Here is a 113,437-nt window from a genome sequence, read left to right as displayed (position 1 = left end):
GACCGTCTGCTACGCAATCTTGCAAAACGCGCGGAACAGTTGGGCATGACACTCACCCCGGCTGCGGCGTGAACCACACCGTGGCCGGGAGGCGTCGGCGGTGTTGTTTCTTAAGAGACCTGACACCAGCGGCGCAGACACCGGCGGCACCGGCGGCGCACCGGCGGACACCGGCGGCGGGGACAGCGGCGGGCGGGCAGCGGCGGGGGGACCCCGGCGGCCGGCCAGGCAGGCCGGTCGCGGGAAGGATGAACCGCTTAGTCGAGTTTCCAGGCGTAGTCGACCTTGGTCCAGGTCTGCGCCGGGGCGCCATCCTTGGTGCCGGGCTTGAACTTGCAGGCGCTGATCGATTTGATGGCGGCCTTGTCGAGATTCTTGAAGCCGCTGGTCTTTTCCAGCTTCGATTCGACCACCGAGCCGTCCGCATTGACCAGAAAGGACATCGATACCGTACCTTGCTCCTCGTTCATCAGCGACGCTTTGGGATACTCGGCCTTGCACTTGCCGGCATCGAAACTGGCCGGCACTTCGGCCGCCGCAGCGGCGCCACACACCAGCAAGCCGGCAAACACACTGCTAAAACGCGTAGAAGTCAACATACAATTTCCCTAATGTAACGTTCAATCGCGCGTCTGTGTTACGTCGACGCTAACGCTGCGGCTGGCAACCGCACTGCCCGCCCCGTCCTTACCGGCCCGGAGTGCGGATCAGAATTCTTCCCATTCGTCGCTGCTGGTGGTCGCGGCAGCCTTTTTCGGCTTGGCGGCGGCTGGCGCCGGACGCTTCAGGACCGGCTTGGCCACGCGCAGCGGCGCTGCCTTGGCCGGACGGGCCGGCGCTGCCACGACCATGGCCGGCGTGCTGACAACATGCGCTTCTTCCCCTTCGATCAACTTGAAGATGCTGACCACGTGCGCCAGTTCGCTGGCCTGGTCTTGCAGGCTCTGCGCGGCGGCGGCGGCCTGTTCGACCAGCGCGGCGTTCTGCTGGGTCATGCTGTCCATCTCGATGATCGACATGTTCACTTGCTCGATGCCGGCGCTCTGCTCCTGGCTGGCGTTGGCGATCTCGCCCATGATGTCGGTGACGCGTTTGACGCTGGCGACAACTTCATCCATCGTCACCCCGGCCTGGCCGACCAGCTTGCTGCCGCGTTCGACCTTCTCGACCGAGTCGCCGATCAGGGTCTTGATTTCTTTCGCCGCCGCCGCCGAACGCTGCGCCAGGTTGCGCACTTCGGAGGCCACGACCGCGAAACCGCGCCCCTGTTCACCGGCACGGGCCGCTTCGACCGCCGCGTTCAGCGCCAGGATGTTGGTCTGGAAGGCGATGCCATCGATCACGCCGATGATGTCGACAATCTTGTTGGCCGAGGCGTTGATCGAGCCCATCGTGTCGACCACTTGCGAGACCACTTCGCCACCCTTGCGCGCCACGTCGGAGGCGCTGGCCGCGAGCTGGTTGGCTTCACGGGCGTTGTCGGCGTTCTGTTTCACGGTCGAGGTCAGTTCTTCCATGGCCGAGGCGGTTTTTTCCAGGGCGCTCGCTTGCATCTCGGTACGCGAGGACAGGTCGATATTGCCGGCCGCGATTTCACGCGAGGCGGTGCCGATGGTTTCCGTGCCGCCGCGCACCTGGCCGACGATGTCTTTCAGGCTGTTGCGCATTTCGCGCACTTCCATCAGCAGGCTGCCCTTGTCGGCGTGGCTGGTGTCGATGTGCACCGACAGGTCGCCGTGGGCGATGCTGCTGGCGATCTTGGCGGTGTAGTCCGGTTCGCCGCCGAGCTGCTTGAGCAGGCCGCGGGTGATGAAAACGGCAGCGATGCCGCCCAGCAGGATCGCCACGCCGCCCAGGATCAGCATGGTCAGGCGGGCCGCTTCGAAGCCGCTTTCGGCGTCTTTCTGGGCTGCGCTATTGAGTTTGTCTTCGAGGGCTGCGAGTTGTTCCAGCGCATCCATCCATTTTTTCTGGACCGGGCGGATTTCCTTGATCATGACGCGGGTCGCGTCTTCGGCCTTGTCGGCCATCCACAGTTCGGACGCCTTGGCCACGGCCGGCATCGCCAGCGCTTCGTGTTCCTTGATCTGGGCCAGCAGGCTCTTTTCCTCGGGCGAGGCCGACTTGGCGAACTTGTCGCTCAGCTTCTTCTGGGCTTCGTCGTAGCGCGCGGTCTGTTCCTTGATGCGCTTCATTTCCGGTTCCATGTCGGCCGAATCGGTCATCAGGGTCAGGATGCGCAAGGACACGATACGCTCGCTGACATTGGTGCGCATATCGATCACGAGGCGGGTGACCACGTTGTTGACACCAACCACGTTGTCCAGGCGCGTCTGGATCTGGGCCATGCTGATGATGCCGACGATCGTGACCGCGACCAGAAAAGACAGGACCAGGACAAATCCGAGACCTAAACGGGTGCCGACCTTCATGTTGGATAAATTCATTTCGCGTCTTTTCTATGGAACTATTGATCGAATTTGCTCGGGTAACCGCGGCTACTCTGGGGGCTGTCTCTGAAGAAACGCGTGGCTATCTGCGTTCCATTTAGGATAAATCAAAACAGTGACTGCGCATGCAAAAAAGTTGATTCAAGAATGAATTGTTTCAACACAACAACAGTTTGAATGACGCTGGCGCTGATTGGAAAACGGGCAAGAGATGCACCGATTATAGAGGTATATTTTGCCCTAGAGCAAGCAAAAATACGTTTGCGCAATTGAAATATAGTTTCCTTGCTGGAACTATGCTGCACGGGGGAAGTGGGGAGCGCATGCCAAGTCAAGGCGGCTCATACGGGAAGGAAGAATTACGCAAACCGGGACGCGCGCACGGCACCGCCCGGATGGGCATCGTTCCGCGCGCGACGGAACGATGCGGAGCGGCTGCCAGGAGCCTAGCCCGGCCGACGCATGCCGGCCGCCGCTGCGAGCAGCAGGTGCGGATCGGCCGCCGCCAGCCGTTTCGGGTCGGACATCACCTGGCGGAAACTGCGCGCCCCGCCCAGCCCGGCCATCAGGCCCAGCATGTGGCGCGTGATGCTGTTCAGTTTCAAGCCGCGCGCCGCGTGCAGATCCAGCTGCGCCTGGATGTACGGAATCATTGCCGCCAGCACTTCCTCGCGCGTCTTGACCGCCGCATCGTCGCCGTAGAAGCGCGCGTCGTACTCGGCCATGACGTAGGGATTGTGATACGCCTCGCGCCCCAGCATCACGCCATCGACGTGTTCCAGGTGCAGCGCGATCTCGTCGGAGGTCTTGATGCCGCCGTTGATGATGATTTCCAGGTCCGGAAACTCGCGCTTGAGCTGGTATGCCACCTCGTACTTCAGCGGCGGAATCTCGCGGTTTTCCTTGGGCGACAAGCCTTTCAGGATCGCGTTGCGCGCATGCACGATGAAGGTCTTGCAGCCGGCATCGGCGATGGTGCCGACGAAATCGCGCACGAAGCCATATTCCTCGTTGCGGTCGATGCCGATGCGGTGCTTGACGGTGACGTCGATGCTGACGGCGTCGCGCATGGCTTTCACGCAATCGGCCACCAGTTGCGGCTCGGCCATCAGGCAGGCGCCGAACGCGCCCTTCTGCACCCGCTCCGACGGGCAGCCGCAGTTCAGGTTGATTTCGTCGTAGCCCCATTGCTGGCCCAGCCTGGCGCTGGTGGCCAGATCGGCCGGATCGCTGCCGCCCAGTTGCAGGGCCACCGGATGCTCTTCTTCATTGAAGCGCAGGTGGCGTTCGACGTCGCCGTACACCAGCGCGCCGGTGGTCACCATCTCGGTGTACAGCCAGGTATGGCGGGTGATTTCGCGATGGAACTTGCGGCAATGGCGGTCAGTCCAATCCATCATGGGGGCGACAGAGAGCGTCCTGCCCCGGTAATTCGTTGATTTCAAGTGGTTTTACCTGTGATGTCAGCCGTGCTGCGCAGCGGCTGCGGAAATGTCAATAGTGTCGGTCATGCCAGCGGGCGGCAGGGGCGCGCCCGCGCCGGGAATGCGGACGCGGAAAGTCCGCATGACCGCACCCGAAAGACGCATCATATCAAAGATGGCGCCGGGCGATCCTGCCGCCGCCGCTTTTGGCGCCGCCGTTACAACGCCGGCGCCAGCCCCGCCCCGCCCCGCTGCGCGGGATACCAGCGCGCGCGCAGCTGCATGAACGGTGTTTCGACCACGCGGAACAGCAGCCAGCCGGCGCCGATCCCGGCGGCGAACATCAGCAGCACGGTCAGCGGCGCGCCGGTGTCGATCTTCAGGCGGCGCAGATGCGGCGCGGCGACCATGAACAGCGGCTTGTGGACCAGGTAGATCGCGTACGACCACAGCGCCAGCGAGGTCGCGCCCGGTACCCGCATGCGGCCCAGCAGCGAATGCGGGCTGAGCGCCGCCAGCACCAGCATCGCATAGCTCATCGCGATCAGCGAAAAGCCGAGCGTGGTGCTCAGCATCGGATCGGGCAAGTCATGCTGTACCCCATACAGGGTGGCAGTGACCGCGGCCAGTCCCGCAGCCAGCAGCAGATTGCCGTGCCTGAGGATGCGCTGGTACAGCGCGCCATGAAAATTGCGCAGCAAGGCGATCGCCACTCCCGGCAGCAGCGCATCGAAACGGCACAGGGTCGCGTAATACAGTTGCTCGGAAAACGAATCGTACTCATGCAGCAGAAACCCGCTGGCACGCGCGGCCATGCCGGCGCCGATGCCCGCGCCGATGACGCACCAGGCGAGCGTCAGCGGGCGCGGCAAGCGCCGCAGCGCCAGCACCACCAGCGGCAGCGCCAGATAAAATTGTTCTTCAATACACAGCGACCACGAGTGCGTGAAGGTTTGGCCGTAGCCCAGTCCGATATTTTGCGTGAAAGTCAGGAAGCGCCAGAGTGGCGCGGTGCTGGAGCCGCCCAGTAAATCCGGCAACAGCAAATACACGGCTAGCACCACGTAATAGTTCGGCAAGGTGCGCAGCAGGCGCTTGGCAAAAAAAGTCTTCAGGGAAAACGCTTCCTTGCGCGCCAGCGCGGACAGGATCTGGTTCCCGATCAGATAGCCGCTGAGCACGAAAAACAGGTCCACGCCGGCCCAGCCGACCCGCCCCAGCTCGCCAAACGTCGCTGCCCCGCTGACAAAACCGCAATAATGCGACATCAAGACAAGGACGATGGCGACGGCGCGCAAGGTATCGAGGCCGCTGGCGCGGATCAGGTCATTTTTCTGGGTCATACGGTCCGGGATGGGTAGTGAAGTTGATCGGTCAAGGGGGCGGCGATTCGGCCGCCAGCGCGGCCATCAGCGCCGGCATATACGTACGGCTGGCGCGCAGCAGGCTGCCGTCGCGCAGGCGCAGCAGCGCATCGCGGTTGGTCAGGGCGCGCAGTTCGGCGATCATGTCGAGCCGCACGATGCAGGAACGGTGCACCCGCTGGAACTGGCGCGGGTCGAGGCGCCCGGCCAGCGTGGCGAGGCGCTCGCGCACCAGATACGTTTTGTCGCCCGCGTACAGGGTTGCATAGTCGCCATCGGCCTCGATGCGCTCGACATCGGCGGCGCCGACCAGCACCGTGCGTGTGCCGACCCGGACCGTAAAGGTGCGCAGCGCGAGCGGGGCAAGCGCCGGGGCCGCAGTGGCGTGCCCGCCCTGCGCGCGGCGATACGGAAAGGCGCGCCGCGCGCGTTCCAGCGCCTCGTCGAAGCGCTCCTCGTCGACCGGCTTGAGCAGATAGTCGAGCACATCGAGTCCGAAGGCCTGGATCGCAAAATTGTCGTAGGCGGTGAGCAGGACGGCCATCGGCCGGGTGGCCGGCGGCAACGCGGCCAGCAATTCGAGGCCGCTTTTGCCGGGCATGTCGACGTCCACGAACAGCAGGTCCGGCTGCAAGGCGGGCAAGGCGCTGGCGGCGCTGGCGCCGTCGCCGTATTCGGCCACCACGCAAAAGCCGGTGCGCCGCGCCAGGCGCGCCGTCACCGCCAGCCGGGCCAGCGGTTCGTCGTCGATCACGGCAACGCGCATCATGCCGCCAGGCCCGGCATGGACGGCATGGACGGCGCCAGCGGCAAGGCCAGGCGCACCTGGAAGCGTCCGTCCGCGCCCCAGCCGGCGTCGACGCTGTGGGTGTCGCCGTACAACTGGCGCAGGCGCGCGCCGACGTTGGCCAGGCCTATCCTGGCCGGGCCTATCCTGGCCGGGCCTATCCTGGCCGGGCCTATCCTGGCCGGGCCCATCCTGGCCGGACCTATCCCGGCCGGACCGATCCCGCCGCCGGACGATGCCGCCGCTGGCGCCACGCCGTCGTTGCGCACCGCGATCCGCAGCAGCGCGCCGTCGCGCTCGACGCTGATATCGAGCCGGCCTGCTCCGGTATTGGGGGCGATGCCATGGCGGATAGCGTTCTCCACCAGCGGTTGCAGCAGCAGATACGGCACCGGCGCGTCCAGCAGGCCGGGGCCGACCTTGATCGTCATCCGCAGGCGCTCGCCCAGCCGCACCTTTTCGATGTCGAGATAGGCTTCGGTCAGCGCCAGTTCGTCGGCCAGCGCGTGCTCATGCGCATCGCCGTGGGCCAGGGTGGCGCGCAAGAAGTCGGCCACGCGCGCCAGCATGCGGTTGGCGTCGTCATTGGCGCCGCTTGATACCAGGGCCGAAATGGCATTGAGGGTATTGAACAGAAAATGCGGATTGACCTGGTAGCGCAGGGCGCGCAGCTCGGCGTCGCGCGCCGCGGCCATGGCCTGGGCCAGGCGCAGTTCGCCGCGCTGGTACGCCAGATAATAGGCGGCGACGGCGTGGATGGCGCAAAAGGCAATCAGGGGCAGCCAGCAATTGTCCAGTCCGCGCAGCAGCTTGTCGAGGTGCATGCCGGTATCGACCCCGAGCCGCACCGCCAGCCACTGTCCCAGCAGCGCGTTCACCACCGACATCGGGTAGCTTGCCACCAGCAAGACCGGCAGCATGACCATCCAGGACGTGCCGCGGCGCCACAGGGCGCGTTGCAGCAAGGTCAGCGGAACCGTCCAGGCCAGGCAGGCGGCGAAATACAAGGCGCGGAACGCTGGCGCGTAGCCGTGGCCGATCGCCGGCATGCCCAGGATGATCATGCAGGCACACACGGGCAGCGCGGCGAGCACCGGCACCAGCAGCGGGGTTTCGTCTTTCATGTAGGAATCCACGGGCATCGCAAAACGTCATTGTAGGTTGTGCCCCGGCAGGCGTCGGCGGAATATGCGGGGCAAGCAGGAACGATAGGCGCGCGGGCGCCGGCGGTCCAGCACGCTGCGGCGAGCCGTGCAGCCGGTGCGGCAAGCCGGTCGCCGCGTCGGCCACCGTGTCGGCTACCGCGCCGGCTACCGCGCCGGCTTGCCACTTCGAGGCGTGCGTTCAGCGCGGCGGCAGCAGCGCCAGGCAACGCCCGGCTTCGCCTCTCAGGGCGGGCGCATCGTCTCCTGCGGCCGGGTAGCCCGGCAGCTGGTCGATGACGCCTGCGAATATCGTCAGTGCCGCGCCCGCCCGCTCGAGCAAGGCACCCAGGTCGCCCTGCGCCCCATGCGCCAGGAACTCGGCCATGGCGTGGTCGAGCTGACGCGCGGCCTGCAGCGCCGCGCAGTAGGCGGGCCGCAGCGCCGCCTGCGCCGGGCGCGCATCGAAATAGGCCAGCGCCACTATTTCGCAGTCCGGCAGGGAGACCGCCCCGCCCTCCCAGGCCGTCAGGGTCCCGTGCGCCATCCATACCGACAGGACGTGGGCCATGCCTTTCAGGCGCTGGACCGAAAAAATCACGCGATGCATGCGTTGAAGCTCATCCGAAGAAATCGACATCATGGTCTGTCCTCATCTGCTCGGGGTTAATGGGGAAACTGTGCCATGCACTCTTTCCAGAGTTCGTCGAAGAGCTTGTGATTCTGCGCGGTGCAGATGGCCTTGTCCTTGACCATCGAACACACCTGGTCGCGCATGATCTCGAAGGTCGAGGTCGCCGCCGCCAGGCAGCTCATGCGGGTCGGCAGATTGGTCGGGTAAGGAGCGAAGTCGGCACCATTCCAGCCGCCGCCGTGGAAGGGGCCGCTGTCGTCCGCAGTCCAGCCGCCGCCGTCGAACGGGCCGCGCCCGCCGCCGCCGCCACCGCACAGACTTTGCTCGTGGGGCGAGAAGCGGCAATCCCAGCTGTTCTTTTCCCAGCCGTCGATAGCGATCAGGGCGTTGTTGAGGGACTCGGCCGCCGCCTTGGCCGGGGCAGCGGCGCCGGCCAAGGCCTGCGGCCCCTGCCTGCCGGCCAGTGCCGACGCGCCAGCGTCCAGCGCGCGCGCCGGCGGCGCGAAATGCAGGCGCTGGCCAGCCTCGGTCCCGATCGACGCCAGCACCCCCGCTCGATAGTCCGCCCGCTGCACCTGGCCGTCGGATAACTCGATGCGCTCGAGCCGCCCGTCGTCGCCGTAATGATAGGTGGCGAAGCGGCCATCCGAATGGTGCAGGTTGTGCAGCCTGCCTTGTTTATAGAAGTAATGCGTGCTGGACCCGTCGCTCAGCCGCGCAAGCAGGCGCTGGCCGTCCAGCACCAGCGTTGTGCCGTCGACAACAACGCTGCGCAGGGCCTTGCCGGTCTTCGCCGTCGGCGGGAGCGGCTGGGCGATGGCGCACGCGATCACGCATAGCAGACTGGCAAGTAAAACGGATAATTTGGGTACGGTGCAATTCATGATGGGTCCCGGTTGATGACAAAAAAACCATCTTGCGCGTGCCAAGCAGCGCGGCCTTGTCGGTCCTCAAGCGTATCCCGCATTCGCTAAGTCATTAATTACAAAGGAAAATAACGTATTTTTGTGATTGTCTTTCCAGCCGGATAAAAATAATTCAAATTATTTCCGTACGGCACTTAATGACTTCGGCCAAACGGTCGTCTTGTACTTGGGAGAGCGCGAAGCAACGCGACTCCGAAGTCCCCACCCCCTACACTGGAGTTTGATCATGCTGAGCCTTCACACAAACAACGCTGCCCTGTCCGCACAAAATTCGATCAACCGCACCCAGGGTTCGCTGTCGACCTCGATGACTCGCCTGTCGACCGGCTACCGCATCAATTCGTCGATGGACGACGCCGCCGGCCTGCAGATCGCGACCCGCCTGAAAGCTCAAACCAGCGGCATGGCCGTTGCGATGCGCAACACCCAGAACTCGACCTCGATGCTGCAAACGGCTGAAGGCGCGCTCGACGAAGTGAGCAACATGCTGGTGCGCATGAAGGATCTGGCCACGCAAGCGGCCGATGCCTCCTCGACCGCCGCCGACAAGACCGCGATGCAGTCGGAATACGATGCCCTGGGTACCGAACTGAACAACGTTCTGACCAACACCTCCTTCGGCGGCGCCAAGCTGCTCGTCGGCGGCACCATCGCCTCGGCCATGACGTTCCAGATCGGTTCGAGCACCAGCGAAAAAATGACGGTCGATATGTCAACCAGCATGGGCACCCTGGTCACCGACGTGACCGCCACCACCGCCAACTACGCCGCCCCGAACACGGTCGGCACCGAACTGACCGGCGCCGGCACCGCCTCGACCACGATCGACAAGTTGTCGACCGCGATCGCCTCGATCGGCACCGTGCGCTCGTCGCTGGGCGCCTCGGCCAACCGCCTGGAACACGTCTACAACAACTTGTCGAACATCAGCACCAACAGCAAGGCCGCCACCGGCCGCATCATGGACGTCGACTTCGCCAGCGAAAGCTCGAAGATGACCACCAACCAGATGCTGCTGCAAGCCGGCACCGCCATGCTGAAACAGAGCAACAGCATGTCCTCGATGGTCATGTCGCTGCTGCAATAATCATCAGCAGCCCCGGCTGCAAGCCGGGTCCCCGAAGGCCAGCCGTCCACCCGGCTGGCTTTTTTTACGTCTGTCCGCGCCGTGCCGTGATTGGCTTGACAATTGTCAATAAAATTTCCGTGTGGAACTTAATGAGCCGGATGAAAGCGTCGCCTTGTCCTTGTAAGAGCGCGGCAACAGCGCGGCTCCGACAAATACCCACTACCACTACCGAGGAGTTTGACCATGCTGAGCCTTCACACCAACAACGCCGCCCTGTCCGCGCAAAATTCGATCAACCGCACCCAGGGTTCGCTGTCGACCTCGATGACCCGCCTGTCGACCGGCTACCGCATCAATTCGTCGATGGACGACGCCGCCGGCCTGCAAATCGCCACCCGCCTGAAAGCCCAGACCAGCGGCATGGCCGTTGCGATGCGCAACACCCAGAACTCGACCTCGATGCTGCAAACCGCCGAAGGCGCGCTCGACGAAGTGAGCAACATGCTGGTGCGCATGAAGGATCTGGCCACGCAAGCGGCCGATGCCTCCTCGACCGCCGCCGACAAGACCGCGATGCAGTCGGAATACGATGCCCTGGGTACCGAACTGAACAACGTTCTGACCAATACAACATTCGGCGGCGCCAAGCTGCTCGTCGGCGGCACCATCGCCTCGGCCATGACGTTCCAGATCGGTTCGAGCACCAGCGAAAAAATGACGGTCGATATGTCGGGCAGCATGACCACCCTGGTCGCCGACGTGACCGCCACCACCGCCAACTACGTCACCCCGAACTCGGTCGGCACCGAACTGACCGCCGCCGGCTCGGCCTCGACCTCGATCGACAAGCTCTCGACCGCGATCGCCTCGATCGGCACCGTGCGTTCCTCGCTGGGCGCCTCGGCCAACCGCCTGGAACACGTCTATAACAACTTGTCGAACATCAGCACCAACAGCAAGGCCGCCACCGGCCGCATCATGGACGTCGACTTCGCCAGCGAAAGCTCGAAGATGACCACCAACCAGATGCTGCTGCAAGCCGGCACCGCCATGCTCAAGCAGAGCAACAGCATGTCCTCGATGGTCATGTCGCTGTTGCAATAATCATCGGTATCCCGGCTGCCAGCCGGGTCCCCGAAGGCCAGCCCTCCACCCGGCTGGCTTTTTTTTCGCCCTAAGTAAACATATTTCCATGTGGCACTTAATGATCTGGATCAAAGTGTCGCCTTGTATTGATGAGAGCGCGGAACCAGCGCGGCTCCGAACAGTTTCCACATCCAACACCCAGGAGTTTGACCATGCTGAGCCTTCACACAAACAACGCTGCCCTGTCCGCACAAAATTCGATCAACCGCACCCAGGGTTCGCTGTCGACCTCGATGACCCGCCTGTCGACCGGCTACCGCATCAATTCGTCGATGGACGACGCCGCCGGCCTGCAGATCGCGACCCGCCTGAAAGCCCAGACCAGCGGCATGGCCGTTGCGATGCGCAACACCCAGAACTCGACCTCGATGCTGCAAACCGCCGAAGGCGCGCTCGACGAAGTGAGCAACATGGTGGTGCGCATGAAAGACCTGGCCACCCAGGCCGCCGATGCTTCCTCGACCGCGGCCGACAAGACCGCCATGCAGTCGGAATACGATGCACTCGGTAAAGAACTGAGCAACGTGATGACCAACACCACCTTCGGCGGCGCCAAGCTGCTGGTCGGCGGCACCATCGCCTCGGCCATGACGTTCCAGATCGGTTCGAGCACCAGCGAAAAAATGACGGTCAACATGTCGGCCGACATGACCGCCCTGAACACCGCCATCGGCGCCACCAGCGGCACCTACACCGTGCCGGGCACCCCGGGCACCGAACTGACCGCCACCGCCAACGCCAGCATCGACCTGCTCTCGACCGCGCTGGCCTCGATCGGTACCGTGCGCTCAGCCCTGGGCGCCTCGGCCAACCGCCTGGAACACGTCTACAACAACTTGTCGAACATCAGCACCAACAGCAAGGCCGCCACCGGCCGCATCATGGACGTCGACTTCGCCAGCGAAAGCTCGAAGATGACCACCAACCAGATGCTGCTGCAAGCCGGCACCGCCATGCTGAAACAGAGCAACAGCATGTCCTCGATGGTCATGTCACTGCTGCAATAATTCTGTCAGCAAGGATGCCCGGCCGCTTGCGCCGGGCGCCGTTCCAGCCAGCCCTCATCGGCTGGCTTTTTTATGCCCGAAAAATAGTTCGCATAATTTCCATGCGGCACTTAACGCGGCCGGCGAAACGGTCGTCTTGTTAAGGTAAGAGCGCGAGACACTGCGGCTCCAAAAGTCCCTCCCCCCTACACCAGGAGTTTTGACCATGTTGAGTTTGCACACTAACAACGCCGCACTGTCCGCACAGAATTCGATCAACCGCACCCAGGGTTCGCTGTCGACCTCGATGACCCGCCTGTCGACCGGCTACCGCATCAATTCCTCGATGGACGACGCCGCCGGCCTGCAAATCGCGACCCGCCTGAAAGCCCAGACCAGCGGCATGGCCGTTGCCATGCGCAACACCCAGAATTCCACCTCGATGCTGCAAACGGCTGAAGGCGCGCTCGACGAAGTGAGCAACATGCTGGTGCGCATGAAAGACCTGGCCACGCAAGCGGCCGATGCCTCCTCGACCGCCGCCGACAAGACCGCGATGCAGTCGGAATACGACGCCCTCGGCACCGAACTGTACAACGTGATGAACAACACCACCTTCGGCGGCGCCAAGCTGCTCGCCGGCGGCACCATCGCCTCGGCCATGACGTTCCAGATCGGTTCGAGCACCAGCGAAAAAATGGTGGTCGACATGTCGGGCGCCATGACCACCCTGGGCGTCGATGTTCTGGCCACCACCGCCAACTACGCCGCGGCGCCCGTGCTCGGCACCGAACTGACCGGCGCCGGCACCGCCTCGACCTCGATCGACAAGCTCTCGACCGCGATCGCCTCGATCGGCACCGTGCGTTCCTCGCTGGGCGCCTCGGCCAACCGCCTGGAACACGTCTACAACAACTTGTCGAACATCAGCACCAACAGCAAGGCTGCCACCGGCCGCATCATGGACGTCGACTTCGCCAGCGAAAGCTCGAAGATGACCACCAACCAGATGCTGCTGCAAGCCGGCACCGCCATGCTAAAACAGAGCAACAGCATGTCCTCGATGGTCATGTCGCTGCTGCAATAATCAAGGGCTGGGCCGCCGGCGCTTGCGCCGGGCACCGACCGAGCCAGCCGGCACACCGGCTGGCTCTTTTTTTATCCTGACCTTGCGTGAACGCCATGTCTACCATTCCTTCGCAGCCGCTCGGCGCCGTGCCGATTGCCCCGCTGGCGCCGGTGTCGCTGCTGCCGGCACCGGCATCGGCGGCGGCCATGGCCGTGCCGGCCGTGCCGCTGCCGGAGGCGCACAGCGTCACGGCGCCGCCGGCGTCAGGCGGCGGCCTGCCCCCCAACCTGAGCGAGAGCGCCTCGATGCGGGCCGACCAGGTGTTCATGGCGCGCCAGCTGGCCTGGCCGGTGCTCGACGGCGCGGCCCTGGCCAGCGCCTGGCGCGGCATGGTGCGCACCTACGCGGCCCAGCTGGCCACCTTGCAGGAGCAGGGACGCGCCCAGTTCATGCCGGGCAATCTGTTGATGTCGGGCGTGCAGCAAGCCATGCAGGCCAGCACCGTGCAGCAGCAGGCCACCTTGTTGTGGCATCCGGAAGCGTGGCGATTCGTGCTGCCGGGCGCGGGCGGCCAGCAGCTGGCGCTGCGCCTGCTGACCGGGCTGCCCGATCCGCCGCCCAGCCGGCGCCAGCGCGCCAAGGCGGCGCTGCGGCTGGACGTGGTGCTGTCCGACGGCAGCCATGCCACGGTGCAACTGGAACTGCTCGATGGGGTGATGATGGAACTGGCGGCCGAGCATCCGCGCGCGGTGGCGCTGTTGCGCCACTCCTTGCCGGCGCTCAAGCAGGCCATCGAAACGGCCGGTTTGCGCCTGGCGCGGACCAGCGTCAGGCACGGCATCTGGCCCGGCAAACCCTTGCAGCAGTATTCGTCCCAGGTCAGCGCCGCCCTGCCCCCATCCCTGTTCCGGGCCATGGCCGAAGTGGCGCTGCTGCTGGCGCGCACCACCAGGACCGAGGCGGCCACCACGGTGCGGTATACCGAAAGGCCCTTGCCGGGAATGATGCCGTACGGAGAGCCCTAGCGCGTCGTCCCCGCGCAGGCGGGGACGACGACTAGCGCAACTTAGCCGACGGTACCCACGATGCTGACGTCGCGATTCTCGGGAATCTCGTTGTACGACAGTACGTGCAGCCCCGGCGCAAACAGGCGCGCGTAGCGTGCCAGCAGCGGCCTGATCTGCGGCAGCACCAGCAGCAGCGGCGCACTTTGCTGCTGCTTCATCTGTTCGCGCGCCACCGGCATGTTCAACTGTAACTGCGAGAGCAACTGCGGATCGATCGGGAAATTGTCCAGCGCGACCTTGCCGCCCTGGCGCGCCTGGTTCAAGGACCCCAGCAGCATGTTTTCCAGCTCGGCCGACAAATTGAAAGCCGGCATTTCCTTCTTCTTGCCGAACAAGGCCGTCACGATCTGCCTGCGCAGCGCGCAGCGCACTTCGGCCGCCAGCAGGATCGGATCCTTGGTGGTTTCCGAACTGTCGAGCAAGGTGGTGCCGATCACCACGATATCCTTGAGCGAGACATTTTCGGCCAGCAGCACGCGGAACACGCGCAGCAGCTGGGTGTGGGTCATCGCCTTGTCCAGCGCCGAAGCCAGCTTGGGCGAAAGCGCCGTCATCCGTTCCAGGATGGCCGGCACGTCTTCATGGCGGAACAAGTCCGGCAGGTACTCGCGCACCACCTTGGAACAATGGGTGGCGATCGCGCTCGGCACCTCGACCACCTGGTAGCCCAGCCCCAGCGCATGCGCCTTGTCGGTCGGGGCGATCCAGGTAATGGCCATGCCGTAGGCCGGTTCGATCCCGGGAATGCCGTCCAGATGGCCGTACACCGAGGGCGAGGCAATCGCCATCAGGCATTCCGGCACCACTTCGGCCTCGGCCACCACGGTGCCGCTGAGCATGATCGAGTACTGGGTCGGGCGCAGCGACAAGTCGTCGCGCACGTTGATCGGCGGCAGCAGCAAACCCATCGCTTCCGACAGGCTCTGGCGCACGCCCTTGATGCGCTTGGTCAGCGGTTCGCCCTGGGCGGCGTCGACCAGGCCGACCAGTTTGTAGCCGACCGCCACCGTCAGGGCCTGCACCGCCGGCAGGTGCTGCCATTCGAGGTCGGGCGCGCGCTCGTCGCGCAGGGCCGCTTCGATCGCCGCCACCCCGGCCTGGTCGGGCGCCTTGACCATGCGCGCCAGGCGCCAGCCCACGTAGCCGAGCACCACCGCGAAGACGCCGAACATCAGCCATGGCATGCCCGGCACCATGGCCAGCACCAGCATCATGCCCGAGGCGCTGTAGAGCACCGCCGGCGAGGCCAGCAGCTGCCCGCCGACCTGCTGCTCGAAGTCGCCCGAATCGCTGATCCGGGTCACCAGGATCGCGGCCGCGGCCGACAGCAGCAGCGCCGGGATCTGCGCCACCAGGCCGTCACCGATGGTCAAGAGCGCGTACACGCGGAAGGCGTCGCCGAAGGACAGGTCGTGCATCAGCGCGCCAATGGCCACGCCGCCCACCATGTTGATGATCAGAATCAGAATACTGGCGACCGCGTCGCCGCGCACGAACTTCGAGGCGCCGTCCATGGCGCCGTAGAAGTCGGCTTCGGCGGCCACGTCGCGGCGCCGCACCTGGGCTTTTTCCTGGTTGATCAGGCCGGCATTGAGGTCGGCGTCGATGGCCATCTGCTTGCCCGGCAGGGCGTCCAGGGTAAACCGCGCCGAGACTTCGGAAATCCGTTCCGCGCCCTTGGTCACCACCGCGAAGTTAATGATCATCAAAATGATGAAGACCACGAAGCCGACCACGAAATTGCCGCCGATAACCACGTTGGCAAACGCTTCGATCACTTTACCTGCCGCGTCGCTGCCCTGGTGGCCGTGCAGCAGCACCACCCGGGTCGAGGCCACGTTCAGGGTCAGCCTGAGCATGGTGGTGCCGAGAATGACGCTCGGGAAGACCGAGAAGTCGAGCGGCCGCTTGGCCGAGACCGACACCAGGATGACGATCAGCGCCAGCACGATGTTGAAGGTAAACAGCACGTCGAGCAAGACCGGCGGCAGCGGCAGGATGATCATCGACAAGATGACCAGCAAGAACACCGGGGTGGCGAATTTATGCCGTTTCAACTCGGTCAGCAGGCTGTTCAAAAAACTCATGTGGCGGGAACCTCACTCAGATGAGATGGCACGGCCACCTCGTTGGGGAAACGTGGCGGCGCAGTGCGCCGGCCGGCACGAAAAGCGTTCAGTTGCAGCACATAGTTCAGCACCTGCGACACGGCCTGGTACAGCTGGGCCGGAATTTGCTGCTGGACCTGGCTGGTATTGTAGATCGCCCGCGCCAGCGGCGGCAGTTCGAGCGTCTCGATATTGTGCTGCTTCGCGATCTGGCGGATGAACAAGGCCATCTCGTCGACCCCCTTGGCCACCACGAAGGGCGCTTCGGCGCGGCTGGCCTCATACTTGAGCGCCACCGCGTAGTGTTCCGGGTTGACGATCACGACATCGGCCGTGGGCACGGTCTTGCTCACGCTGCGGCGCGCCATCTGCTGCTGCAACTGGCGGATGCGCTGGCGCACCTCGGGCTTGCCTTCGCTGCTCTTGTGTTCTTCTTTCTGGTCGTGCTTGCTCATGCGCTGGTTGCGCGCGAACAGGAAGGCCTGCACCGGCACGTCGAGCACGGCGAACATGACGAACACCATGCACATCGCCATCAGGGCGTCGAGCATCAGCCCGGCGCCGGCCGGCAGCGCCGCGCTGAGCGACATCTTTTGCAAGTCGACAAAGGCATTCATGCTTGATCGGCTCACGTGCACCAGCACCCAGCCGAGCACGACAGCCTTGCCGACCGAGGTGGCCACGCCGATGCCGTGCTTGGCGGTAAACAGGTTGCCGAGGTTTTTCATGGGCGACAGGCGGCTCATTTTCGGTTCCATGTTCTTGGTGCTGATCACCCAGCCGCCGGGAATCAGGGACGACAGCACCACCGCGAACGGCACGCCCAAGAGCGGCAACACCATCGTCATCAACAGCCACATCGAACTGGTGAACATGGTCGAACTCAGGTTTTCGATGGCGCCGTCCGCGCCCAGCGGAATGAAGACCAGGGCGAACAGATTGCGGAAGGACTCCAGGTAGCTCGGCAGCATCATGGAAAACACTTTCAGGCTGACCAGGATGCCGATCGCGGTGGCCAGGTCGCGCGAACGCACCACCTGCCCTTCCTCGCGCGCCTTGCGCAGCTTTTGCTGCGAGGCCTTTTCGGTCTTGTCGCCACCGCTCGCGTCGTCAGCCATGGGCCGCCTTCATCTGTTGGTCGATCAGTTCAAGTACTTGGTTGCTCATCGCAATGTAGTGTTCGGGAATGAAGCGCACGATCTGGATCAGCATCATCAGGCCGAACAGGGTGGTCAGCGAAAAACCCAGCGAAAACAAATTCAGCGACGGCGCCACCCGGTTCAACAGGCCGAAGCCGAGCTGCACCACCAGGGTCGAAAACACGATCGGCAGCGCCAGCAGCATGGCGGCGGCGAAAATCCAGGCCGCCTTGAGCGCCACCGTTCCCAGCAGCATCGGCGCGTAGCCGCCGCCCACCGGCCAGGCCTTGAAACTGGTGGCCAGCACCCCGGTCAGCACCAGGTGCCCGTCGATGGCGAAAAACACGATGATCGCCAGCAGCGACAGCATGCCCGAGACCACGTCCGAGGCGGTGCCGTTGACCGGGTCGTTCATCTGGGCCATCGAAAAGCCGATCTGGCTCGACACCAGGTAGCCCAGCACATTGATCACCGACATCGAAAAGTGCATGGCCAGCCCCAGCACGCCGCCGATCACGGCTTGCTCCAGGGTGGTGGCGATGCCCATCACCGAAAATGGATCGACCACGTTGGCGCCCGGGCTGAACGGCAGCATCAGGAAGGCCAGCACCAGCGCCAGCAGCACGCGCGCCGGCAGCGGCACCAGGATGTCGCCCACCACCGGCGCGGCGCTCAGCAATGCCAGGTTGCGCACGAACGGCCACCACAGGGCGTTCAGGAAGGGCAACAGGTAGCCGGCCAGCTCCATGCTTTGTTATCCGACCAGGGCGGCGGCGCGCTGGAACACGGAGACGCAGTAATCCATCAGGTAGGCCGTCATCCAGTGCCCGGCCATGATCACCGCCAGCAGGGTCACCAAGAGGCGCGGCAAGAAGCTCAGGGTCTGCTCGTTGATCTGGGTGGCGGCCTGCACCAGCGCCACCAGCAGGCCCATGATCAGGCCCGGCACCACCAGCACCAGCACCATCAGCATGACGATTTGCAAGGCGCCGACCATCAGGTCCACGGCCACGTCGGGGGTCATCGGGTTTCTCCCATACCTTCTCCCATGGTCAGAACGGTCGTATGCTGCCGACCAGGGTGTTGACGGTCAGGGTCCAGCCATCGACCAGTACGAACAGCAGCAGCTTGAAGGGCAAGGAAATGACCAGCGGCGAGAGCATCATCATGCCCATCGCCATCAGCACCGAGGAGACCACCAGGTCGATGATCAAAAACGGAATGAACAGCATGGCGCCGATCTGGAACGCGGTCTTCAGTTCGCTCAGCACGAAGGCGGCCAGCTTGACCGTAAACGCGCGTTTTTGCGGTTCCAGCTCGGCCGGTTCGCCCGCCAGGCGCGCCACCTGGGCCAGCGCCGCCTTGCTGGTCTGGGCCAGCATGAAGCGCGAGAGCGGCACTTCGGCCACCTTCAGCGCGTCCTGCATGCCGATCTTGTCCTGGTCGTAGGGCACGAAGGCCTCGCGCCAGATCTGGTCGCCGATCGGACGCATCACCAGCAGGGTCAGGATCAGGGCCACGCCGGTAATGATGCGATTCGGCAAACCCTGCTGCAGGCCGAGCGCCTGGCGCAGCAGCGAGAGCACGATCACGAAGCGGGTGAAGCAGGTCATCATCATGACCATGATGGGCAACAGCCCAAGCAGGGTCATCAGGACCAGCACCTGCGACTTGACCGTCAGGTCGGTCTTGGCGCCGGGAATCACCCCGGCCAGCAAGTCCTGGGCCTGCGCCGGCGCGGGCGCGGCGAGCAGCAGCAGCAGCAGGCCGCAAGCGAGCACAGCCAGCGTGCCGCCGCGCGCAGCGTTTCTCATGCGGTCAAGAGGTCGAGGTCGAGGCCATCGAGATCGATGACCTTCAGTCCGTACTGTTCGCCGGCCACCACCACTTCGGCGCGCCCGATCGGGGTGCCGTTGACCTTGATGACGAGCGGTTCGCCCGCCAGCACGTCGAGCGCGATCACGCTCGATGGCCCGATCGCCATCAGTTCCTGCAGCGAAATCCTGGCCGAGCCCACTTCCAGGGTCAGGGTCACGGGAATCTTGCGCATCATCTGCGGCAAGTCGCGCTGGGGACGCTTGTCGGGCGCGCGCGCGTTGTCGGCGCCCGCCGGGACGCCCGACGGGACGCCCATGACAGGTTGTTCATCGATGATCAATTCTTCGTCGATTCCGGCAGCCAGATCCGGAGCCTGGAGTTCGTTCTCGTTGATTTTCATTAGTCGCTATCTTCAAAAGAGGTTAAACAGAGCGTACCGTTGTGCTCGGTTACCGCGGCAGTAAACAAACGCGACTCGGCCAGCAAGACATCGGCCCGGCCCACCGTCACCGGGATGATGTCGCCCAGCTTCAGGGCGAACAGCGCTTCGAGCGTGATTTCCTTGCTCACCAGGCGCCCGTCCAGGGTCACTTGCAGCGCCGTGCCGAGCGCCACGCTGGCCTGCGGCGTGCGTTCGCGCGCGCGTTCGGGCATCAGCCCGAGCAGCACGCGCGCCACCATCTCCTGGTCCAGCGCCAGCCACAGCTGGCCGCATTCGCCGCTCTGGCCGCGCCGCACGGTAATCCCCAGGGTCCAGCCGCCGGGCGCGGGCGGCGGCGGCGGCACGCTGCCCGGCACCAGTTCGCCGGAGGGACTTCCGGCCTCATTATGCGCCCGCGCAAGGTTTGCATCCACCCGTCTTGCAAGCACCGAGGCTATTTGTTGACCTAGCACAACTGCGAGGCGTTCTTCGGTGGCCGTTACGCGTACCGTGGATGGATCGACGGCCGGTCCGGGCGCGGCGCCGCGGCGGCCGTAGCGCTGGTTCAGCACCGACAGCAGCAGCGAGCGTTCCAGCGCAAAGGCGACGCTGCCGGCGCTGCCTTCGAAGGCCAGCCAGCGCCCGCTCTGGCTGCTGTCGGGAGCGCCGACAAAGCCGGCCGCTTCGAGTTGAAAACCGTCCCAGTAGCGGCGCACCGCGGGCTGGCGCAAGGCGGCCGCCACATCTTCCGCAATCTGGGCGGCGAACTGGGGCAGCAGGTGCACCGGCCGGCCCAGCAGGCGGGGGTCGAGCACTTGCGGTGATGCCGGCAAGTTTGTCTTATTTATCATGGTCATAAGTAACTCGGCAAGTGCGTGGCAAAGAGGGCAACTCTTTGTTTTGTTTGAGGAAAACAGTATATCAGAGCACCTTTATTTGATGGATTTAATTTCCGAGTGGCACTATAATTGCCTTGCGGTAAGTGGCTATTTGGTTCTCCATGGCAATTATTTCAAGGAAATGGCTCAAGTTCCGACAGTCGCGCCCGTTACCAACAGTAAGCGATATCGTTAGGCATTTCGACACCTTTGCTTCTGCTCCAAGAGGTTTAGGGAAATTTGTTGGTTTTACCCGACTCAGCAATAAAATTTTTTGCCGTCGAGCATGTTTTCGTTTGGAATCGCGGCACGGAACGCGCACACTGGGCGCTTCACCGTTCAGGCCGGCTACGACAGAAAAATAGTCGTAACTGTTTGATTATGAACAAAAAATTATGCAGGGATGACAACATGGAAGTCGGAAATACAACAGGCAATACGCTCGCTACCCAGCTCCAGTCGGAGATGAAGGTACTCGCCAACGATGCCGGTCAACTGGCCGCGCACGCCAACATCGGCAACGCCGGCGGCCAGCAGCTGCCCGCCGGGTTTTCTTTCACGCAGAGCATGAAGGATGCGCTCGAGAGCGTGAACCAGCAAGACGCCGCGGCCGGCCAGAAAATGAACGATGTCGACAGCGGCAAGAGCGACGACCTGGTCGGCGCCATGCTGGCCAGCCAGGAAGCCAGCCTGTCCTTCTCCATGCTGATGCAAGTGCGTAACAAGGTCATGGGCGCGATGGACGAGCTGATCAAGCTCCCTGTCTAAGCAGCCGTTTGCGACTCCACCCTCACCACGGGAACACACCAGCGTGATTGCCTCTCTTAAATCCACCTTCGCCGGGCGCATGGGCGCCATGCCTTCGCTGCCGCCGGCGCTGCGCAACAACCTGACCCCGATGCTGGTGCTGGCGATCGCCATCACGGCAGCGGTGATGATGTACATGTGGAACGACCAGGCTGGTTACAAGCCGGTCTTCGGCGCCAACGAACGGGTGGCCTCGGGCGACATGATGGCCGTGCTCGACGCCGACAAGATTGCTTACCGCCTGCATCCGGACACCGGCCAGCTGCTGGTGCCGTCCTCGGAACTGGGCAAGGTGCGCATGCTGCTGGCCGCCAAGGGCGTCACCGCCCAGCTGCCGGCCGGCCTCGAACTGATGGACAAGAACGATCCGCTCGGCGTGTCCCAGTTCGTGCAGGACGTGCGCTTCCGGCGCGGCCTGGAAGGCGAACTGGCGCAAAGCATCCTCTCGATGGACGCCATCGCCTCGGCCCGGGTGCACCTGTCGATCGCCCGCTCGACCTCGTTCGTGGCCAGCGACGGCGAAAAATCGTCGGCCTCGGTGGTGGTGGCCGTGAAACCGGGCCGTACCCTGGCGCCGGAACAGATCGCCGCGATCATCAATATGGTCTCGGGCAGCGTCGCCAGCCTGTCCCCGGCGCGGGTCAGCCTGGTCGACCAGGCCGGCAATTACCTGTCCTCGCGCGTCGACCTGTCGGAAGGCTTCGACGGCGCGGCCCAGGGGCTTGACGGCAACGCCAAGAAATACCAGGACCAGGTGCGCGGCAATGTGAATGAACTGCTCGGTCCGGTGCTGGGCGCCGACAACTTCAAGCTCAGCGTCACCGCCGACATCGACAACGACAAGATCGAAGAAACCAGCGAGAAATACGGCGACGCCCCGAAAGTGACCAGCGAAGCGACCCGCGAAGAGCAGGAAAAGAACCGCATGGCCATGGGCGTGCCGGGCACCCTGTCGAACCGTCCGCCGGCCCTGCCCGATCCGCAGGCCGGCGCCGGCGCCGCTCCGGACGATGGCAGCGCGCGCAAGAACGCCAGCACGCGCCAGTTCGCCTACGACCGCAACATCACCCAGATCAAACGCAGCCGCGGCCGTTTGCGCAAGCTCAGCGTGGCGGTGGTGCTGAACAATAACGTGGCCGCCGCCAAGACCGGCTGGACCCCGGCCGAACTGGCGAATATCGAAAAAACCCTGCGCAGCGGCCTCGGCATCAACGCCGAACGCGGCGATGTGCTGGCGGTGTCCGCCATGACCTTCCCGGTCCAGCCGGCCGCCGCGCCATGGTGGCAGGAACGCGACAACGTGGTCGACATGAGCAGCTGGGCGGCGTGGGCGGTGGGCATCCTGCTCGGCTTCCTGCTGATCATCCGCCCTCTGCTGCGCCTGCTCACGGTGCGCCTGGCGCCGGCCGCCGCCGTGGCCGGCGACGCCCAGCTGCTGGGCGGCCCGGCCGGTTCGGCTGGTGCGGCCACCGCGGTCGCCGGACCGGCCATGCGCGTCGGCGACATGCGCGTAGGCGACGCCGCCGGCGCGGTCCCGGCCCTGGGCGCCCCGCTGCAAATGGTGCCTTTGCTGGAAAACTATGATCTTCCGCCTGCCGGCTCGGCAGTCGATGTGATGGTCGATCACCTCAAAGTCCTCGCTGCCAAGGAACCGGAGCGGGTCGCCGAAGTCGTCAAACAATGGATGCAGAAAAATGGCCGAACTGGACAATAACGTGGAAGCCGAAGAGGCGCCTGGACTGACCCCTGTCGAACAGGCCGCCATCGTCCTGCTCAGCATTGGCGAAGAGCCGGCCGCCGCCGTGCTGCGCTGCCTCGACCGCGAAGAACTGCTCGAAGTCACGCAAGTGATGTCGCGCATGAGCGGCATCAAGGTCGACTCGGTGCGCATCGCGATGCAAACCTTCTTCGACGATTACCGCCAGCAGTCGGGCGTGCACGGCGCCTCGCGCAGCTACCTCAAGCGCTCGCTCGACCTGGCGCTCGGCAGCGACATCGCCAACAGCGTCCTCAACAACATCTACGGCGACGCGATTCGCCCGATGATGGCGCGCCTGCAGTGGGCCTCGCCGAAATGGCTGGCCGACTACATCGCCAACGAGCACGTGCAGATGCAAGCCGTGTTCCTGGCCTTCGTGCCGCCCGCGCTGGCCGGCCAGATCCTCGACGCCCTGCCGCTCGAAGGGCGCGACCTGGTGCTGCTGAACCTGGCGCGCCTCGATGAAATCGACCGCGACCTCCTGACCGAACTGGAAGAGCTGGTGACCCGCTGCCTGGGCGCGCTCGACACCCAGAGCGCCAGCGTGGAAGGGATCCGCCAGGTGGCCGAGATCCTCAACCGGCTGCCGGGCAACCGCGCCGGCATGGTCGAACTGCTGCGCGCCCACGATCCGGACGTGGTGACCGAGATCGAAATGAGCATGTACGACTTCCTGATCCTGTCGCGCCAGACCGAGGCCACGATTACCCGCATCCTCGACGACGTGCCGCTGGAACAGTGGGCGATCGCGCTCAAGGGCGCCGAGCCGGCGATCCGCGATGCCATCCTGACCACCATGCCGCGCCGCCAGGCCCAGAACTTCGACGACCTGCTGCGCCGCGCCGGCCCGGTGCCGATGTCGCGCATCGAACAGACCCGCAAGGACATCATGGCAACCGTGAAACAACTGGCCGACAACGGCGAGATCGAAGTGCAACTGTTTGCTGAGGCTGTCGTAGAATGAAACAATTCCGCCCCTACCATTTCCCGCCACTGTCGCAGCTCGACGCGCTCGGCGCCGCTCATTCCGCCGAGGCCGCCGGCCAGTGGCAGAACGCGGTCGAAGAAGGCTACCAGCAGGGGCAGCGCGAAGGCTTCGAGAGCGGCCAGGCGCGCGGCAGCGCCGAAGGCTACGCGGCCGGCCTGGCCGAGGGCCTGGCGGCCGGGCGGGCGCAAGCCATGCACGAAGTCCAGCAGCGCTTCGAGCAGCTGGCCGGCCCGCTGGACGGCATGTTCGCCCAGCTCAATCAAATGGTGGAAGAATTCCGCTCGGCCCAGCGCAAGGAAGTCGTCGACCTGGTCGGCAAGGTGGCGCGCCAGGTGATCCGCGCCGAACTGGCCTTGCAGCCGGTCCAGTTGCTGGCCCTGGTGGACGAAGCGCTGGCCGCCATGCCGCCGACCCGCGACCGCATCGAAGTGTGCCTCAATCCGGAAGAACTCAAGCGCATCACCGAACTCGATCCGGTGCGCGCCGCCAAGTGGACCCTGCTGCCCGATCCCTCGCTGGAAGCGGGCGAATGCCGCGTGCGCGCCGGCGACAATGAAGTCGACGCCGGTTGCCAGGGCCGCCTGGCCAACTGCATGTCGCAGGTCAGCGCGCAACTGACCCCCGTTGCCGAACGCGTGCTCGACGAGGTCGACGCATGAGCAAGCTGGCCGATTCCCTGCGCACCGTCGAGCTCGAAGACGTCCCGGTCGCCATCCCGACCGGACGCCTGGTCGGCGCCTCGGGCTTGCTGCTGGAATCGGCCGGCTGCCGCCTGCACACGGGCCAGCGCTGCCGCATCGAAACGGTCGACGGCGAGTGGCTGGACGCGCAGGTGGTCGGTTTTCGCGAACGCCTGTCGTTCCTGATGCCGTTCAAGCAAGCCATCGGCCTGACCACCGGCGCCCGCGTGCTGCCCAGCCCGACCGCCGCGACCCTGCAGATCGGCCCCTCGTGGCTGGGGCGCATGGTCAACGGCCTGGGCGAGCCGATTGACGGCCTGGGCCGCCTGGGCGGCGAGCACCGCCTGGAAATGACCCCGCCCAAAATCAATCCGCTGAAAAAACAGCCGGTGGTCGAGCCGCTCGACGTCGGCGTGCGCGCCATCAATTCCATGCTGACCATCGGCAAGGGCCAGCGGGTCGGCCTGATGGCCGGCAGCGGGGTCGGCAAGTCCGTGCTGCTGGGCCTGATCACGCGCCAGACCGTGGCCGACGTGGTCGTGGTCGGCCTGATCGGCGAACGCTCGCGCGAGGTGCGCGAATTCGTCGACATGTCGCTCGGCCCCGAAGGCTTGAAAAAAGCCGTGCTGGTGATCGCCCCGGCCGACGAATCGCCGCTGATGCGCATCCGTGCGACCGAACTGTGCCACGCAATCGCCGCCCATTACCGCGACCAGGGCCTGAACGTGCTGCTGCTGGTCGACTCGCTCACCCGCTACGCCATGGCGCTGCGCGAAGTGGCGCTGGCGCTGGGCGAGCCGCCGGCCACCAAGGGCTATCCGCCGTCGGTCTTCTCGGCCCTGCCGCAACTGGTCGAAAGCGCCGGCAACGGCGAGCACGAACACGGCAGCATGAGCGCCATCTACACCGTGCTGGCCGAAGGCGACGACCAGCAGGACCCGGTGGTCGACACCGCCCGCGCGATTCTCGACGGCCACATCGTGCTGACCCGCGAACTGGCCGAACGCGGCCATTATCCGGCCATCGACGTGGCCGCCTCGATCAGCCGCTGCATGGCCCAGGTGGTGCCGACCGCGCACGCGCTGGCCGCGCGCAAGCTGAAAGCCGCGCTGGCCCGCCACGCCAGAGTGCGCGACCTGATTCCGCTGGGCGCCTACGTGCCGGGCGCCGATCCGGTCACCGACCACGCGGTGCGCCTCGAACCCCATATCGACGCCTACCTGTGCCAGGGTACGCGTGAAGCGGCGCCTTTGCCTGAATGCATTACCCAACTTGAAGCGATGATGTCATGACCATTCACAGCACGATCGACAGCCTCGATACCCTGGTCCGCCTGCGCAGCACCAAGGTGGAAAAGTTGCAGGCAGACATGGCCGCCCAGCAAGCCACCAAGGCGCGCTACCAGGCCAACCTGGCCCGCCTCGACAGCCTGGCCAGCGGCAGCGGCGCCAGCGGCGCGCTGCCGCTGGCGCTGGCCCTGAACTGCGGCCAGTACAAGCTGGCCGTGATCGCGCTGGCCGACAACCATCGCACCGACCTGTCCCTGCACGAAGCGACCATGGCCGTCTCGCAGCGCGCCCTGAGCGACGCCTGGAGCGAGCGCGAACTGCTGGGCCAGGTACTGGAACAGAAAAAGGGCGTGGCCGAGCTGGCCCGCAACCGCACCGAACGCAAGCGCGAAGACGACCTGGCCACGCAATCGTGGCTGGCCGGCCGCAAATAATCGCATTTAAGCAAACCCTTTCATACTCTGGAGAAGACGATGGCGACCATTGGCAACACCTACGATCCGGCCACCACCGCAGCGGGCCTGGCGACCAACTACACCTCGGCGCGCCAGAGCATCCTGACGGCCCAGACCAAGCAGGCCAGCAGCGCCGCCGCCGCCCTGACGTCGCTGCGCTCGGCGATTTCGGGCTACCAGAGTTCCCTGCTGTCCCTGACCTCCGGCAAGACCATGCTGACCCAGGCCGCGACCTTCAGCAACACCGCGATCGGCAGCGCCAGCGCCGGCGTGAACGCCACCGCCGGCAGCTACAGCTTTTTCGTCGAACGCCTCGCCACCGCCAACCAGGTCTCGTACAACGGCCTGGCCGACAGCGCGGCCGACGGCGGCAACCTGGGCATCGAGATCGGCGGCGCGCCCGGCTTTTCGATCAACCTGGCCAGTGCCAACAGCGACGGCAACGCCACCCTGACCCCGCGCGAAATCGCCGCCGCCATCAATGCCGAGCCGACCAACAACGGGCGCGTGTCGGCCTCGATCGTCACCGTCAACGGCGTCACCCAGCTGATGCTGACCTCGAAGACGACTGGCGCGGCCGGGAACATTTCGCTCGACACGGCGGCGGTCAACAATGCCGGCCTGCAAGCCGCGCTGTCGGCGCCGCCGACCCAGGTCGTGACCGGCCAGGACGCCCTGGTCTGGCTCGGCGCGCAAGGCACCGGCACCGCGATCAACCAGGCCTCGAACGTGTTTACCAACGTCGACGGCGTGACCATCACCTTTGCCAAGGCGCAGGCCCCGGGCGACGCGCCGGTGACCCTGACGGTGGCCAGCGACAACGCCGGCACCGTGGCCAAGGTGCAGAAATTCGTCGACGATTACAACAAGCTCAAGGCCGTGATCGACGCCATGGTGGCGCCGGGCGACCCGGCCAAGGGTTCCACCCCCGGCGTGTTCGCCAACGATGGCGGCGTGCGCGTGCTGCAGGGGCGCATGGTCAGCATGCTGCGCGGCGCGAACGGCGCCGACAGCCTGGCCGCGTACGGCATCGTGGCCACCCGCGAGGGCAGCCTGTCGCTCAACGCGACGCGCCTGACCAGCCAGCTGGCGGTCTCGCCGAAAGGGCTCGACACCCTGATCGGCAGCAGCGTCAACGGCGCCAGCAGCGGCATCGCCGGCAGCCTCGACGGCTACCTGAAAGAGTGGAGCAGCAGCACCGACGGCCAGCTCAAGCAGCGCCTGGAACAGAACACCAAATTGCAGACCAGCCTGGTGAAGCGCCAGGACCAGCTCGACAAGCAGTACGACAGCGCCTACAAGCGCTATCTGATGCAATTCACGCAATTGCAGACACTGCAAAGCCGGATGGCCTCGAACACCTCCATGTTCGACGCCCTGTTCGGCGATAAATCCAATTAAGAGAGGAAAAGATGTCCTATTCCGACGCTTACAGCGACTACCACTCGGTTAACCTTGATGCTCAGACGGCGCGCGCATCACCGGTCGAGCTGGTACTGCTGCTGACCGATGGCCTGCTCGACGAGCTGGCCCGCGCGCGCGGCCACATCGTCGGCAAGCGCTACGAGCAAAAGGCGATCAGCATCGACAAATGTGTCGAAATCATCAATGGACTGTCCAGCTCGCTGGACTTCGAGCAAGGTGGCGACGTGGTGGAAAACCTGGCACGGCTGTACGACTTTTGCGCCGCGCGCCTGCATGGCGCCGGCATCAAGATGGACCCGGCCATGCTGGACGAAGTGGTCGAGATCCTCGGCACGATTCGCCAGGGCTGGCTTGGCGTGCAGGCGCGCAATGCCTAGGCGGCCCGCCCTGAACGCGCTGACGGCCGCCCTGGCCGCCGCCGGCGACGCGCGCGACTGGGTCGCGCTGGACCGCGCCGTTGGCGCCCTCGGCACCGAGCTGCACGTGCTGGCGGCCAGCGGCCCGTGGAGCGCGCTTGAAATCCGCGCGCTGCAAGCGCTGCGCGCCCAGCACGACAAGGCGGCCGAGCTGTGCGCCGCCGAGCTGGACGTGCTGGAAGCGCAGATGAACCACATGCACACGAACAAAGCCGGGTTTATCGCCTACGCCCTCGACAATGAAACCGACACAGAACGTAACCAGGCATAACCATGATGCTCGCTAACCTGAACCCTTCCCCGGCCGCGCCAGCGGCCAGCGGCGCCGCCGCCCCGGCACCGGCCCCGGCGACGGCTGCCGCCGCGCCTGCCGTGCCGTCCGCGCCCGGCACCGCCGCCGCCACGCCCGTGCCTGCCGCGCCGGCCACCCCCTTTGCCAGCTGGCTGGTATTCGACGCCCCGGCCGGCCAGTTCAATGCCGACGGCGAAAGCGGCGCCGAGGAAGCGCCGCTCGACGGCCTGGCCGACCTGGCGGCGCTGGCCGACGCGCCCGCCCTGCCCGTGCTCGACCTCGATGCCGCCACCACCCCGGCCATGTCGCTGAGCTCCGCGTTCGGCATGAACCTGCCGCTCGGCATCGTGTTGCCGCAAGCTGTGCCCGGGCCGATGACGGCCGCCGTGCCGGTCGCGGCAGCGCCGCTGGACGCTGCCGCGCCGCTGGCCGCCGCCACTGCCGCCGCCGCCCCGCTCAGCTTCTCCGCCCCGGTCGCGGCTGCGGCTGCGGCTGCGGCTGTGGCTGCGCCAGCGCCGGCGCTGCCCGCCGCGCCGTTCGCACCTGTCCAGGCGGCGCTTCCCGCCAGCGCCGTCTCGTTCACCTTCAGCGCGCCAGCGCCGGCCGCCAGCGCCAGCGACACGGCCGTGCCTGCCGACGCCGGCACGGCCGACGTGCGCGCCCCTGTCACGGCGCCGGTGGCCGTACCCGCGCCCGCCGTGGCCGCCGCCGCCCCGGCGCCGCGCGCCCCGCTGCGCACTGGCGAGAGCGCCCCCGCCGGCCTGCCGGCAGCCCTGAAAACAACGGTGACCAGCGCCGCCCAGCCGTTCGCCGCCGCGCCCGACACGATGCTGCGCAGCGACGTGCCCGTGAGCGGCGCCGCCAACATCATGGCCGGCACCAATGCCCTGGCCGCCCAGAACGCCACGATGGCCGCGCCGGCGGACGTCAAACTGCCGGCCAACCCGGCCGACTGGCAGCAGCCCCTGCGCGAAGCGCTGGGCGACCGCCTGCAACTGCAACTGGGCCGCAATATCGACCAGGCCGTGATCCGCCTCGATCCGCCGCAGCTGGGCCGCATCGAGATCGCGATCCGCCACGCCGCCGGCGGCGCGCTGGAAGTGAACATCAGCGCCACCAACAGCGAAGTGCGGCGCCAGCTCAACAATGTAAGCGACGCCATGCGCTCCGACCTGGCAGCGCGCCAGTTCAGCGATGTCGCCGTGACCATTACGGCCACCCCGCGCAGCGGCGCCGCCTTCGGCGAACAGCAGGGCCGCGGCCGCCAGCCGGGGCAGGAAGCGCAGGACAACGATCCTGGCCGCGCGCTGTCCGAAGCGGGCCAGCCGTCCTCCACCTTCTCCCTGTCCGGCCGTGAGGTCGCAGCATGAAAAAATCGACCAAACTGATCATTGTGTTCGTGGTCCTCGGCGTGCTCGGCGCGGCCGGTGCCGGCGCCGCCCTGTATTTCAAGCAGCCGATCCCGACCAAGGATGGCAAGCCGGTGGCCGCCGAAGCGCCCAAGAAAAAACCGGCCAAGTATGTCTCGCTCGACAAGGTGATCGTCATGCTGCGCCGCAGCCCCGGCGAAAACCAGGCCCACTACATTTCGACCGACCTGGTGCTGTCGACCACGGCCGAGCAGGAAAAGAAGGTCAAGGACGACCTTCCGATGCTGCGCAGCGTGGCCGTGCGCGCCCTCTCGGCGCACACCATGGACGCGGCCCAGGCCCTGACGGTCGAGCAGTATGCCGAGCAGATCAACAACACGTTTGCCGCGATTTATGACAAGGACAAGCTCGAAAAGCCGTTCTCCGAAGTCATGATTGGCAAACTGATCATCGAATAAGCCGGGGACCTTCGTGGCCTATCACGCCGATTACAACGACAGCGGCAGCGCCGCCAGCTACACGGGCCGCAACGCCGGTGGGCATGGCGTGCCGGACATGCCCGTTCGGGACGTGCCCGTTCGGGACATGCCCGTTCGGGACGAGCACGCGAACGACTACGGCAGCGCTTACGGCGCCGCCCAGGTGGCCGACTACGCGCCCGTGCTCGACGCCCGCGAAGAGCAGCGCCAGCTGGTGGCCTACGCGCCGCTGGTCAAGCGCATCGTGCGCCAGCTGGGCGCCCAGGTATCGGGCGTGATGGGACGCGAGGACATGGAACAGATCGGTCTGATGGGCCTGCTCGAAGCGCTGCGCCGCTACGGCATGCCCGACGCCGGTTTCGGCAGTTTCGCTTCGCTGCGCATCCGCGGCGCCATCCTCGACGAATTGCGGCGCCAGGACTGGCGTCCGCGCGCGGTGCGCCAGGACAGCCACAAGATGCGCGACCAGGTGCGCGCCCTGACCCGTTCGCTGGGACGGGAGCCGAGCGACACCGAAGCGGCCGCTTCGCTGGGCCTGACGCCGGAAGCGTATGCCCAGTACCAGCTCGACGACGGCGCCGAACTGCTGCTGAGCTTTGACGAAGTGCTGCAGGAGGCCGCCGAACGGGCCCACAGCGCGCCCGGCCCGGAAGAGCAGTTCATGGTCAAGCGCAGCCTGGAACAGGCCCTGATGGCCCTGGACGAGCGCGAACAGCGGGTGATCCAGATGATTTACGAATTCGAACTGAGCTACAAGGAAGTGGCCGCCGTGCTCGATTTGTCGGACGCCCGCGTCTGCCAGCTCAACAAGGCGGCGCTGGCCAAAATGAAGGCAGCCCTCAAAGGCTGAACAGAGCATGTTTCTCCCACCACTTAAGCGTATCGCGACTCACCAAAGGAATTTACTATGCAGCCTCTAGTCGGCATTGCCATCGTTCTCGGCTGTATCTTCGGCGGCTTTGTGCTCATGGGCGGCACCTTCGATGCCATCTGGCACCCGGTCGAAATCTTGATCATTGCCGGCGGCGGCGCCGGGGCGCTGGTGTTGGGTAATCCCAACCACGTGCTCAAGGAACTGAGTACCCAGATGCGCAAAATCATCACGCGCAAGAAACAGGGTTCCGAGTTCCAGCGCCAGTTGTTGTTGTTGATGTATGAATTGCTGCAAACCGCCGCTGGCGGCCTGAAAGCACTCGATGCCCACGTGGAAGACCCGGCATCGAGCCCCCTGTTCCAGCGTTATCCGCTGGTGCTGGAAGAGCCTAAACTGTTGGCGTTTATTGTCGATAACTTCCGTTTGATGGCCATGGGCAAAATCAACGCCCACGAGCTTGAAGGCGTACTGGAGCAGGAACTGGAAGCCATTCACGAAGAGCTGGTGCAGCCGTCCAAGTCGCTGCACAAGATTGCCGAGGCGATGCCCGGGTTCGGCATCCTGGCGGCCGTGCTCGGGATCGTGCTGGCGATGAACTCGGTGGCCGAGGGCGCCGATGCCGGCGCGATCTCGGCCAAGGTGGGCGCCGCGATGGTCGGCACCTTCCTCGGTATTTTCTTCTGCTACGGCGTACTCGACCCGATCAGCAACATGATGAAGCAGCTGGTGAACCAGGAAGCGTCGAACATGGAATGCGTCAAAGTCGTCCTGGTCACCCACGTGGCCGGCAAACCGGCCCTGCTGGCGATCGATGCCGGCCGCCGCCTGGTTCAGCTGAACATCAAGCCGACCTTCGCGCAGCTGGAAAGCTGGATCAACGCCATGGGCGGCGAAGGCGAGGACGCCGGTTCGCCGAAACGCCGCGCCACCGACAAGGCAGGAGAGCAGCGTGCAAAAGCAGCATGATAAACACGACAAGCACGAAGCGGCGATCATCGTCCGCGGGCGTGGCAAGGCGCACGAGGACGACCACGGCGGCGCCTGGAAAGTCGCCTTCGCCGACTTTTGCCTGGCGCTGCTGGCCCTGTTCCTGGTGCTGTGGCTGATGGCGGCGCGCGACCAGCAAACCATGAAAGCCATGGTGCGCGAGCAGAACGGCAGCTACGCCGACGGCCAGGGCAACAAGCCGGAAATCGGCGGCGGCCCGCGCGGCAGCCTGATCGAGCGTTTCGCCATGCCGCACAGCGGTACCACCCCGCACAAGGAAAACGGCGGCGAAGGCCCGAAAGTGCGCTACAACTCGCCGGCCGAACTGGCGGTGCTGTCGCGCCAGCTGGGCACCATGAGCGTGGAAGCGGGCTTGTCGAACAACCTGGAAACCGTGATCACCCCGTACGGCCTGCGCGTCACCCTGCACGACACCGACCGCCAGGGCATGTTTCTGCTGGGCAGCGCGATGCCGACCGACCGCTTCGCGCGCCTGATGCGCCAGATGGGTCCGGTATTCGCAAAAATGGAAAACCAGATGCTGATCGTCGGCCACACCGATGCCCGCAAATATGCCGGCGACCAGGATGGCAATTCGAACTGGAGCCTGTCGAACGCGCGCGCCATGGCGGCCCGTTCCCAGCTGCTGCAAGGGTCGATGAATCCGGACAGCGTGCTGCAAGTGGTCGGGATGGCCGACCGCGCCCCGTTCGACCCTGAGAATACCGGCGCGGCCGTGAACCGCCGCATCGAAATGCTGATCCTGACCCGCACCCAGGCCGATACCGTGGCCGCCATGTTCGGCGTGCCGGGCAAGACCGAGGTCGGCGAGGAAGCGGCCGTCGGCGCCAAGGGCTCGGTCGAGGCGCTGCGAGACAAACTCAAGAACGTCAAGGGCGCCGACGCCCAGGCGAAATAATCATGACGATCCAATCCAAAAGCCGAGGTCCACGCATGAAAATTGCTTCTGGCGGTGCGTCCGCCGATGCGGCGGCGGTGCAGCGCAGCAGCGCCGCCGTCGTCTCCGAAGTCAAGAGCACCGCTGGCGGCGCCGGCGTGGCCGCCAGCGCGGCCCCGCTGCAATCGGACGTGCTGCAGCCGGCCATGGCCGCCCTGGCCGCCATGCCCGAGATCGACCACGAGCGCGTGGCGCAGTTGCGCGACGCGCTGGCCAAGGGCGAACTGCCGTTCGACCCGGCCCGCCTGGCCGGCCTGATTCAGCGCTTCCACGGAGGCCAGGGATGAGCCGCATGACGCGCGATCAAGCCGTCGGCAAGCTGAGCGCCGGCGTGACCGCCGACCTGGACGCCTGCCAGGCCATCCTCGCGCTGCTGGGACGCCAGTTCGACGCCGCCCTGCGCCACCGCAGCGCCGAACTGACCGAACTGGCCGCCGAACTGGCGCCGCTGCTCGACAGCATGGAACAGCGGCGCGTGCAGCGCGTCACCCTGGTGCGCGCCCTGTGCGGCGCCAAAGCCGGCATGGCGACCCTGATCGCCACCCTGGGCGCGCCGCGGCGCGATGCGCTCACCGCCGACTGGCAAGCGCTGGAGCAATTGGTACTTGAATGCAAACGTTTGAATGTTCGCAACAGCGCCTTGCTGACCGAACAATTTTCCATCATGCAGCGTGTGCTGCACGGCGAGGAGACCCTGTATGAAGCACGCTGAATTCCATACGGCCGCGATCAGCCCGACCGCGCCGACCCAGTCCGCCCGTCCGATGGCGGCCGTGGGCGGCGGCGCCGGTTTCGGCGGCGTCTACAAATCGATGCAAAACGAGATCGCCGATTTCATCAGCCAGGGCAGCGCCGAGAGCGGCATGTCCAGCCTCAGCCCGCAGGGCCGCATGCTGCAGGCGCGCCTGCAGGAAAATGAAGTCTCGCCAAGCGTCACGATCGGCGGCGCCTTTGCCGACGGTTCCGAGCAAAAAGCCTTCCTGGACCAGATCGCGCCGTGGGCGCGCGAAGCCGGCGAACGCCTCGGCGTGGCGCCGCAACTGGTGTCGGCCCACGCCGCGCTGGAATCGGGCTGGGGCCAGCGTCCGCTGCGCCAGGCCGAAGGCGCCAGCACCCACAACCTGTTCGGCATCAAGGCCGGGGCCAGCTGGCAGGGCGAGGTCTCGGACAACGCCACCACCGAATTCGAACACGGCATGGCGGTGAAGAAAACCGAGCGCTTCCGCGCCTATCCGGACCAGGCCGCCGCGTTCCGCGACTACGCCCAGATGTTGCTGGATAATCCACGCTACGCCGCCGCCATCGGCACCGGCAGCGATGCCGGCGCCTTCGCCCAGGGCCTGGCCAAGGGCGGCTACGCCACCGATCCGGCCTACGCCGCCAAACTCACCAAACTGGCCGCGCGCCTGCAGGGAGCATCGGAGTGATGTTGGTTTCGCATCAGGGCTGCGCCGAGCGCGGAATGTCCGCCGGCTCGACCGTGCCGGGCGCGATCACGCGCATGCGCACCACCCGTCCGTTGGCCAGGTTGCGTACCCGCACCAGCGCATTGATGGCGCCGGCGTCGAGCGCCTCGCCGGCGGTGCTGATTTCGAGCGCTTCGAAACGCGCCAGCATGATCACCGCTTCGCCGCGCTTGACCAATAACGGCGCGCTCAACTGCGCCTGGCGCAGCACTTCGCCGGCCCGCAGCGAACGGCGCGTGGCTTGCCCGGTGGCCGCTTCGGCCGAGCCGATGGCGTCGCCGATGGTGGTCACGTCGCGCCGCTCGAGCGTCACATCCTGCGCCGTGAGCGCCTGCCCGGCCGCAACCGGCACGGCGGTCACCGCCACCAGCGCGCTGACCGATCCGCGCAGCACATACTCGTATTTCCAGCCGCCGTTGTTCGATCCGACGTCCTGCGGGCACAGCACGGCAAAGCGCATGCGCGCCGGCGTGCGCGTGTCGACCGCTTCGATGTTGACCGGCCTGGCGCACGGCGGCGCGGCGCGCGGCGTTGCAACGTTGACAGTAAATTGTGGTTCCGCCAAACCGGCTGTGTCGGCCTGGCGCGCCAGCTGCTCGCGCGCGGCCTGCTCCAGCCTGGCCGTGATCGAACTTTCTGCCGCATTTGTGTTGCCCCCGGCTAATGAAATCAGTACAGCGGCCGTTAATGGCAGTAACAAAGCGCTGGTGGCGCGGCGGACATCGGACATAAATAGCACCTTGGCAATCGTTGCGCGCGACGCAAGGAACGCCGCACAGCGTCATTCTAACCAGATTCACACTGCAGTTCATTCACGGAGGAAGCTTCATGTCGATTGATTTCCAAAAGGCACTTGGCGTGCACGCCGATGCGCTCCATCTGCGCGCCGACCGCACGCGCGTACTGGCGGCCAATATCGCCAACGAAAACACGCCGGGATTCACGGCACGCGACGTCGACTTCGGCGCCATGCTGCAGCAGCGAATCGAGACCGACTCAAGCATGCCGGGTCTCGGCGATGACCAGGACGCGCTCTACCGCGTCCCGTACCACCCCAGCGCCGACGGCAATACCGTCGAAATCGGCGTCGAACAAGCCGCGTTTTCGCAAAACGCATCCGATTTCCAGACCAGCCTGACGTTCGTGAACATGCGGCTCAAGGGTTTGGCCAAAGCTATCGCAGGACAATAATCATGAGCTTTAAAGACATTTCCCAAATTGCAGGTTCGGCCATGGCGGCGCAGTCGGTGCGCCTCAATACCATCGCCAGCAACCTGGCCAACGCCGATTCGGTGTCCGGCTCGGAAGGCGAAACCTACCGTGCCCGCAAACCCGTGTTCGCCGCCATGCTCGACGGCGGCTCGGGCAAGCTCGGCGCCGGCAGCCGCGTGCAGGTGCTCGACGTGGTCCAATCGTCCGAACCGCTGCGCAAGGCCTACGAGCCGGGCAATCCGGTGGCCAACGCCGACGGCATGGTGTTCTATCCGAACGTCAACCAGGTGGCCGAGATGACCGACATGATGTCGGCCTCGCGTGCCTTTGAAACCAATGTGGAAGTCCTGGGACGCATCAAGTCGATGCAAGCGGGCCTGCTGCGACTCGGCGAAGGCTGATCCGATGCTTACCAATAACCTCAACGGCGCGACCAACCAGCCGGCCGGCAACGCCAACACCGTCATCGGCCAGGCCCCGGCCAGCGAAACGCAAGACATGTTCACCAAGCTCCTGGTGGCGCAGATCCGCAACCAGGATCCGCTCGAGCCGAGCGACCCGTCGCAATTCGTCAACCAGCTCTCGCAGCTGAGCCAGACCGAAGCGATGCAAAGCCTGGCCAAGCTCAACAGCGCCAGCGCCAGCGTGCTGGAAAGCATCCAGACCCTGGCCCTGGGCGCCCAGGTCGGCTCCGACATCACCGTCAAGACCAACAGCGTGCGCCTGGACGGCAGCCCGCTCAAGGCCAGCATCACCCTGCCGGGCGCCAGCGCCACCAACACGGTGACCCTGATCGGTTCCGACGGCGTCAAGCACGACCTGCAGCTCGGTTCGCGCGGTTCGGGTCCGCAAACGTTTTCCATCGATCCGGTCGCGCTTGGTCTGGCGCCCGGGAAATACGATATCAAAGTACAAACGAGCGCTGGTGCGCTCGACGCCATCGAAGTCATCGGCCGCCTGGACAGCGTGCGCATGTCGGCCGGTGGCGGTGTGGTCCTCAAGGTGGCAGGAATCGGCGATGTTGCGCCGTCGTCCGTCACTGGCTTCAACGGCAAGTCCGGCGCATCGCTGGCGGCCGCCAACTCCTCCACCGCAAATTAAAGGAATACCATCATGAGTTTCGAAATCGCATTGTCGGGCATCCAGTCGATCAACACCCAGCTCGAAGCAGTCAGTAACAACATCGCCAACGCCGGCACCTACGGCTTCAAGAGCAGCCGCGCCAACTTTTCGGCCATGTACGCCGGTTCCCAGGCCACCGGCGTGGAAGTCGGTTCGATGACCCAGAGCATCGGCCTGAACGGCGGCGTGACCACCACCGGGCGCGGCCTCGACGCCGCCATCGACGGCCGCGGCTTTTTTGTCAGCCGCGACAGCCAGGGCGTGATGAACTACAGCCGGGTCGGCATTTTCTCGGCCAACAAGGATGGCCTGCTGGTCGACAGCAACGGCCGCGCGGTGCAAGGCTACGCCGCCATCAAGGGCAGCACCGCGCTGGGCGTGATGGGCAATATCGAAGTGCCGACCGGCCAGATCCCGGCCGTCGCCAGCACCAAGGTCAACTACGTCGGCAACCTGTCCAACGACTGGGCCGTGCCGCCGGTCGCGACCTTCGACCCGGCCGTCGCCGGCAGCTACAACATGGCCAAGCAATCGGTGTTCTACGATTCGCTGGGCAGCCAGCACACCCTGTCGCAGTACTTCATCAAGGGCACCGGCACCAACGTGTCGGTGCGCTATGCGATCGACGGCGGCACCCCGCTGGCGACCACCACCAACCTGGCGTTCTCCAACATGGGCGCGCTGCCGCCGGTGCCGCCGGCCACCACCCTGAACATCACCACCACCAACGGCTCGGCGCCAGTGGTGCTGGACCTGAACTACGCCGGCACCACCCTCAACGCCGGTGAAGCCATCACCACCACCAACAGCGCCGACGGCTACACCTCGGGCACCTTCATCGGCGTCGAAATGGCGGCCGACGGCTCGGTCATGGCCAAGTACAGCAACGAACAGGCGCAGGTCGTCGCCACGGTGGCGCTGGCCACCTTCGCCGACGAAGGCTCCCTGACCGCGGTGAGCGACACCAGCTGGACCGCCAACGCCTCGTCCGGTTCGGCCCTGTACGGTCAGCCAGGCAGCGGCCTGGCCGGCAAGCTCAATACCGGCGCGCTGGAACGCTCGAATGTTGACATTACGTCAGAACTGGTGGGCCTGATGACGTCACAGCGCAACTATCAAGCAAATTCCAAGGTCATTTCAACAGAAAATCAGATGATTCAGTCCTTAATGCAGGCACTATAAGTATCTGCACGGAAATACTGAATTCATTGAGGGAGCAACATGGATAAATTGATCTTTACAGCACTGAGCGGCGCCGAACGCGCGCTGAAGGCCCAGCAAGTCCACGCCAACAATCTGGCGAACATGGAAACGACGGGCTTTCGCGCCAACCTCGAAATGTCGGCCACGCAAGCGCTGGGCGGCTCGGGCTTCGACGACCGCCACTATGTGCGGATGCAGTCCGATTCCGTATCGGCCCGCTCCGGTCCGGTCAAGGAAACCGGGCGCGACCTCGATGTGGCGATTACCGGCAACGGTTACCTGACGGTCCAGTGGCAGGGTGGCGAAGCCTACACCCGCGCCGGCGCCATCAACATCGACGCCGACGGCGCGCTGTCGGTCAACGGCCATCCGCTGATGGGCGAAGGCGGCCCGGTGGTGTTGCCGCCGCATAACGCGGTCACGATCGGCTCGGACGGCTCGATTTCGGTGCTCGCGCCGGGAACGGCCGAGATGCAGGTGATCGACAAGCTGCGCCTGGTCAACGCCGAAGCCGGCGAAGTGACCAAGAACGAAGGCGGCCTGATCGTCTCGCGCAGCGGCCAGCCGCTGGCGGCCGATGAAACCGTGGTCGTGCGCGGGCGCCACCTGGAAGGCAGCAATGTGTCGGCGGTCGAAGAAATGGTCGCCACCATGAGCCTGAACCGCAGCTTCGAGATGCAGATGAAGCTGCTCAAGGCCAGCGACAACATGAATGAAGTCGGCAACCGCCTGCTGGGCAGCTGAGCACCGGCGCGCCACCCAAGTCAAAGTTAAAGGAAACCATCATGAATCCAGCAATGTGGATCAGCAAAACCGGGGTGCAAGCCCAGGACGCCAAACTGCAGGCGATCGCCAACAACCTGGCCAACGTCAACACCGTCGGCTTCAAGCGCGACCGCGTCGTGTTCGAAGACCTGTTCTACCAGATCGACCAGCAGCCGGGCGCGCAGCGCGCCGACAACACCATGTCGCCATCGGGCGTGCAGCTCGGTAACGGCACCCACCTGCTGGGCACCCAGAAAGTGTTCACCAACGGCAGCCTGCAAACCACCAGCCAGCCGCTCGACGTGGCCATTTCCGGCAACGGCTTCCTGCAAGTGCGCCGTCCCAACGGCGACCCGGCCTACACCCGCGCCGGCCAGTTGCAGGTCGACGCCACCGGTACCCTGGTCAATGCCCAGGGCTTGCCGCTGGTGCCGCAGATTACCGTCCCGAACAACGCCACCGCCATCACCATCGGTGAAAACGGCATGGTCTCGGCCACCATCGCCGGCAGCACCACGCCGTCGGAACTCGGTCAATTGACCCTGTCGAACTTCGTCAACCCGACCGGCCTCCTGGCGCTCGGCGAAAACCTGTTCTCGGAAACCCCGGCCAGCGGCGCGGCCGCCGAAGGCCGTCCGGGCGACGGCGCGTTCGGCAAGCTCAAGCAGGGCGCGCTGGAAGGCTCGAACGTGCAGGTCGTCGAAGAAATGGTCGACATGATCGCCGCCCAGCGCACCTACGAGATGAACACCAAGGTGCTCTCGGCCGCCGACAACATGCTGCAGTACCTGGCCCAGGCGGCCCGTTGATGAAAGCCGTCGCCGCTTCGTTCGCGCCGCTGTTGCTGGCCCTGGTACTGGGCGGTTGCGCCGGCACCGTCCAGCCGCCGCCGCGCGCAATGGCCGACGAAACCGCCCCGCTGCCGCGTGCGGCGGTGCGCGGCGGCGTCTCGGGCGGGGTGTTCAATGCCGAGGCGGTGCCATTGACCTCCGACAGCCGGGCGTTTCGCACCGGCGACGTGGTCACCGTGATCCTGCAAGAGACCACCCAGGCCAGCAAGCGCGCCGGCACCAGCATCAGCAAGGAATCGAGCGTCGGCGTGACCGCGCCCGGCCTGCTCGGCAAGACGTTCCCGAAAGCGGCGATCGACCTCTCGGCCGAACGCGGTTTCGAGGGCGACGCCACCAGCACCCAGCAGAACGCCCTGTCGGGCGCGCTGACCGTGATCGTGCAGGAAGTGCTGCCCAACGGCCTGCTGCGCGTGGCCGGCGAAAAAAGCCTGACCCTGAACCAGGGCGAAGAATTCGTGCGCCTCAAAGGTTTCCTGCGCGCCGCCGACATCGACGCCGACAACCAGGTCTCGTCGCTGCGCGTGGCCAACGCGCAGATCAGCTACTCCGGCAAGGGCGCGCTCGCCAATGCCAATCAGCCAGGCTGGCTGACCCGCTTCTTCCTCGGCCCCTGGATGCCGTTCTAGACGCCGCCGCGCTGTTGGCCGCTTTTGCCGTTCGTGTCGTTCTAAGGAAACACCATGCAATCACGCTTGTTTACACTCCCCTTTTCCGTGCTGGCCCTGCTCTCCTGCCTGGCCCTGCCGGCGTCGGCTGCGCAAACCCTGCGCAACCTGGTCAGCGTGGAAGGCGTGCGCGAGAACCCGCTGGTCGGCTACGGCCTCGTGGTCGGCCTGAACGGCAGCGGCGACAGCACCCAGGTCAAGTTCGCCAGCCAGTCGGTGGTCAACATGCTCAAGCAGTTCGGCGTCAAGCTGCCGGACGGCGCCGAAGCGAAGAACAAGAACGTGGCCGCGGTCATGGTCAGCGCGGTATTCCCGCCCGGCTACCGGCGCGGCCAGCCGATCGACGTCACGGTCTCGTCGCTGGGCGACTCCAAGAGCCTGCGCGGCGGCGTGCTGCTGCTCACGCAACTGCGCGCGGCCGACAATGAAGTCTACGCACTGGCCCAGGGCAACGTGGTGGTCGGCGGCCTGAACGCGACCGGCGCCAGCGGATCGAGCGTCACCGTCAACACCCCGACCGGCGGACGGATTCCCAACGGCGCCAACATCGAACGCGAAATCGGCAGCGACTTTTCGACCCGCGCCGAAGTCATGCTGCGCCTGAAAAACCCGCACTTCCAGACCGCCACCAATGTCGTCGAAGCCATCAACCGCCGCTTCGGCCCCCTGGCCACCACCGCCGACGGCGCCAGCATCGAAGTCATCGCCCCGGCCAACCCGACCGAGCGCGTGGCCTTCATGGCCAAGCTGCAGGCGATCTCGGTCGATGTCGGCACCGACGTGCCGAAAGTGGTGTTCAATTCGCGCACCGGCACGGTCGTGATCGCCGAAGGCGTGCGCGTCAAGGCCGCCGCCGTCACCCACGGCTCGCTCAAGGTGGTGATCGCCGAAAGCTCGAACGTGAGCCAGCCCGGCCCGTTTTCGGGCGGGCGCACCGCCGTCACCCCGCAATCGAAGCTGTCGGTCGACCAGGGCTCGGGACGCATGTTCAAGTGGCCGGCCGGTGCCAAGCTGCAAACCATTGTCGACATCGTCAACAGCCTGGGCGCCTCGCCCGACGACATCATGGCGATCCTGCAAGCGCTCGACCAGGCCGGCGCCATCGAAGGCGAACTGGTCGTCATCTAAAGGAATCCGCGCCATGAACCCACTCGACCTGACCACCAAGCTCAACCGCGCCGGCATGGCGCCCGGCGCGGACAGCCCTGTCGCCCCGGCCGCCGACCCGGCCTTCGTGGCCAAGGCCACCAAGGCCGCCATCGAATTCGAAAGTTTCTTTATCGGCAATATGCTGCAGCAAATGCGCAGCGGCACCCGTGCCATGGCCGACGACGACAGCGTCTTCAAGGACCCGGTCAACCGCGACATGCAAGACATGGCCGACAACATGATGGCCGGACAAATGGCGCACCAGCGCGCCTTCGGCGTGGCCGACGCCATTTTGCGCCAGTTGCTGCCGGCCACGGTGGCGCACAACGCGGCGCCGGCCGCGGCGCCGGGCGCGCAGCCGGTTCCGCTCCAAACTCCGCAACAAAAAATTTAATGGCAGCAAGTTTTCGGTCGCCTTGTCAGTATGACGACCCAAGCTTTGCAGGGCTTTTAAAGAACGCATCGAGAAAGAACTGACCCATGAGCATCATGAACAACGCCCTGAGCGGCGCCCTTGCTTCCCAACTCGCTCTGCAAGCCACCAGCCAGAACATTGCTAACCTGCAAACGAAGGGTTACACGCGCCAGTCGGCCCTGCTGACCGCGGTGGGTCCCCAGTCCGGTCCGCGCTCGGCCGGCAACGGAGTGGCGGTCAATTCGCTGCTGCGGTTTTCCGATGGCTACAAGAACCAGCAACTGTGGCGCGCCGCTTCCGGCGTCGGCCAGTTTTCCCAGACCCAGCCCTACCTGACCCAGCTCGAACGCGTGATGGGCGACAACGACGCCAGCCTCTCCAACGGCGTCGACAAATTCTTCCAGGCCCTCAACGCGGTGGCCGGCGTCGATCCAACCTCGACCCCGCTGCGCCAGCAAGTGCTGACCGCCGCCGGCGCCATGGCGCAGCGTTTCAACAGCATGAACAACCTGTACAACGGCCAGCTGCAATCGCTGCGCGACCAGCGCGGCGCGATCGTGGCCTCGGCCAACGCCTCGATCCAGACCATCGCCGACCTGAACCGCCAGATCGGCCTGGCCAGCGCCTCCGGCAGCAGCACCTCGACCCTGGTCGACGCGCGCGACCTGGCCATCGACGCCCTCTCCACCCAGGTCGGCCTGGAAGTGACCGACCAGCCCGACGGCACCCGCAGCATCTCGCTGAAAACCGGGCAGGCGCTGGTGATCGGCGACATCGCCGCGACCCTGGTGGCCGAAGGCGGCGCCACGCAAAACCTGCGCGTCGATTTCGCCGGCTCCTCGTTCCAGCTCGACAAGGCCGGCGTGGGCGCCCAGCTCGGCGGCCTCGGCCTGTTCGAACGCGATATCCTGCTGCCGATGCAGCAAGCCGTTTCCGACCTGGCCCAGCAGCTGGCGCAAAAGGTCAACACCCAGCTGGCGGCCGGCTACACCATGAACGGCACCAATGGCGGCCCGCTGTTCGTGTTCACCCCGGGCAGCCCGTCGAACATGCTGCAGGTCACGGCCGGCTACCAGACCGCCGACCTCGCCTTTTCGGGCGATAATACCCCGGGCGACAGCGGCAACCTGCAACAGCTGATCAACATCAAGAAGCAGCCGGTCACCCTGGCCGGGATCGGCTCGGTCCTGATCAGCGACGCCGATTCCCAGCTGGTCGGCAAGCTGGCCGTCGACAGCCAGCAAAACCGGGTGGCGCTGGCCACCGCCGAGACCATGCGCAACCACGCGATGGACGACTGGACTTCGACCAGCGGCGTGAACAAGGATGAAGAAGCGGTCAATCTGGTCGAGTACCAGAATATGTACCAGGCGAATATGAAAGTAATGTCAGTTGCCAACTCGCTGTTCGATGCGACGCTGGCCATGATGGGTTAAGGAGAAACGTATGCGGATTGCCACCAGCCAGTACCAATCGACGATGAACATCTCGCTCCAGCTGAACCAGGAGCGCATCAGCTACGTCAACCAGCAGATGTCGAGCCGCACCCGCATCCTGCTGCCGTCGGACGACCCGGTCGACACGGTGCGCATGTCGCGCCTGCACCGCGAAGAATCCGACGTCACCCAGTACCGCGCCAACATCGGTGCGCTCAAGATCCGCCTGACCAAGAACGAATCCTACCTCGGCAGCATGGTCAACGACATGATGGCCGGCCGCGACCTGCTGGTCTGGTCGTCCGACGGCGGCAACGCCCCGGCCGACCTGGCCGCCATGGTCTCGCCCCTGACCGCCCTGCGCGAAAGCCTGCTCTACACCGCCAACTCGATCGACCAGGAAGGGCGCTACGTGTTTTCCGGCACCCAGACCGGCACCGCCCCGATTGCCTACAACGCGGCGGCCCCGGCCGGCTCGCGCTACAGCTACGCCGGCAACACCAACGACCAGACGGTGGTGGTCGGCAACGGCATCACCCAGGTCGCGAACGGCAACATGAAGGGCATCGAAACCATGCTCAACCAGCTGGACCAGACCATCGCCGCGCTCGGCGCGCCGGGCGTGTCGGCCAACGACCCGACCGTGCGCACGATCCTGGCCGCCAACCTGGACGGCTTCGACAGCGCGCTCGACCTCATCTCGGGCAAGATCGCGGTGCTGGGCGGCTCGCAGAACATCATCGGCACGCTCGACGAAAACCACAGCAATGTGAGCCTGTCGAACCAGATGGCGCTGACCGACATCGGCCAGCTCGACTACGGCCTCGCCGCGACCGAGCTGAACGGCTACACCGGCGCGCTGGAAGCGACTTACAAGGCCTACGCCAAGATCGGCAACCTGTCCCTGTTCGCGGCGCTATAACGCCATGGAAGCCATCCGCCCCACCAACGGCGCCAGCAGCGCCACCAGCGGCCCGGCCGGCGCCAACGCCACCAACGGCGCCGGCGTGCGCAGCGAGCCCGCTCCGGGCGCCGCCCAGGCGCGTCCTCCCCAGCTCGCCCCGGCCCAGCCGGTGCCGGTTGCGGCCCCGCCCTTGCGGCGCGGGCTGGCGCGGGTCGACCATCAATTGCAGGGCGATGTCGCCAGCGCCCAGCAAGCGCTCGACTTCCTCGAACAGGTGGCCGGCCAGCTGCAAGCGCTCAAGGGCGAAATCAGCGCCAAGCTCAGTTCGCGGCGCGGCGACAGCGGCGCCATCGAAGCCCATCTGCGCCAGCTCGGCGCCACCATGGACAAGCGGCGCCAGGCCAGCGGCGGCAGCGTCGACGCGCGCCTGAACTTTTCCAGCCCGGCCCCGGCCAGCCAGCGCTTCCGCATCAAGGGGCTGACGCTCGACATGCTCACCGCCGGGGCTGGCCAGACCCTCTCGTTCTCGGTGGGCGGCAACACCCAGCCGCTGACCGTGGCGGTCGACCCGACCCTCACGCGCGACGAAATCGTGGTGCGCTTCGACCGCGCGCTGGCGCCGGCCAACATGCGCGTCAGTGCCGACGGCAGCGGCGCGCTGGTGTTCAGCACGCCCGAAAACGCCTGGCCGATGGTACGCGACTCGCTCTCGATCCAGGGTGTGGGACGGGTCGCGGTGGAAGCCGACACCGACGTTGTCGTCCCGCAGCAATGGCGCGCCGACGACAGCGACGCCTTGCGCCAGAGTTTGCATGAAGTGGTACAGGCGCTCTCGCAAGTGCAGCGCTCGCAGGATGCGGCCAGCCAGGCGCTCAGTGCGGCGGCCAGCCGGGCCTCGGCCAACCAGCCGCCGGCGGCCGATATCGAAGTGATGGCGCAGGATTTCGCCGACACCGCCAGCACCCCGAACTACGAATCGCTGCTGGCGATCACCTCGGCGCTGGTCGGCATCAGCCGCGAGCGCGTCCTCGCCCTGCTCGGCCTGCACTAAGCCCGACACCGGGGTCAGAGCTCTAATTAGCAACAACGCTGATTACTCCGACCGCGGCGCGATTCTCCCTACCACCGGGGTCAGAGCTCTGATTCGAAACATTTCGAATCAGAGCTCTGACCCCGGTGCTTTCAGACGCGATGTGGCCGTAGAACCCTGCACCGGTGGCTCGGTTCTGCCTCGCAACAGGCTTGATTTGTCCGAGCCAGCCCCGATTGCACCTACAACCGGGGCCAGAGCTCTGACTCGAAACATTTCTGATTAGAGCTCTGACCCCGGTTTTACGCCCTGGCGGCCTGCCGCCGCACTTGCCACTTCCCTTCGTTTGTTGAGCATCGAATCAACAAAAGATAACTATCAGAAAAGATAGTGATTCGACTGTTAGCCTCCGAGTAATCTTGCCCGTAATGCAAATCAAAGTGTCGACCAGATTCGCAGAGCCGCCCATGTCCAATGAGGCTGGCCGCGTAGCTACGCGCGCATCCCGAAACGGACGGGCGCTATATCGACGAGAAGAAACCCGTGTAAGGAAAGCGTCTGCGCTTCGCTGCGCAGGAATATGCCCGGTACGTTAACCAACTGGAGAGCATGAACATGAGCACGGACAGCATTAAGCAGCAACTGCAAAACACCGCGATCGGCACTTACCTCATGGCCCACGGCCACTTTGGCGGATCCATCAATGCAACGATCGAGCAGGGTACGCTCAAAAGCATCGATTGGGCGAACGGCACCATGGTGCTTCACAGCACCACCTATGATCGCGACCATACGGTCGATATCAGCAAAGTGAGCTATATCGACGACAGCCGCAGCGGCTCGGGCGCCCTCGGCTCGGTGCAGGCACCGGATTTGAGGCAGGTAGGAAACGATTGGTACCGGGGCGATGTGAAAGTCGAATAGAATCCCGGATCGTATGCCACAACGCCACCGCAGCCCAGGCCCCGGTGGCGTTGTCTATGTTGCCGGCATCACATCGGGCTCCGACCTCTGATTCGAAACGTGTCGAATCAGAGGCCAGAGCCCGGTGTGGTTTTTGCGGGACGAGGCCGGCAAGGCCGGAGTCGGCTATGGTATCGGTAGCGCCTGCGTCGCGCCTGGCGCCGATACCGCGCGACGGCTCAGCACGGCCATGCCGATCAGTCCGGCCAGGGCAAGCGCCACGGCAATGATCTCCGCCTGGCTGGCATGCACGCCGCCAATATTCATCACGGGGTTGACCCGGATTTGTTCGATTGCAAAACGCTCGATACCGGCCAGCACCAGGTACACTGAGAACAGCCAGCCAGTCCGGAAGTGATGCTTGCGCAGCGCCCACAGCAGCGCGAAGCAGGCCAGCGCCATCACCGTCTCGTACACCGAGGTCGGATACACGCCCGGCGCCGCGATCACTTCGCCGAAGATATTGTTGTCGTAGGTTTGCGCCCAGAACCAGGTCGGCAGCCACGCGGGTTTCAAGGCCATGTTGGCGACCGTGCCCCAGTCGCCGTCGCCCGACACCTGGCAGCCGACGCGGCCGAGCGCGTAGCCGAGCATCATGGCTGGCGCGACCGCGTCGAGCAGCGGGCGGATCGGCAGCCTCCAGCGCCGCAGACACACCACCCCGGCCACCGTCCCGAGGATCAGCCCGCCGAACACGCTCAAGCCCGAGCGGCTGAAAATCATGCTCCACGGGTCAAGCAGAAACTGGTCGGTATGCTCCAGGATATGGAACAGGCGCGCGCCGACAATCCCGACCAGCACCACGATGAACGCCAGGTCGCTGACGATCTCCTGCGGCGGCACGGCCACCTCGGCCACGCTGCCATCGTCACCCTTGACGCGCTTGTACGCCGGCCCGACGCGCCCTTGCGCATGCAGGCGCGCCAGCTCGCGCTTGAGACAGGCGGCGCCAGCCAGGATGGCGAACGCGACCAGCAAACCGAAAGTGGCGATCGGCAGCGGCAGGTCGATGCCGGTCAGGTCCTTGATGACATCGCTGAGATACGGGTACGACATGAATTTTCCTTCGTCAGCAGAAAGTTGCGAGTCAGAGCTCTGACCCCGATTAGAAAGTGTCGAATCAGAGCGCTGACCCCAATCAAGAAACATTTCGTGGAATACAAAACGCCTTCCGCCGGACAAGTCCAGGGGAAGGCGTCGTCGCTACGGAATGCGAGGCACTCCGTTGGCGTCAGTCAATTACGCGGAATCGCGGCCAGCTTTTTTACGCTCGTGCTCTTTCAGGTAGCGCTTGCGCAGGCGGATCGATTTTGGCGTGATTTCGACCAGTTCGTCGTCGGCGATGAATTCGACCGCGTATTCGAGCGACATCTGGATCGGCGGTACCAGGCGCACCGCTTCGTCGGTACCCGACGAACGCACGTTGGTCAGCTGCTTGCCTTTGATCGGGTTGACGACCAGGTCGTTGTCACGCGAGTGAATACCGATGATCATGCCTTCGTACACTGGATCGTTGTGCACCACGAACATGCGGCCGCGGTCCTGCAGTTTCCAGATTGCGTAGGCAACAGCGGCGCCGTCGTCTTGCGAGATCAGCACGCCGTTGCGGCGGCCGGCCATTTCGCCTTTCGAGTTGTCGACCGGTGCGTACTCGTCGAACACGTGGCTCATCAAGCCGGTGCCGCGGGTCAGGGTCATGAATTCGCCCTGGAAGCCGATCAGGCCACGCGCAGGAATCTTGTACTCCAGACGAACACGGCCCTTGCCATCCGATTCCATGTTCTGCAGGTCGCCACGACGACGGCCCAGTTCTTCCATGACGCCGCCCTGGTTGACTTCTTCAACGTCGACCGACAGTTGCTCGAACGGCTCGTGGCGTACGCCGTCAACCATTTTGAACACCACGCGCGGACGCGATACGGCCAGCTCGAAGCCTTCGCGGCGCATGTTTTCGATCAGAATCGTCAGGTGCAATTCGCCACGGCCCGAGACTTCGAAAATCGTGTCGTCGTCGGTTGGCGCAACGCGCAGTGCCACGTTGGCTTTCAGTTCGCGGTCGAGACGGTCGCGCAGCTGGCGGCTGGTGACGAACTTGCCTTCGCGGCCGGCCAGTGGCGAGTTGTTGACCATGAAGTTCATGGTCAGGGTCGGCTCGTCGACGGTCAGCATTTCCAGCGCGTCAGGGGTGTCCGGCTGGCAGATGGTCGAACCGATGCCGATTTCGTCGATACCGTTGATCAGGACGATGTCGCCTGCAACCGCTTCGTCGACCAGCACGCGCTCGAGGCCCTTGAAGTTCAGGACCTGGTTGATGCGGCCCTTGATCGGGGTCGAATCAGGACCGTTCAGGACGATGACGTCCTGGCCCGACTTGATGCGGCCGCGCGAGATGCGGCCAATGCCGATCTTGCCGACGTACGACGAGTAATCGAGCGAGGTCACTTGCATCTGCAGCGGGCCGTCCGGATTGTCGTCACGCACAGGAACGTGCTTGAGGATGGCTTCGAACAGCGGGGTCATGTCGCCTTCGCGCACTTCCGAGTCGAGGCTGGCGTAGCCGTTCAGGGCCGATGCGAACACGACCGGGAAGTCGAGTTGTTCGTCGGTGGCGCCCAGTTTGTCGAACAGTTCGAAGGTCTGGTTGATCGCCCATTCGGCGCGTGCGCCCGGACGGTCGATCTTGTTGACGACGACGATAGGCTTGAGGCCCAGCGCCAGCGCTTTACGCGTCACGAAGCGGGTCTGCGGCATCGGGCCTTCTTGCGCATCGACCAGCAGCAGGACCGAGTCGACCATCGACAGCACGCGCTCGACTTCGCCGCCGAAGTCGGCGTGGCCCGGGGTGTCGACGATGTTGATGTGGGTGCCGTTGTACTCAACCGCGCAGTTCTTCGACAGAATCGTAATGCCACGTTCTTTTTCGAGGTCGTTCGAATCCATTACGCGGGTTTCGACTGCCTGGTTTTCACGGAAGGTACCGGATTGGCGCAGCAGCTTGTCCACGAGCGTGGTTTTGCCGTGGTCAACGTGGGCGATGATAGCGATGTTACGAATTGCGCGTTTTGAATTTGACATGGTCGTAAGGAACGGAAATGTACGTGGTGTACGAAGGTGTACGGTGCTGCTTAAATCAGGAACCGACTAGTATAGCACGCTAAAGTGGCGTATTGCGCACCACCAATTTGAAAAGCCCTGCAATTTCAATGGCTTGCTGCTTTTTTCACCACAGACATGCACCGGCCCGTTGCAATTGTGACGTCTTTGCGTGTCCGCGGCATGACAAGCGCCGCGATTGCCACACCCGCCCCGGCGCAGCATAATCGCCTACCTTTACAAAATGGAATCATGATGAGCGATCAAGCGGACAGCGATAGCGACACCGGCGGCTGGGATGCCATCAGCACCAGCCTGGCGCAGCTGTATCCCGGCCAGCAGCCGCGCCACGCGGCGCCGGTGCGGCCGGCGTTCCTGGGCGGCGGCGATCCGCTCGACGGCATCAGCGTCTACCACAGCACGCAGGGATGGCCGCACTGGCATTACGTCACCTACGGCCTGTCCGAACTGTACGGCAAACAGTCCGAGGACCCGGACCACAGCGGCTATGGCCTGGAACTGACGTTCCGCCTGCGCGCGCTGCCGGGCGAGACCGAAGCGCCGTCATGGGCTTTCGATTTCCTGCAAAACCTGGCACGCTACATTTTCCGCACTGGCAATGTATTCGAGGACGGTCACTGGATGACCGCCAACGGTCCGATCGCGCTCGATACGCCCACCAGCATCTGCTCGATGGCGTTTGCCGGCGACCCGCAACTGCCGGCCATCGAAACCGTCAACGGCCGCGTCGCATTCGTGCAGGTGGTCGGCCTGACGCTCGAGGAAGAGCGCGCGGCCACCCGCTGGGCGCCGAGGAAATTGCTCGACGCATTGCTGCCGCACATGCCGCTGTGGATCACCGACCTCGAGCGCGCCAGCCTTCTTGATCTGCCCGATGTCGGCGCGGCAGTGGCGGCCGGCATGGCGCGCGACGGTTCATCGACCGGCCACATCTTCACCGATGTGCTCCAGGTGGCCGAGCTGGCACGCGGCGGCGGCGGCGCATCGCTCCAGGTCACGCTGGGTGCGCGCCAGGTTGCCGATCTGCTGACCCTGCTCCCCCTGCGGCTGCCGTTCGGGGGCTCGCTGGCACTGGCCGGCAGCGACTGGCAACTGGTGTTCGAGCCTGCCGACATCGACGACGCGCTGCTGGAAGACCAGACGCTGACCGTGTTCATGCGCCCCGTCACGCTGGCCGCCTTCACCTCGACCCTGGCGCCGCGCGAAGGCAGTTACCAGGTGGCGGGCCTGGCGCAGCTCGCCTGGTCGGTCCGGAAGACCCTGATCAGGGATGCCAGCGGGGCCGTGGTGCAGACCATCGGCTGATGCCCTGCTGGCCGGCACGGCAGCAGCGCACCGGTCGGCCATCACTCGTACACCGTGCCAATCGCCAGCGGCCGCGTGACGGCGTTCACCCTGGCGCCGGCCGGCAGGTCGGCAAAGCGCACCGTGACCACCTGGTACATGCCCATCGAGCCATCCTCGAACGGGTGCGCGGCCTGCGCCGCGAGCGCGCGCGGCGCATCCGCGCCGGCTTCCAGCGCGACCTCGGGCGTTGACCCTGCCGGATACACGATCGTCACCCCGGCGCACTGCTTGCCCAGCAAGCGCATGCGGTAACCGGAGGCGCGCTGCGCCGCCAGCAATTGCTCGCAAGCCTCACGCAGCAGGCTGGCGTCGTCGAGGCCGTCATCGCGCTCGCGGATGCTGTAGCGCCCGCTAAAGTAGTAGCTCCCCTTTTGCCGGTTCAGGGTGATCACCGCGTCATCTTCGTAGGCCTGTTTTTCCATCGGCAGCACAGCCCGCCCCATGGCGTCGACCGCCACCTCGAAGCGGGTGCGCGCGCCGGCCACCGACAGGCGCAGGCCGTCGAGCGGCAAATCGGGGCGCAGCGGACGCACTTGCAGATGCGCTTGGATCAAGGGCCGGGTGCGCACGAAGGGGGCGAAGAAGGCAGCGGCCTTGTAGGCGCGCCGGTAGCCGATCCATTCCGGATCGCGCTGCGCGTTGATCTCCACCGTGGCAACGGGGTCGGTATCGGCGGCGCGCGCAAGGCGCGGCACGGCGCCAGGCAGGCAGGCGGCAAGCAAGAGCAATTTCGTCAGCGTTTTCATCGGCGGCAATACAGAGAGTGGGAGCGTCATTCTAGTGCAGGGCCGCGCTCGCGCCATGTGCCGGAAGGTAGAGACCGCGCATGACTTCCGGCACTGACCGGCGCCACCTGCCGTCACGTAAAATTGCAGGATTGACAGCAAGCGCTTCCGGCGCATACAGGCGCCATGATGACATACCGATTCGATCGACTTTTCCCGCGTGCCGTATGGCCGCTGGCCTGCCTGCTGGTGGCGGGACCGGGTTGCGCGCTGCTATGGATCTACACGCCCGATGCCGACAACTTCCGTAGCGTGGGCGGCTACCTGGCCCGCAGCGTGGCGGCCCGCTTCACCAGCGCGCCATCGGCCCTCGTGGCCGGCACCGACCGCATCGAACTGAGCGCCCTGCTGCTGCGCCTTCTGCAGACCGGCTGCGCCATCGGCTTTGCCGCGCTGGCCTGGCTGCGCGCCAGCGGACCGGCCTGGCCCGCCGTACTGCGCTCGCCGGCGGCGCCGGCGGCGCTGGCGCTGCAATTGTGCCTGGCCGTGATCGGCGACATGGGGCTGATTTATGTCTTCACCGCCCAGCTCGGCACACTCCCGCTACGCGAGGCCATGCGGTCGCTGGCGGCCGCGATCTTCCTGGCATCGGCCGTGGCCTTGCTGACGATTGTGGCGCAGCGCATGCCCGATGCACGTGTTGTCATGGCCTGCACGCTCGCGGCCGCCGAAGCGGTGATCATGTGCATCGTCACGGCGCTGGTGCTGGTGGCCCTGCGCGAACGGCGCGCGCGCGTGGCGCTGGCCGCGGCGCATGCCGAACTGCAGGCGACCCAGGCGCTGCTGGGCGAAGCGGTGCGCGCCAGCGAGCGCCTGCGCCTGGCGCGCGACCTGCACGACATGGCCGGCCACCACCTGACCGCGCTCAAGCTGCACCTGGACCTGGCCAAGCGCCAGGCGGGCGCGGCCGCCCCGCCCTCGCTGGCCACGGCCAGCAGCCTCGCCGCCACCCTGCTGGCCGACGTGCGCTTGCTGGTCAGCAGCGAACGCGGCGGATGCGATATCGACATGCGCCTGGCGCTGGAAACCCTGTGCGCCGGCATTCCGGCGCCGCACATCGCGCTCTGCATCGGCGAGCGGCTCGGCATCGATTCGGCGGCGCTCGCCCATGCGCTGTTCTGCGCGGTGCGGGAAGCGATCAGCAACGCCATTCGCCACGCGCACGCGGCCGGCATGACGGTCGCCTTGCGGCGCGACGCCAAGGGCGACCTGCTGCTCGACATTGCCGACGACGGCCGCGGCAGCGGCGGCGCGGCCGAAGGCAATGGCTTGCGCGGCATGCGCGAACGGCTGGCCCAGCTGGGCGGCAGCCTGCACGCCGCCAACGGTTCCCGGCACGGCTTCGCGCTCGCCATCCGCCTGCCCGCAGCGGGAGCGGCGCCATGAGTCCGATCCGGGTAGTGCTGGTGGACGACCAGATGCTGGTGCGCAGCGGGATTCGCGGCTTGCTCGACCTGACCGACGACATCCGGGTCGTGGCCGAAGCGGCCAATGGCGAGGAAGCCACGGGCGTGATCGCGCAGGCGCACGCGCATGTGCTGCTGCTGGACGTGCGCATGCCGCTGTGTTCGGGCATCGAGCTGCTGCGCCGCCAGCAGGGTTTACTGCCGCCGACCATCCTCCTGACCACCTTCGACGATGACGAGGCGCTGTTCGACGGCATGCGCGCCGGCGCGCGCGGCTTTCTGCTCAAGGATATTTCGCTGGAACGCCTGGCCGAGGGCATCCGCAAGGTCGCCGCCGGCGCCACCCTGTTCCGCCCGGGTCTGACCGAGCGCACCCGCGCCGCCTACGAACAGGCCGGCGGCGTGGCCACGCCAGCCGAAGGCGGTGCGCGCCTGACCGCGCGCGAAACCGAAATCCTGGCGCTGATGGCGGCCGGTTTGAACAACGCCGAAATCGGCACCGCGCTCGGGCCGAGCGAAGGCACCATCAAGAATCACGTCTCGAACATCCTCGCCAAGCTGGTGGTGCGCGACCGCGTACGGGCGGTGCTGCGCGGACTCGAACTTGGCTACATTTAACCACCCACTCCGACAGGAAACCATGACCATCCCAAGCCCGGCGCGCTACCGCGCCAGTGCCGCCGCCATTACCCTGCTGGCCGCCATCAGCGTGCCCGCGGCGGCGCAGTCGCCCACCACCCAGATGCCGGAAGGCACCACCGATATCGACTTGAGCCTGATTGCGGCGCTGGTGCCGGTCAGCGAGGGCCGCAGCGGGATGAAGGCCATCGTGCTGCCGAGCATATCGGCGCAGTGGAGCAACGGCGTCTTTGCCGCACCGGGCGAACTCGGCATGCAACTGTCGGAAGACCCGATGCTCAAGTTCGGCCCTCTGCTGACCTACGGCACGCGCTCGCGCCGCGCCGACGACCGCAACGACAAGCTGCGCTTCGGCATCGAGGCGGGGGCGTTCGCCGGTTACCAGCTGGCGCACAACATCGGCTTTCGCTCCAGCCTGCTGTACGGGGGCGGCGACGACCGCAAGGGCGTGCGCCTGAACCTGGGCGGCAACTACGGCTTGCGCCTGGGCACCCACCAGTCGCTTAACGCCGGTGTCGGCATGGACGTGGTCAACCACGCTTACATGCAATCGATTTTCGGGATTTCGCCGAAGCAGGCTGCGCGCGGCCGCAGGCAGGCGTACCAGGCCAGGGCCGGGATCAAGGATATCTATCTGTCGCTGCGCTGGAATGTGGAACTGAGCACAAAATACTCGCTGGGCAGCGGCGTGACGGTCTCGCGCCTGATGGGCAGCGCGGCCGACAGCCCGCTCACCGACAGCCCGCACAACGCCGCCGTGTTCACGGCGCTGACCTATCACTGGTGATCGTCGGCAGTGCCGTTGCGGCGCTTCCGGAACCCGCGCCAGGTGTCGACCACCAGCCAGAACGCCACGCCCGCCAGGCAAGCCAGGTGCAGCGTACGCAGCGACACCAGGCCCAGGAATGGATTGGCGCTCGACAAGGGCCACCATGGCTGCGTGTCGTCGTGCATGATGGCGTCCAGCACAACGTGGGAAAAGGTGCCGAGGAAGGCGCCCATGCACGAGGCGAGCCAGCTGATCGGTTGATGGCGGATGCCTGACCGCCGCAGCACGAATTCGCTGACCGGTTTGCCGGTGAGCGCGGCCACGGCCCCGACCAGCAGCGCGCCGGGCACGCTGTGGGTCGGGCCGTGCAGGATCGCCGTGCCCGCATAAATGCGCACCAGCGGTTCCAGGTCCATCAGCACTTGCGCGCCGCCGAACACCATGAAGCTGAAATGACGACCGCCGATGGCCTTCATGGCCGCACCGGGTCCCAAATGAAAAGGCGTGAACGGCATTCAGGCGTGCGCGGCGGCGATCAGGCGCTCGGGCGCCAGGATCGCGTATTCCTGCAAATTCGCCGTGCCCAGCAGGCGGGTCTCGTGATACACCCGTACCCTGCCAAGCGTTTCCGGCAAAGTCAGTCCTTCCTTACCGAGCGCCAGGCGCTGGCCCTGCAGGAAGCGTTTTGCCAGTTCCCCGGTCAATTGCACCGCCGGAAAACTCGACAGCAAGGCGTCGACCGGGGCCAGCAAGGTCAGCGGTGCCTCATGCGCCTGCAATGCCTCCAGCGTGACCATGCCGTCGACGGTCAGGGCGCCGACCTGGGTGCGGCGCAGCTCAATCAGGTGCGCGCCGCAACCGAGCGCGTGGCCGATGTCTTCGCCCAGCACGCGGATATACGTCCCCTTGCTGCAAGTAACCGCCAGCTTCAGCAGCGGCGTCTCGAAGGAAATCAGTTCCAGCTTGAGGATGGTGACCGGGCGCGCTTCGCGCTCCAGGGTGATGCCTTCGCGCGCGTACTCGTAGTAAGCCTTGCCGTCGCGCTTGAGCGCCGAATACATGGGCGGCACCTGCATGATCGGGCCGCGGAAGCGCGGCAGCACGGCTTCGATCTGGGCCAGGGTCACGTCGACATCGCGCATGTCGATCGCTTCGCCTTCGGTGTCGCCGGTGGTGGTGGTGATGCCAAGGTGAACCGTGGTCTCGTAGCTCTTGTCGGCTTCGAGCAAGTCTTGCGAGAATTTGGTGGCTTCACCGAAGCACAGCGGCAACAAGCCGGTGGCGAACGGGTCGAGCGTGCCGGTGTGGCCGGCTTTCTTGGCGTTGAGCACGCGCTTGGCCTTGATCAGCGCGTCGTTGGACGACAGGCCGACCGGTTTGTCGAGCAGCAGCACGCCGTCGACCAGGTCGCGGACGCGTTTGATGTGAGCTTGTTTCATGCCGCGTTATTCGGCGTCGGGCTTGGCTGCGGCGGACGACGGATCTTCCGGCAACGGGTCCGGCTCGGCATCGGCCGCGCGGGTGGCGTTGGCCTGGTCGATCAGGAGCGACATTTCCATGCCGCGCGAGGTCGAGGTGTCGTGCACGAAGTGCAGCATCGGCAAGGTGTGGATGTGCAGGCGCTTGCCCAGCTGGTTGCGGATGAAGCCGGCCGCGGCGCCGAGGCCGTCGACCGTATTCTTGATCGATTCCTTGTCGTCCTTGAACATGGTGAAGAACACCTTGGCGTGGGCGTAGTCGGGGGTGATCTGGACTTCGGTGATGGTGATCATGCCGATGCGCGGGTCTTTCAGACCGTACGCGACGATGTCGGCCAGGTCGCGCTGGATCTGGTCGGCCACGCGCAAGCCGCGGGCGGGAATGGTTTTGCTGTGTTTAGCCATGGTCGTATACTACTCTTTATGATTTTGTAGGGGGCAAAAGGTGGCGTGGCAAGTTTGAAACACGCTTTAGTACCTGCCCCGCAAAACCGTCGTTCCCGCGCAGGCGGGGACGACGGCTTTTCGGTTTGCGGTGTCGGACACCAGTCCGCATGCCGCCTGTAAAAATACGGCCTAAAAACATCAAAACCGTCACTCCGCCTGCGCGGGAATGACGGTTTTTACGTTTGAGGCCAGAATGACTTCAATATGCCGTGGCCAGCGCCGCGTCCCGCTTCCGGGACGCCTCGCCGTGCCACATCCAACGATTACAGGGTACGGGCGATCTCTTGAACTTCGAACACTTCGAGGACGTCGCCGACTTCGATATCGTTGTAGTTCTTGAGCGACAGGCCGCACTCCAGACCGGCGCGGACTTCTTTCGCGTCGTCCTTGAAGCGCTTGAGCGAGTCGATCTCGCCAGTCCACACAACAATATTGTTGCGCAGCAGGCGGACCGAGGACGAACGCTTGACCACGCCATCGGTGACCAGGCAACCGGCAATCGCGCCGACTTTCGAGACCAGGATAACCTGGCGGATCTCGACCTGGCCGGTGATGTGCTCGCGCTTCTCCGGTGCCAGCATGCCCGACAAGGCCGCTTTGATCTCGTCGATCGCATCGTAAATGATGTTGTAGTAGCGAATGTCCACGCCGTTCGACTCGGCCAGCTTGCGCGCCTGGGCGTCGGCACGGGTGTTGAACCCGATGATGACCGCTTTCGATGCGACTGCCAGATTGACATCGGACTCCGTGATACCACCCACCGCTGCGTGCACAACCTGTACCCGCACTTCGGAAGTCGACAGTTTTTGCAGCGAGCCAACCAGCGCTTCCTGCGAACCCTGCACGTCGGTCTTGACGATGACCGGCAGATTCTTGACTTCGCCTTCGCCCATGTTGTCGAACATGTTCTCGAGCTTGGCAGCTTGCTGCTTGGCCAGTTTGACGTCGCGGAACTTACCTTGACGGAACAGACCGATTTCACGCGCTTTACGCTCGTCGGCCATGACCATGACTTCTTCACCGGCAACCGGCACTTCGGTCAAGCCCTGGATTTCGACCGGGATCGACGGACCAGCTTCGCTGATCGCCTTGCCGTTCTCGTCGAGCATGGCGCGCACGCGGCCATACGAGGAGCCAGCCAGGATCACGTCGCCGCGGCGCAGGGTACCGGACTGCACCAGGATCGTCGCGACCGGGCCACGGCCCTTGTCCAGACGTCCCTCGACCACCAGACCACGCGCTGGCGCGTCGATCGGGGCTTTGAGTTCCAGTACTTCGGCTTGCAGCAGAACCTGTTCCAGCAAGGCATCAATGCCTTCGCCGGTCTTGGCCGACACCGGCACGAATGGCGATTCGCCACCGTATTCTTCCGGCACCACTTGTTCAGCAACCAGTTCCTGCTTGACCCGGTCCAGATTCGCACCCGGCTTGTCGATCTTGTTGATCGCCACCACCAGCGGTACGCCGGCAGCTTTTGCGTGAGCAATCGCTTCCTTCGTCTGCGGCATCACGCCATCGTCGGCGGCAACCACCAGAATGACGATGTCAGTCGCTTTCGCTCCCCTTGCACGCATCGCCGTAAACGCTTCGTGACCCGGGGTGTCGAGGAAGGTGATGATGCCGCGCGGCGTTTCGACGTGGTAAGCGCCGATGTGCTGCGTGATCCCGCCCGCTTCGCCCGACGCCACTTTGGCGCGGCGGATGTAATCGAGCAGCGAGGTCTTACCATGGTCGACGTGACCCATGACGGTGACCACCGGTGCGCGCGAGACGGACTCGAAGTGGGCGTGTTCGCCCTGGTCGGCCAGCAGTGCTTCCGGATCGTCGAGTTCAGCCGCAAATGCCTTGTGGCCCATCTCTTCGACCAGAATCATCGCCGTTTCCTGGTCCAGCACCTGGTTAATGGTGCACATCTGGCCCAGCTTCATCAGCTGCTTGATCACTTCGGATGCCTTGACGGACATCTTGTGCGCCAGTTCGGCGACCGTGATGGTCTCAGGAACGTGAACGTCCTTGATGACCGCTTCGGTCGGCGCCTGGAAATTGGTTTCGCGGTCATCGCTGTGCGATGGACGACGGCCCTTGGCGCCACCGCGCCAGCTGTCGCGGCCACCCGGCGAACCGGTGTTGCCACGTGGCTTGATCGAGCCCGACGCACCGCGTTTTTTCGCGTCGTCCGACCAGGTCGACGAGACATTGGCCGACTTGATCGACTTCTTGTCCGCCGTCACCGGCTTCTTGTCGCCCGGCTTGTCGCCCGGCTTCTTGTCGGCTGGCTTGTGCAGCGTGCCTTCCGGCGGCTTCGGCTTGATCGCGGCGACCGGCGGCGCAACAGGTTCCGGCGCCTTGATCGCGCGGCGCGGCGCATTCATCATGGCCTTGATCTGCGCGACTTCGTCGGCCACGGCCTTGCGGGCGCGGTCGTTCGCTTCGGCGCGGGCCGCAGCTTCTTGCGCAGCGACAGCAGCCTTTTTCTTGGCTTCGTCGGCGGCAGCCTTCTTGGCTTCGTCGGCGGCAGCCTGGTCGGCGCCGGCAGCGGCGGCCGCGGCGGCAGCGGCTACGCGCTTCGCTTCGGCATCGGCTTCTTTCTTGGCGTCGGTCTCGGCCTGCTTGGCCTGGGCTTCTTTTTCAGCGTCGAGCTTGGCGAGGCGCTCCTGCTTTTCACGCAGGTCGGCTTCCTGGCGCGCAATCAGCTCTTGCTGACGGCGTGCTTCTTCCTCGCGACGGGCCACTTCGGCCGCGTCGATCACTGGTGCGACAGGGGCTGCGACAACCGGCGCGGGCGCCGGTGCCGGATCGTCGCGCTGGACGAAGGTGCGCTTCTTGCGCACTTCCACCTGGATCGTGCGCGACTTGCCAGTGGCGTCAGCCTGCTTGATCTCGGTTGTTTCTTTGCGCGTCAGCGTGATTTTCTTCTTCTCGGTGTCGGTCGCTGTGCCGTGGGTACGGCGCAGGTGATCCAACAACTTATCCTTATCATCTTTCGACAATGGATCTGACGTCGAACTTTTATCGACGCCGGCAGAACGCAGCTGCGTCAGCAGCAAATCTGCAGGCATCTTCAGTTCGGTGGCAAATTGGGCTACGTTGTTACTCGCCATTCAGTCCTCTTTTCTTTGTGTCGAGACAGATGATAAGGTTACTCAAATTAAGCCTTGGCCACTTCTGCCAGGCTCCAGGCTTTCGCCTGCAGCGCCTTGGCGCGGTCGTCATACTTTGAGTCGACCAGCTTCATCTCGTCGTCGGTCACATCATTAAATTCATTCTTGATCAGATCACGTGCACGGTCCGACGCCAGCGCCAGAATGGCACCGAATTCGTCGTACGCGAGCGCCGCGAACGCCTCAACGTTCTTGATACCGGCCAGGCCCAGCTTGCCCGCAGTGTTGCGGTCCATGCCTTCCAGGTTAACCAGCTGCTCGTCCATCCCTTCCAGGCCTTCTTCCGAAGCGATTGCTTCAGTCACCAGCGCATCACGGGCACGGGTCCGCAGTTCGTTGACGGTATCTTCGTCGAAGGATTCGATATCGAGCATCTCGGAAATCGGCACATACGCGATTTCTTCGAGGCTAGCGAAGCCTTCTTCCACCAGGATGTCGGCCACTTCCTGGTCGACGTCGAGTTTTTCCATGAACAGTGCGCGCACTGCCGCGGTTTCCTGAGCCGATTTGTTCTCGGACTCTTCCGCTGTCATGATATTGATCTTCCAGCCGGTCAGCTCGGCAGCCAGGCGCACGTTCTGGCCGGAGCGGCCGATCGCGATGGCCAGGTTTTCCTCGTCGACCACGACGTCCATCGCATGCTTTTCTTCGTCGACCATGATCGACGAGACATTCGCCGGCGCCAGCGCGCCGATGACGAATTGGGCCGGATCTTCCGACCACAGCACGATGTCGACGCGCTCGCCGCCCAGTTCACCGGTCACGGCCTGCACGCGCGAACCGCGCATGCCGACGCAGGTACCGATCGGGTCGATGCGCTTGTCGGCTGTATACACAGCGATCTTGGCGCGGACGCCGGCGTCGCGCGCTGCCGATTTAATTTCGAGCAAGCCTTGTTCGATTTCCGGCACTTCCAGTTCGAACAGCTTCATGATGAATTCCGGCGCGGTGCGCGACAGGATCACCTGCGGGCCGCGCATATTGCGGTCGATGCGCAGGATGTAAGCGCGGACGCGGTCGCCGATGCGCAGATTTTCCTTGGGGATCATCTGGTCGCGTGGCAGGCGTGCTTCGATCTTGCCCGATTCGACGATCGCGTCGCCGCGTTCCATGCGCTTGATGGTGCCGGTCACGAGCGAGTCGCCGCGCTCCAAAAAGTCGACCAGGATCTGTTCGCGCTCGGCGTCGCGTACGCGCTGCAGGACCACCTGTTTGGTGTCTTGCGCGAAGCGGCGGCCGAATTCGACCGACTCGATCGGCTCTTCAATGTATTCGTCGACTTCGATGTCGGGGATGTTTTCCTTGGCTTCGAAGTGCAGGATTTCCTGGTCGGGCAGTTGCAGGCCGGCCTCGTCGGGCACCACGTGCCAGCGGCGGAAGGACTCGAACTCGCCCGAATCACGGTCGATGGACACGCGAATGTCGACTTCGCCCTCGTAACGCTTCTTCGTGGCTTGCGCCAATGCGAATTCGAGCGCCCCGAAGACCACATCTTTATCGACATTTTTTTCGCGCGCCAGCGCGTCAACCAATAACAAAACTTCGCGGCTCATGCTTTGCGTCCCTTAAAATCCACTTGCGGCACCAAACGGGCCTTATCCAAGTCGGCGAGCGTAAACTCCAACAGCGCCGGACCATCCTTGCTTTCAAATTCCAATGCGATATTCTCGCCTTCCGGGGCCTGCAAGATACCGGTGTAGGTCTTGCGGTCGGCCGTGCCGGGCAGGGCCACGCGCAGCTTCACGGTGCATTCGCAACCGGCGAAACGCGCGAAGTCGGCCAGGGTGCGCACCGGGCGGTCGAGCCCCGGCGACGAGATTTCCAGGCGCTCGTAATTGACGTTTTCCACAGTCAGTACGTGCGACAGCTGGTGACTCACGGTGGCGCAGTCCTCGACCGTAATCGGGCCTTTTTCGGCCGCGTCGGCTGCAGTGAAATCGATATACACGCGCAGGATGCCGCGCTCGCCCCGTTCGACTTCAACGAGTTCGTAGCCCAGGCCACCGACTGTCTTGGCGATTAATTCAAACTGCTGCAAACAAGTTCTCCAGATCACGGTCCCGCAGGACCACTAAAAACGATTTACCAAAAAAAAAATGGGCATCTGCCCATCTTCCTATACTCCCAACCAGATGAAAGCACTTGCACCAGTCTGTGGTGGGAAGAACTTTTATTAGGCTGCAGATTATAACCTGTTATCGGGCCGTTCGCAATCCGATGACGGGCAAATGAACAGGCATACAACACTTATCAAGCTTAAAACAAAAGCCGCGCCAACAGTGCCGCGCGGCGCGGCGTGCGCACGGGCGGGGGGCACAAAACAACACCCCGGCCACCCGCGCGCGCCAGCGCTTAACCGCGGCGACCGCGGCGCAGCATGCCGTGATCGGCGCCACGCGGACCTTGCGGCCCCTGCGGACGGCGATTTCCGCCGCCGGCATTCCCAAAACCAAACGTGGTCTGCAAGGGATCCGGCTGACGCGGGCCTTTGGCGCCGGCGCCATTACCACCGTTGCCACCGTTGCCGCCGCCCGGACGCGCGCTGCGCGGCTGCCCGTCACCCTGCGGACGCGCCGAACGCGGCTGGCCATCGCCCTGCGGACGACCTTGGCCTTGGCCCTGGCCACGGCTCTGTCCATCGAAGCCACCGGCGCTGCGCGATTGCCCGCCCATGCCGCCACCCATGCCGCCCGCACCACCGGGACGTCCCTGCGGACGGCCACCGGCGCCGCGTCCCGCACCGCCACGCCCGTTCGGCGGACCGAACGGATCGGCATTGCGGTTGGCGTCGACGCGGTCGATGCGGTTGCCATCGGAACGCTTGTCGTCGTCGCTGCGCGGCTTGGCGTCGCTGCGGCCTTTCGGACCGCGCGCGTCGGCGCCGGCGCCGGCGCCCTTCTTCTCGACGCCGAACGCGGCCAGCAGGTCGCGCACGGTGTTTTCTTCCATCTCATCCCAGCGCCCGCGTTTCAGGTTGCTTGGCAGGGTCATGATGCCGTAGCGGGTACGGATCAGGCGCGAGACGGTCAGGCCGACCGCTTCGAACATGCGGCGCACCTCGCGGTTGCGGCCTTCGCCGATGACCACGCGATACCATTTGTTGATGCCCTCACCGCCGCCATCGGCGATCTTGGTGAACGACGCCACGCCGTCGTCGAGCTCGACACCGGCCAGCAGTTTCTGGCGCATGCCCTCTTCCAGCTCGCCAAGGGTACGCACGGCGTATTCGCGGTCGATATTGTAGCGCGGGTGCATCAGGCGGTTGGCCAGGTCACCGGAAGTTGTGAACAACAGCAGACCTTCGGTATTGAAGTCGAGGCGGCCGACGGCCAGCCATTTGCCGGCTTTCATGGTCGGCAAGCGGTCGAATACCGACGGACGGCCTTCCGGATCGTCGTGGCTGACGATTTCGCCGGCCGGCTTGTGGTACACCAGCACGCGCGGCGGCTTGCTGCTCACCTTGCGGTGGATCAGCTTGCCGTTGATGCGCACCGCGTCGGACGGCAGGATGCGCTGGCCGATGTGGGCCGGCTCGCCATTGACCGACACGCGGCCGGCGACGATCAGGTCTTCCATGTCGCGGCGCGAACCGAGACCGGCTTCGGCCAGCACCTTGTGCAGCTTCGGCGCATCGTCGTCCGAGGTCAGGTCGCGGCGCACCACCTTGACTGGCTGCGCGCGGCCGCCGTCGTTGGCGTCGAAGGCGTCCGAGGTGACGTACGAAAACGCCGCATCGGCATCGTTCATCTTGTTCTTGCCGTGGTGCTGCAGGCCCGGATTGCCTTTTTTGTTCTTTTTGACGCGCGGCTTGGCATCGAGGCTGCGCTCCGGACGCGGACCGCGCTCCGGGCGGGCGACCGGCTCGGCCGGCGCTTCGGCGACCGCTTCCGGTTCGCCCGACTCGATACGCTCCATCTGGATACGCGCTTCGCGCTGGCCGCGCAGTTCGCGCATCTGGCGCGGACCGCGTGGCGGACGCGGGCCGCGCTCGCCATTGGCTGGCGCAGCGCCGTCGGCGGCCGGGGCGGCCGCATCGGCGGTGGCCGGCGCTGCCGGCGCGGCGGCTTCTTTCGGGGCGCGCGGCTTGCGGGCGGCGGGAGCGGGCTTGTCGCCGGCGGCTGGCGCGGCGGCCACGGGCGCGCTGGCGGCGGCCGGTGCTGCGGCGGCTGGCGCTGCGGCGGCTGGCGCGCTGGCGGCTGCCGGAGCGGACTCATCCGCTGCCACGGCAACTGCTTTCCTGGCGCGCGGCTTGGCCGGGGCCTTGGCCGGCGCGTCGTCGGCGCCAGGCGCTGCGGCGGGTGCGGTAGCCGGCGCGGCGGCCTCGCTGTCGGCCACGGCCTTCTTGGCGGCGGCGCGTTTCGGTTTCGGCGCTTCGATGCCGGCGGCGGCATCCGCCTCGATCTGTGCCTTGGTGCGGCGTTTTGGCTTGGCTGTTGCCTCGTCCATGCCTGCTACGTCGGCGTTACTTGTCTCTGTCGGTTTAGTTGGATTCATTATTCGTTTCTTGGTTGTGCTGACCTGGCGCAGCGTCAACCGTTATTTCTGGCGCAGGGTCGTGAATGAGGACTTCAGGAGATGAAGTATCGGAGCCGGCCGCATCCGCGACGGCGGGAGGAAAGACCCCCTGCGCGTCGCCGCTACCTGCACCATCGTCGTTTGCGGCCTCCGAGGCCGCCGCTTTATCAAAATTTTCCTGCAAGGCCGCCTCGAGTGTTTCCATGTCGTGACCGCCCCGCATATCGCTGATTTGCTGCAACGGAGGCAGCTGGGACAGCGAATTCAAGCCCAAATCGTCAAGGAACTGCTTGGTCGTGCCCAGCAAGGCCGGGCGACCGATCACATCGCGGTAGCCGATGGCATCGATCCAGCCGCGGTCTTCCAGCATCTTGATCGTCTGCGAATTGACGGCAACGCCCCGTATTTCTTCGATATCGCCGCGGGTGACCGGCTGGCGGTAAGCGATGATCGCCAGGGTTTCCAGGGTCGCGCGCGAATACTTCTGCGGCTTTTCCGGGCTCAGGCGATCGAGGTACTGCTTCATTTCCGGGCGGCTCTGGAAGCGCCAGCCGCTGGCGAGGCTGACGATTTCGATGCCGCGTTCGCTCCAATCGCGGCGCAACTCTTCGAGCATGATCTTGATGGTATCGGCGCCGACCCCGGCGCCGATCGGGCGGCCATGGTCATCGACATCGACGAACAGCTTCTTCATGCCGTGGATCGACATGGGCTCGCGCGCACAGAGCAAAGCGGTTTCGAGGACCCGTTTGGCCTCATCAGTATTCATAACGATGTCGTGTGCGGATGTTGCAATTAGATCTGCGGAGAAAAAACAACCAAATACCATTCAACGCATGGCAGCGCGCGTCACAGAATGACGCCGAAAGCATGAAAACACGTTGAAACTGGAATCCGTCGCCTGCGACGAAGCGCGCCGGGCGGGAATGTTACAGGTAGCGAGATGCGAACCCTGCCACACGGCTACCTGCATACCTGGCGAGGCTAAACCGTTGATTTTCAAGAGAAACGATGGTTCGTCGCAGCGGCAAGGAGGCCAAGCTCCGGGCGCGCACTACACGAACGATCGACATCGTTTGCTCCAACACAGGCCATTGTACCCGATAAAAGCGCAAAAAGGACAAGTCCCCGCGTCAGAATCCCCTGCAAACGCGCCGCACCAAAACAGCCCGCACCCCCACACCGGGGTCAGAGCTCTGACTCGCAACTAATTGCCGCACAGATTCACAACAGCTCACAACCGGGGTCTGAGCTCTGATTAGCAATAAATTGCCAGGGGAATGCGCGGGCGCGGTATCGGCCAGCCTCGTTGTCGCAGCTCTCCTATGAACGCGATACGCCAAGGCCAAATTTTCACCCAACAAGCAAGCAAAAATCGCGTTTATCGGGTGCGACGGCGCAACTAATTGCTAATCAGAGCTCAGACCCCGGCGCGGAGAAATTGCATAAATGCAAATAATTACACATTAGAGCTCTGACCCCGGTTGTAGGAATGAGGGAGGGATGTGCTTCGATTTGTGGGAAATGTCTTAGCTGCCGAGCTTTTCGGCGAGGATGGCGGAAACGCCGAGGAAGGCGGGATACTCGGCCGTAATGACGAAGGTCGGTACTTGCGCCAGATAGTTGACGAAGCGCCCCTTTTGCTCGAAGCGCCGGCGGAAGCACGAGCGCCCAAAGCGCTCGCCCAGGCGCGGCACGATCCCGCCACCTATATAGATACCGCCCTGCGCCCCAAGGGTGACCGCAAGATTGCCCGCCACCGTGCCCAGCATGCCGCAGAACGCTTCGATCGCCTGGTCGCACAGCGCACACTCGCCCGCCAGCGCGCGCCGCGAGATCTCGGGCGCGTCCAGTTCCTGCGCTTCCTGTCCCGTGTGGTGCGCCAGCGCCCGGTAAATCAGTTCGATGCCGTCGCCCGATAGCAGCCGTTCCGCCGATACATGCTCGTACTGGCGCCACGCAAATTGCAAAATCGCGACTTCGGTCTCGCTGGCCGGCGAAAACGTCACGTGCCCGCCTTCGCTGAGCAAGGCGGTCCAGCTGTCGCCCGCGGGAATCAGTCCCGACACACCCAGCCCGGTCCCGGCACCCACCAGCCCCAGCGGCGTCCCGGCACGCGCCACGCCGCCGCCGACCTGCTGTTTCTTGTCGGCCAGGTGCGGCAAGGCGCGCGCGAGCGCGGTGAAGTCGTTGACCACTTCCAGCGTTTCAAACCCGCACTCGACGCGCAAGGCGGCAATCGAGAACTCCCAGTGATGGTTGGTCATGCGCACCATGTCGCCCGTGATCGGATTGGCAATCGCCAGCGCGGCGTGACGCAAGCCGCCCACCCCGGCCGCCGCCACCTTGGGCGAACCCAGATAGGCGCGCAGGGCATCGGCCAGGGCCGGGTAGTTGGCACACGGCAGCACGTCGATCAGGCCGACCTGGCCGGGAGCCGTCTCCAGCGCGAAGCGGGCGTTGGTGCCGCCGATGTCGGCCAGCAGGCGCGGACCGTCAACATAGGGGGATGGCAGGGCAACAGGGTGAGGCGCGGTGGCGTGGTCGGTCATGGTGGCGATTGTTCTATGGACTCGCCAAGCTTAATGGATCACATGCCGACGGTGCAAGCTTTCTTTGTAGTTTTAGTACATATGCAGCACAAATTCTGGACTCAAGGCGACTTGCGGCTAGCCCGGGCGTAGTATAGGTACGCGCCCGGCATGGAAAACGCGCTGGAACAGGGCCGGTCAGCCGGCCTGGACGGTGCGCTGCGCGGCATCGCCGGCATGATGCGCATTCCACGCGTCCAGCCCGCCATGCAGGGGCCGCGCGCGGTGATAGCCAAGCGCGATCAGTTCCCTGGCCACCTGCGCCGCCGTGACATCGTTGGGGCAGCTGCAATAGACGATGATGTGGCGTTCCTTGTCGAGCAGGGCCACGAAGCTCTCGCGCGCGGCGGCGTTGTAGATCAGCGCGCCCGGCACGGCCTGTTCGAGCTGCTGGGCGGTGATGCTGCGCGCGTCGACCATGATCGGCTGCTGGCCGCCATGGATCAGCTGCACCAGCTCGCTCATGCTGATGCGCTCGATCTGCATGCCCTGGCGGAAGCGGCGCCGCTCGACGTATTTGTACAGAATGAACAGCCCCAGCAAGGTCAGCAAGACCATCAGGGCGGTGCTGCCCATGCTTTCGAGCATGACGAGGACTTTGTCGACGCTCTTGTGGAACAGGGCGCCGATGGCGATCCCGGTGCCGCTCCACAGCAGGCTGCCGGTCATGCTGAAAGCCAGGAAGCGCAGCGTGCTCACGCCCAGCGCGCCGGACATGGGCGAGGCGATGATGTTGAAGCCGGGAATGAACTTGGCGACCATCAGCGATTTGGGGCCGAAGCGCTTGAAGCGGTCTTCGGTCTGGCTGACGCAGTAGTCGGGCGAGAGCGATATCTTGCACAGCAGCCGCAGGATGCGCTTGCCGTAGTAGCGGCCGGCGTTGAACCAGATGACGTCGCTGATCAGGCAGGCGCCGATGGCGACGGCCAGGCACACGCCCCAGCTGATCTCGCCGCCCACGGAGAGCGCGCCGGCCACGATCAGGATCGGGAAAGCGGGGATCGGCATACCGATTTGTTCGACCAGCACGATGGCAAACACGATGAGCACACCGTAGAGCTGAAGCAATTCGATAAGATTGGGCATGCCGCTATCTTATCCGAAAACGCGCCGCGCTTCTCCCCCGAAAGTGGTATCGCAGCCGGCCGGCGACAAGCGGCTGTGGCGCATCCGCCGCAGCCGCACCCATCGGCCGGCGGGTGGCTTATGTACGCGGAATCGCCGCCAGCAGGGCCCGGGTGTAGGGATGCTGCGGATTGCGGTACAGCTCGTCCGAGTCGGCCATTTCGACCACCTCGCCGGCGCGCATCACCATCACCCGGTCGGCCATGTACTTGACCACCGACAGGTCGTGCGAAATGAAGATGTAGCTCATGCGGTATTCGTCCTGCAAATCCTGCAGCAAATTGAGCACCTGCGCCTGCACCGACACATCCAGCGCCGACACCGATTCGTCGCACACCAGAATCTCGGGCCGCATGGTCAGGCAGCGCGCAATGGCGATGCGCTGGCGCTGCCCGCCCGAAAACTCGTGCGGATAACGCTGCATGGCGTGCGCCGGCAGTCCGACCTTGCCGAGCAGTTGCAGCGCCATGGCGGTCCGTTCGCCATCGTTCGCGCCGATGCGGTGGATGCGCATCGGCTCCAGCAGAATCTGCCCCACCGTAAAGCGCGGGTTGAGCGAGGCGTACGGGTTTTGAAACACGATCTGGATGCGCCGCTTGTAAGGCAGGAAATCGCGCGCCGGCATGCCGATCAGGTCCTTGCCGTCGAAGATCGCCGTGCCGCCGCTGGCCTGGTGCAGGCGCAGCAAGGTCAGTCCGACCGTGGTCTTGCCCGAGCCCGATTCGCCCACCACGCCCAGGGTCTTGCCGCGCGCCAGGGTGAACGAGACGTCGTTCACGGCGCGCATTTCACGCTTGCCGAACAGCCCCTCGCGCGCGTAAAAATGCTTGCTCAGCTTGCGCACGACCAGCACCTCCTCGTCGCCGGCCGCGTAGCCGCGCTGGCGCTGGGCGCCCGCGACCGGCTCCCGCCCCTCCAGGTAATCCTCCAGCACCGGCAGGCGCAGCGGACGCTGGTCCAGGCGCGGCCGGCAGTGCAGCAGGGCGCGCGTGTAAGCATCAAGCGGATGGTCGAGCACCTGGCGCACCAGGCCCTGCTCGCGCACTTCGCCATGGCGCATCACGATCACCTGGTCGGCAATCTCGCTGACCAGCCCCAGGTCGTGCGTGATGAACAGCACCGACATGGCGCGCTCTTTCTGCAATCGGGCAATCAGCGCCATGATCTGCTTCTGGATGGTGACGTCGAGCGCGGTGGTCGGCTCGTCGGCGATCAGCAGGGCCGGCTCGCAGGCAATCGCCATGGCGATCATCACGCGCTGCTGCTGCCCGCCGGACAACTGGCCGGGGTAGGCGTCGATCTTGTGCGCCGGATCCGGCATGCCGACGTCGTCCAGCAGCGCCAGGGTGCGCACCCTGGCCTGCCTGGCGCTCATGCCCATGTGCTGGCGCAGCACTTCGCCGATCTGGTAGCCGACCGTCAGCACCGGATTGAGCGACGACATCGGCTCCTGGAAGATCATCGCGATCCGCTTGCCGCACAGGCGGCGCCGCTCGGCGCGCGGCAGCGCCAGCAGCTCGACGCCGTCGAACACGATGCGCGACGCCGGGTCGATCATGCTGGTCTCCGGCGCCAGCAACCCCATCACCGCCAGCGAGCTGACCGACTTGCCGCTGCCGGACTCGCCCACCAGCGCCACGGTGGCATTGCGCGGCACCGAAAACGACACGCCGCGCACCGCCTCGACCGTGCTGTGCTTGTCGACGCGGAAGGCAATGCGCAAGTTGTTCACTTCTAGCAGCATGCTTGCCTTCTACTTGAGTTTTGGATCGAGCGCATCGCGCAGCGCGTCGGTGAACAGCGAAAACGCCGTCACCAGCAGCGCCATGGCGCTCGCGGCGGCGGTCAGCTGCCACCATTTGCCGAGGATCAGTTCGTTCTGCGCTTCGTTCAGCATGCTGCCCCACGAGACCACGCCGACCGGCACGCCGAAACCGAGAAAACTCAGGATCACTTCGGCCTTGATGAAGCCGACCGCCAGGATCGACAACTGTACCAGCGCCACGTGACTGACGTTCGGAAAAATATGCGAGAACATCCTGCGCCAGTGCGAGGCGCCGATGGCGTCGGCCGCCAGCACATACTCGCGCCCCTTGTGCTTCATGTACTCGGCGCGGATCAGGCGGTACGGCCCGGTCCAGCCGGTCAGCCCGAGAATGAGCACGATGGTGCTCACGCCCTTGTGCTGCAGCACGGCGGCCACCGCGAGGATCATCAGGATCGAGGGAATCGAGGTGAACACGCTGTAGAACCAGTTGAACAGGTCGTCGACCACGCCGCCGAAGTAGCCGGACAGGGCGCCGGACAAGGTCCCCAGCGCGACCGCCAGGAATGCCGCCGCCAGTCCCACCACGATCGAGGTTTCGCCGCCCTTGATGGTTTTGAGCAGGACGTCGTGGCCCCATTTGTCGGCCCCGAACGGCAAGGTCGCCAGGCGCGGCGGCGGCGGCGCGCCGATCGCCGCGCCCTGCGCTGCAATGATGGCGGCGATGTCGCCGGCCAGCGGATCGAAGGCGTTGGGCGGCGGCGGCCCGTTGCGCGCCGCGCCGGCGCCCTCCCCCATCGACGCATCCGCACCGAGGAACGAGGGCGGCGCGTAGGTGACGGCCACCTCCTCTTCCCAGCCGGCGGCGATCAGGCCGGTGCTTGACAAGGCCAGCAGCCCCAGGAACAGCGCCACCACCGCCAGCGCCGCCATGGCCGCGCGGTCGGCGCGCAGGCGCCGCAGGGCCAGGGTCCACAGGCCCGCCGGGCCGGGGTCCATACGCGCGGCCATCATGCGAGCTGCACGCGCGGATCGACCGCCTTGTACAGCAGGTCGGCCAGCAGGTTGAACACCATGGTGGCGGCGGCCACGACCACGGTAATGGCCTTGATCACCGGAAAATCGCTGCGCTCGACCGCCAGAATGACTTCGCGCCCGATCCCGGGAATGCCGAAAAACCGCTCCAGCAAGAACGCGCCGATCAGCAGCGCCGGCAGGCTCGCCATCACATGCGTGATGATGGGAATGGCGGCGTTGCGCAGCACGTGCACCCACATGACGCGGCGCTCGGGCAAGCCCTTGGCGCGCGCCGTGCGCACGTAATCCTGCTGCACTTCGTCGAGCACGAAGCTGCGGTACAGGCGCAGGGTCGGCGCGATCGACACCGCCAGCCCGATCAGCACCGGCAGCGCCGCATAGCGCAGCAAATTCTCGCCCAGTCCGCTACCCCAGCCCTGCACCGGAAACAGCCCGAGTTTGTAGGCCAGAGCGTACTGGAAGGCGATGATGTACACCAGAATGCTGACCGACATGCCGACCGTGCAGGCCAGCATGAGCGCGCGGTCGGTCAGCGAGCCGCGCACGAAGGCCACGGCCAGCGCCAGCGCGATGCCGATCGTGGTTTCGAGCACGGTCAGGGGAATCAGCACCGTCAGCGACGGCCCCAGCCGGCTGGCGATGATGCGCGACACCGGTTCGCCCGTGCTCCAGGAATTGCCGAAGTCGAAGCTGAGGATCTGCTTGACGAAGATCCATAGCTGCACATGCATCGGCTGGTCGGTGCCGAGCTGGCGCCGGATGTTCTCGATCTCGGCGGCATCGGACATCTTGCCGGCGAGCAGATACGCCGGATCGCCGCCGATCCAGTTGAACAGAATGAATACCAGCAGCACGACGCCGGCCATGGTGGGCAGCATCTGCCACAGGCGGCGCAGGATATAGGCAGGCATGAGGTGCGGCGGGGTCCTTCCGGGTCGGCGTACGGTTTGTTCGGCAGGCCATGACGATAGCGCATTTTTGCCCGGCGCGGTGGCGCCCGGCGCGGGGGCCTGGCAAGCGACGCATGCCGGCTGTCACGCAGAAAATAATCTTTGTTGACGGCAGACAACGGAAACAAATTCAAGTACAAATTTGTAGCGTTGGGAAACTGTTGTTTCGCTGCCAAAGTGTACGGCGTGTACATTGACAGTCCGACATTCCAGTGTTGAGATGTGTGCGCTTGGAAAACGTTCTCACCAACTATTTCACAAGAAAACGAGAGACACCATGTATTTTTCGCCCATCTCAGCAAGCCTGTGCTGAGAATCGGGCATAAAGCGAAATATGCATGCAGATATAGAAGTTTTTAACATTGATACCCTCTGGAGTTACACATGTTTAGAAAAACCGTAATGGCGCACGCCGTCTCTGTGGCGCTCGCTTCGGCAGCATTCACCCTGGCCGCACCGGCCATGGCGCAAGACCCGTCGGCACCTATCCAACGGGTCGAGGTCACCGGCTCGAGCATCAAACGTGCGAGCGCCGAAACCGCTTCCCCGGTCCAGGTCATCACCGCGCAAGACATGGCCAAGTCCGGCAAGGGCACGGTCGCAGAATACCTCCAGACCCTGACCGCCGACGGCGCCGGCTCGCTGCCGACCGGCTTCGGCAACGGTTTTGCCGCCGGTTCGACCGCGATCTCGCTGCGCGGCCTCGGCGCCACCTCGACCCTGGTGCTGCTCAACGGCCGCCGCATGGCGCCGTTCGCGCGCGCCGACGATGGCCAGAAGAGCTTCACCGACCTGTCGACCATCCCGATGGAAGCGGTCGAGCGCATCGAAGTGCTGAAAGACGGCGCCTCCTCGACCTATGGCGCGGACGCCATTGCCGGCGTGGTGAACATCATCCTGCGCAAGGATTTCACGGGCCTGATCGCCAAGGGCACGATCGGCCAGTCCAAATACAAGGACGGCGAAATGGCCAAGGGCTCGCTGACCTGGGGCAAGGGCAACCTGGAAGCCGACGGCTACAACGTGCTGGTCAACGCCGAGTACTACACCAACAACGAACTCAAGAACAAAGACCGCGCCAACCGCGGCTGGATCGGCCACGGCGACCTGCGTCCGTACGGCTACGCGATGGATACCCAGTTCGCCTCCGGCTACCTGGCAGGCAGCAACAACACCGGCGCCAGCCCGACCGGCTCGATCCGCAACCCGGCCAACAACACCTACGTGTCGCTGCCAGGCTGCGCGGCCCTGTCGCAAACCAGGAACAGCGATCCGCAAGGCGGCTGCCTGTGGCACCACGACCAGTTCCGCTCGATGCAGCCGCAGGTCGACGGCCTGAACCTGTACACGCGCGCCAGCAAGAAGCTGGGCGAGGACCTGCAGGTCTACGGCGAAATCGGCTACTCGAAGCGCGATACCTCGTTCACCCTGATTCCGGGCGAAATCACGCGCACCTATGCCGGTCCGCCAACGGCCGGCAATCCGACCGGCGTGACCAACTGGGGTTCGGGCGCCGGCACCACCATGCAGCTGGCCGCCAACCACCCGCAGAACCCGTACGGCGTGCCGGTCCGCGTGCGCTATTCGGCCTTCGACGTGGGTCCGAGCGAGCGTTCGGTCAACAATGAATTCAACCGTCTCGTGGTCGGCGTCAAGGGCGCGGCCATGGGCTGGGATTTCGACACCTCCTACGTGCATTCGGAATCGAAGCTCGACCTCTTGTACAGCAACATGCTGAACCTGCGCGTGGTGCAGGCGGCGCTGGGCAATGCGGCCAGCCCGTACTTCCCATACTACATCGGCGACCAGGCAAGCAAGAACCCGGCTTCGCTGTACCAGGCCATGGTGCGCACCGCAACGTCGCATTCGACCACCAAGCTCGACATCGTCGACTTCAAGGCCTCGCGCGAGCTGTTCCAGCTGCCGGGCGGTGCCCTGGGCCTGGCCCTGGGCGCCGAACACCGCCGCGAAAAACTCGACAATCCATCGCTCTCGGGCACCGAAGACGGCTCCATCAACTCGTCCTACGTGGCAGCCAAGGGAGAAGAGAAGATCTCGGCCGTGTTCGTCGAAATCGCGGCGCCGGTGCTGAAATCGGTGGAACTGTCGGCCGCGCTGCGTTACGACAAGTACACCAACTTCTCCTCGACCACGCCGAAACTGGGCGCCAAGTGGACTCCGATCAAGACCTTCGCCGTGCGCGGCACCTACTCGGAAGGCTTCCGCGCACCGGGCGCGGCTGAATCGAGCGCCTCGTCGCGTTCGACCGGCACCGCCACCACGCGCGATCCGGTCCGTTGCCCTGGCGGCACGCCGGCGGCCGGCGGCGGCAGCGCCACCGATTGCGCGATTTCGCTGGCGGCGGTCAAGGTCGGCAACCCGGCCCTGAAACCGGAAACCTCGAAGGGCATGACGCTCGGCATGGTCTGGGATCCGCTCAACGATACCAGCCTGTCGGTCGACCTGTGGAAGATCAAGCGCAGCGACGAGATCAATCCGCTGCCGTACAACGAAGCGGCGGCCCTGCCGACCGCGGTGCGCGCCGACAACAACCTGGTGGTCGGCGGCGTGGCCATTCCGAACACCGGCACGATCCTGATTTCGAATGCGCCGTACCGCAATTCGAGCTTCACCGAAATCAAGGGCGTCGACTTCGACATCAAGCAGAAGTTCCGCCTCGGCGACTACGGCCGCGCCAACCTGGGCCTGACCTGGACCTACATCGATTCGTGGATCCGGGCCGAGTCGGCCAGCGTCAAGTACCAGTACGCCGGCACCCACGGCAACTGCGACACGTCCAACTGCGCCGGTACGCCGAAGCAGAAGATCAGCTTCGTGGCGGGCTGGGACTGGAACGACCTGAACCTGACCTTGACCACCAACTACCGTTCGAAGATGAAGAACGTGCAGTTCGAAGGCGACCTGTGCGCCTCCAAGTTCGCCAACGGCGCCCTGGCCCCGAACCCGGAATGCACCCTGGCCTCGTTCACCGCGACCGACCTGTCGGTGCGCTACAACGTGTCGAAGAACTTCCAGCTGTTTGGTTCGGTCAACAATCTGTTCGACAAGATCGCACCGCTCGATCCATTGACCTACGGCGGCATGAGCTACAACCCGATGGACGCCAGCGGCGCCATCGGCCGCTACTTCAAGGCTGGCGCGCGCTACCAGTTCTAGCCTGAGGCAGCTGTGATTGCATGAGCGGAGGGCGGTGCGCAGGCATCGCCCTTTTTCGGTTCCGCTACAACGGCGTGCCTGCGCATGAGGACACGATGGTTGTGTCCGCTGGTCGAATTGGCCGGATTCGTCTGCGCGTTTGTCTGTTCCTGTTTCCCCTATGTCGCCGGATGTGGCACCGAACTCCGCGCGGCTACCGGGCCACTTCCCTTATCGCCCTCCTTTATTCCCCATGCGCTCGTGGCCTTGAGAAGTAGTGCGAGTTCGCCGTCGGCCAGTTGGTCGTCCGCGTAGGACAATTGCCACATGGCCTTCCATACGCTCAGGCGCAGGTCGGGTCGCAAAATTTCCGCCAGCATCTGATCAATCATTTCTGTCTCAACCCGCACCAGCCCGTCAGGAGTCGTCGGGAGATCAGTGCACATCTCACGAAGCACCTGGTCGAAAACATCTTCTTGAATGCCTGCGGAGTCAAGAATGCCAAGTCGGTACGTGGCCGCAATCTCAAGCGGCGAGCCACCACCGTCAGCAATGACGCACAGAACCAGCAGTCGCGAGACAGCCTGCGGGCTATCGGGTGGGTAGGAACGCATAGTTTTATCCTTCTGGTTGAAACGACATGTCAATCTTGCGATTCATTGTACGGCGATTTCGGAAATGAGCTCGTTGTGGACAGGACTGCTGCCACCGATGAAGGGCATGAAGCGCTGCGCAGGCATCGCCCTCTTCCTTGCATCGTCTTGCGGATATGCATATGCATGCAGGCGCGCTTTGTTGCGTTGCAACAGGTGTGGCGCCTGTGAACGTACTTGCTGACTGGAAGCTTACTTTGCAAATCAAGCTAAACAATTTAGCCATTTTCGTTGTATTTCGATCAAAGCCAATCTTGCACGATTGACACCCGCTGCCCCTGATGATTCTATAGTCCCCTCTCACTTTTGGATGGAGTTGAACAGCATGATGAAGCCAACCGTATTATCCCTGTCGTTGGGCGCGATGTTTGCAGCCGGCGGCGGCTTTGCAGGCGCGGCCTTCGCCCAGGACGGCCAGCCGATGCAGCGCGTCGAGATCACCGGATCGTCGATCAAACGCATTCAAAGCGAAACCGCCAACCCGCTGTCGATCATCAAGGCCGACGAGTTCATCAAACAGGGATTGACCACGGCCCAGGAAGCGCTGTCGCGCATTCCATCGAACCAGAGCACCATGGGCAGCGGCAACGTCGTTGGCGGCAACAGCAGCGGCCTGCCGACCGGCGGCCAGGCCAGCGCGGACTTGCGCGGCCTGGGCGGCGACAAGACCCTGGTGCTGCTCAACGGACGGCGCCTCGCCAACCACCCGTACGACAGCTCCAGCGTCGACCTGAACATGATTCCCCTGTCCGCCCTCGACCGGGTCGAAGTGCTGCGCGACGGCGCTTCCGCCATCTACGGCACCGACGCCATCGGCGGCGTGATCAACTTCATCACCAAGCGCTCGGTCACGACCACCACCATCACCGGCGAACTGGTGCGCCCGCGCAAGGCAGGCGGCGACGAAGAGCGCGTCAACCTGTCCAGCGGCTTCGGCAACCTCGACAAGGACGGCTTCAACGTCTTCGGCGTGGTCGACTGGCACAAGCAGAAATCGATCGGTTCGCAGGAGCGCGAATTCTCGAAAACCGGGATCGTTCCGAGCCGCGGCCTGGACCTGACGTCCGGCACCACCTTCCCGGCCAACTTCTACGATGCCGGCGCCGACAAGTCCGGCAGCCCGGGCTGGGCCACCGGTTGCAATCCACCATTCTCGGTACCGAACGCGGACGGCATCTGCCGCCAGGATTACACGCGCCAGATCGACAGCATGCCCGACCAGGAACAACTGGCCCTGTTCGCGCGCGGCAGCATGAAACTCGGTGCCGACCACCTGGCCAGCCTGGAATTCCTGCATTCGCAAAACGACGTGACCTCGCGTACCGCGCCGCCGCCGCAGACCGGCCTGATCCTGCCGAACACCAGCAAGTACTATCCGAAGAGCGGCGTGTCGGGCGGACCGTTGTCGGTCAACTGGCGTCCGCTGGAAGCGGGCCAGCGCACCATCGATTCGCAAGGCAAGGCCGACCGCGTGGTGTTCGGCATGGAAGGCTTGCTGGCGGGCTGGGATTACAAGGGCGGCATCGCGCATTCGATCTCCAAGTCGAGCGAAGACTTCATGGGCGGCTACGTGGCCGACGCCTTGTTCGCGGCCGGCGTGGCCAATGGCATCCTCAACCCGTTCGCGCTGCAGGATGCGGCCGGCAAGGCTTACCTCGACAGCACCGCCCTGCGCGGCCGCGTCCAGAGCGCCGAAGTGAAAAACACCGCCTTCGATTTCAAGGCCAGCCGCGACATCATGGCCATGGGCGGCGGCCAGATGGCAGTCGCCGTCGGCACCGAGATCCGGCGCGAGACGGCCGCATTCAACGTCAACCGCGCGATCGCCTCGCAGGCGTCGAGCTCGGGCCTGTCGGGTTCGCTGTCGAAAACCGGTTCGCGCAATATCCAGGCCGTGTTCACCGAACTGAACCTGCCTTTCACCAAGGAACTGGAAGTGCAGCTGGCGGCCCGTTACGACCGCTACAGCGACGTCGGCAACACCACCAACCCGAAAGTCGGCCTGCGCTACCAGCCGACCCCGCAAGTGCTGGTGCGCGGTTCGGCCAGTACCGGTTTCCGCGCGCCGACCCTGTTCGAAAAGAACGGCCCGCCGTCGCGCAACGATACCAACGACAGCTACAACGATCCAATCCTGTGCCCGGGCGGCAAGCCGCAGCCAGGCTCGAATCCGCTACGTGATTGCAACCTGCAACAGTACAAGCTGCAAGGCGGCAATATCAACCTGAAGCCGGAAAAATCGAAGTCGTTCTCCTTCGGCGCGGTGATCGAGCCGATCCCGAGCGTGACGATCGCCGCCGACTACTGGAACATCCAGTTGAAGGACAAGATCGCCGCCCTGCCGGAACAAACCATCTACGGCAACTACGAGAAGTACAAGGCGCTGTTCCTGCGTAATCCGGACGGCTCGCCGAACGCGATCGAAAACTTCCTCAACAACCTGGGCGAAGTCAAGACCGACGGCGTCGACCTGAGCATGACCCTGCGCCTGCCGCGCACCAGCTATGGCAACTTCACCGTGACCATGGACGGTACCTACGTGCACAAGTACGACTACCAGAACGAGCGCAATGGCGAGTTCGTCCACAACGTGGGCCGCTACGCCGACATGGCGCCGGTGTTCCGCTGGCAGCACACGGCAGCGCTGAACTGGAGCAACGGTCCATGGGGCGTGAACCTGTCGCAATCGTTCAAGTCCTCGTACCAGGACCAGAACCAGGTCGCCGACGAGTTCAAGCACAAGGTCGAAGCCTACAGCCTGCTGAACCTGTCGGGCAGCTACAGCGGCGTCCAGGGCCTGACCCTGACCGCCGGCCTGAAAAACCTGCTGGACGAACAGCCGCCATTCTCGAACCAGGGCACCCTGTTCCAGAAGGGCTACGATCCGCGCTTCAGCGATCCGATCGGCCGCGCGGTGTACCTGCGCGCCAGCTACGCGTTTTAAGCCTCCTGGGCTGATATGAAAAACCGCCGGATGCACAGTCCGGCGGTTTTTTTTTCGTCTGGACGCTGGCGCGGCCGGGCGGGGCGGGGCCACGATTGCCGCCCATGCTGATCTGGAAATAGCTGCGCATGTTTGACGAACCGGGCCGGATGCGATTGCCATGGGCAGGGTGACGCGTTGAAGACCTCGTCAGCGCAAGCACCAATGCGGTGCTATTGCTTACTCATGCGCGAGGGTGGGCCGTCCCGACACTGCCGCCGAACGGCGGCTGCCCATCATGCGCTGATCGTCTTCGCAGCGCTCTTTCCACAGGGGGATCGCAACGCCGGCGCGCTCCGCCAGTGTCTTGAGAACGTCCGGCCTGGCAATCGCAAGCTCGATCAAGAGCCGCGTTGAGGTATCTGGATACGAATCCTCATTTTCGTAGCGCGAAAATGCAATCAACCCTTTGCCGAAGATCTTCGAGGCCTGTTGCTGCGTCAGTCCATAGCGCTTGCGCAGCGCAATGGACTCTTCTCCCATCAGCTGGCCGTCGTATTCCGCCTTGCGCGCGGCGAGCCTGCGCAAGTTCTCGGAATGCTGCGCGGCGACGATGCTGATGGCGCCGCACGCGTCGCAGCGCGATTCCAGAAGCTCCACGCTGACCTGCTTCTTGTTAGGGAAAAAGTCACGACGCGACACCACCTCATGTAAGGTGCCGTTCTTGCAGACACGGCAAGTCATTTTTGTCGCCATGGCAGTCATCCTTGCGTTCGTTTAAAGATGGCAGGAAACGAGCACCAACATCGGCTCGCCGTACTCATCCAATGAAAATTTCAGATAAATGGAAAGGCCGTTGGGATTTCTCTCGCCCCTTACTTCATCAAAAGGCAGGTGATATACATCGCACGCGAACATTCCGCCTCCGTCGACTTCGCACCACGCCGACTTTTGGTAATCGCCCTTGGGCCGCCGCCCGGGGCGCAGTGCGCATAGCATGCAGCCCACCTGAGCACGATCCCAACTGTAGCGCTCCATGTCCCTGCGGCATTTACGCGTAGCTACCCACACTCAAGCATCTGCCAGGACAGTGCAGGAGCGCCGCCGCCAGCGATTACAGCATGAGCGCATGGCCCTCGCGTCGGGACATATCAACGCTGATGCAGACTCCGAGCTAGCTTTGCGTCAAATCATGAAGCTCGCTCCCGATCCATCCGACACTGAAAGATTCCCGTGCCTGGAGCCCGACCATGCTGACTCTGAAAATTGCCTCCGCGCGCGATGGCGACGTGATTATCGCGGGTGCCGGCCCGGCCGGCGCCGCCGCGGCCGCCCATCTGGCCGACGCCGGCTTTTCCGTCCTCCTGCTCGACCACCAGCAATTCCCGCGCGATAAAGTCTGCGGCGACTTCGTCGGCCCGGCCGCCCTGCTCGAACTCGACAGCCTCGGCATCACCGGCCTGCCCGGCTACCGGCAAACCACGATCATCCACGAAGCCGCGCTGTACCTGAACGGGCGCCACCTGATCACCCATCCCATCCCGCGCGTGGCGGGCATGCCGGCGCATGGCCGGGTCATCGCGCGCAAGGCGCTCGACCAGTGGATCCTCGAGCGGGCGCGCGCGGCCGGCGCACGGGTGCTGGAAAACACCCGCGTCCAGGGCTTCGACAGCGGCGCCGACGGCGTCAGCGTGACGGTCAACGGCCCGGCCGGCCCGGCCACCCTGCGCGCGCAAGCCCTGATCGGCGCCGACGGCAGCAGTTCCATCGTCGCCCGCCTGCTGCGCGGGCACGCGGTGCCGGACCGCAACCGCATCATCGCCATGCGCTGCTACATGGACGGCTTGCCGGACACCGGCAAGCGCTGCGACCTGTATTTTTCGGACGACACCTTCCCCGGCTATTACTGGCTGTTCCCGACCGGTCCGACCTCGGCCAATGTCGGCATCGGCATGGTGCGCGAGACCTTGCCGCGCAACGAGGAACATCTGCGCCAGCTGATGCTGCGCCTGATCTCCAGCGACCCGGCCCTGCGCGCACGCCTCGGCAAGGCGCAACCGCGCGGCCCGGTGACCGGCTGGCCGCTGACCACCTACGATCCCGCCCTGCCCTGCGTGGGCGGGCGCGTGCTGCTGGCGGGCGACGCCGCCGGCCTGATCAACCCGCTCAACGGCGAAGGCATCCAGTACGCCATGCTGAGCGGACGCTGGGCCGCCGAGACCCTGATCGCGGCGCGCGCGCGCGACGATTTTTCGCACGCCAGCCTGCTGCCCTACGCGCAGCGGGTCGAACGCGAGCTGCGCTTCGACATGGCGCTGGCGCGCCTGATCGTGCAGCTGATCCGCAACCGCCACCTGACCCCGCTGTGGCTCGACGCGCTGCGCATCATCGTGGCGCGCGCCCGCACCGACCCTGCCTACGCCGATGTCACCGGCGGCGTGCTGGCCGGGCTGGTGCCGGCGCGCCGCGTGATGGGCGCCGACATCCTGCGCAAGACCGCCTTGCAGTCGCTGCTGTCGCTGGGCGGGATGGGCGCGCGCCACCTGCTGCGCGGGCGCGCCCATTGCGTGCGGCTCGGCTTGCAAACCGGCACGGCGGCGGCCGGGGTGGCGCTGTCGATGGCGGCCGATCCGCGCGCCGCGCTCGACTGGGGCCTGGGCGTGGCCGGCAGCGCGCTGGAACTGGGCGGCGGCGTGGCCGGGGCGCTGCTGCGCCCGGGCGGGCAGGCCATGGCGCCGCCCCCCGCCGCGCTCGGCTACGAATCGCGCTCGATCATGTAAAGCACCACTTGCTGCAAGAAGCGCTTGTGCTCGGAGTCGGGCAGCGCGCCGAAGATCAGGTCGAATTCATGCAGGGCCGCGCCGGCCAGCTGGCGCGCGCAGCTGCGCGCGTGATTGACGCCGCCGTACTTGTCCATCGTGGCGCGCACCCAGTCGACCTCGGCTTGCTGGCGCGCGCCGCGCCCAAGCGCCAGGAAGCGCCGGATGCGCTGTTTTTCATCCTCGTCGCAGCGGCCCACCGTGTGGATCAGCATCAAGGTGCGCTTGCCCTCCCAGATGTCGCCATTGATTTCCTTGCCGTACTTGCCCTCGTCGGCGTCGAGGTTGAGGATGTCGTCCTGGATCTGGAACGCCGCGCCCATGTAGTAGCCGAAGCGGTCGAAGCGGTCAAGCGGCAGCGCGCCGCCGCTGGCGATCAGCGCGCCGATGCGCAGCGGGTGCATGCAGGTGTACCAGCAGGTTTTCTTGAGCACCATGCGCAGGTAGTCTTCCTCGCTCAGGTCGGCCACGTTGTCGCGCACCCAGCCCAGTTCCAGCGCCTGGCCTTCGACCGTCTGGCACACCATGTGCTCGATTTCGTTGACGATGCGCCAGGTCAGTTGCGGGCCGACGATGGTCAGGTTGTTGAGCAACAGGCGGATGCACAGCACCTGCATGGCGTCGCCCACGTTGAGCGCGACCGCCAGGCCCTGGTCGGCCTGCAGGGTCGGCTGGCCGCGCCGGCTTTCGCTGCCGTCTTCGATGTCGTCGTGGATCAGGAAGGCGTTGTGATAAAGCTCGATGGCGACCGCCGATTCGAGCACCCGCCGCACCTCGCCCCCGAACGCGCAGCAGGCGGCGATGCACAGCGCCGGACGCAAGCCCTTGCCCGAGCGCAGCGGATACACCGGCAGCAGGTCGTACAGATAGCGCCGCGGCTCCTTGCTGGGCAGGTATTCCAGCAGGCGCGCCATGGTGATGTCCTTGTAGCGCGCCAGGCTGGCCTCGACGAAACGGGAACGCCCGGCCGCCTCACTCACCGGGCGACTCGACCTGCACGGTGAGCACGGCGCGCACCTGTTCCAGCTGGCTGGCCAGCAGCAGCCCGGAATAGGTGCCGGGCGCGGCGTCCGGCGGCACCGTCACGGTGATCTGCACCGTCGCCGCCGAGCGCGCGGGGATGAACAGCTGCTCCGGCACGAAGCCGATCCGCGCCGCCGCGAGACGGGCGCCGCTTTCGCTGAGCAGGTCGGAGCAGTGGAAGCGAAACATGTCGGTCGGGACATCGGCCGCGTTTTCCAGCGTCATCGGCACGCTGAGCGAGCCGCCCGGCGCGATCGGCTGCGGCATCTTTAACGACGCGGTGGCGTCGCCGCCCTGCTTCGGCACCGCCGCGCCGCCGCCGGGGCGCACCGTGACCACCCGCTCCGACAGCGCGCCGAGCGAATTGCTGGCCAGGACCACCATGTCAAGCAGGATGTCGACCACCTCGTGCGCGTCGCGGCGAAAGCGCTGCATCACGTCGGCGGGGTCGCCGGCGCGCAGTTTTTCCACGTCCACGAAGCGCATTTCCACCCGTTTGGCCGCCGCCACGCCGAGCGCGATTTCTTCTTCCAGGGTCGAGGCGGCCTGCTGCACGATGCGGGACGTCTTGCCGGCCATGCGGATCAGGTAATCGAGTTCGGCCCGGCTCATGCTGATGTTGTCGCTTTCATTGCTTGGCATTGCTCACAGCTCCTTGGTGTGACGATAGCGGTTGGAAAGGCGGGTACGCGTGCGCGGCGCCGGACATATCAGCCCGGCACCGGCACCGGGGTCGGCGTCGGCGTCGGCACGTCGTCGCGGCAGGCGAACAGGCGCGTGGTGCCGCGCACGGTGATGCTGGCAAACGGGTTGCCGAACACCTCGATGCCGATCGTGTAGTCGCTGCGCGCGCAGATCGGCTCGCACACGGTGATGCACACCGGCACCGGCTCGCGCGCGGCCAGCTGCATGTTCATGCTGACCTGGAGCGGCCGCTGCGGGTCGCTCGAGAGCATCACATTGGCCGGCGCCGGTTCGAACGCAATCGAGACCGGGCACGGCTTGTCGAGTTTGAAGGTGTGTTCGAGCCGGGCCGATTGCTCCGGCCAGGACACGATCGAGACGGTTTGTTCGGGCATGGCGGTTCTCCTCACAGGGTTGGCGTTCAGGTTCCGGAACGCACGGCGCCGGCCAGTTCGCGCGGCAGGGCAAACACCACGTGCTCGCGCACGCCGGGACGATTTTCCACCGGGCCGGCGCCCCACTCTTGCAGGCGCGCCACCACCTGCGTGAGCAGGACTTCGGGGGTGGAGGCGCCGGAGGTGATGCCGACGCGGCGCCGGCCCTCGAACCATGCGCGCTGCAACTGGTCGGCGTGATCGATCAGATGGGCGGCGACGTGCTGCTGGGCGGCGATCTCGCGCAGGCGCTGCGAGTTGGCGCTGGCGGGCGAGCCGATCACCAGGATCAGGTCGCAGGTGGCGGCCAGTTCCTTGATGGCGGACTGGCGGTTCTGGGTGGCGTAGCAGATGTCTTCCTTGCGCGGCCCGGTCAGCGCCGGAAAGCGCTCTTGCAGGATGTGCAGGATGGGCTTGATGTCGTCGATCGAAAACGTGGTCTGGGTCGCGTACGCCAGGCGCGTGCCGTCCCGCACCTGGAGCCGGGCGGCCTCCTCGGCGTTGCCGACGACGTGGATGGCGCGCGCGTTGGGGCCGCTGTAGTGGCCGAGCGTGCCGACGATTTCGGGATGCCCGGCGTGGCCGATCAGGACCACCTCGCGGCCGTCGCGCGCGTGGCGCCCGACCTCCATGTGGACCTTGCCGACCAGCGGACAGGTGGCGTCGAACACGCGCAGGCCGCGCGCGTCGGCCTCGGCCCGGACCCGGGGCGCGATCCCGTGCGCGCTGAACACCACGATGCTGTGCTCGGGCACCTGCGCCAGCTCCTCGACGAACAGCGCGCCGCGCGCGCGCAGGGAGTCGACCACGTGGCGGTTATGCACGATCTCGTGGCGCACGTAGACCGGCGCGCCGAACACGTCCAGGGCGCGCTCGACGATCTCGATCGCCCGCTCGACCCCGGCACAAAAGCCGCGCGGATTGGCCAACACGATTTGCATACGTCCTCCGAAGCGGAGACTGGATCAGTCCGCTTTAGAGCTTACGTGCCTGGGCCGGGGCGGGCTTGATACAGATCAAGTCCCTGATATGCCGCAAGGACGGACCGCCATGAAAAAACCCCGCCGGACGCATGTCCGGCGGGGTTTTTTACGTCCTACAAGTTTCTTGCAAGCGTACGCGGTGGCTGTCTGTCAACCGCCGCGCACTCCGGCAATTACAGGAACTTGTAGTTCAGACGTGCGTAGAACGTGCGGCCCAGCGGGTTGGTGAAGGTCGCATCGTAGCCGACCTGGAAATTCTGTCCGTTACGCGACGATGGTGGATCCTCGTCCGTCAGGTTTTTCACGCCCAGGGTAACGCTCACGTTTTTCATCGGCTTCCAGCCCAGCGCCGCGTCGAAGGTCGAATAGGCATCGACCTTGCGCACCAGCGGGTAGTCGGGGCCGACCGAGGCCAGGTCGGTGTAGTCCTTGTAGCCTTTGGTGTAGTTATGCGTCAGCGATGCATTCCACTGGCCGATGGCGTAGGTCGCGCCAAGGGTATGGCGGTAGCGCGGGGTCGGACCGAAATCCTTGAAGTCGCCCAGGTCGCTCACTTCCGGCGAACCTTGGTACTGGTAACCATGGTCGGTGTAGTAGGTGACGTCGTAGTTGGCGCCGATGGTGCCCATGTCGCCCATCTTCTGGCGATAGTTCAGGTTCAGGTCGACGCCGGCGGCGAAGAATTTACCCGTGTTCACGCGCGGCAGGGCCACGTAGGAGAGCGGGAAATCCTTGTTGGTGCTGCCCGGATAAACAATGCCGGTGGCCGGATCGTAGCGATAGAACTGGGCCACGTTGCCGACCGGATCGTTGAACACCGTGGTTTCGGACATGGCGTTGATCGACTTGTCGATCTTCACGTTCCAGTAATCGATCGAACCGCTGAACGTTGCCGTCGGCTGGAATACCAGGCCCACCGTGAACTGCTTCGATTTCTCGGGCTTGAGGTCCGGATTGCCGCTGTTCTGGGTGCTCAGCTGAACGTCGCACTCGTCCTGCAGTTCGCCAACGGTGTTGACGCTGTTGACCGGCACCCCGTTCGGGCAACGGATCGGATCGCTGAAGCTGGCCGAGGTATTGTTGATCGCCTTCGGGTTCAGGTTGTCGACCAGGGTCGGCGCGCGGAAGCCGCGCGCCACCGAACCGCGCATCATGATGGCGGTGCTCGGACGATAGGTGAAGCCGAGTTTCGGGCTGATGTTGTCGAACTCGGTGCCGAAGCCGTTCTTGTACTTGTCGTAGCGCGCCGCGGCGGTCAGTTCAAGGTCCTTGTAGACCGGGATGATCGCTTCGGTGAACAGGCCGAACACCTCGCGGTCGCCCGACACGCTCGGAATTTCGCCGGCGCCGCCGACTTCGTCGCCCGAGGCCAGTACTGGCGAGGAAACCTGTTTCAGCTCTTCCTTGCGGAACGAGGTACCGACCGAGAAGCCAACCGCGCCATAGGGCAGGTTGTAGATCTCGCGCGACATCTTGTAATCGAATTCTTTCGAGGTCGAGGTGCCGCCGTTCTGGAAGCCGGTCAACTGCGAACCGAGCAGGCCGGCCAGGCTGGCCGCGTCCTGCGTGCCGAACACGTTGATTTCGCCGGAATCGACCAGCGGTTTCAGCTTGGCATAGCTGAAGCGGCCAGGACCGAAGGAAATTTCCACTTCATTCTTGGCGTAGGTGAGCGCGGTCTCGTAATCCCAGCCGGCCAGATTGCCCTTGGCGCCGACCACGACCCGGGTGTTCTCGGTGGTGGTCAGGTCGTTGCGTCCGCCGCCGGGCACGGTACGCCAGGTACCCGTGATCGGACCGGTCGGGGTCACGTCCATGTCGGCGGCGAGCACGGTTTCCGCCGTGGTGACGCTGCCGTTCGGCATTTTGTAGCCGGCTGGCAGTACCAGGCCCTTCGGCAGCTTGACCGTTTTCGGGTAGAAGCGGCCATTGGCCGGATAACGCATGGTTTCGGTGTACGGCGCCGGCGACGACGCCGAGATCATCTTGTCGCGGGTATAGGCCGCTTCGGCGAACAGTTCGTGGTTCTCGCTGAGCTTGAAGACGGCGCGCGAGACCAGGTTCGAGTGCTTCGCTTCCGGAATCAGGTCGATGTACTTGACGTAATCGGTGCCGCAGCCCTTTTCGCTGATGACCACCAGCGCGAACTCGGGATTGTCGCAACCGTTGTAGCGGTACGGATTGACGCCGACATACTTGTTGCCGAGGGTATCGCCGAAATTGAGGTTGGGCACGCCGTTACGCGGCGACGCCTTGTTCAGGCCGAGGTCGGGACGTACCGAGGTGGTCGAGAAGCTGCGCTCGCTGGCGGTCAGCTTCTCGTTCTCTTCGTGATTGGCGCTGACCAGCACATTGAAGCGGTCGGTCGCGATGTCGCCGAAGCCGGCCGTGATATTGAAACTCTTGGTGTTGCCGCCACCCTGGTCGACATGGGTCTTGAAGGCGGACATTTCCACGCCCTTGTAATCCTTGCGCAGGATGAAGTTGATCACGCCGGCCACCGCATCGGCGCCGTACACGGCCGAGGCGCCGTCGCGCAGCACTTCGATGCGTTCGATGGCCGACAGCGGGATCGAGTTCAAGTCGACCGGATTGTTGCCGACCGCATAGTTGGCCACGCGGCGGCCGTTCAGCAGCACCAGCGTGTAGCGCGCGCCCAGGGCGCGCAGGTTGGCGGTCGACGGCACGCCGGAGGCGCCGACGTTGTTGGCGGTGACGCCGCCGCCGAAGTTACCCGGAATCAGGTTGACGAGGTCTTGTGCGGAGGTGGCGCCGGTGCGCTCGATGTCTTCGCGGCGAAGAATGGTGACAGGCAGCGCGGTTTCAGCGGCGACGCGTTTGATCGACGAGCCGGTGATCTCGACGCGCTGCATCGAATTGTCCTGTGAAGCGGTCTGGGCGACGGCTGGCAATGCCGCAAGGCCGAGGCCGACTGCGATACCGCCCGAAAAGACCAGGCGCAGTGAACGCGATAAAACGGTTTCTGTCATCATGTGTGAATCCCTTGATTTTATATAATATTAGTATTAACACCATCTCTTTTGGAGGGTGCATCAATTTAAGTAGCGAACCTCGCGGTGGCACGTTCCGGATCGCGGACACGTCCCGATGCAAGGTACAACAGCCGAGTTTTGGGTAACCTTGTCTCCGTCGGCTGAAACTTCTTCACTTCGCTTAAAGCGACTTTCTCCAACTGGCGCCGCACTTCTGTGCTTTTCTGCCAATCAAGCCCAAGATAGAAACATATGGGAATAATTGATGTCAACGGTAAACACACAATATGTATATAAACAACAGCCGTGGTCGCATGCATACGATTGCACTGTAGTTTCTTGCATACGGAACAGAAATTTGTGATTGAATAAAGGAAATTAATTGCAGGGGTTGGCAATGCGCAGCCGTGCCCGCTTAGAATGCAGGCACGTGGAAGCGCGCCATACTGCGCATGGCGGCGTTCGACATGGGCGCCGGTCGCGGCGTGGGGAATAATGAGCGGGCGACGGCGCCTGGCGCGCCGCCGTATCACCTGATCAGGAGAGGCGCGGGGCTGCTGGCGCAAGCCCCGCTGTGCTTCAGTGCCGCATCTTCAGCCGGTCGCGCCCGCCTCAGGCTGGCGCACGCTGGCGGCGCTGGCGCACCGCCTCGGCCAGGCCTTCGAGCACGGCCACGCTGCTGTCCCAATCGATGCAGCCATCGGTGATCGACTGGCCGTAGACCAGTTCCTTGCCCGGCACCAGGTCCTGGCGCCCGGCCACCAGGTGCGACTCGACCATCACGCCGACTATCCGGCGGTCGCCGCCGGCCACCTGGGCCGCGATATCGGCGCACACCGGCACCTGGTTTTCCGGCTTCTTGGAACTGTTGGCGTGCGAGGCGTCGATCATCAGGCGCGCGTCCAGGCCCTGCGCGGCGATCTGCTGGCAGGCCAGGTCCACGCTGGCGGCGTCGTAGTTCGGCGTCTTGCCGCCACGCAGGATGATGTGGCAATCCTCATTGCCGTTGGTCGACACGATCGCCGAATGGCCGCCTTTGGTCACCGACAAAAAGTGGTGCGGCTGCGACGCGGCCTTGATCGCTTCCACCGCGATCTTGATATTGCCGTCGGTCCCATTCTTGAAACCCACCGGACACGACAGCCCGGACGCCAGTTCGCGGTGCACCTGCGACTCGGTGGTGCGGGCCCCGATCGCGCCCCAGCTGATCAGGTCGGCGATGTACTGCGGACTGATCACGTCGAGGTATTCGGTGCCGGCCGGCAAACCGAGCTCGTTGATGTCGCGCAGCAGCTCGCGCGCCATGCGCAGCCCGTCGTTGATGCGGAAACTGTTGTCCATGTACGGATCGTTGATCAAGCCCTTCCAGCCGACCGTGGTGCGCGGCTTTTCGAAGTACACGCGCATGACGATTTCCAGTTCGCCCTTGAAGCGCTCGCGCTCGCCGATCAGGCGGCGCGCGTATTCCATCGCCGCCCGGGTATCGTGGATCGAGCAGGGGCCGATCACCACCATCAGGCGGTCATCCTGGCCGTGCAGGATGCGGTGCAGGGCCACGCGCGAGCTTGCTGCGGTCTGCTCGGCGCGCTCGCCGCAGGCGAACTCGCGGATCAGATGGGAGGGCGGGGTCAGTTCCTTCATTTCGCGGATGCGTAGATCGTCGGTGCGTGGCATGGTGTTCTCCGTGGCTGGTATTTCAAACTGGAATCAAACTGGCTGGACAAAAAAAAACCGCCATGATTGGCGGTTTCTCTGGATGATGCTGGATCTCGTCGTTGCTACGTGAACCTGCCGCTACTCCACCGCCTTTAGGTTGGAATTGCTAAAGTAAAAGTAGCAGGTAAAGAAAACGACGTTGTGCATGGCAAGATCCGAAAGTGGTGCAAGGACTATAACAACAATTCCTGCAATTTGGCAAGCTGTTTTATCGGCGTCCGTCACGTCCTCACGGCACAAGCGGTTGCGCGCTTCCCACAACAGGGGCGCCGATGCCTGTCACATTTGATCCAGATCAGTTGTGCAAACGTCTCGGGTGCAAAACTCAGTCACCGAGCCCCCTGCCGGACTTTGCGCCAGATCAAACACGGTCAACTTTTCCAGTCAGATAGATTGACCTGGATCATGGCTTTTCAAAGCGGACGGGGCAGTCATTCGCTTTGTGGAGCCTGTCATGAAAGAAACCATTATCTCCCGTTCGCTGCGGCGCCTGTTCGCCGGCGGCAGCGCCGCCGGCCTGGCCCTGCTCTCGTGCGCCGCCCAGGCGCAAACCCCGGCGCCGCCCGGCCCCCTCCCGCGCGTCGAAATCACCGGCACCCTGATCCCGCGCGCCACCAAGGAAACGGCGGCCTCCGTCATCACCCTCAACCGCAACGATATCGAGCGTTCCGGCAAGACCACCGTGGCCGAACTGCTGCAGACCCTGGCGGTCGACAACCAGGGCTCGGTGCCGTCGAGCTTCGGCGGCGGCTTCGCCAGCGGCGCCTCCGGCATCTCGCTGCGCGGCCTGGGCACGGCCTCCACCCTGGTGCTGCTCAACGGGCGCCGGGTGGCCCCCTACGGCCTGGCCGACGACGGCCAGAAAGTCTTTTCCGACCTGAACATCATCCCCACCGACGCCGTCGAGCGGGTCGAAGTGCTCAAGGACGGCGCCTCGGCCATGTACGGTTCGGACGCGATCGCCGGCGTGGTCAACGTGATCCTGCGGCGCGACTTCCGCGGCGCCACCGTGCGCGCCAGCTTCGGCCAGTCGCGCGAGCACGACGGCAACGACGGCGTCGCCGCCCTCACCTGGGGCAAGGGCGACCTGCAAGCCGACCGCTACAACCTGCTGGCCAGCCTGGAGTACGGACGGCGCGCCGAGATCTGGAACCGCGACCGCGCCGGCCGCGCCTACATCGGGCGCGGCGACCTGCGCCCGTGGGGTTTCAGCGCCCAGGAAACGCTGGGCGGCACCGGCGCCATCACCAACAACAATACCGCCGGCAGCGCCATCAACGGCAATGTGCGCAACCCGGACACGCTCGATTACACCAACCGCGGCAACCTGGCCGGCGCCGGTTTTACCCGCACCTTTCCGGGCGCGGCCTGCGCCAACTTCACCCGCCATCCGCAGGGCGACCCGGGCGGCGGCTGCCTGGTCGACGCAGCGCAACTGTACAACCAGATCCAGCCGCGCCAGGAGCGGATCAACTTTTTCGGGCGCGCCACCTTCCAGCCCACGCCCGGGCTGCAAACCTACGCCGAACTGAACCTGTACCGCAGCGAGTCGGCCACGTCGTCCACGCCGTCGGCGGTCAGCGGCGCGGTCGGCTCGCCCGCCGGGCCGGTCAACAGCGCCGCGGTGGCGCTGGGCGCGGCCCATCCCGACAATCCGTATTTCGGCACGCCGGCGCGGCTGCGCTACATGGCCGCCGATGTCGGTCCGCGCATGAGCCGGATCGACTCCGACTTCGTGCGCTTGCTGGCCGGCGTCAAGGGCAGCGCAGGCCCGTGGGAGCTCGACACCGCCCTGCTGTTCTCGCAAAACCAGGTCAGCCAGGAACGCAGCCGCTACCTGCAGCGCGACGTCATGTTCGCCCTGCTCAATCCCACCGCGGCCAATGTGGCGGCGGCCGGCGCCAACCCGGCCTACGCCGCGCTGGCGCCGGGCAGCGTGTGGCGCATCGCCGAGAACGCCGGCATCGATTCGCCGGCCCTGTACGCGGCGCTGGCGCCGACGCTGCACAACGATGCCAAGAGCCGCATCGCCCAGCTCGACATGCGCGCCTCGCGCGAACTGGCCGCACTGCCGGGCGGGCCGCTCGGGATCGCGCTCGGCGGCGAATTCCGGCGCGAAACAGCCGAGCTGGAAGCGGTCCCCGGCACCGAGCGCGGCAACATCGTCGGCCTCGGCTACTCGGCCTACAAGGGCGGGCGCAACGTGGCCGCGCTGTACGGCGAGGTGCTCGCGCCGGTGCATCCGACCGTCGAACTGTCGGCCGCGCTGCGGGGCGACCACTACACCGACGCCGGCGACTCCTACACGCCCAAGTTCGGCGTCAAATGGACGCCGGTGCCCACCTTCGCCTTGCGCGGCACGTATGCGCGCGGCTTTCGCGCCCCCAGCACGGCCGAAAACGGCGTCGGCGGCCTGGCCGCGTTTTCCACCGCCATCGATCCCCTGCGCTGCGGCCTGGGGGTCGAGACCGCCTGCGCCCCGGCCGGCGTGGCCATCATCACCTCGCCCAACCCGGCGCTGTCGCCCGAAAAATCGCGCAGCATCAATGTCGGCATGGTGTGGGACCCGTACAAGCGCACCAGCATCGCGCTCGACCTGTGGGAAATCAAGCGCAAGAACGAAATCAACCAGGAACAGAGCGATGCCGCCATCGCGGCCGGCCGCATCGCGCGCGATCCGAGCAGCGCCGCCGTGCCCGGCGACCCCGGACCGATCACGGCGGTGCTGGCCAGCTACGTCAACTCGGCCAGCACCGAGGTGCGCGGCGCCGACCTCGACCTGACCCAGCGCGTCAACTTCGGACCAGGCACCGGCGAAGCGACCATCAACGCCAAGTGGACCCACCTGTTCAAGTGGCTGCGCACCGAGCAGGACGGCAGCGCGCGCGACTTCGCCGGCACCCATGGCAACTGCGACGTCACCAACTGCGTCGGCACGCCCGACGACCGGGTCAACTTCAGCCTCTCGTGGGAGCGCGCCGCCTGGCGCGTGGGGGCCAACGTCAACTACCGGGGCGACCTCAAGAACACGCTGTTCAAGAACGACCCGGCCGGTTGCGCCAGCCATTTCGCCAATGGCGATGCGGCCCCGGCCGGCTGCGAACTGCCGTCCTTCACCACGGTCGACCTGACCTTCCGCTGGAAGCCGGGCACGCGGGTCGAAGTGTTCGGATCGGCGCAAAACATTTTCGACAAGACCGCCCCGCTCGACCCGCTGACCTACGGGGCCACCGCCTACAACCCGCTCGACCATGCCGGCGCCGTGGGGCGTTTCTTCACGGCCGGCGTGCGTTACACCTTTTAAGCAAGTGTGCCGAAATGATGCGCAATTGACGCGCACTTGCTGATCACCACCCTCTCACTGGAGCACTACATGACTGCAAATGCGATTGCAAAAACGCGTGAAAAAAACATGTCCGCCGCTATCGGCCGCCTGTGCGCCGGCGGCGCCCTGCTCGGCGCCGGCGTGCTGGCCCTGCCGGCCCGGGCCCAGGCGCCCGCCGAGGGCGCGCAGCCCATGCAAAAGGTCGAAATCGTCGGCACCTCGATCCGGCAGCGGCTGGCCGCACAAACGGCGCTGCCGATCACCACCCTGCGCGCCGAAGACTTCGCCAAGCAGGGCCTCTCGACCGTGCAGGAAGTGCTGGCCACCATTCCCATGAACCAGACCTCGACCGGTTCGAGCCAGTCGGTCGGCTCCGGCACCGGCGGACGCGCCACGGCCAACCTGCGCGGCCTGGGCAGCGACAAGACCCTGGTGCTGCTCAACGGCCGGCGCCTGGCCAACCACCCCTTCTTCGCCGACACGGTCGACCTGAACATCATTCCCGTGGCCGCGCTCGAACGGGTCGAAGTGCTGCGCGACGGCGCCTCGGCCATCTACGGCAGCGACGCCATCGGCGGCGTGATCAACTTCGTCACCAAGCGCTCCTACCGCGGCATGGAAGTGAGCGTGGAAGCGTACCAGCCGGCCGGCTCGGGCGGCGGCGACGAGCAACGCATCAACCTTACCGGCGGCTGGGGCGACCTGGCCAACGACGGCTACAACCTGCTCGGCATCGTCGACTTCCACCGCCAGTCCGCACTCATGGCCACCGACCGCGACTTCGCGCGCACCGGGGTGCGCCCCGAGCGCGGCCTGAACCGCACCAGCGGCACCACCTTCCCCGCCAACTTCTATTCCGACGAGGGCATCTCGGGCAACCCCAGCCATGCCAGCGGCTGCCAGCCGCCCTACTCGATGCCCAATGCCGGCGCGGCGCCGACCTGCCGCTTCGACTATACCCAGTTCGTCGACTTGATTCCACTGACCAAGCAGGAAACCTTCCTCGGCCGCTTCAGCAAAAAACTCGGGGCCGACCACACCGCCACGCTGGAATACCTGCATAGCCGCAGCACCAACGAAGCGCACGTGGCGCCGCCGCCGCTGGCCGGCATCGGCCTGACCATGAGCAATGCCAGTCCTTTCTATCCCGGCGCCGGCATCACCCCGGCCGTGGCCGGCCTGGCCGGCGAGCCGCTCGACATCAGCTGGCGCCCGATGGTGACCGGCAAGCGCGAAGGGCTCGACGTGAGCCTGACCGACCGCCTGCTGGCCAGCATGGAGGGCACGGCCGGCGGCTGGGACTACAACGCCGCGCTGTCGTATGCGGTGGGGCGGGCGCGCAGCGCGTTCACCGGCGGCTACGTGGTCGATGCGCGCATCATCGAGGGCGTCGGCAACGGCTTGCTCAACCCCTTCGGCGAACAAACCAGCGCCGGCAACGATTTTCTGGCCCGGTCGCAGCTGCTGGGCGAGTACCTGCGCGCCAAGATCAAGAGCGGCGCCATCGACGTCAAGGCCAGCCGCGAACTGATGACCTTGCCCGCAGGCCCGCTCGGATTCGCGCTGGGCGGCGAATTCCGGCGCGACGAAGCCGACTACCGGGTCAACCGCGCGCTGGCCAGCCAGGCCTCGAGTTCCGGCTACGCCGACGCCCAGGACCAGAGCGGCAGCCGCAATATCGGCGCCGTATTTACCGAGCTCAACATCCCGGTCATCAAGGACCTCGAAGTCAACCTGGCCGCGCGCTACGACGACTACACCGATTTTGGCCACAGCTTCAATCCCAAGGTGGCGCTGCGCTGGCAGCCGACCAAACAGGTGCTGGTGCGCGGGTCGTTCAACAAAGGCTTCCGCGCGCCCACCCTGTACGACCTGCACGGGCCGCAGACCACGACCAATACCAGCAATACCTGGAACGATCCGGTGCTGTGCCCGGGCGGTACCGCTGTTCCGGCAGCCAATCCCAATCTCGCCTGCGACCAGCAGCAAAACCGCCGTCAGGGCGGCAATCCCGACGTCAAGCCGGAACGCTCGCGCACCTACAGCGCCGGGATCGTGCTCGAGCCGGTCAATAACCTGACCCTTACGGCCGACTACTGGGATATCCGGCTCAAGGACCAGATCAGCGCGCTGGCGGAAGAATCGATCTTCGGCGACTACCAGAAATACCAGAACCTGTATTTCTACAATGCCGCCCGCACCCGGCTCGATTACGTGCTGGCAATCACCCAGAACCTGGGCGAGGTCAAGACGCGCGGCGTCGACCTGGGCCTGCTGTGGCGCCTGCAGCGCGGCCATTGGGGCAACTTTACGCTGGGGGTCGATGGCACCTATGTGGACCGCTACGACTACCAGAACGAGCGCAACGGTCCGTTCACCATCAACGCGGGCCGCTATGCCGATGCCAGTCCGGTGTTCCAGTGGCGTCACACCGCCACCTTGGGGTGGACCCGGGGGCCGCTGAACATGATCCTGTCCAACCGCTACCTGTCCGGCTATGACGACCAGCCCGACGCGAACGGCGTCGTGCCCGGCCGCGTCGGGCATTACTCGACCTGGGCCCTGGCGGGCACGTATACAGCCAACCGGAAGGTCAGCGTAACGGCCGGCGTCAAGAACCTGCTGGACGAAGACCCGCCCTTCACCATCCAGGGCACCACGTTCCAGCAGGGCTACGACCCGCGCTACACGGACCCGCTCGGGCGCACGTTTTACGTGAGGGCGACCTACAAGTTCTGACTGTCCGAGCACGGCCAGCCGGCACTGGCCAGAAACGCGGCGGGCGCACCAGAAGTGCGCCCGTCGGGAACTTGCCTGAGCCGTCAGCGCCGGCAACTGCCAGCGGCGACGGCGGGCGATTTACGCGGTACCGCCCACGATCACGTCTTCGATGCGCAGGGTCGGCTGGCCCACGCCCACCGGCACGCTCTGGCCTTCCTTGCCGCACACGCCCACGCCGGAATCGAGGCGCATGTCGTTGCCGATCATCGATACGCGGTTGAGCACGTCAGGTCCGTTGCCGATCAGGGTGGCGCCCTTGACCGGGTAGGTGACCTTGCCGTTTTCGATCATGTAGGCTTCGCTGGCCGAAAACACGAACTTGCCGTTCGTGATATCGACCTGGCCGCCGCCGAAGTTGACCGCGTACAGGCCGTTCTTGACCGAGGCCAGGATTTCTTCCGGGTCCTTGTCGCCGCCGAGCATATAGGTATTGGTCATGCGCGGCATCGGCAGGTGCGCGAACGATTCGCGGCGCGCATTGCCGGTCACCGGCATCTTCATCAGGCGCGCGTTCATGGTGTCCTGGATGTAGCCTTTCAGGATGCCGTCTTCGATCAGGGTGGTGCACTGGGTCGGATTGCCTTCGTCATCGATATTGAGCGAACCGCGGCGGTCGGCCAGGGTGCCGTCATCGACCACGGTGACGCCCTTGGCGGCCACGCGTTCGCCGATGCGTCCCGAAAACGCCGACGAGCCCTTGCGGTTGAAGTCGCCTTCGAGGCCATGGCCGATCGCTTCGTGCAGCAGCACGCCGGGCCAGCCCGGTCCGAGCACGATGGTCATCGGGCCGGCCGGCGCCGGGCGCGCGTCGAGGTTGACCACGGCCGCCTTGACCGCTTCGTCGGCGTAGCGTTCGAGCACCACATCGTCGAAATAGCCATAGTTAAAGCGGCCGCCGCCGCCGGACGAGCCCATTTCGCGCCGTCCGTTCTGCTCGACGATGACCGTCACCGAGACCCGCACCAGCGGACGGATATCGGCCGCCAGCACGCCATCGCTGCGCACCACCAGCACCACGTCGTATTCGCCGGCCAGGCCCGCCATGACTTGCACCACGCGCGGATCCTTGGCGCGCGCCATTTTTTCCACGCGTTCGAGCAGCTTGACCTTGGCGGTCGCGTCGAGCGAGGCGAGCGGATCGTTGGGCAGGTACAGCGAGCGTCCGCCCACCGGGGTCATCGAGGACGCCACCTTGATCTTGCCGGCGCCGGCGCGCGCAATGGTGCGCGTGGCGGCGGCCGCGTCGAGCAGGGCGCGTTCCGAGATTTCATCGGAGTACGAAAAGGCGGTCTTGTCGCCGGACACGGCGCGCACGCCCACGCCCTGGTCGATCGAAAAACTGCCGGTCTTGACAATGCCTTCTTCCAGGCTCCAGCCTTCGCTCTTGGTGAACTGGAAATACAGATCGGCGTAATCGACCTTGTGGGTGAACATCGTGCCCAGGGTGGTGAGCAGCTTGCCTTCGTCGAGGCCAAAGGGCGTCAGCAGCACATCGCGCGCGACAGCCAGGGAGGAGAGATTCGGTTCGAACGGTGTCATTTTGCGGGTCTTTCAGTGTGGATCAGCCATTGTGCCATAGTCGGCCCGTTACAGTAGCTCGCAGGGCGGCTCGCAGCGTCGCTCACAGTTTTCTGTGCTTGAGTGCGGGCAAGCTTTCGCGCACACCCGCCAGGAAGGCGGCATCGAGCGCGCCGCTGACGACGCCTTCGCCCTCTTCCAGCAGCGCCTTGACCTCGCCCCAGGGGTCGATCAGCATGCTGTGGCCGAAGGTGCGGCGCCCGTTGACGTGGGTGCCGCCCTGGGCCGAGGCCAGCACGTAGCACTGGTTTTCGATGGCGCGCGCGCGCAGCAGCACTTCCCAGTGCGCCAGCCCGGTGGTGTGGGTGAAGGCGGCGGTGACCACGATCAGCGCGCACTCGCCCATGGCCCGGTACAGCTCGGGAAAGCGCAGGTCGTAGCAGACCGACAAGCCGACCCGCCCGAACGGCGCCTCGAACGCCACCACGGCTTCGCCCGGCACGATGGTGCGCGCCTCGTCATAGTTTTCGCTTCCCTTGGTGAAACCGAACAGGTGGATCTTGTCGTAGCGCTGCACCGGCGCGCCTTGCGGGTCGTACACCAGGGTGGTATTCATGACGCGCCCGGCGTCCGATGACACCAGCGGCAAGGTGCCGCCGATCAGCCAGATGCCGTGCTGGCGCGCCAGTTGCGCCATGCAGTCCTGGATCGGACCCTGTCCGGGCGCTTCGGCGTGGGCCACCTTGTCGGTGTCGCTCATGCCCATGATCGGCCAGTATTCCGGCAAGGTGACCAGGGTGGCGCCGCGCGCGGCCGCCTCGCCCACCAGCCGGCGCGCCGTGGCGATGTTCTCGGCGACATCGGGGGTGCTGATCATTTGTACTGCGGCCACGGTCGTCATGTCTCGGTCTCCAGTCGGTCGTTCAGTTCGGTTCAGTTGGTCTCGGGCTTCACATTGCTCGCCGGCAGCACCAGCGGCGGCGGCCCCTTCGGCGCGCCGAGCTTGGTGATCACCGGCGCCTTCCACGGGCCGGTGACCTGCATTTCGTAGGTCAGCGCCTTCATCACGGGTGCGCGCAGGAACAGTTGCGCGAGGAAACTGCCCAGTCCGACCACCGGATTGACCGCCAGCGCGTATACCAGCGGGCCGGTGCCCAGGTTGAATTCGGGGATCACCACCACATGCAGGTTGGTCGACTCGTTGGCAATGTCGGCGCTGCCGGCCATCAGCACGGTGGCGGCCACGCCATGCATTTTCAGGTTGTCGGTGCGCGCCACGCCGCGCGTGATGCTGGCGCTGGCCGTGATGCCGTCGAAGGCCAGTCCTTCCGAAAACACATCGTGGAAATCGAGTTTCAGCAGGCGCGGCAGCATTTGCAGGCTCAGCACGCCCAGCAGCTTGGCCGCGCCCGGGTCTTGCTTGAGGAACTGGCCAGCGGCCACGCCCATCTCGATCTTGCCCGACAAACTAGGAATGTCTAGCGAATACGGCAAGCCATTCCAGGCAATATCGCCCGACATCTTGCCCTTGCCGCGCCGCAGCGTTTCGGGGAAGCCGAAACGGTCCAGCAGCTTGCCGGCATCCTCGATGTCGAGCACGAAGTTCAGGCTGGTGTTGCTCTGCCCGTCCCCGGTCACCCACTTGCCGGTGCTGCGCAGCACACCGTCGGGATTGGCCAGCAGCAAGCGATTAATCTGCCATTCGCGCCCGCTGGCAAGCTGGGCGTTGCTGGCGACCAGTTCCAGGCGTCCGAGTTTCTTGTTGAACAGTTCGAAATGCTCGGCCACGATGTCGAGCGCGGGAATGGTCGCGGCCGCGCTCTTGCCGCCTTCGAGCAAGTCTTTCACGCCGGCGGCGGCCGATTCGGGAATGATCAGCGAGGCCAGGCGCGCCGTCACCTTGCCCAGGCCCTGGCCGCTCGGCCCCTCGGCCCAGGTGACGTGGCCGGCCACCTGGCGCGCGTCGACGTTGGCCTGCCAGGTCCCCTTGACGTGCGAGGCGCCCACCACCACGTTGTCGAGCTTGCGTTCGCTGATGATCAGTTCGTTCGCGCGCGCGGCCAGCACATCGGCCACCACGTACTGGGCCAGGTCCATGCCGCCATCGACCGGCGCGGCGGCAGCCGGGACGCCAGCCGCCGGCTCGGGCGCCGCGCGCGCCACCGACGAGCCGATCGCGATCCACTGGTCGACGTTGATGGTCTTCATCTCGGCATTGATCATCAGGCCGCTGTCCGGGATCGGCGCCGGCACGTTCACGCCGATGCCGCCGCTCTCGACCTTCCACGGTCCCTTGCCCAGCTTGATGCGCTGGTAGCGCGCACCCATGTTCGGGCCCAGCGCCAGGCGGATCTCGTCGCGCGCCACGCCGGCCTCGCTTCCCGCCAAGCCGGTCAGGGTGAAATGCAGCGGCAGGCTGTCGGCGGCCGCCTTGTTGAGCGGCGCCGGCAGCTCCACGCCCATGCCGGCCAGGGTCGAGTCGACCGTCACCTGGGCCTGGTGATCGCGCACCACCACCGAACCAGTGTAGCGGGCCGCGCCCGACACCAATCCCAGCACATGCTGCAAGGCGGCCGAGGGATAAGTCTTGCGGATGCCGTCGGCGGTGGCGCTGCCGGCCAGCTTGATCACGATCGCATTGTCGCGTTGCGTGCCGCCCGTGAGCGCCAGCGGCCCGCCCAGGAAGCTGGCGCCGACGCCGTTCAGGTTGATGCCTTTTTCGTTGAATTCGAGCTTGCCGATGGCCGACTGCAGCGGCGGCAAGGGCTCGAACAGCACCACGTCGTTGTTCATCAGCTGCAAGGTGCCCTGCACTTTCGATTCGATCAGATGGGCCAGCGGCAGCTGCAACTTGAGGCCCAGTTTGGCGTTGCCGGTCGCGCGCGTGTGTTCGGTAAAGCGGCCGATCCAGTTCAGCACCGGGCTCGCTTCGACGTAGCCGAGGAACTCCTGCATCGGTGCGGCGGCGTTGCCGTCGATCTCGAGCACCTTGTCGGGATCGGCCAGGTCGGCGATCACGGCTTTGACCGCGCTCAGGGCCACGCCGCGCGTGCGCGCCGTGTCGCCCTTGATTTCCATGCGCGTGCGCTCGAACAGGAAGCTGCCGTTGATCTGCTCGGCCTGCGGCCACACCGGCGCCACGCCATCGGGCGCGAAGTGGCCGGGCGCGTAGTTCAGCTTGGCGTTTTCCAGGCGTCCGCCGATTCGGAACTCGCCCTTGCGCTCGCCCGGCGTGTTGCTGCGGAACGGGAAATGCGCCATGTCGCCGCGCAGGCGGAAGCTGGCGTCCTGCGCCACGCCGTCTTCCAGCGCGCCGGTCAGCCAGTCGCGCAGGTGTTCCGGGGTTGTCAAGGGCAGGTAGCGGCCGATGGTGTTGAGCGCGAAGCCGGAGAGCGTGCCGCTGACGTCGACGATGTCGGCCGTTTTGCCCGGCTGCGATCCCAAGGTCATCTGGTGCGTGCCCGACAGCGAGCCGGTCAGCGCGCCTTGCGCGAAATTCAGGCTCTCCAGTTCCACCAGCAATTTGTTCTGGGGCGCAAAGGTCCAGCGGGCGCGCGCATCGACTTGGTCGAAGGGCATGGCCGGGTCGGCGAACCAGGCCGGCAGTTGCAGCACCAGTTGCTGCGAATCGAGGGTGAGCGCGCCGCCCTTCTCGCTCGCGTCCAGGGTGCCGGACAGGTTCTCGATGCCCGGAATCGGCGGAAACGCCGCCCGCGCCGGGTTTGAGGCGGTCTTGGCCACGGCCAGCCGGGCCGGCTGGGCGCGCATGCTCAAGCCGTCGAGCTTGCCGCGCACATGGTAGCTGGCGATATCGGGGAATTTACCCTGCCACTGGGCCGACAGCTCGCTCACCTTGCCGCGCAGGCCGCTGTCGACCAGCAACTGGCGCTGCACCTCGCTCAAAGGCAACTGTGCGGCCAGGCGCGACAGGGTTTCCAGGTCGAGTTGGCGCGCGCTCACTTTCACCTGCTGCGGCGTGTGGCCGCGCGCCGGCGTGTAGGACTCGGACAAGGTGGTCGGCGCCAGGCTAAGGCCGTCGGCGGTGAGCAGGGAAAAATCGGTCAGCGTCACTTCATGGCCGTGCGCGCCGAAGGCCGGGGTGCCTCGATTGCTGCCGGCGGCAAAGGTTTCGCGCGCGGACAGGCGGCCGCGCACGCGCGCCAGTTCCAGCGCCGGCAAGTCGCGGGCCAGCTGCGCACTGACGCCGGCCAGCGCCACGTCGGCGGTAAAGCCGGCCAGCTTGGCCCGGTCCAGGCTGAGCCAGGCGCGCACCGATCCCTGGCCCTGGCTCAGCTTGACCGGGTAATCGAGATACGGGGTCCAGGCCGCCAGGTCGGTATCGGGCAGGTCGGCGTACAGTTCGCCTTTCCACTGGCGCATGTCGGCCATGCGCGCCGTAAAGCGCGGATGGGCAAAGTCGGCGCGCACGTCGAGCGGCCCGGCCAGGCTGGCCGGCGGCGTGGCGCGCAGGCCGAAGCGGTGGTGCTGCCAGCGGTTCTTGAGCACCAGGTCGACGTTTTCAAGCGCCAGCACGGGCGCGCCGCGCAACTGGTCGGTCCACTGCACGCGCCCTTCGCGGATCAGGATCTGGCGCTGCTTGAAGGCCCAGTCGGCGCCGCCGCCGTCGCCGGCCTCGCCCTGTTTGATCGGCATGCCGGCCACGAACAGCTGGCCGCTGGCATCGCGCCGGATGTCGAGGTCGGGACGAATAATTTCCAGAGAGTAAAATCGTGGTTGCAGGGTCGGCACGCTCCACCACGACAAGGTGGCCGACACGCTCGGCAGGCTCAGCACCTGGCGGCCGGCCGGGTCGCGCAGGATCACGTCGCCCAGAAACAGGTTCGGGCGCAAGCCGCGCCAGGAGGCATAGATGCGGGTGATGCTGACATCGCTGCCCAGGGCGCGGCTGGCGATGTGTTCGATATTGCCCTTGTAATAGTCGATATTCGGCAGAATGGCGTAGCGCAGCACCAGGAACACGATGGTGAACAGGAAATACACCAGCAGCGCCAGCTTGATCGTGAAGCCCAGCACATGATGCGTGGCACGGTTGCAGGCCCGATAGGCGGAACGCAGCCGCCGCCAGCGCTCTGCGATGGGCAGGTGCTCGGTGGCCGCCTGTGCTTCCGGTGTATGCATCAATAAGCTGATAAAGGGTCCCGCCGTATCCAAATGTCGTGCAATAAGGTAGCGCTTGCGCGAATCGCGCCGGCTCCCTTACCATCGTCCTGATCCTCACCGTAGCGCGGCCCGTCTCAATTTTACCTTATACAAGCGCCGCCGAACCCGACTTTCACTTACCCTTTCCTGACGCCAACCAATGAATCCAGCCTCCCTGACACCGCTCTCGCGCTTTTATCAACGCTGGCTGGCGGCCGATCCGAACCGCGCCGGCGCTGTCGCCGGCATCAGCGCCGGCGCGCTCGACCGGCTTGACCTGGCGCAAACGCTGGCGCGCGTGGCCGTGGACGACGCCAGGCCGGGCGCCGCGCCGCTTCCCGCCGTGCGCGCCATGCGCCGCCTGCGCAACCTGCTGGTCTCGAGCCTGATCCAGCGCGACCTCGACGGCCAGGCCGACCTGGCCGAAGTGGTCGCCACCATGACCGCGTTCGCCGACTTCGCCATCCGCACCCACCTCACCGCCCTCATGGCCGAGCAGGTGGCCAGCCACGGCATGCCGGTCGGCTACGAATCGGGCTTGCCGCAGGAAATGATTGTGTTGGCGATGGGCAAGCAAGGCGGCGGCGAGCTGAATGTCTCGTCCGACATCGACCTGATCTTCGTCTATCCGGAAGATGGCGACACCGCGGCCGGCACCGGCCAGCGCCAGTTGTCGAACCACGAGTTTTTCGCGCGCCTGGGCAAGAAGCTGATCGCCGCCCTGTCCGAGATCACCGAGGATGGCTTTACCTTCCGCGTCGACATGGCGCTGCGCCCGAACGGCAATTCCGGCCCGCTGGTCGCCAGCCTCAACATGGTCGAGGAATACCTGATCGTGCAGGGCCGCGAATGGGAGCGCTACGCCTGGGTCAAGGCGCGCGCCGTCACCGGCACGGCGCTTGACATCGCCGCGCTCGACGCCATCGTCCACCCCTTCGTGTACCGGCGCTACCTCGACTTCGGCGTGATCGACGCCATCCGCACCATGCACGCCCAGATCCGCGCCGAGGTCGACCGCCAGGAGCGCCTGCACCCGGACCGCAGCAACAACGTCAAGCTGGGGCGCGGCGGGATCCGCGAAATCGAATTCCTGGCGCAAGTGTTCCAGCTGATCCGCGGCGGGCGCGATGCCGCCCTGCGCGACCGTTCCACCCGCGCCACCCTGCGCGTGCTGGCCGACAAGGAACTGTTGCCGGCCGACACCGTCGAGCAATTGCTCGCTTCCTACAGTTTCCTGCGCAACCTGGAGCACCGCCTGCAATACCTGGACGACGCCCAGACCCACACGCTGCCCGCCAGCGACGCCGACCGCGCCGTCATCGCACAGATGATGCGCCTGCCCGACGTGCCCACCCTGCTGGCGCAGCTCGACGACACGCGCCAGTTCGTCGCGGCCCAGTTCGACGCCATCTTCAGCGACAAGTCCGAGCAGGCCGGCGACACGGTCGACCCGGGCGCCAGCAACTGGGGCGGGGCCGACCTCGACAACCGCGAAGCGATCGAAGCGCACCTGCGCGCGCTCAGCTTCGACGACGCCGGCGGCGCCGCCGGACGCCTGATGAGCACCTGGCAATCGAGCAAGGTGCAAGCCCTGCCCGAAGCGAGCCGCACCCGCCTGCTGGCGCTGGTCAACGCCGCGCTGCCGCTGATCGCCAAGACCGCGCAAGAAGCCGGTTCCGGCAGCGCCAGCTCCACCCTGACCCGGCTGCTGGCGTTTTTCGAAGCCATCGCGCGCCGCTCGGCCTACCTGTCCTTGCTGACCGAATATCCGCATACCCTCGAGCGCGTGATCCGCATGATGTACGCCAGCGGCTGGGCCGCCACCTTCCTGACCCAGCATCCGATCGTGCTCGACGAACTGCTCGACGAGCGCGTCAGGAGCGCCGTGCCCGACTGCGCCGCGCTGGCCGCCGAACTCAAGGAACAACTGGGCGCGGCCGCCGGCGACACCGAGCGCCAGATGGATATCCTGCGCGAAGCCCACCACGCACAACTGTTCCGCCTGCTGGCGCAAGACCTGGCGGGCGAGCTCACCGTCGAAAAGCTGGCCGATTACCTGTCCGCGCTGGCCGACACCATCGTCGCGGCCACCATCGACGCCGCCTGGCAAGCGATCGCCACGCGCCACCGCGAGGTGCCGCGCTTCGCCGTCATCGCCTACGGCAAGCTGGGCGGCAAGGAACTCGGCTACGTGTCGGATCTGGACGTGATTTTCCTGTTCGACGACGACGACCAGGAAGCGCCCGGCAACTACGCCAAGCTGGCCCAGCGTTTCATTACCTGGATGACGGCGCACACCTCGGCCGGCATCCTGTTCGACATCGATACCGCCCTGCGCCCGGACGGCGCCAGCGGCATGCTGGTCTCGAGCGTGGCCGCCTTCGAGCGCTACCAGGAAAATTCGGCCTGGATCTGGGAACACCAGGCGCTCACGCGCGCGCGCTTTTGCGCCGGCGACGCCGCCATCGGCGAACGCTTCGAAGCGGTGCGCGAACGGGTGCTGCGCACCGACCGCAGCGCGCGCGCGGACGAACTCAAGCAGGAAGTGCTCAAGATGCGCAAGAAGATGCACGAGGCCCACCCGGCGCGCCCCGGCCTGTTCGACCTCAAGCAGGACGTGGGCGGCATGATCGATGTCGAGTTCATGTCGCAGTACCTGGTGCTGCGCCATTGCGCGCAATATCCGCAGCTGACCATCAACCTCGGCAACATCGGCCTGCTGCGCATGTTCGCCGACCTGGGGCTGATCGATGCCGACCTGGCGCTGGCGGTGGGCGACGCCTACCGCGCCATGCGCAAACTCCAGCACCAGATGCGCCTGCAGGGCAAGGACAATGCGCGCGTCGACGCGGCGCTGGTGGCCAGGCACAGCGCGCCGGTCCGGCAATTGTGGGAGGCGGTGTTCGCCTAGGCCAGATGCGAATAGCCGAGGGCGCTCGCCTCGGCTTGCAGCATGCCGATACGCTCGTAGTCGTGCGTGGAGCACGGCGCAAAGTGGCGGATCGACAGCGCCGGCAACAGTTCGGCCAGCGCGGCCGCCGGCCCCAGCAAGGCCTCGCGCAACTGTTCTCGCAAGGCGTGCGGCACGGCGGCGCCAGCCACGAACGGCAAGCCGGGCGATGGTGCCGAGTAGCGCAGGATCGAGATGCCATCCAGGCTGGACGGCTGCTCGCGGCGCAGATAGCCGAGCGTGACGCAGTCGATCGCGGCCAGATCGGCTGCGCCACCCTTCACCAGCGCCAGGCTGGCGCGGTGGCTGCCCGACCAGATCACGCCGCTGAAAAAACGCCCGTCGCGCGCCAGCGGCGCAACCGCATGGCGCAGCGCGTTCATGCCGCTGTTGGAAGCGCCATCATTGGCGGCCGCCGTCCGCCCGCGCGCGTCGGCCAGGGTGGCGATGCCGCCGCCGTCGCGCACCACGATCGCGCTGGCGTAGTCGCTGCCTTCGCAGCCTTCAAACGCGTAGGCCGGGGTGGCGAGCAGCCGGACCTGGCCGCGCAACTGCGTCAGGTAGGGATAGCCGCAGGTCTGGCTGAGCAGCATGTCGGGCCGCTTCCAGAAATCCGGCAGGACCGGATCGCGTTCCAGCTCGACGGCGTTGCGCATGCCGCCGGCGCGCAGCACATCGACCAGCGCCTCGAACAGGGCTTCGTACCCCGCCCCGACCCGGTCCGACACGTTATACATCGGAAAAGCCGCTTTCCACCTCATCGGCTTGACTCCTCCATGTGCGGATGCACGGGCGCGTCGACCGGCGTCAGGCCGAAGCGGCGCATCAGTTCGCCGTAACCGCGCACGTAAAAGCCGCCGCTGCGGGCGATATAGGCGTCGCGCCGCGCATGATAGACACGCGGCAGCAGATACCACGGCAGCGATGGAAAATCATGGTGCACCAGATGGAAATTGTTATTCAGGTACAGCAGGCGGAACACGAAGCCCGCTTCGTTGAGCACGATCCGCTGCTTGTGGTGCCGCGCCGGGCGATGTTCGTAGTAAGAGCGGATCATCACCAGCGACTGGGCCGGATACGACATCGCCAGCACATAATAGACCGCCGACACGCCGAACGCGGTCTCGACCACCCACAGCAGCGCCCCCAGCATGACCACATGGCGCAGCCACATGTGGGCCTGCGTCCAGTCCCCGCGCAAGGGCTGGCGCAGCGCCTCGATCCAGGCCGAGGCGATCGCAATCGCCGGGCCGACCAGCAGGCGGCCCCAGAAGGTCTTGTTAAACCACAGCAGCTGTCGCAGCGGCCTGCCCATGCCGGCCCAGGTGGCGGGCGACACGTAATGGCTTTCGGTATCGAGCGCCGGCATGGTCAGGTGGAAATCGACGTGATGGCGCAGATGGCTGTCGCGATACAGCTGATACGGATACCACACCGCCAGCGGCACCGTGCCGAACAGGCGGTTCAGCGGCGGCCAGCGGGTCGGATGGCCGTGGATCAATTCATGCTGGAGCGACATGTACCACGCGCACCACCAGATCATCAGCAGCGTGGCGGCGGGCGTGCCGAGCTCGCGCCAGTACGCCAGGGTGGCCAGCCAGCCGCCGTGAATGACGACGATCAGCCGCCAGGTGGGCCACTCCGCCAGCCACAGCCAGCGCCCGCGTTCGCCGCGCATTTGCTGCTGTTGCGCGGCATCCATGTAGTCCGGGCGCACTTCCTTTGCCACTGCTGTTGTCATAAGCAATTTCTCCTGGTAAGTGCACCGCGGGACGGGATCAGAAACGCGCTTTGAGACGCGCACCCACTAAAGTCATTTTTGCCAGAAACCTCAGCTCCGTCATTCCTGCCACTGGCAGAAATGACGGAGCTTAAGTTAGCTGCATCCTCATCAAAAACGCGCTTTGAGACGGACTCCCACTGTGCGCGGACGCGCCATGAACAAGGTATCGCCCGGCTGGATGGCGATGCTGTTGGTCGTCACATCGCTCACCTTGTTGCCGTTGTGTTGGCGCCGACCGAATATTGACCTACCCGGCCGATGCCCTCGGCCTGCACGTCACGCAGGTCAAGCGCTATGAGGCAGGCGCGTCCCTGCCATCGCTGGAAGCGGTCAAGAATATCGCCCAGGTCTTGCGCGTAACGACAGATTTTTTGATTTTCGAGGAGACGAACTGGCGCCGGACGCCAACCTCGCCTGGCCGTTTCGGGCCATCGCCGGCATGCCGAAGCCGCAGCAGGCGGTCATCCGCCAGTTGCTGGAAGGGATGATCATCAAATACGAGGCCAAGCGCTGGTCCTCTCAGACAAAGTAGCTTTCTCGCTGCCATCCAGGCAGCTAAAAAAATCCGCACCCGACACCCCGCTTCAGTAAGCAGGCGTTGGGGGCGGCTTTTTCATTCAAGATACAGATGCTGATGAGGCCGTGTCCAAATGTCAGACCTGGCACCGTTACCCGGCACCGTTACCCTCGCTGTTCATGCCCAGCTTGGCCTCGACCGCGTCCAGGCGCGCAAACAGGGCGTCGATGAGCCTGTCTTTATCGGTATCGGACAGCTGGGTAAGATCGGGACGGGGCGGTTTCGGTGGCATGCCTACATGATGCGGCAATTGCCAAGGGTTTACAACTGTCGATTGCGCTGATCATTCAGACTGAATAGAGGCAATTGCAAAACGATTTTTCTGAACTGGCCGGCATCACGAAAGCGCGATTTCCCGTCGCGTTTTCGTGATGCCGGACAAATTCTGGTTGGTTATGGTGGCGGAATCATGGTCAATCTCATTCTGAAGGCGTGGGGATACCGTAACTGAAACATTCGGGGCGGAATCGGGGTTGTTAAGCGGTTTTGTCGGGACATCGTCGAAGTCGCATCAGTTGGTCAGCACCGAGAGCAAGCAGCCCAAACATCAAATGGCTCATGACTTTGGCATGTCCTTTGACCATGATGTGGCGGCCGCCGAATTCGTCCTTGAGGCGCGCGTTGGTCCGTTCGGCCACGGTGCGTTCACGGTAGCGAACTTCATCGGCAGGCTCGAAGTGTTCCTTCTCGCCGCCACGCGGATTGTGGTCGATCAGGGGAACATGTCCCAGTTCGCGGCAGTGGTCGTGCAACTCTTTGCTGCAGTAGGCAGCGTCCATCACATCGTACAAATTGGTGACCCGTTGCTTCGTGATGTGAGACAGCGGCACGGCGGCGCGGGGCTGTCATGCATCGAGGCAGAACACAGCAAGGCGGCGATGGGAACGCCACAATCGGCGGTGTCAATGTGCAGCTTGTACCCATTCCAGCTGGTCTTGTAACCCTGCGCGTTGCACTTGGTGCCGCGGTCGCAAATGATGGGCAATTCGGCTAAGTAATCGCCAGATTTTTCTTGTCAAATTCTGATCTATAACGATCAGGATGGTGACAGACATGAGGCTGCGATTGAAGCTTAGCGCTGATGAGCGCAGGACGCTGCGGGAGATGGGGATCTACCATCCGCATGCGCGCACTCGGATGCGGGCACAGGGGATGTTCCGGCTGGCGCAAGGTTTGACACTGCAACAGGTGGCCGACGAATTCGAGGTGCACCTGAACAGTGTCGAGAACTGGCGCCGGCGTTGGGATGAATTGGGCCTGCTCGGTTTGTTCGAGGGTCGGCATACCGGCCGGCCGCCGAAGCTGTCCGACGAGGAGCGGAGTCAGCTCGGCGATCTGGCGCGCGATGCGGGCGGGACTGCCAGGACACTGCAGCGGCAGTGGGAAGGCGCGGAACATACGCCGCTCAGCCGCAACAGCATCAAAGAATATCTGAAGCGCATGGCGTTTCGCTACAAGCGTTGCCGCCTTAGCTTGAAGGACAAGCGTAAGCATCCGACGGTCCCACCTTTCAGTGGAATCTATTTCCCGGTAATCTGAGCAAATGGCAGAAGCGAATCGATCTGACTGTTGGGGCAGGTAGGGAGTTTTTCCAGCGTTTCGGTCAGCCAGCGCATGGGATCGATGCCGTTGAGTTTGGCAGTAGCGACCAGGCTTTGAATGGCAGCGGCTCGCCGGCCAGCGCGCTCCGAGCCAGTGAAGAGCCAGTTCTTTTTCCCAATGGCGATGGGGCGTATGGCGTTCTCGACGGCGTTGTTGTCGATCGGGTAGGTGTCGCTGTCGATATAGCGAATCAATGCCGGCCACCGTTTGAGCGCATGATCAAGCGCCTTTGCAGTGCCGCTGCCATCGGCAACGACGGGTCTGGTTTTGACGAGCCACGCGTGCAGCTCATCAAGGACTGGTTTGGCTTCGCTCTGGCGGCGAGCATGACGTTCCGGCGCGGAATCACTGGCCGCAGTGCGCTCGATGCCATACAGCAGCCCAATGCGGCGCAGGGCCTCGGCGGCGATCGGGCTGCCATTGGCCGCATGCAGCTCGAAGAATTTTCGGCGCACGTGGGCCAGGCAAGCCAGTTCGGTAACGCCATGCACGAACAGTGCCTTGTAGGCGACATAATCGTCGACCATCAGGTGCCCGCGCCAGTGCTGCAGGAACGACTGGGCATGCGAGCCGGCGCGCCCGCCCTGGTAGTCGAACACGACGATAGGAGGACCTTCGTCCAAACTGTTGGAACGGTACGCCCACAAGTAGGCACGCTTGGTTTTGCCCTGCCCGGGATCGAGTTGCCTGACCGGCGTTTCATCGGCATGCAGGGTCGGTCGCATGCGCAGCAGTTGCGCCAGCCTGTCAGCCAGAGGCTGCAACGCCACGCCGACCTTGCCGGCCCAGTCCGATGTCGTCGAGATGGGCAGTGGAACGCCCTGGCGCTCACCAATCTGGTTGATCCGATACAGCGGCAGGTGATCGACGAACTTGCTGATGGCGATCCAGGCCAGCAGGCCGGGTGCGGCCATGCCGCCGTCGATGATCGCCGGCGCCACAGGCGCAGCGGTGACGCTGTCGCAGGCGCGGCAGGCATACTGCGGGCGGATATGGTGTAGCAGGGAATTCGTAGGGCATTGCCCTACGCCTGCATAACGGCTTGCCCTTGCAAGGGCAAGCTCCTGCCCTGTAGGGCCACGGGTGGCGCACGAAGAAGCGGGCAGGTTCAACGTCGAGCTGCTCGCTGACGTCCTCGCCGATCAGGGTCAGGGCTTGGCCGCACTGACCGCATTCGCAGCAGGCCGGCTCATGACTGTGGACGATGCGCTCCAACTGGGGCGGCAATGGCTGACGCCCGGCGCGTGGACGCTTGTTCTTCGGCTTCTCGCCGACGAGCAGATCGCGTTGATGCTGCAACTCCGCTTCCATGGCAACCAGATCAATTTCCTGGCATTCTTCGAACAGATCACGCTGTTCAGCGGTAAAAGCTTCGCTCTTGTTGGCGAATCGAATGCGGCGATGTTGCGCCAGTTCTAGCTTCAAGGCGGCAATCGTGGCGTGGGCCGCCTTGATGATGTCATCTTTCACCGCCACGCTATTGGCCAGCTGATCTGCCTGCGCAAGCAAGGCCCGTACCGCGTCGAGCACGGCAGGATCAAGGTTGGCGTGGGTCAGTTCGTTGAGCAAATCCATGAGCCCAGTTTACCGGGCTCTGCTTATGTTTACAAGCAAGATCGCCTGTAGCGACGCACTATAATTGCCACTGGGCCGGTGCCGGCGCCGCCATGCGTTGCCAGTCCACGCCCGCGATCAGCCATTGCCATTGCTCGCCGCTCATTTGCCAGGTGGCGTCGCCGGCCTGCGGCCACACGAACTGGCCGCGGTGCAAGCGGCGCAGACACAGCCATACGCCATTTCCGTCCCAGCACACCAATTTGAGGCGCGTACGGCGCCGGTTGCTGAACACATAGGCCGTGCCATCGCAGGGAGCGCAACCGAGCACCTGCTGCACCAGCAGGGAAAGTCCGTCGACGCCGATGCGCATATCGACAGGTTGGGTGGCCAGCAGAACCGACTCGACTTGCAGCTTCATGCCAGCTCGCGCAGTAGTGCCGCCACCCAGCCGGCAGGCAACGCCGGAGGCAGCGTCACGATCCAGCCGCCCGGGCTACGCAGGCTCAATGCCGGTGCTGCGTCGATGGATGCTGCAATCGACACCGGCAGCAGCGCCGGCGGCACGACTGGCGCGGCCAGACGGCGCGCCCAATAATTAAGCTGCCGCTGCGGATAGCCCTGGCTCTCTGCAAAGGCGCGCTGGGACTGGCCGCTCTTGCGCCATTGCGCAACCCGTTCCTCCCACAATGACTCGCGTTCCAAATTTGCCATCTCTATCTCCAAGTTGAAGATCACAGTGTGGGCAATTTATGGAGCGGAAGAAAGGTGGGCGGGCTGGATGCTTACATTGTCGTAGGCAAAGGCCACGTCGTAGCGGCCGTCCATCACGCGCGTCATGCGGTTGAACCGGTCGTACGCCATATGGTTGTCCTGCACGACAACCTGGTGCGCCACGCTGCTCAACGGCGCCGGGTTCATGCCGATATGAACGGCATGGTCCAATCTGGACTTCGCCTCGCCGCTCATGGCAGTCATGACGTCGAAGACGATCTGGCCGCGCGATTCGCCTTCGTCCAGCCTGGTCGTCAGCAGCGCCTGCGAGTCGGCATCGGGAGTCGTGCCGAAGGTCAGCTGGTACAAGGTCTTGATGAAGTCGGCATTGTTCAGCCCAGACGCGAAGCGTGCCTGGCCTTCCGCCGTCTTCAGCAGTTGCTCGGCGATGCTCTGATAGGTCGCTTCGCCGCGGATGTATTTGCCTGACCAGGACGACAATTCGCCCAAGTCGGCAGTCCGCCCGAGTACGGTGAAGTACACGCCGGCGATCCGAACCGGAGTCGGCCTGCAAGGACTCGGTCACGACGGTTCTCTCGCCCACCCGGTTGCCCGCCAGGTCGTAGGCGTAGGTCGTCACCTGCTTCAGGGTACGGTCCTCGACCCTGGTCAGCAGGCCGGCGCCATCGTAGCCGTAGACCAGATCCTTGCCCTTGCCGCCCCCCTTCTGGTACGTCATGTGGCGCAGGCCGTCATAGCCGTACTCGGTGGTGGCGTCGCCCATGTCGGTGCTGCTCACGAGGATGCCGCCTTCGTAGTGCCAGGTGTTCTTCTTGCCCATGGCGTCCTGCTCGAAGATCTTGCGATGCATGCTGTCGTAGGCGTAGCGCATGGTCACGCCGCTCTCGTCGGTGGTGGATACCACGTTGCCGTCGAGGTCGTAACGGGTGCGGGTTTCGCCGCCGGCGCTGTTAACGCTGGCGATGCGGCGGCCCAGTTCGTCGTAGCGGAAGTGCTGCGTCAGCGTCTGGTCGGCGCCGACCAGTTCGACATTCATGCCGTCGCCCTCGGTGATGCCGGTTATCTTGACGACCGGGATATGGTCGATCCAGCTGCGCTCGACCTGGCCCAGCTTGTCGTAGGCGTAATTGGTGACGATAAAGCGGCCGTCCTTCTGCGAGATCGGCTGGATCAGCTGGGTACGTTCGCCAAACAGGTTGAACTTGCTGCGCGTAATGACGTTCAGTTCGTTTTGCTGATATGCGAGGTTGCCTTGCATGTCATAGGTCCAGCTTGTGCCGGCGCGGTGCGGCATCCCATCGATGCCGCTCCATGTGCCGACCTGGCGCCCCGGCTCGTCGTAGGAGGTGCCGCGCGACGAATAGATGATCGTGCTGACCGCGTGCAGTTCCAGGCCATCGCCGGCATGCCGGACGCAGCAAGCGGTCATCCGCCAACTGCTGGAAGGGATGATCATCAAGTACGAGGCCGAGCGCTGGTCCTCTCGGATCAAGTAGCTTTCTCGCTGCTATACGAACAGCTAAAAAAGAGCCGCACCAGACACCCCGCTTCAGGAGCAGGGGTTGGGGCGGCTTTTTTTCAAGATATAGATGCTGATGGGGCCGTGTCCAAATGTTAGACCTGGCACCGTTCCACATTGCCGGACCTGCCCCCCGGCCGTGGGACCTGTGACCCCGGTGCCGTCACTCCGTGCCGTGCCCGGGGGCAGGTCAGCCTGACCTGTTCCGTGCCACGTTCCATGCCCTACGCTATTTCCCCCTAATATTAAAAAGCGAACGAATATGATTATTCTTGCAATAAATCCCAGGTCCAAGACTCTGCTTCTTAACATCCTTTGCATCAAGGACTACAACAACCTCTTCCTTGCACACAGGACAAAGGACAGACAGCCCACCCTCTGGATACTCAGAAAATATCATATTCAACGTGGAAATCTCATCGTCATACACAATAGTTTTCATATCAATTTTCTATTTTTCTCAATATTGTTGGGTACCTCGATCAAGAAGATCGCCCAGGTTTTGCGCGTGACGACGGATTTTCTGATTTTCAAGGAGAGCGAACTGGCGCCGGACGCCAATCTGGCCTTGCAGTTTCAGGCCATCGCCGGCATGCCGGAGCCGCAACAGGCGGTCATCCGCCAACTGCTGGAAGGGATGATCATCAAGTACGAGGCCGAGCGCTGGTCCTCTCGGATCAAGTAGCTTTCTCGCTGCCATCCGGGCAGCTAAAAAAGAGCCGCACCCGACACCCCGCTTCAGCGAGCAGGGGTTGGGGGCGGCTTTTTCATTCAAGATATAGATGCTGATGAGGCCGTGTCCACATGTCAGACCTGGCACCGTTACCGTCCCCAAACGGCCAGCACCGGCGGGGGCCAAGGTCGACGGTCGACGAACCATTGCAGGGCTCAGGCATTGGACACCGTAAGCGCTCCATGAACCACAGCCTTGTGGCCTAATCCCGATTTCCGCATGCTTGCCGTTTCAATTTTAAGGAGAGCAAGCATGGAAGGTGACACCGAATTCTGGACTTCACACGTCGAGGCGTGTC

Annotated in this window: 99 protein-coding genes and 2 pseudogenes; 49 read left to right on the top strand and 52 right to left on the bottom strand. The window is 64.9% G+C overall.

The features are described 5' to 3' along the window. Positions 1-257 precede the first annotated feature (257 nt). The 8 genes from F2P45_RS16690 to F2P45_RS16655 form a co-directional block, all read right to left on the bottom strand. Positions 258-599, bottom strand: a complete 342-nt coding sequence (locus F2P45_RS16690; RefSeq protein WP_166877268.1) for an energy transducer TonB — start codon at positions 597-599, stop codon at positions 258-260. Between the two features lie 108 nt (positions 600-707). Beyond that, on the bottom strand, positions 708-2,447 hold the full coding sequence (locus tag F2P45_RS16685) for a methyl-accepting chemotaxis protein (RefSeq protein ID WP_229505121.1): 1,740 nt from the start codon (positions 2,445-2,447) through the stop codon (positions 708-710). A gap of 449 nt (positions 2,448-2,896) precedes the next feature. Beyond that, entirely contained in the window at positions 2,897-3,895 is a 999-nt protein-coding gene (gene dusA / locus F2P45_RS16680; RefSeq protein WP_267877352.1) for a tRNA dihydrouridine(20/20a) synthase DusA, read from the bottom strand. A 197-nt stretch (positions 3,896-4,092) separates the two neighbouring features. Next, positions 4,093-5,217 (bottom strand): acyltransferase family protein, encoded by a 1,125-nt coding sequence (locus F2P45_RS16675; protein WP_166877262.1) that lies wholly within the window; start codon positions 5,215-5,217, stop codon positions 4,093-4,095. Between the two features lie 31 nt (positions 5,218-5,248). After that, a complete protein-coding gene (locus F2P45_RS16670) occupies positions 5,249-6,007 on the bottom strand; it encodes a LytR/AlgR family response regulator transcription factor (RefSeq protein ID WP_166877259.1) in 759 nt (252 codons plus the stop codon). Next, on the bottom strand, positions 6,004-7,149 hold the full coding sequence (locus F2P45_RS16665; protein ID WP_229505120.1) for a sensor histidine kinase: 1,146 nt from the start codon (positions 7,147-7,149) through the stop codon (positions 6,004-6,006). Before F2P45_RS16665 ends, F2P45_RS16670 begins: the two co-directional genes overlap by 4 nt. A 220-nt stretch (positions 7,150-7,369) precedes the next feature. Next, on the bottom strand, positions 7,370-7,810 hold the full coding sequence (locus F2P45_RS16660) for a hypothetical protein (RefSeq protein WP_166877256.1): 441 nt from the start codon (positions 7,808-7,810) through the stop codon (positions 7,370-7,372). Between the two features lie 23 nt (positions 7,811-7,833). Beyond that, on the bottom strand, positions 7,834-8,685 hold the full coding sequence (locus tag F2P45_RS16655) for a hypothetical protein (protein ID WP_166877253.1): 852 nt from the start codon (positions 8,683-8,685) through the stop codon (positions 7,834-7,836). 268 nt (positions 8,686-8,953) lie between these two features. Between F2P45_RS16655 and F2P45_RS16650 the strand changes: the two genes are divergently transcribed. The 5 genes from F2P45_RS16650 (at position 8,954) to F2P45_RS16630 (ending at position 14,022) form a co-directional block, all read left to right on the top strand. Next, positions 8,954-9,814 carry a flagellin N-terminal helical domain-containing protein gene (locus F2P45_RS16650; protein ID WP_166877250.1) on the top strand — a complete coding sequence of 287 codons (861 nt, stop codon included), beginning with the start codon at positions 8,954-8,956 and terminating at the stop codon, positions 9,812-9,814. Between the two features lie 225 nt (positions 9,815-10,039). Continuing rightward, the gene (locus tag F2P45_RS16645; protein WP_166877247.1) at positions 10,040-10,900 is read left to right on the top strand and encodes a flagellin N-terminal helical domain-containing protein; all 861 of its coding nucleotides are present in this window, start codon (positions 10,040-10,042) and stop codon (positions 10,898-10,900) included. A gap of 194 nt (positions 10,901-11,094) precedes the next feature. After that, a complete protein-coding gene (locus F2P45_RS16640) occupies positions 11,095-11,949 on the top strand; it encodes a flagellin N-terminal helical domain-containing protein (protein ID WP_166877244.1) in 855 nt (284 codons plus the stop codon). Positions 11,950-12,154: 205 nt separating this feature from the next. Beyond that, positions 12,155-13,015 carry a flagellin N-terminal helical domain-containing protein gene (locus F2P45_RS16635; RefSeq protein ID WP_166877241.1) on the top strand — a complete coding sequence of 287 codons (861 nt, stop codon included), beginning with the start codon at positions 12,155-12,157 and terminating at the stop codon, positions 13,013-13,015. Between the two features lie 95 nt (positions 13,016-13,110). Next, positions 13,111-14,022: a flagellar hook-length control protein FliK gene (locus tag F2P45_RS16630; protein ID WP_166877239.1), complete on the top strand. Its 912-nt coding sequence runs from the start codon at positions 13,111-13,113 to the stop codon at positions 14,020-14,022. A 41-nt stretch (positions 14,023-14,063) separates the two neighbouring features. Here F2P45_RS16630 and F2P45_RS16625 read toward each other — a convergent pair whose 3' ends face one another. The 7 genes from F2P45_RS16625 to F2P45_RS16595 form a co-directional block, all read right to left on the bottom strand. Then, positions 14,064-16,151, bottom strand: a complete 2,088-nt coding sequence (locus F2P45_RS16625; protein ID WP_166877236.1) for a flagellar biosynthesis protein FlhA — start codon at positions 16,149-16,151, stop codon at positions 14,064-14,066. After that, complete coding sequence (gene flhB, locus F2P45_RS16620; protein WP_166877233.1) at positions 16,148-17,290, bottom strand: flagellar type III secretion system protein FlhB; 1,143 nt, start codon at positions 17,288-17,290, stop codon at positions 16,148-16,150. The genes F2P45_RS16625 and flhB overlap by 4 nt, the downstream gene beginning before the upstream one ends. After that, positions 17,283-18,059, bottom strand: a complete 777-nt coding sequence (gene fliR / locus F2P45_RS16615) for a flagellar biosynthetic protein FliR (RefSeq protein ID WP_166877230.1) — start codon at positions 18,057-18,059, stop codon at positions 17,283-17,285. Before fliR ends, flhB begins: the two co-directional genes overlap by 8 nt. Positions 18,060-18,065: 6 nt before the next feature. Next, complete coding sequence (locus F2P45_RS16610; RefSeq protein ID WP_166877227.1) at positions 18,066-18,335, bottom strand: flagellar biosynthetic protein FliQ; 270 nt, start codon at positions 18,333-18,335, stop codon at positions 18,066-18,068. Between the two features lie 28 nt (positions 18,336-18,363). Then, positions 18,364-19,125, bottom strand: coding sequence for a flagellar type III secretion system pore protein FliP (gene fliP, locus F2P45_RS16605; protein ID WP_166877224.1), 762 nt, complete (start codon positions 19,123-19,125; stop codon positions 18,364-18,366). After that, positions 19,122-19,445 (bottom strand): FliM/FliN family flagellar motor switch protein, encoded by a 324-nt coding sequence (locus F2P45_RS16600; protein WP_166877296.1) that lies wholly within the window; start codon positions 19,443-19,445, stop codon positions 19,122-19,124. The genes fliP and F2P45_RS16600 overlap by 4 nt, the downstream gene beginning before the upstream one ends. A gap of 83 nt (positions 19,446-19,528) precedes the next feature. Then, entirely contained in the window at positions 19,529-20,407 is an 879-nt protein-coding gene (locus F2P45_RS16595; protein ID WP_166877221.1) for a hypothetical protein, read from the bottom strand. Between the two features lie 486 nt (positions 20,408-20,893). Here F2P45_RS16595 and fliE point away from each other — a divergent pair, with 486 nt between their 5' ends. The 17 genes from fliE to F2P45_RS16510 all read left to right on the top strand — a co-directional run bounded on the left by fliE (position 20,894) and on the right by F2P45_RS16510 (position 34,634). Then, positions 20,894-21,196 carry a flagellar hook-basal body complex protein FliE gene (gene fliE / locus F2P45_RS16590; protein ID WP_166877293.1) on the top strand — a complete coding sequence of 101 codons (303 nt, stop codon included), beginning with the start codon at positions 20,894-20,896 and terminating at the stop codon, positions 21,194-21,196. Between the two features lie 43 nt (positions 21,197-21,239). Continuing rightward, a complete protein-coding gene (gene fliF / locus F2P45_RS16585; RefSeq protein ID WP_370663265.1) occupies positions 21,240-22,949 on the top strand; it encodes a flagellar basal-body MS-ring/collar protein FliF in 1,710 nt (569 codons plus the stop codon). Further along, complete coding sequence (locus F2P45_RS16580; protein WP_166877218.1) at positions 22,930-23,958, top strand: flagellar motor switch protein FliG; 1,029 nt, start codon at positions 22,930-22,932, stop codon at positions 23,956-23,958. Before fliF ends, F2P45_RS16580 begins: the two co-directional genes overlap by 20 nt. Then, positions 23,955-24,641, top strand: a complete 687-nt coding sequence (gene fliH / locus F2P45_RS16575; protein ID WP_166877215.1) for a flagellar assembly protein FliH — start codon at positions 23,955-23,957, stop codon at positions 24,639-24,641. Before F2P45_RS16580 ends, fliH begins: the two co-directional genes overlap by 4 nt. Continuing rightward, a complete protein-coding gene (fliI, locus tag F2P45_RS16570; protein WP_166877212.1) occupies positions 24,638-25,954 on the top strand; it encodes a flagellar protein export ATPase FliI in 1,317 nt (438 codons plus the stop codon). The genes fliH and fliI overlap by 4 nt, the downstream gene beginning before the upstream one ends. Further along, the gene (locus tag F2P45_RS16565) at positions 25,951-26,385 is read left to right on the top strand and encodes a flagellar FliJ family protein (RefSeq protein WP_166877209.1); all 435 of its coding nucleotides are present in this window, start codon (positions 25,951-25,953) and stop codon (positions 26,383-26,385) included. Before fliI ends, F2P45_RS16565 begins: the two co-directional genes overlap by 4 nt. 39 nt (positions 26,386-26,424) lie before the next feature. After that, complete coding sequence (fliD, locus tag F2P45_RS16560; protein WP_166877206.1) at positions 26,425-27,807, top strand: flagellar filament capping protein FliD; 1,383 nt, start codon at positions 26,425-26,427, stop codon at positions 27,805-27,807. A gap of 11 nt (positions 27,808-27,818) precedes the next feature. Continuing rightward, positions 27,819-28,208 carry a flagellar export chaperone FliS gene (gene fliS / locus F2P45_RS16555; protein WP_166877203.1) on the top strand — a complete coding sequence of 130 codons (390 nt, stop codon included), beginning with the start codon at positions 27,819-27,821 and terminating at the stop codon, positions 28,206-28,208. Continuing rightward, positions 28,201-28,518 (top strand): hypothetical protein, encoded by a 318-nt coding sequence (locus F2P45_RS16550; RefSeq protein ID WP_166877201.1) that lies wholly within the window; start codon positions 28,201-28,203, stop codon positions 28,516-28,518. The genes fliS and F2P45_RS16550 overlap by 8 nt, the downstream gene beginning before the upstream one ends. A gap of 2 nt (positions 28,519-28,520) precedes the next feature. Continuing rightward, positions 28,521-29,909, top strand: a complete 1,389-nt coding sequence (locus tag F2P45_RS16545; RefSeq protein ID WP_166877199.1) for a flagellar hook-length control protein FliK — start codon at positions 28,521-28,523, stop codon at positions 29,907-29,909. Further along, the gene (locus F2P45_RS16540; protein WP_166877196.1) at positions 29,906-30,367 is read left to right on the top strand and encodes a flagellar basal body-associated FliL family protein; all 462 of its coding nucleotides are present in this window, start codon (positions 29,906-29,908) and stop codon (positions 30,365-30,367) included. The genes F2P45_RS16545 and F2P45_RS16540 overlap by 4 nt, the downstream gene beginning before the upstream one ends. A gap of 127 nt (positions 30,368-30,494) precedes the next feature. Beyond that, positions 30,495-31,238, top strand: a complete 744-nt coding sequence (locus tag F2P45_RS16535; RefSeq protein ID WP_166877287.1) for a FliA/WhiG family RNA polymerase sigma factor — start codon at positions 30,495-30,497, stop codon at positions 31,236-31,238. 57 nt (positions 31,239-31,295) lie between these two features. After that, complete coding sequence (gene motA / locus F2P45_RS16530) at positions 31,296-32,228, top strand: flagellar motor stator protein MotA (RefSeq protein ID WP_166877194.1); 933 nt, start codon at positions 31,296-31,298, stop codon at positions 32,226-32,228. After that, a complete protein-coding gene (locus tag F2P45_RS16525; protein WP_166877192.1) occupies positions 32,212-33,168 on the top strand; it encodes a flagellar motor protein MotB in 957 nt (318 codons plus the stop codon). The genes motA and F2P45_RS16525 overlap by 17 nt, the downstream gene beginning before the upstream one ends. A 35-nt stretch (positions 33,169-33,203) precedes the next feature. Next, positions 33,204-33,494: a flagellar biosynthesis anti-sigma factor FlgM gene (flgM, locus tag F2P45_RS16520; protein ID WP_166877190.1), complete on the top strand. Its 291-nt coding sequence runs from the start codon at positions 33,204-33,206 to the stop codon at positions 33,492-33,494. A 5-nt stretch (positions 33,495-33,499) separates the two neighbouring features. After that, positions 33,500-33,919 (top strand): flagellar export chaperone FlgN, encoded by a 420-nt coding sequence (flgN, locus tag F2P45_RS16515; RefSeq protein WP_308613575.1) that lies wholly within the window; start codon positions 33,500-33,502, stop codon positions 33,917-33,919. After that, positions 33,906-34,634 (top strand): glycoside hydrolase family 73 protein, encoded by a 729-nt coding sequence (locus F2P45_RS16510; protein ID WP_166877186.1) that lies wholly within the window; start codon positions 33,906-33,908, stop codon positions 34,632-34,634. Before flgN ends, F2P45_RS16510 begins: the two co-directional genes overlap by 14 nt. A 13-nt stretch (positions 34,635-34,647) precedes the next feature. On the opposite strand, the gene flgA is transcribed toward F2P45_RS16510, so the two are convergent. Continuing rightward, positions 34,648-35,403 carry a flagellar basal body P-ring formation chaperone FlgA gene (gene flgA, locus F2P45_RS16505; RefSeq protein WP_166877185.1) on the bottom strand — a complete coding sequence of 252 codons (756 nt, stop codon included), beginning with the start codon at positions 35,401-35,403 and terminating at the stop codon, positions 34,648-34,650. A 98-nt stretch (positions 35,404-35,501) separates the two neighbouring features. On the opposite strand from flgA, the gene flgB reads away from it, so the two are divergent. From flgB to F2P45_RS16440, 13 genes are all read left to right on the top strand, one after another. Then, positions 35,502-35,864 (top strand): flagellar basal body rod protein FlgB, encoded by a 363-nt coding sequence (gene flgB / locus F2P45_RS16500; protein ID WP_166877182.1) that lies wholly within the window; start codon positions 35,502-35,504, stop codon positions 35,862-35,864. 2 nt (positions 35,865-35,866) lie between these two features. Continuing rightward, a complete protein-coding gene (flgC, locus tag F2P45_RS16495; protein ID WP_166877179.1) occupies positions 35,867-36,286 on the top strand; it encodes a flagellar basal body rod protein FlgC in 420 nt (139 codons plus the stop codon). A gap of 4 nt (positions 36,287-36,290) precedes the next feature. Continuing rightward, positions 36,291-36,986, top strand: coding sequence for a flagellar hook capping FlgD N-terminal domain-containing protein (locus F2P45_RS16490; protein ID WP_166877177.1), 696 nt, complete (start codon positions 36,291-36,293; stop codon positions 36,984-36,986). Positions 36,987-36,998: 12 nt separating this feature from the next. Further along, positions 36,999-38,189 (top strand): flagellar hook protein FlgE, encoded by a 1,191-nt coding sequence (locus tag F2P45_RS16485; protein ID WP_166877174.1) that lies wholly within the window; start codon positions 36,999-37,001, stop codon positions 38,187-38,189. Positions 38,190-38,228: 39 nt separating this feature from the next. Then, complete coding sequence (locus tag F2P45_RS16480) at positions 38,229-38,954, top strand: flagellar basal body rod protein FlgF (RefSeq protein WP_166877171.1); 726 nt, start codon at positions 38,229-38,231, stop codon at positions 38,952-38,954. 41 nt (positions 38,955-38,995) lie between these two features. Continuing rightward, on the top strand, positions 38,996-39,784 hold the full coding sequence (gene flgG / locus F2P45_RS16475) for a flagellar basal-body rod protein FlgG (RefSeq protein WP_187367179.1): 789 nt from the start codon (positions 38,996-38,998) through the stop codon (positions 39,782-39,784). After that, on the top strand, positions 39,784-40,452 hold the full coding sequence (flgH, locus tag F2P45_RS16470) for a flagellar basal body L-ring protein FlgH (protein WP_166877168.1): 669 nt from the start codon (positions 39,784-39,786) through the stop codon (positions 40,450-40,452). Before flgG ends, flgH begins: the two co-directional genes overlap by 1 nt. Positions 40,453-40,506: 54 nt before the next feature. Next, on the top strand, positions 40,507-41,619 hold the full coding sequence (locus F2P45_RS16465) for a flagellar basal body P-ring protein FlgI (RefSeq protein ID WP_166877165.1): 1,113 nt from the start codon (positions 40,507-40,509) through the stop codon (positions 41,617-41,619). Between the two features lie 13 nt (positions 41,620-41,632). After that, entirely contained in the window at positions 41,633-42,034 is a 402-nt protein-coding gene (locus F2P45_RS16460) for a rod-binding protein (RefSeq protein ID WP_166877162.1), read from the top strand. Between the two features lie 86 nt (positions 42,035-42,120). After that, complete coding sequence (gene flgK, locus F2P45_RS16455) at positions 42,121-43,491, top strand: flagellar hook-associated protein FlgK (protein ID WP_166877159.1); 1,371 nt, start codon at positions 42,121-42,123, stop codon at positions 43,489-43,491. A 10-nt stretch (positions 43,492-43,501) separates the two neighbouring features. Further along, a complete protein-coding gene (flgL, locus tag F2P45_RS16450) occupies positions 43,502-44,413 on the top strand; it encodes a flagellar hook-associated protein FlgL (protein ID WP_166877156.1) in 912 nt (303 codons plus the stop codon). Between the two features lie 4 nt (positions 44,414-44,417). Further along, a complete protein-coding gene (locus tag F2P45_RS16445; RefSeq protein WP_166877153.1) occupies positions 44,418-45,446 on the top strand; it encodes a hypothetical protein in 1,029 nt (342 codons plus the stop codon). Positions 45,447-46,034: 588 nt separating this feature from the next. Further along, on the top strand, positions 46,035-46,349 hold the full coding sequence (locus F2P45_RS16440; protein ID WP_166877150.1) for a hypothetical protein: 315 nt from the start codon (positions 46,035-46,037) through the stop codon (positions 46,347-46,349). A 165-nt stretch (positions 46,350-46,514) separates the two neighbouring features. Here F2P45_RS16440 and F2P45_RS16435 read toward each other — a convergent pair whose 3' ends face one another. Both F2P45_RS16435 and typA read right to left on the bottom strand, forming a co-directional pair. Next, positions 46,515-47,444, bottom strand: a complete 930-nt coding sequence (locus F2P45_RS16435) for a prolipoprotein diacylglyceryl transferase (protein WP_166877147.1) — start codon at positions 47,442-47,444, stop codon at positions 46,515-46,517. Between the two features lie 183 nt (positions 47,445-47,627). Further along, positions 47,628-49,463: a translational GTPase TypA gene (gene typA, locus F2P45_RS16430; protein ID WP_166877145.1), complete on the bottom strand. Its 1,836-nt coding sequence runs from the start codon at positions 49,461-49,463 to the stop codon at positions 47,628-47,630. A 273-nt stretch (positions 49,464-49,736) separates the two neighbouring features. On the opposite strand from typA, the gene F2P45_RS16425 reads away from it, so the two are divergent. Beyond that, on the top strand, positions 49,737-50,807 hold the full coding sequence (locus F2P45_RS16425) for a suppressor of fused domain protein (RefSeq protein ID WP_166877142.1): 1,071 nt from the start codon (positions 49,737-49,739) through the stop codon (positions 50,805-50,807). A gap of 41 nt (positions 50,808-50,848) precedes the next feature. Here the strand turns inward: F2P45_RS16425 and F2P45_RS16420 are convergent, their stop codons facing one another. Further along, the gene (locus tag F2P45_RS16420) at positions 50,849-51,595 is read right to left on the bottom strand and encodes a hypothetical protein (RefSeq protein WP_166877140.1); all 747 of its coding nucleotides are present in this window, start codon (positions 51,593-51,595) and stop codon (positions 50,849-50,851) included. 165 nt (positions 51,596-51,760) lie between these two features. Between F2P45_RS16420 and F2P45_RS16415 the strand changes: the two genes are divergently transcribed. Genes F2P45_RS16415 through F2P45_RS16405 form a run of 3 tightly spaced genes read left to right on the top strand, consistent with a single transcriptional unit; the run spans position 51,761 to position 54,466 of the window. Continuing rightward, the gene (locus F2P45_RS16415; protein ID WP_223164765.1) at positions 51,761-53,020 is read left to right on the top strand and encodes a sensor histidine kinase; all 1,260 of its coding nucleotides are present in this window, start codon (positions 51,761-51,763) and stop codon (positions 53,018-53,020) included. Then, positions 53,017-53,658, top strand: coding sequence for a response regulator (locus F2P45_RS16410; protein WP_166877134.1), 642 nt, complete (start codon positions 53,017-53,019; stop codon positions 53,656-53,658). The genes F2P45_RS16415 and F2P45_RS16410 overlap by 4 nt, the downstream gene beginning before the upstream one ends. Before the next feature lie 22 nt (positions 53,659-53,680). Beyond that, positions 53,681-54,466, top strand: a complete 786-nt coding sequence (locus F2P45_RS16405) for a MipA/OmpV family protein (RefSeq protein WP_166877132.1) — start codon at positions 53,681-53,683, stop codon at positions 54,464-54,466. Here the strand turns inward: F2P45_RS16405 and F2P45_RS16400 are convergent. The 13 genes from F2P45_RS16400 to F2P45_RS16340 all read right to left on the bottom strand — a co-directional run bounded on the left by F2P45_RS16400 (position 54,457) and on the right by F2P45_RS16340 (position 71,479). Then, a complete protein-coding gene (locus F2P45_RS16400; RefSeq protein ID WP_166877129.1) occupies positions 54,457-54,924 on the bottom strand; it encodes a metal-dependent hydrolase in 468 nt (155 codons plus the stop codon). The two genes, F2P45_RS16405 and F2P45_RS16400, sit on opposite strands and share 10 nt — an antisense overlap. A gap of 39 nt (positions 54,925-54,963) precedes the next feature. Beyond that, the gene (truB, locus tag F2P45_RS16395; RefSeq protein ID WP_166877126.1) at positions 54,964-55,887 is read right to left on the bottom strand and encodes a tRNA pseudouridine(55) synthase TruB; all 924 of its coding nucleotides are present in this window, start codon (positions 55,885-55,887) and stop codon (positions 54,964-54,966) included. A 6-nt stretch (positions 55,888-55,893) separates the two neighbouring features. After that, complete coding sequence (gene rbfA / locus F2P45_RS16390; RefSeq protein ID WP_166877122.1) at positions 55,894-56,331, bottom strand: 30S ribosome-binding factor RbfA; 438 nt, start codon at positions 56,329-56,331, stop codon at positions 55,894-55,896. 305 nt (positions 56,332-56,636) lie between these two features. Continuing rightward, complete coding sequence (gene infB, locus F2P45_RS16385) at positions 56,637-59,474, bottom strand: translation initiation factor IF-2 (RefSeq protein WP_166877120.1); 2,838 nt, start codon at positions 59,472-59,474, stop codon at positions 56,637-56,639. A gap of 47 nt (positions 59,475-59,521) precedes the next feature. Next, the gene (gene nusA, locus F2P45_RS16380) at positions 59,522-61,087 is read right to left on the bottom strand and encodes a transcription termination factor NusA (RefSeq protein ID WP_099874597.1); all 1,566 of its coding nucleotides are present in this window, start codon (positions 61,085-61,087) and stop codon (positions 59,522-59,524) included. After that, positions 61,084-61,572: a ribosome maturation factor RimP gene (gene rimP / locus F2P45_RS16375; protein ID WP_166877117.1), complete on the bottom strand. Its 489-nt coding sequence runs from the start codon at positions 61,570-61,572 to the stop codon at positions 61,084-61,086. Before rimP ends, nusA begins: the two co-directional genes overlap by 4 nt. A 314-nt stretch (positions 61,573-61,886) precedes the next feature. Next, a complete protein-coding gene (gene rluB, locus F2P45_RS16370; RefSeq protein WP_166877114.1) occupies positions 61,887-64,028 on the bottom strand; it encodes a 23S rRNA pseudouridine(2605) synthase RluB in 2,142 nt (713 codons plus the stop codon). Next, positions 64,015-64,818, bottom strand: a complete 804-nt coding sequence (gene scpB / locus F2P45_RS16365) for an SMC-Scp complex subunit ScpB (protein WP_166877111.1) — start codon at positions 64,816-64,818, stop codon at positions 64,015-64,017. The genes rluB and scpB overlap by 14 nt, the downstream gene beginning before the upstream one ends. Before the next feature lie 760 nt (positions 64,819-65,578). Further along, the gene (locus F2P45_RS16360) at positions 65,579-66,601 is read right to left on the bottom strand and encodes a glucokinase (RefSeq protein WP_166877107.1); all 1,023 of its coding nucleotides are present in this window, start codon (positions 66,599-66,601) and stop codon (positions 65,579-65,581) included. A gap of 177 nt (positions 66,602-66,778) precedes the next feature. Continuing rightward, entirely contained in the window at positions 66,779-67,726 is a 948-nt protein-coding gene (locus tag F2P45_RS16355; protein WP_166877104.1) for a VTT domain-containing protein, read from the bottom strand. Between the two features lie 118 nt (positions 67,727-67,844). After that, positions 67,845-69,509, bottom strand: coding sequence for an ABC transporter ATP-binding protein (locus F2P45_RS16350; protein WP_166877101.1), 1,665 nt, complete (start codon positions 69,507-69,509; stop codon positions 67,845-67,847). Positions 69,510-69,518: 9 nt separating this feature from the next. Beyond that, complete coding sequence (locus F2P45_RS16345; protein ID WP_166877281.1) at positions 69,519-70,541, bottom strand: ABC transporter permease; 1,023 nt, start codon at positions 70,539-70,541, stop codon at positions 69,519-69,521. Then, positions 70,541-71,479, bottom strand: a complete 939-nt coding sequence (locus F2P45_RS16340) for an ABC transporter permease (RefSeq protein WP_166877098.1) — start codon at positions 71,477-71,479, stop codon at positions 70,541-70,543. Before F2P45_RS16340 ends, F2P45_RS16345 begins: the two co-directional genes overlap by 1 nt. Positions 71,480-71,902: 423 nt before the next feature. On the opposite strand from F2P45_RS16340, the gene F2P45_RS16335 reads away from it, so the two are divergent. After that, on the top strand, positions 71,903-74,695 hold the full coding sequence (locus tag F2P45_RS16335) for a TonB-dependent receptor (protein WP_223164764.1): 2,793 nt from the start codon (positions 71,903-71,905) through the stop codon (positions 74,693-74,695). A gap of 158 nt (positions 74,696-74,853) precedes the next feature. Here F2P45_RS16335 and F2P45_RS16330 read toward each other — a convergent pair whose 3' ends face one another. Next, on the bottom strand, positions 74,854-75,288 hold the full coding sequence (locus F2P45_RS16330) for a TerB family tellurite resistance protein (protein ID WP_166877095.1): 435 nt from the start codon (positions 75,286-75,288) through the stop codon (positions 74,854-74,856). 364 nt (positions 75,289-75,652) lie between these two features. Here F2P45_RS16330 and F2P45_RS16325 point away from each other — a divergent pair, with 364 nt between their 5' ends. Continuing rightward, on the top strand, positions 75,653-78,271 hold the full coding sequence (locus tag F2P45_RS16325) for a TonB-dependent receptor (RefSeq protein WP_166877092.1): 2,619 nt from the start codon (positions 75,653-75,655) through the stop codon (positions 78,269-78,271). Positions 78,272-78,490: 219 nt separating this feature from the next. Here the strand turns inward: F2P45_RS16325 and F2P45_RS16320 are convergent, their stop codons facing one another. Both F2P45_RS16320 and F2P45_RS16315 read right to left on the bottom strand, forming a co-directional pair. Beyond that, positions 78,491-79,006 (bottom strand): type II TA system antitoxin MqsA family protein, encoded by a 516-nt coding sequence (locus tag F2P45_RS16320; RefSeq protein ID WP_166877089.1) that lies wholly within the window; start codon positions 79,004-79,006, stop codon positions 78,491-78,493. A gap of 21 nt (positions 79,007-79,027) precedes the next feature. Continuing rightward, complete coding sequence (locus tag F2P45_RS16315; protein WP_166877086.1) at positions 79,028-79,288, bottom strand: hypothetical protein; 261 nt, start codon at positions 79,286-79,288, stop codon at positions 79,028-79,030. Positions 79,289-79,500: 212 nt separating this feature from the next. On the opposite strand from F2P45_RS16315, the gene F2P45_RS16310 reads away from it, so the two are divergent. Beyond that, positions 79,501-81,030: an NAD(P)/FAD-dependent oxidoreductase gene (locus F2P45_RS16310; RefSeq protein ID WP_166877083.1), complete on the top strand. Its 1,530-nt coding sequence runs from the start codon at positions 79,501-79,503 to the stop codon at positions 81,028-81,030. Here the strand turns inward: F2P45_RS16310 and F2P45_RS16305 are convergent. The 6 genes from F2P45_RS16305 to aroG all read right to left on the bottom strand — a co-directional run bounded on the left by F2P45_RS16305 (position 81,006) and on the right by aroG (position 88,860). Further along, the gene (locus F2P45_RS16305; protein WP_223164763.1) at positions 81,006-82,049 is read right to left on the bottom strand and encodes a polyprenyl synthetase family protein; all 1,044 of its coding nucleotides are present in this window, start codon (positions 82,047-82,049) and stop codon (positions 81,006-81,008) included. The two genes, F2P45_RS16310 and F2P45_RS16305, sit on opposite strands and share 25 nt — an antisense overlap. Then, positions 82,042-82,734: a COG1470 family protein gene (locus tag F2P45_RS16300; protein WP_166877080.1), complete on the bottom strand. Its 693-nt coding sequence runs from the start codon at positions 82,732-82,734 to the stop codon at positions 82,042-82,044. Before F2P45_RS16300 ends, F2P45_RS16305 begins: the two co-directional genes overlap by 8 nt. 68 nt (positions 82,735-82,802) lie before the next feature. Continuing rightward, entirely contained in the window at positions 82,803-83,171 is a 369-nt protein-coding gene (locus F2P45_RS16295) for a hypothetical protein (protein ID WP_166877077.1), read from the bottom strand. Positions 83,172-83,197: 26 nt separating this feature from the next. Then, positions 83,198-84,151 (bottom strand): 4-hydroxy-3-methylbut-2-enyl diphosphate reductase, encoded by a 954-nt coding sequence (gene ispH / locus F2P45_RS16290; RefSeq protein ID WP_166877074.1) that lies wholly within the window; start codon positions 84,149-84,151, stop codon positions 83,198-83,200. Between the two features lie 215 nt (positions 84,152-84,366). Next, positions 84,367-87,186: a TonB-dependent receptor plug domain-containing protein gene (locus F2P45_RS16285; RefSeq protein ID WP_166877071.1), complete on the bottom strand. Its 2,820-nt coding sequence runs from the start codon at positions 87,184-87,186 to the stop codon at positions 84,367-84,369. Positions 87,187-87,798: 612 nt separating this feature from the next. Then, entirely contained in the window at positions 87,799-88,860 is a 1,062-nt protein-coding gene (aroG, locus tag F2P45_RS16280; protein ID WP_166877068.1) for a 3-deoxy-7-phosphoheptulonate synthase AroG, read from the bottom strand. A 496-nt stretch (positions 88,861-89,356) separates the two neighbouring features. On the opposite strand from aroG, the gene F2P45_RS16275 reads away from it, so the two are divergent. After that, positions 89,357-92,206: a TonB-dependent receptor gene (locus F2P45_RS16275; protein ID WP_166877065.1), complete on the top strand. Its 2,850-nt coding sequence runs from the start codon at positions 89,357-89,359 to the stop codon at positions 92,204-92,206. Positions 92,207-92,314: 108 nt separating this feature from the next. Continuing rightward, entirely contained in the window at positions 92,315-94,966 is a 2,652-nt protein-coding gene (locus F2P45_RS16270; RefSeq protein ID WP_166877062.1) for a TonB-dependent receptor, read from the top strand. Between the two features lie 120 nt (positions 94,967-95,086). Here the strand turns inward: F2P45_RS16270 and tldD are convergent, their stop codons facing one another. The 3 genes from tldD to F2P45_RS16255 form a co-directional block, all read right to left on the bottom strand. Continuing rightward, positions 95,087-96,547 carry a metalloprotease TldD gene (tldD, locus tag F2P45_RS16265; protein WP_166877060.1) on the bottom strand — a complete coding sequence of 487 codons (1,461 nt, stop codon included), beginning with the start codon at positions 96,545-96,547 and terminating at the stop codon, positions 95,087-95,089. Positions 96,548-96,629: 82 nt separating this feature from the next. After that, the gene (locus F2P45_RS16260) at positions 96,630-97,427 is read right to left on the bottom strand and encodes a carbon-nitrogen hydrolase family protein (protein WP_166877057.1); all 798 of its coding nucleotides are present in this window, start codon (positions 97,425-97,427) and stop codon (positions 96,630-96,632) included. 32 nt (positions 97,428-97,459) lie between these two features. Next, positions 97,460-101,665 (bottom strand): YhdP family protein, encoded by a 4,206-nt coding sequence (locus F2P45_RS16255; protein WP_166877054.1) that lies wholly within the window; start codon positions 101,663-101,665, stop codon positions 97,460-97,462. A gap of 181 nt (positions 101,666-101,846) precedes the next feature. On the opposite strand from F2P45_RS16255, the gene glnE reads away from it, so the two are divergent. Then, complete coding sequence (gene glnE, locus F2P45_RS16250) at positions 101,847-104,597, top strand: bifunctional [glutamate--ammonia ligase]-adenylyl-L-tyrosine phosphorylase/[glutamate--ammonia-ligase] adenylyltransferase (RefSeq protein WP_166877053.1); 2,751 nt, start codon at positions 101,847-101,849, stop codon at positions 104,595-104,597. Here the strand turns inward: glnE and F2P45_RS16245 are convergent. Both F2P45_RS16245 and F2P45_RS16240 read right to left on the bottom strand, forming a co-directional pair. Continuing rightward, on the bottom strand, positions 104,594-105,397 hold the full coding sequence (locus F2P45_RS16245; protein ID WP_229505117.1) for a phosphate/phosphite/phosphonate ABC transporter substrate-binding protein: 804 nt from the start codon (positions 105,395-105,397) through the stop codon (positions 104,594-104,596). The two genes, glnE and F2P45_RS16245, sit on opposite strands and share 4 nt — an antisense overlap. Further along, the gene (locus F2P45_RS16240; protein WP_229505116.1) at positions 105,394-106,377 is read right to left on the bottom strand and encodes a fatty acid desaturase; all 984 of its coding nucleotides are present in this window, start codon (positions 106,375-106,377) and stop codon (positions 105,394-105,396) included. Before F2P45_RS16240 ends, F2P45_RS16245 begins: the two co-directional genes overlap by 4 nt. Positions 106,378-106,661: 284 nt before the next feature. Between F2P45_RS16240 and F2P45_RS37270 the strand changes: the two genes are divergently transcribed. Next, a complete protein-coding gene (locus tag F2P45_RS37270) occupies positions 106,662-106,907 on the top strand; it encodes a helix-turn-helix domain-containing protein (RefSeq protein WP_223164762.1) in 246 nt (81 codons plus the stop codon). A 180-nt stretch (positions 106,908-107,087) separates the two neighbouring features. Here the strand turns inward: F2P45_RS37270 and F2P45_RS16230 are convergent, their stop codons facing one another. Continuing rightward, the gene (locus tag F2P45_RS16230; RefSeq protein ID WP_166877049.1) at positions 107,088-107,228 is read right to left on the bottom strand and encodes a hypothetical protein; all 141 of its coding nucleotides are present in this window, start codon (positions 107,226-107,228) and stop codon (positions 107,088-107,090) included. Between the two features lie 244 nt (positions 107,229-107,472). Next, positions 107,473-107,978 (bottom strand): annotated as a pseudogene (locus F2P45_RS16225) (transposase); the annotation flags it as partial. A gap of 71 nt (positions 107,979-108,049) precedes the next feature. On the opposite strand from F2P45_RS16225, the gene F2P45_RS16220 reads away from it, so the two are divergent. Beyond that, on the top strand, positions 108,050-108,535 hold the full coding sequence (locus tag F2P45_RS16220) for a helix-turn-helix domain-containing protein (protein ID WP_166877046.1): 486 nt from the start codon (positions 108,050-108,052) through the stop codon (positions 108,533-108,535). Here the strand turns inward: F2P45_RS16220 and tnpC are convergent. The 4 genes and pseudogenes from tnpC to F2P45_RS16200 all read right to left on the bottom strand — a co-directional run bounded on the left by tnpC (position 108,517) and on the right by F2P45_RS16200 (position 111,409). Beyond that, positions 108,517-110,173, bottom strand: a pseudogene (tnpC, locus tag F2P45_RS16215) (IS66 family transposase). The gene F2P45_RS16220 and the pseudogene tnpC sit on opposite strands and share 19 nt — an antisense overlap. A 58-nt stretch (positions 110,174-110,231) precedes the next feature. After that, a complete protein-coding gene (gene tnpB, locus F2P45_RS16210) occupies positions 110,232-110,573 on the bottom strand; it encodes an IS66 family insertion sequence element accessory protein TnpB (protein WP_166877043.1) in 342 nt (113 codons plus the stop codon). Continuing rightward, positions 110,570-110,866, bottom strand: a complete 297-nt coding sequence (gene tnpA, locus F2P45_RS16205) for an IS66 family insertion sequence element accessory protein TnpA (protein WP_166877040.1) — start codon at positions 110,864-110,866, stop codon at positions 110,570-110,572. Before tnpA ends, tnpB begins: the two co-directional genes overlap by 4 nt. Positions 110,867-110,902: 36 nt before the next feature. Then, positions 110,903-111,409: a DUF4214 domain-containing protein gene (locus F2P45_RS16200; RefSeq protein ID WP_166877037.1), complete on the bottom strand. Its 507-nt coding sequence runs from the start codon at positions 111,407-111,409 to the stop codon at positions 110,903-110,905. On the opposite strand from F2P45_RS16200, the gene F2P45_RS37460 reads away from it, so the two are divergent. Beyond that, complete coding sequence (locus tag F2P45_RS37460) at positions 111,399-112,505, top strand: hypothetical protein (protein ID WP_229505114.1); 1,107 nt, start codon at positions 111,399-111,401, stop codon at positions 112,503-112,505. The two genes, F2P45_RS16200 and F2P45_RS37460, sit on opposite strands and share 11 nt — an antisense overlap. 409 nt (positions 112,506-112,914) lie before the next feature. Continuing rightward, on the top strand, positions 112,915-113,091 hold the full coding sequence (locus F2P45_RS16185; protein WP_223164761.1) for a hypothetical protein: 177 nt from the start codon (positions 112,915-112,917) through the stop codon (positions 113,089-113,091). Positions 113,092-113,437 lie beyond the last annotated feature (346 nt).

The sequence above is a fragment of the Massilia mucilaginosa genome (genome assembly GCF_011682145.1).
GTDB classification, from domain to species: domain Bacteria; phylum Pseudomonadota; class Gammaproteobacteria; order Burkholderiales; family Burkholderiaceae_D; genus Telluria_A; species Telluria_A mucilaginosa.
This window is presented reverse-complemented; position numbering and strand designations above follow the sequence as displayed.

Coding starts and splice junctions, on each gene's coding strand:
- F2P45_RS16690 (WP_166877268.1), bottom strand. CDS start 599: ATGTTGACTTCTACGCGTTTTAGCAGTGTGTTTGCCGGCTTGCTGGTG.
- F2P45_RS16685 (WP_229505121.1), bottom strand. CDS start 2,447: ATGAATTTATCCAACATGAAGGTCGGCACCCGTTTAGGTCTCGGATTT.
- F2P45_RS16675 (WP_166877262.1), bottom strand. CDS start 5,217: ATGACCCAGAAAAATGACCTGATCCGCGCCAGCGGCCTCGATACCTTG.
- F2P45_RS16670 (WP_166877259.1), bottom strand. CDS start 6,007: ATGATGCGCGTTGCCGTGATCGACGACGAACCGCTGGCCCGGCTGGCG.
- F2P45_RS16665 (WP_229505120.1), bottom strand. CDS start 7,149: ATGAAAGACGAAACCCCGCTGCTGGTGCCGGTGCTCGCCGCGCTGCCC.
- F2P45_RS16660 (WP_166877256.1), bottom strand. CDS start 7,810: ATGATGTCGATTTCTTCGGATGAGCTTCAACGCATGCATCGCGTGATT.
- F2P45_RS16655 (WP_166877253.1), bottom strand. CDS start 8,685: ATGAATTGCACCGTACCCAAATTATCCGTTTTACTTGCCAGTCTGCTA.
- F2P45_RS16650 (WP_166877250.1), top strand. CDS start 8,954: ATGCTGAGCCTTCACACAAACAACGCTGCCCTGTCCGCACAAAATTCG.
- F2P45_RS16645 (WP_166877247.1), top strand. CDS start 10,040: ATGCTGAGCCTTCACACCAACAACGCCGCCCTGTCCGCGCAAAATTCG.
- F2P45_RS16640 (WP_166877244.1), top strand. CDS start 11,095: ATGCTGAGCCTTCACACAAACAACGCTGCCCTGTCCGCACAAAATTCG.
- F2P45_RS16635 (WP_166877241.1), top strand. CDS start 12,155: ATGTTGAGTTTGCACACTAACAACGCCGCACTGTCCGCACAGAATTCG.
- F2P45_RS16630 (WP_166877239.1), top strand. CDS start 13,111: ATGTCTACCATTCCTTCGCAGCCGCTCGGCGCCGTGCCGATTGCCCCG.
- F2P45_RS16625 (WP_166877236.1), bottom strand. CDS start 16,151: ATGAGTTTTTTGAACAGCCTGCTGACCGAGTTGAAACGGCATAAATTC.
- flhB (WP_166877233.1), bottom strand. CDS start 17,290: ATGGCTGACGACGCGAGCGGTGGCGACAAGACCGAAAAGGCCTCGCAG.
- fliR (WP_166877230.1), bottom strand. CDS start 18,059: ATGGAGCTGGCCGGCTACCTGTTGCCCTTCCTGAACGCCCTGTGGTGG.
- F2P45_RS16610 (WP_166877227.1), bottom strand. CDS start 18,335: ATGACCCCCGACGTGGCCGTGGACCTGATGGTCGGCGCCTTGCAAATC.
- fliP (WP_166877224.1), bottom strand. CDS start 19,125: ATGAGAAACGCTGCGCGCGGCGGCACGCTGGCTGTGCTCGCTTGCGGC.
- F2P45_RS16600 (WP_166877296.1), bottom strand. CDS start 19,445: ATGGGCGTCCCGTCGGGCGTCCCGGCGGGCGCCGACAACGCGCGCGCG.
- F2P45_RS16595 (WP_166877221.1), bottom strand. CDS start 20,407: ATGACCATGATAAATAAGACAAACTTGCCGGCATCACCGCAAGTGCTC.
- fliE (WP_166877293.1), top strand. CDS start 20,894: ATGAAGGTACTCGCCAACGATGCCGGTCAACTGGCCGCGCACGCCAAC.
- F2P45_RS16580 (WP_166877218.1), top strand. CDS start 22,930: ATGGCCGAACTGGACAATAACGTGGAAGCCGAAGAGGCGCCTGGACTG.
- fliH (WP_166877215.1), top strand. CDS start 23,955: ATGAAACAATTCCGCCCCTACCATTTCCCGCCACTGTCGCAGCTCGAC.
- fliI (WP_166877212.1), top strand. CDS start 24,638: ATGAGCAAGCTGGCCGATTCCCTGCGCACCGTCGAGCTCGAAGACGTC.
- F2P45_RS16565 (WP_166877209.1), top strand. CDS start 25,951: ATGACCATTCACAGCACGATCGACAGCCTCGATACCCTGGTCCGCCTG.
- fliD (WP_166877206.1), top strand. CDS start 26,425: ATGGCGACCATTGGCAACACCTACGATCCGGCCACCACCGCAGCGGGC.
- fliS (WP_166877203.1), top strand. CDS start 27,819: ATGTCCTATTCCGACGCTTACAGCGACTACCACTCGGTTAACCTTGAT.
- F2P45_RS16550 (WP_166877201.1), top strand. CDS start 28,201: ATGCCTAGGCGGCCCGCCCTGAACGCGCTGACGGCCGCCCTGGCCGCC.
- F2P45_RS16545 (WP_166877199.1), top strand. CDS start 28,521: ATGATGCTCGCTAACCTGAACCCTTCCCCGGCCGCGCCAGCGGCCAGC.
- F2P45_RS16540 (WP_166877196.1), top strand. CDS start 29,906: ATGAAAAAATCGACCAAACTGATCATTGTGTTCGTGGTCCTCGGCGTG.
- F2P45_RS16535 (WP_166877287.1), top strand. CDS start 30,495: ATGCCCGTTCGGGACGAGCACGCGAACGACTACGGCAGCGCTTACGGC.
- motA (WP_166877194.1), top strand. CDS start 31,296: ATGCAGCCTCTAGTCGGCATTGCCATCGTTCTCGGCTGTATCTTCGGC.
- flgM (WP_166877190.1), top strand. CDS start 33,204: ATGAAAATTGCTTCTGGCGGTGCGTCCGCCGATGCGGCGGCGGTGCAG.
- flgN (WP_308613575.1), top strand. CDS start 33,500: ATGACGCGCGATCAAGCCGTCGGCAAGCTGAGCGCCGGCGTGACCGCC.
- F2P45_RS16510 (WP_166877186.1), top strand. CDS start 33,906: ATGAAGCACGCTGAATTCCATACGGCCGCGATCAGCCCGACCGCGCCG.
- flgA (WP_166877185.1), bottom strand. CDS start 35,403: ATGTCCGATGTCCGCCGCGCCACCAGCGCTTTGTTACTGCCATTAACG.
- flgB (WP_166877182.1), top strand. CDS start 35,502: ATGTCGATTGATTTCCAAAAGGCACTTGGCGTGCACGCCGATGCGCTC.
- flgC (WP_166877179.1), top strand. CDS start 35,867: ATGAGCTTTAAAGACATTTCCCAAATTGCAGGTTCGGCCATGGCGGCG.
- F2P45_RS16490 (WP_166877177.1), top strand. CDS start 36,291: ATGCTTACCAATAACCTCAACGGCGCGACCAACCAGCCGGCCGGCAAC.
- F2P45_RS16485 (WP_166877174.1), top strand. CDS start 36,999: ATGAGTTTCGAAATCGCATTGTCGGGCATCCAGTCGATCAACACCCAG.
- F2P45_RS16480 (WP_166877171.1), top strand. CDS start 38,229: ATGGATAAATTGATCTTTACAGCACTGAGCGGCGCCGAACGCGCGCTG.
- flgG (WP_187367179.1), top strand. CDS start 38,996: ATGAATCCAGCAATGTGGATCAGCAAAACCGGGGTGCAAGCCCAGGAC.
- flgH (WP_166877168.1), top strand. CDS start 39,784: ATGAAAGCCGTCGCCGCTTCGTTCGCGCCGCTGTTGCTGGCCCTGGTA.
- F2P45_RS16465 (WP_166877165.1), top strand. CDS start 40,507: ATGCAATCACGCTTGTTTACACTCCCCTTTTCCGTGCTGGCCCTGCTC.
- F2P45_RS16460 (WP_166877162.1), top strand. CDS start 41,633: ATGAACCCACTCGACCTGACCACCAAGCTCAACCGCGCCGGCATGGCG.
- flgK (WP_166877159.1), top strand. CDS start 42,121: ATGAGCATCATGAACAACGCCCTGAGCGGCGCCCTTGCTTCCCAACTC.
- flgL (WP_166877156.1), top strand. CDS start 43,502: ATGCGGATTGCCACCAGCCAGTACCAATCGACGATGAACATCTCGCTC.
- F2P45_RS16445 (WP_166877153.1), top strand. CDS start 44,418: ATGGAAGCCATCCGCCCCACCAACGGCGCCAGCAGCGCCACCAGCGGC.
- F2P45_RS16440 (WP_166877150.1), top strand. CDS start 46,035: ATGAACATGAGCACGGACAGCATTAAGCAGCAACTGCAAAACACCGCG.
- F2P45_RS16435 (WP_166877147.1), bottom strand. CDS start 47,444: ATGTCGTACCCGTATCTCAGCGATGTCATCAAGGACCTGACCGGCATC.
- typA (WP_166877145.1), bottom strand. CDS start 49,463: ATGTCAAATTCAAAACGCGCAATTCGTAACATCGCTATCATCGCCCAC.
- F2P45_RS16425 (WP_166877142.1), top strand. CDS start 49,737: ATGAGCGATCAAGCGGACAGCGATAGCGACACCGGCGGCTGGGATGCC.
- F2P45_RS16420 (WP_166877140.1), bottom strand. CDS start 51,595: ATGAAAACGCTGACGAAATTGCTCTTGCTTGCCGCCTGCCTGCCTGGC.
- F2P45_RS16415 (WP_223164765.1), top strand. CDS start 51,761: ATGATGACATACCGATTCGATCGACTTTTCCCGCGTGCCGTATGGCCG.
- F2P45_RS16410 (WP_166877134.1), top strand. CDS start 53,017: ATGAGTCCGATCCGGGTAGTGCTGGTGGACGACCAGATGCTGGTGCGC.
- F2P45_RS16405 (WP_166877132.1), top strand. CDS start 53,681: ATGACCATCCCAAGCCCGGCGCGCTACCGCGCCAGTGCCGCCGCCATT.
- F2P45_RS16400 (WP_166877129.1), bottom strand. CDS start 54,924: ATGAAGGCCATCGGCGGTCGTCATTTCAGCTTCATGGTGTTCGGCGGC.
- truB (WP_166877126.1), bottom strand. CDS start 55,887: ATGAAACAAGCTCACATCAAACGCGTCCGCGACCTGGTCGACGGCGTG.
- rbfA (WP_166877122.1), bottom strand. CDS start 56,331: ATGGCTAAACACAGCAAAACCATTCCCGCCCGCGGCTTGCGCGTGGCC.
- infB (WP_166877120.1), bottom strand. CDS start 59,474: ATGGCGAGTAACAACGTAGCCCAATTTGCCACCGAACTGAAGATGCCT.
- nusA (WP_099874597.1), bottom strand. CDS start 61,087: ATGAGCCGCGAAGTTTTGTTATTGGTTGACGCGCTGGCGCGCGAAAAA.
- rluB (WP_166877114.1), bottom strand. CDS start 64,028: ATGAATCCAACTAAACCGACAGAGACAAGTAACGCCGACGTAGCAGGC.
- scpB (WP_166877111.1), bottom strand. CDS start 64,818: ATGAATACTGATGAGGCCAAACGGGTCCTCGAAACCGCTTTGCTCTGT.
- F2P45_RS16360 (WP_166877107.1), bottom strand. CDS start 66,601: ATGACCGACCACGCCACCGCGCCTCACCCTGTTGCCCTGCCATCCCCC.
- F2P45_RS16355 (WP_166877104.1), bottom strand. CDS start 67,726: ATGCCCAATCTTATCGAATTGCTTCAGCTCTACGGTGTGCTCATCGTG.
- F2P45_RS16350 (WP_166877101.1), bottom strand. CDS start 69,509: ATGCTGCTAGAAGTGAACAACTTGCGCATTGCCTTCCGCGTCGACAAG.
- F2P45_RS16345 (WP_166877281.1), bottom strand. CDS start 70,541: ATGGCCGCGCGTATGGACCCCGGCCCGGCGGGCCTGTGGACCCTGGCC.
- F2P45_RS16340 (WP_166877098.1), bottom strand. CDS start 71,479: ATGCCTGCCTATATCCTGCGCCGCCTGTGGCAGATGCTGCCCACCATG.
- F2P45_RS16335 (WP_223164764.1), top strand. CDS start 71,903: ATGTTTAGAAAAACCGTAATGGCGCACGCCGTCTCTGTGGCGCTCGCT.
- F2P45_RS16330 (WP_166877095.1), bottom strand. CDS start 75,288: ATGCGTTCCTACCCACCCGATAGCCCGCAGGCTGTCTCGCGACTGCTG.
- F2P45_RS16325 (WP_166877092.1), top strand. CDS start 75,653: ATGATGAAGCCAACCGTATTATCCCTGTCGTTGGGCGCGATGTTTGCA.
- F2P45_RS16320 (WP_166877089.1), bottom strand. CDS start 79,006: ATGGCGACAAAAATGACTTGCCGTGTCTGCAAGAACGGCACCTTACAT.
- F2P45_RS16315 (WP_166877086.1), bottom strand. CDS start 79,288: ATGGAGCGCTACAGTTGGGATCGTGCTCAGGTGGGCTGCATGCTATGC.
- F2P45_RS16310 (WP_166877083.1), top strand. CDS start 79,501: ATGCTGACTCTGAAAATTGCCTCCGCGCGCGATGGCGACGTGATTATC.
- F2P45_RS16300 (WP_166877080.1), bottom strand. CDS start 82,734: ATGCCAAGCAATGAAAGCGACAACATCAGCATGAGCCGGGCCGAACTC.
- F2P45_RS16295 (WP_166877077.1), bottom strand. CDS start 83,171: ATGCCCGAACAAACCGTCTCGATCGTGTCCTGGCCGGAGCAATCGGCC.
- ispH (WP_166877074.1), bottom strand. CDS start 84,151: ATGCAAATCGTGTTGGCCAATCCGCGCGGCTTTTGTGCCGGGGTCGAG.
- F2P45_RS16285 (WP_166877071.1), bottom strand. CDS start 87,186: ATGATGACAGAAACCGTTTTATCGCGTTCACTGCGCCTGGTCTTTTCG.
- aroG (WP_166877068.1), bottom strand. CDS start 88,860: ATGCCACGCACCGACGATCTACGCATCCGCGAAATGAAGGAACTGACC.
- F2P45_RS16275 (WP_166877065.1), top strand. CDS start 89,357: ATGAAAGAAACCATTATCTCCCGTTCGCTGCGGCGCCTGTTCGCCGGC.
- F2P45_RS16270 (WP_166877062.1), top strand. CDS start 92,315: ATGTCCGCCGCTATCGGCCGCCTGTGCGCCGGCGGCGCCCTGCTCGGC.
- tldD (WP_166877060.1), bottom strand. CDS start 96,547: ATGACACCGTTCGAACCGAATCTCTCCTCCCTGGCTGTCGCGCGCGAT.
- F2P45_RS16260 (WP_166877057.1), bottom strand. CDS start 97,427: ATGACGACCGTGGCCGCAGTACAAATGATCAGCACCCCCGATGTCGCC.
- F2P45_RS16255 (WP_166877054.1), bottom strand. CDS start 101,665: ATGCATACACCGGAAGCACAGGCGGCCACCGAGCACCTGCCCATCGCA.
- glnE (WP_166877053.1), top strand. CDS start 101,847: ATGAATCCAGCCTCCCTGACACCGCTCTCGCGCTTTTATCAACGCTGG.
- F2P45_RS16245 (WP_229505117.1), bottom strand. CDS start 105,397: ATGAGGTGGAAAGCGGCTTTTCCGATGTATAACGTGTCGGACCGGGTC.
- F2P45_RS16240 (WP_229505116.1), bottom strand. CDS start 106,377: ATGACAACAGCAGTGGCAAAGGAAGTGCGCCCGGACTACATGGATGCC.
- F2P45_RS16230 (WP_166877049.1), bottom strand. CDS start 107,228: ATGCCACCGAAACCGCCCCGTCCCGATCTTACCCAGCTGTCCGATACC.
- F2P45_RS16220 (WP_166877046.1), top strand. CDS start 108,050: ATGAGGCTGCGATTGAAGCTTAGCGCTGATGAGCGCAGGACGCTGCGG.
- tnpB (WP_166877043.1), bottom strand. CDS start 110,573: ATGAAGCTGCAAGTCGAGTCGGTTCTGCTGGCCACCCAACCTGTCGAT.
- tnpA (WP_166877040.1), bottom strand. CDS start 110,866: ATGGCAAATTTGGAACGCGAGTCATTGTGGGAGGAACGGGTTGCGCAA.